This window comes from Pseudidiomarina sediminum DSM 21906, assembly GCF_000423165.1.
GTDB classification, from domain to species: Bacteria; Pseudomonadota; Gammaproteobacteria; order Enterobacterales; family Alteromonadaceae; genus Pseudidiomarina; species Pseudidiomarina sediminum.
The window spans coordinates 792,376-907,718 of record NZ_KE383983.1 but is presented as its reverse complement, the minus strand read 5'-3'; the positions used below and the strand labels follow the sequence as shown (position 1 = coordinate 907,718).

At 51.0% G+C, this 115,343-nt stretch carries 100 protein-coding genes and 6 tRNA genes (1 of these 106 running past the window's edge); 37 read left to right on the top strand and 69 right to left on the bottom strand.

Features of this window, described 5'->3' with window-relative positions; genetic code table 11:
* The 8 genes from carA to grpE form a co-directional block, all read right to left on the bottom strand.
* On the bottom strand, window positions 1-1,063 hold the 5' portion of the coding sequence (gene carA / locus G535_RS0109500) for a glutamine-hydrolyzing carbamoyl-phosphate synthase small subunit (RefSeq protein WP_084616837.1). Its footprint begins 128 nt before the window's first position; the window shows 1,063 of its 1,191 coding nt (coding positions 1-1,063); its start codon is at window positions 1,061-1,063; its stop codon lies off the left edge, out of view.
* Between the two features lie 166 nt (window positions 1,064-1,229).
* Window positions 1,230-2,027: a 4-hydroxy-tetrahydrodipicolinate reductase gene (dapB, locus tag G535_RS0109495; RefSeq protein WP_026861847.1), complete on the bottom strand. Its 798-nt coding sequence runs from the start codon at window positions 2,025-2,027 to the stop codon at window positions 1,230-1,232.
* Complete coding sequence (locus tag G535_RS0109490) at window positions 2,024-3,244, bottom strand: dicarboxylate/amino acid:cation symporter (protein WP_026861846.1); 1,221 nt, start codon at window positions 3,242-3,244, stop codon at window positions 2,024-2,026. The genes dapB and G535_RS0109490 overlap by 4 nt, the downstream gene beginning before the upstream one ends.
* Window positions 3,245-3,340: 96 nt before the next feature.
* Window positions 3,341-3,742, bottom strand: a complete 402-nt coding sequence (locus G535_RS0109485) for a GFA family protein (protein WP_034727989.1) — start codon at window positions 3,740-3,742, stop codon at window positions 3,341-3,343.
* Window positions 3,742-4,542 (bottom strand): M48 family metallopeptidase, encoded by an 801-nt coding sequence (locus tag G535_RS0109480; RefSeq protein WP_026861844.1) that lies wholly within the window; start codon window positions 4,540-4,542, stop codon window positions 3,742-3,744. The genes G535_RS0109485 and G535_RS0109480 overlap by 1 nt, the downstream gene beginning before the upstream one ends.
* Window positions 4,543-4,581: 39 nt before the next feature.
* Window positions 4,582-5,721, bottom strand: coding sequence for a molecular chaperone DnaJ (dnaJ, locus tag G535_RS0109475; protein ID WP_026861843.1), 1,140 nt, complete (start codon window positions 5,719-5,721; stop codon window positions 4,582-4,584).
* A 109-nt stretch (window positions 5,722-5,830) separates the two neighbouring features.
* Window positions 5,831-7,753: a molecular chaperone DnaK gene (gene dnaK / locus G535_RS0109470; RefSeq protein WP_026861842.1), complete on the bottom strand. Its 1,923-nt coding sequence runs from the start codon at window positions 7,751-7,753 to the stop codon at window positions 5,831-5,833.
* 87 nt (window positions 7,754-7,840) lie between these two features.
* On the bottom strand, window positions 7,841-8,458 hold the full coding sequence (gene grpE / locus G535_RS0109465; protein ID WP_026861841.1) for a nucleotide exchange factor GrpE: 618 nt from the start codon (window positions 8,456-8,458) through the stop codon (window positions 7,841-7,843).
* Window positions 8,459-8,560: 102 nt separating this feature from the next.
* Between grpE and nadK the strand changes: the two genes are divergently transcribed.
* The 5 genes from nadK to G535_RS13385 all read left to right on the top strand — a co-directional run bounded on the left by nadK (window position 8,561) and on the right by G535_RS13385 (window position 17,257).
* Window positions 8,561-9,451 (top strand): NAD(+) kinase, encoded by an 891-nt coding sequence (gene nadK / locus G535_RS0109460; RefSeq protein ID WP_026861840.1) that lies wholly within the window; start codon window positions 8,561-8,563, stop codon window positions 9,449-9,451.
* 97 nt (window positions 9,452-9,548) lie between these two features.
* Window positions 9,549-11,228 carry a DNA repair protein RecN gene (gene recN / locus G535_RS0109455; RefSeq protein ID WP_026861839.1) on the top strand — a complete coding sequence of 560 codons (1,680 nt, stop codon included), beginning with the start codon at window positions 9,549-9,551 and terminating at the stop codon, window positions 11,226-11,228.
* Between the two features lie 146 nt (window positions 11,229-11,374).
* Entirely contained in the window at window positions 11,375-11,722 is a 348-nt protein-coding gene (locus G535_RS0109450) for an outer membrane protein assembly factor BamE (RefSeq protein ID WP_026861838.1), read from the top strand.
* Window positions 11,723-11,774: 52 nt separating this feature from the next.
* Window positions 11,775-14,516 carry an insulinase family protein gene (locus G535_RS13390; RefSeq protein WP_051207120.1) on the top strand — a complete coding sequence of 914 codons (2,742 nt, stop codon included), beginning with the start codon at window positions 11,775-11,777 and terminating at the stop codon, window positions 14,514-14,516.
* Window positions 14,517-14,599: 83 nt separating this feature from the next.
* The gene (locus tag G535_RS13385) at window positions 14,600-17,257 is read left to right on the top strand and encodes an EAL domain-containing protein (protein ID WP_084616836.1); all 2,658 of its coding nucleotides are present in this window, start codon (window positions 14,600-14,602) and stop codon (window positions 17,255-17,257) included.
* Here G535_RS13385 and G535_RS0109435 read toward each other — a convergent pair.
* The 3 genes from G535_RS0109435 to fadI form a co-directional block, all read right to left on the bottom strand.
* Window positions 17,254-17,451, bottom strand: coding sequence for a hypothetical protein (locus tag G535_RS0109435; RefSeq protein ID WP_026861837.1), 198 nt, complete (start codon window positions 17,449-17,451; stop codon window positions 17,254-17,256). The two genes, G535_RS13385 and G535_RS0109435, sit on opposite strands and share 4 nt — an antisense overlap.
* 66 nt (window positions 17,452-17,517) lie before the next feature.
* Window positions 17,518-19,653, bottom strand: coding sequence for a fatty acid oxidation complex subunit alpha FadJ (fadJ, locus tag G535_RS0109430; RefSeq protein ID WP_026861836.1), 2,136 nt, complete (start codon window positions 19,651-19,653; stop codon window positions 17,518-17,520).
* The gene (fadI, locus tag G535_RS0109425) at window positions 19,650-20,963 is read right to left on the bottom strand and encodes an acetyl-CoA C-acyltransferase FadI (RefSeq protein ID WP_026861835.1); all 1,314 of its coding nucleotides are present in this window, start codon (window positions 20,961-20,963) and stop codon (window positions 19,650-19,652) included. The genes fadJ and fadI overlap by 4 nt, the downstream gene beginning before the upstream one ends.
* A gap of 158 nt (window positions 20,964-21,121) precedes the next feature.
* Between fadI and G535_RS0109420 the strand changes: the two genes are divergently transcribed.
* The 6 genes from G535_RS0109420 to G535_RS0109395 are packed head-to-tail and all read left to right on the top strand — an operon-like array spanning window position 21,122 to window position 28,138.
* Complete coding sequence (locus tag G535_RS0109420; protein ID WP_026861834.1) at window positions 21,122-22,078, top strand: AAA family ATPase; 957 nt, start codon at window positions 21,122-21,124, stop codon at window positions 22,076-22,078.
* A 1-nt stretch (window position 22,079) separates the two neighbouring features.
* Window positions 22,080-23,051 (top strand): DUF58 domain-containing protein, encoded by a 972-nt coding sequence (locus tag G535_RS0109415; RefSeq protein ID WP_026861833.1) that lies wholly within the window; start codon window positions 22,080-22,082, stop codon window positions 23,049-23,051.
* Complete coding sequence (locus G535_RS13915; protein ID WP_051207117.1) at window positions 23,051-23,539, top strand: DUF4381 domain-containing protein; 489 nt, start codon at window positions 23,051-23,053, stop codon at window positions 23,537-23,539. Before G535_RS0109415 ends, G535_RS13915 begins: the two co-directional genes overlap by 1 nt.
* Window positions 23,536-24,525, top strand: coding sequence for a vWA domain-containing protein (locus G535_RS0109405; protein WP_026861832.1), 990 nt, complete (start codon window positions 23,536-23,538; stop codon window positions 24,523-24,525). Before G535_RS13915 ends, G535_RS0109405 begins: the two co-directional genes overlap by 4 nt.
* Window positions 24,522-26,375: a VWA domain-containing protein gene (locus G535_RS0109400; RefSeq protein WP_051207116.1), complete on the top strand. Its 1,854-nt coding sequence runs from the start codon at window positions 24,522-24,524 to the stop codon at window positions 26,373-26,375. The genes G535_RS0109405 and G535_RS0109400 overlap by 4 nt, the downstream gene beginning before the upstream one ends.
* Complete coding sequence (locus tag G535_RS0109395) at window positions 26,369-28,138, top strand: BatD family protein (RefSeq protein WP_126775141.1); 1,770 nt, start codon at window positions 26,369-26,371, stop codon at window positions 28,136-28,138. Before G535_RS0109400 ends, G535_RS0109395 begins: the two co-directional genes overlap by 7 nt.
* A 49-nt stretch (window positions 28,139-28,187) precedes the next feature.
* On the opposite strand, the gene G535_RS0109390 is transcribed toward G535_RS0109395, so the two are convergent.
* From G535_RS0109390 to G535_RS0109340, 11 genes are all read right to left on the bottom strand, one after another.
* Entirely contained in the window at window positions 28,188-30,086 is a 1,899-nt protein-coding gene (locus tag G535_RS0109390) for a SurA N-terminal domain-containing protein (RefSeq protein WP_026861829.1), read from the bottom strand.
* A 109-nt stretch (window positions 30,087-30,195) separates the two neighbouring features.
* Window positions 30,196-30,272 (bottom strand) — tRNA-Asp (locus G535_RS0109385).
* A gap of 7 nt (window positions 30,273-30,279) precedes the next feature.
* Complete coding sequence (gene hupB, locus G535_RS0109380; RefSeq protein ID WP_026861828.1) at window positions 30,280-30,552, bottom strand: nucleoid-associated protein HU-beta; 273 nt, start codon at window positions 30,550-30,552, stop codon at window positions 30,280-30,282.
* A gap of 302 nt (window positions 30,553-30,854) precedes the next feature.
* Window positions 30,855-33,203: an endopeptidase La gene (gene lon, locus G535_RS0109375; RefSeq protein ID WP_026861827.1), complete on the bottom strand. Its 2,349-nt coding sequence runs from the start codon at window positions 33,201-33,203 to the stop codon at window positions 30,855-30,857.
* A 144-nt stretch (window positions 33,204-33,347) separates the two neighbouring features.
* On the bottom strand, window positions 33,348-34,619 hold the full coding sequence (gene clpX / locus G535_RS0109370) for an ATP-dependent protease ATP-binding subunit ClpX (protein ID WP_026861826.1): 1,272 nt from the start codon (window positions 34,617-34,619) through the stop codon (window positions 33,348-33,350).
* Window position 34,620: 1 nt separating this feature from the next.
* Window positions 34,621-35,238 carry an ATP-dependent Clp endopeptidase proteolytic subunit ClpP gene (gene clpP, locus G535_RS0109365; RefSeq protein WP_026861825.1) on the bottom strand — a complete coding sequence of 206 codons (618 nt, stop codon included), beginning with the start codon at window positions 35,236-35,238 and terminating at the stop codon, window positions 34,621-34,623.
* A gap of 105 nt (window positions 35,239-35,343) precedes the next feature.
* Entirely contained in the window at window positions 35,344-36,645 is a 1,302-nt protein-coding gene (tig, locus tag G535_RS0109360) for a trigger factor (RefSeq protein WP_026861824.1), read from the bottom strand.
* Window positions 36,646-36,864: 219 nt separating this feature from the next.
* Window positions 36,865-36,941, bottom strand: a tRNA-Pro gene (locus G535_RS0109355).
* Between the two features lie 33 nt (window positions 36,942-36,974).
* Window positions 36,975-37,050 (bottom strand) — tRNA-His (locus G535_RS0109350).
* Between the two features lie 32 nt (window positions 37,051-37,082).
* Window positions 37,083-37,159, bottom strand: a tRNA-Arg gene (locus tag G535_RS0109345).
* Between the two features lie 16 nt (window positions 37,160-37,175).
* Window positions 37,176-37,252, bottom strand: a tRNA-Pro gene (locus tag G535_RS0109340).
* 240 nt (window positions 37,253-37,492) lie between these two features.
* Between G535_RS0109340 and folD the strand changes: the two genes are divergently transcribed.
* Window positions 37,493-38,356 (top strand): bifunctional methylenetetrahydrofolate dehydrogenase/methenyltetrahydrofolate cyclohydrolase FolD, encoded by an 864-nt coding sequence (gene folD / locus G535_RS0109335; protein WP_026861823.1) that lies wholly within the window; start codon window positions 37,493-37,495, stop codon window positions 38,354-38,356.
* Here folD and G535_RS0109330 read toward each other — a convergent pair.
* From G535_RS0109330 to topA, 11 genes are all read right to left on the bottom strand, one after another.
* Window positions 38,353-39,018, bottom strand: coding sequence for a TadE/TadG family type IV pilus assembly protein (locus G535_RS0109330; protein ID WP_026861822.1), 666 nt, complete (start codon window positions 39,016-39,018; stop codon window positions 38,353-38,355). The two genes, folD and G535_RS0109330, sit on opposite strands and share 4 nt — an antisense overlap.
* The gene (locus G535_RS0109325) at window positions 39,015-39,740 is read right to left on the bottom strand and encodes a hypothetical protein (RefSeq protein ID WP_126775142.1); all 726 of its coding nucleotides are present in this window, start codon (window positions 39,738-39,740) and stop codon (window positions 39,015-39,017) included. Before G535_RS0109325 ends, G535_RS0109330 begins: the two co-directional genes overlap by 4 nt.
* 2 nt (window positions 39,741-39,742) lie before the next feature.
* Window positions 39,743-39,991, bottom strand: a complete 249-nt coding sequence (locus G535_RS0109320) for a hypothetical protein (RefSeq protein WP_026861820.1) — start codon at window positions 39,989-39,991, stop codon at window positions 39,743-39,745.
* 13 nt (window positions 39,992-40,004) lie between these two features.
* Window positions 40,005-40,445: a type II secretion system protein gene (locus G535_RS0109315; RefSeq protein ID WP_026861819.1), complete on the bottom strand. Its 441-nt coding sequence runs from the start codon at window positions 40,443-40,445 to the stop codon at window positions 40,005-40,007.
* A 31-nt stretch (window positions 40,446-40,476) separates the two neighbouring features.
* Window positions 40,477-41,499, bottom strand: a complete 1,023-nt coding sequence (locus G535_RS0109310; RefSeq protein ID WP_026861818.1) for a type II secretion system F family protein — start codon at window positions 41,497-41,499, stop codon at window positions 40,477-40,479.
* Window positions 41,490-42,893, bottom strand: a complete 1,404-nt coding sequence (locus G535_RS0109305; RefSeq protein ID WP_026861817.1) for a GspE/PulE family protein — start codon at window positions 42,891-42,893, stop codon at window positions 41,490-41,492. Before G535_RS0109305 ends, G535_RS0109310 begins: the two co-directional genes overlap by 10 nt.
* Before the next feature lies 1 nt (window position 42,894).
* Window positions 42,895-43,362: a hypothetical protein gene (locus G535_RS0109300; RefSeq protein ID WP_026861816.1), complete on the bottom strand. Its 468-nt coding sequence runs from the start codon at window positions 43,360-43,362 to the stop codon at window positions 42,895-42,897.
* Window positions 43,359-44,555: a hypothetical protein gene (locus G535_RS0109295; protein ID WP_026861815.1), complete on the bottom strand. Its 1,197-nt coding sequence runs from the start codon at window positions 44,553-44,555 to the stop codon at window positions 43,359-43,361. Before G535_RS0109295 ends, G535_RS0109300 begins: the two co-directional genes overlap by 4 nt.
* Complete coding sequence (locus tag G535_RS0109290) at window positions 44,552-46,063, bottom strand: hypothetical protein (RefSeq protein ID WP_026861814.1); 1,512 nt, start codon at window positions 46,061-46,063, stop codon at window positions 44,552-44,554. Before G535_RS0109290 ends, G535_RS0109295 begins: the two co-directional genes overlap by 4 nt.
* Complete coding sequence (locus tag G535_RS0109285; RefSeq protein ID WP_026861813.1) at window positions 46,060-46,467, bottom strand: hypothetical protein; 408 nt, start codon at window positions 46,465-46,467, stop codon at window positions 46,060-46,062. The genes G535_RS0109290 and G535_RS0109285 overlap by 4 nt, the downstream gene beginning before the upstream one ends.
* Window positions 46,468-46,576: 109 nt before the next feature.
* The gene (gene topA / locus G535_RS0109280) at window positions 46,577-49,210 is read right to left on the bottom strand and encodes a type I DNA topoisomerase (protein ID WP_026861812.1); all 2,634 of its coding nucleotides are present in this window, start codon (window positions 49,208-49,210) and stop codon (window positions 46,577-46,579) included.
* 225 nt (window positions 49,211-49,435) lie between these two features.
* Between topA and astB the strand changes: the two genes are divergently transcribed.
* Complete coding sequence (astB, locus tag G535_RS0109275; RefSeq protein ID WP_034727976.1) at window positions 49,436-50,791, top strand: N-succinylarginine dihydrolase; 1,356 nt, start codon at window positions 49,436-49,438, stop codon at window positions 50,789-50,791.
* 58 nt (window positions 50,792-50,849) lie between these two features.
* On the opposite strand, the gene purF is transcribed toward astB, so the two are convergent.
* The 10 genes from purF to fabB all read right to left on the bottom strand — a co-directional run bounded on the left by purF (window position 50,850) and on the right by fabB (window position 62,176).
* On the bottom strand, window positions 50,850-52,370 hold the full coding sequence (purF, locus tag G535_RS0109270; RefSeq protein ID WP_026861810.1) for an amidophosphoribosyltransferase: 1,521 nt from the start codon (window positions 52,368-52,370) through the stop codon (window positions 50,850-50,852).
* A 20-nt stretch (window positions 52,371-52,390) separates the two neighbouring features.
* Window positions 52,391-52,876, bottom strand: coding sequence for a CvpA family protein (locus G535_RS0109265; protein ID WP_026861809.1), 486 nt, complete (start codon window positions 52,874-52,876; stop codon window positions 52,391-52,393).
* Window positions 52,877-52,954: 78 nt separating this feature from the next.
* Window positions 52,955-53,530 carry an SPOR domain-containing protein gene (locus tag G535_RS0109260; RefSeq protein ID WP_026861808.1) on the bottom strand — a complete coding sequence of 192 codons (576 nt, stop codon included), beginning with the start codon at window positions 53,528-53,530 and terminating at the stop codon, window positions 52,955-52,957.
* A 2-nt stretch (window positions 53,531-53,532) separates the two neighbouring features.
* On the bottom strand, window positions 53,533-54,813 hold the full coding sequence (gene folC / locus G535_RS0109255) for a bifunctional tetrahydrofolate synthase/dihydrofolate synthase (RefSeq protein WP_026861807.1): 1,281 nt from the start codon (window positions 54,811-54,813) through the stop codon (window positions 53,533-53,535).
* 7 nt (window positions 54,814-54,820) lie between these two features.
* On the bottom strand, window positions 54,821-55,684 hold the full coding sequence (gene accD / locus G535_RS0109250; RefSeq protein ID WP_026861806.1) for an acetyl-CoA carboxylase, carboxyltransferase subunit beta: 864 nt from the start codon (window positions 55,682-55,684) through the stop codon (window positions 54,821-54,823).
* 99 nt (window positions 55,685-55,783) lie between these two features.
* On the bottom strand, window positions 55,784-56,584 hold the full coding sequence (truA, locus tag G535_RS0109245) for a tRNA pseudouridine(38-40) synthase TruA (protein WP_026861805.1): 801 nt from the start codon (window positions 56,582-56,584) through the stop codon (window positions 55,784-55,786).
* On the bottom strand, window positions 56,581-58,599 hold the full coding sequence (locus tag G535_RS0109240) for a FimV/HubP family polar landmark protein (protein WP_026861804.1): 2,019 nt from the start codon (window positions 58,597-58,599) through the stop codon (window positions 56,581-56,583). The genes truA and G535_RS0109240 overlap by 4 nt, the downstream gene beginning before the upstream one ends.
* Window positions 58,600-58,657: 58 nt before the next feature.
* Complete coding sequence (locus tag G535_RS0109235) at window positions 58,658-59,674, bottom strand: aspartate-semialdehyde dehydrogenase (protein ID WP_026861803.1); 1,017 nt, start codon at window positions 59,672-59,674, stop codon at window positions 58,658-58,660.
* Window positions 59,674-60,855 carry a 4-phosphoerythronate dehydrogenase gene (locus G535_RS13375; RefSeq protein ID WP_051207114.1) on the bottom strand — a complete coding sequence of 394 codons (1,182 nt, stop codon included), beginning with the start codon at window positions 60,853-60,855 and terminating at the stop codon, window positions 59,674-59,676. The genes G535_RS0109235 and G535_RS13375 overlap by 1 nt, the downstream gene beginning before the upstream one ends.
* Window positions 60,856-60,958: 103 nt before the next feature.
* The gene (gene fabB / locus G535_RS0109225) at window positions 60,959-62,176 is read right to left on the bottom strand and encodes a beta-ketoacyl-ACP synthase I (protein WP_026861802.1); all 1,218 of its coding nucleotides are present in this window, start codon (window positions 62,174-62,176) and stop codon (window positions 60,959-60,961) included.
* A 133-nt stretch (window positions 62,177-62,309) separates the two neighbouring features.
* Between fabB and mnmC the strand changes: the two genes are divergently transcribed.
* Window positions 62,310-64,148: a bifunctional tRNA (5-methylaminomethyl-2-thiouridine)(34)-methyltransferase MnmC2/FAD-dependent 5-carboxymethylaminomethyl-2-thiouridine(34) oxidoreductase MnmC1 gene (gene mnmC / locus G535_RS0109220; RefSeq protein WP_026861801.1), complete on the top strand. Its 1,839-nt coding sequence runs from the start codon at window positions 62,310-62,312 to the stop codon at window positions 64,146-64,148.
* 17 nt (window positions 64,149-64,165) lie between these two features.
* Here the strand turns inward: mnmC and G535_RS0109215 are convergent, their stop codons facing one another.
* Window positions 64,166-64,459 carry a YfcL family protein gene (locus tag G535_RS0109215; RefSeq protein ID WP_026861800.1) on the bottom strand — a complete coding sequence of 98 codons (294 nt, stop codon included), beginning with the start codon at window positions 64,457-64,459 and terminating at the stop codon, window positions 64,166-64,168.
* Between the two features lie 125 nt (window positions 64,460-64,584).
* Between G535_RS0109215 and fldB the strand changes: the two genes are divergently transcribed.
* Window positions 64,585-65,109 carry a flavodoxin FldB gene (gene fldB / locus G535_RS0109210; protein ID WP_026861799.1) on the top strand — a complete coding sequence of 175 codons (525 nt, stop codon included), beginning with the start codon at window positions 64,585-64,587 and terminating at the stop codon, window positions 65,107-65,109.
* Here fldB and G535_RS13370 read toward each other — a convergent pair.
* Entirely contained in the window at window positions 65,106-65,549 is a 444-nt protein-coding gene (locus tag G535_RS13370; protein ID WP_034727973.1) for an HIT family protein, read from the bottom strand. The genes fldB and G535_RS13370 overlap by 4 nt on opposite strands.
* 36 nt (window positions 65,550-65,585) lie before the next feature.
* Here G535_RS13370 and G535_RS0109200 point away from each other — a divergent pair, with 36 nt between their 5' ends.
* Window positions 65,586-67,934: a zinc-dependent metalloprotease gene (locus G535_RS0109200; protein ID WP_026861798.1), complete on the top strand. Its 2,349-nt coding sequence runs from the start codon at window positions 65,586-65,588 to the stop codon at window positions 67,932-67,934.
* 54 nt (window positions 67,935-67,988) lie between these two features.
* Here the strand turns inward: G535_RS0109200 and G535_RS0109195 are convergent, their stop codons facing one another.
* The gene (locus tag G535_RS0109195; protein WP_026861797.1) at window positions 67,989-69,629 is read right to left on the bottom strand and encodes a M28 family metallopeptidase; all 1,641 of its coding nucleotides are present in this window, start codon (window positions 69,627-69,629) and stop codon (window positions 67,989-67,991) included.
* A gap of 180 nt (window positions 69,630-69,809) precedes the next feature.
* On the opposite strand from G535_RS0109195, the gene G535_RS0109190 reads away from it, so the two are divergent.
* Entirely contained in the window at window positions 69,810-72,056 is a 2,247-nt protein-coding gene (locus tag G535_RS0109190; protein WP_026861796.1) for a S9 family peptidase, read from the top strand.
* A 41-nt stretch (window positions 72,057-72,097) separates the two neighbouring features.
* Entirely contained in the window at window positions 72,098-72,496 is a 399-nt protein-coding gene (locus tag G535_RS0109185) for an acyl-CoA thioesterase (RefSeq protein ID WP_026861795.1), read from the top strand.
* A gap of 30 nt (window positions 72,497-72,526) precedes the next feature.
* Here G535_RS0109185 and G535_RS0109180 read toward each other — a convergent pair whose 3' ends face one another.
* Window positions 72,527-74,056, bottom strand: coding sequence for a M17 family metallopeptidase (locus tag G535_RS0109180; RefSeq protein ID WP_026861794.1), 1,530 nt, complete (start codon window positions 74,054-74,056; stop codon window positions 72,527-72,529).
* Window positions 74,057-74,084: 28 nt separating this feature from the next.
* Window positions 74,085-75,464 carry a cysteine--tRNA ligase gene (gene cysS / locus G535_RS0109175; protein WP_026861793.1) on the bottom strand — a complete coding sequence of 460 codons (1,380 nt, stop codon included), beginning with the start codon at window positions 75,462-75,464 and terminating at the stop codon, window positions 74,085-74,087.
* Window positions 75,465-75,600: 136 nt separating this feature from the next.
* Between cysS and G535_RS0109170 the strand changes: the two genes are divergently transcribed.
* Together G535_RS0109170 and lpxH are read left to right on the top strand one after the other, a co-directional pair.
* Window positions 75,601-76,101 carry a peptidylprolyl isomerase gene (locus tag G535_RS0109170; protein WP_026861792.1) on the top strand — a complete coding sequence of 167 codons (501 nt, stop codon included), beginning with the start codon at window positions 75,601-75,603 and terminating at the stop codon, window positions 76,099-76,101.
* Window positions 76,102-76,115: 14 nt separating this feature from the next.
* Window positions 76,116-76,871, top strand: coding sequence for a UDP-2,3-diacylglucosamine diphosphatase (lpxH, locus tag G535_RS0109165; protein ID WP_026861791.1), 756 nt, complete (start codon window positions 76,116-76,118; stop codon window positions 76,869-76,871).
* On the opposite strand, the gene miaE is transcribed toward lpxH, so the two are convergent.
* Window positions 76,828-77,604 carry a tRNA isopentenyl-2-thiomethyl-A-37 hydroxylase MiaE gene (gene miaE / locus G535_RS0109160; RefSeq protein ID WP_420834821.1) on the bottom strand — a complete coding sequence of 259 codons (777 nt, stop codon included), beginning with the start codon at window positions 77,602-77,604 and terminating at the stop codon, window positions 76,828-76,830. The two genes, lpxH and miaE, sit on opposite strands and share 44 nt — an antisense overlap.
* Before the next feature lie 208 nt (window positions 77,605-77,812).
* Here miaE and G535_RS0109155 point away from each other — a divergent pair, with 208 nt between their 5' ends.
* The gene (locus G535_RS0109155; protein WP_026861789.1) at window positions 77,813-78,409 is read left to right on the top strand and encodes a Yip1 family protein; all 597 of its coding nucleotides are present in this window, start codon (window positions 77,813-77,815) and stop codon (window positions 78,407-78,409) included.
* A 196-nt stretch (window positions 78,410-78,605) separates the two neighbouring features.
* Window positions 78,606-79,898: a dicarboxylate/amino acid:cation symporter gene (locus G535_RS0109150; protein WP_026861788.1), complete on the top strand. Its 1,293-nt coding sequence runs from the start codon at window positions 78,606-78,608 to the stop codon at window positions 79,896-79,898.
* A 16-nt stretch (window positions 79,899-79,914) separates the two neighbouring features.
* Here the strand turns inward: G535_RS0109150 and G535_RS13365 are convergent, their stop codons facing one another.
* From G535_RS13365 to G535_RS0109130, 4 genes are all read right to left on the bottom strand, one after another.
* Complete coding sequence (locus G535_RS13365) at window positions 79,915-80,619, bottom strand: hypothetical protein (protein ID WP_051207111.1); 705 nt, start codon at window positions 80,617-80,619, stop codon at window positions 79,915-79,917.
* Window positions 80,620-80,631: 12 nt separating this feature from the next.
* Window positions 80,632-81,207 carry a DNA endonuclease SmrA gene (gene smrA, locus G535_RS0109140; protein ID WP_026861787.1) on the bottom strand — a complete coding sequence of 192 codons (576 nt, stop codon included), beginning with the start codon at window positions 81,205-81,207 and terminating at the stop codon, window positions 80,632-80,634.
* A gap of 12 nt (window positions 81,208-81,219) precedes the next feature.
* Entirely contained in the window at window positions 81,220-82,221 is a 1,002-nt protein-coding gene (gene sohB / locus G535_RS0109135) for a protease SohB (RefSeq protein ID WP_026861786.1), read from the bottom strand.
* Between the two features lie 81 nt (window positions 82,222-82,302).
* Entirely contained in the window at window positions 82,303-84,693 is a 2,391-nt protein-coding gene (locus G535_RS0109130; protein WP_026861785.1) for a VolA/Pla-1 family phospholipase, read from the bottom strand.
* 247 nt (window positions 84,694-84,940) lie between these two features.
* On the opposite strand from G535_RS0109130, the gene G535_RS0109125 reads away from it, so the two are divergent.
* Window positions 84,941-85,678: a YciK family oxidoreductase gene (locus G535_RS0109125; RefSeq protein ID WP_026861784.1), complete on the top strand. Its 738-nt coding sequence runs from the start codon at window positions 84,941-84,943 to the stop codon at window positions 85,676-85,678.
* Window positions 85,679-85,744: 66 nt separating this feature from the next.
* Here the strand turns inward: G535_RS0109125 and G535_RS0109120 are convergent, their stop codons facing one another.
* On the bottom strand, window positions 85,745-86,179 hold the full coding sequence (locus tag G535_RS0109120) for a MarR family winged helix-turn-helix transcriptional regulator (protein WP_026861783.1): 435 nt from the start codon (window positions 86,177-86,179) through the stop codon (window positions 85,745-85,747).
* 165 nt (window positions 86,180-86,344) lie between these two features.
* Here G535_RS0109120 and G535_RS0109115 point away from each other — a divergent pair, with 165 nt between their 5' ends.
* From G535_RS0109115 to G535_RS13355, 4 genes are all read left to right on the top strand, one after another.
* Window positions 86,345-87,370: an NADP-dependent oxidoreductase gene (locus G535_RS0109115; protein ID WP_051207109.1), complete on the top strand. Its 1,026-nt coding sequence runs from the start codon at window positions 86,345-86,347 to the stop codon at window positions 87,368-87,370.
* A gap of 181 nt (window positions 87,371-87,551) precedes the next feature.
* The gene (locus tag G535_RS0109110; protein ID WP_026861781.1) at window positions 87,552-87,839 is read left to right on the top strand and encodes a metal-sensitive transcriptional regulator; all 288 of its coding nucleotides are present in this window, start codon (window positions 87,552-87,554) and stop codon (window positions 87,837-87,839) included.
* A gap of 11 nt (window positions 87,840-87,850) precedes the next feature.
* Window positions 87,851-90,082, top strand: coding sequence for a heavy metal translocating P-type ATPase (locus G535_RS13360; RefSeq protein ID WP_034727967.1), 2,232 nt, complete (start codon window positions 87,851-87,853; stop codon window positions 90,080-90,082).
* Window positions 90,083-90,147: 65 nt separating this feature from the next.
* Entirely contained in the window at window positions 90,148-91,137 is a 990-nt protein-coding gene (locus tag G535_RS13355; protein ID WP_051207107.1) for a WD40/YVTN/BNR-like repeat-containing protein, read from the top strand.
* An 8-nt stretch (window positions 91,138-91,145) separates the two neighbouring features.
* Here G535_RS13355 and G535_RS0109095 read toward each other — a convergent pair whose 3' ends face one another.
* The 13 genes from G535_RS0109095 to G535_RS0109035 form a co-directional block, all read right to left on the bottom strand.
* Window positions 91,146-93,248 (bottom strand): aminotransferase class V-fold PLP-dependent enzyme, encoded by a 2,103-nt coding sequence (locus G535_RS0109095; protein ID WP_034727964.1) that lies wholly within the window; start codon window positions 93,246-93,248, stop codon window positions 91,146-91,148.
* A 9-nt stretch (window positions 93,249-93,257) separates the two neighbouring features.
* Complete coding sequence (gene nqrM, locus G535_RS0109090; RefSeq protein ID WP_026861779.1) at window positions 93,258-93,470, bottom strand: (Na+)-NQR maturation NqrM; 213 nt, start codon at window positions 93,468-93,470, stop codon at window positions 93,258-93,260.
* Between the two features lie 14 nt (window positions 93,471-93,484).
* Window positions 93,485-94,498 carry an FAD:protein FMN transferase gene (locus tag G535_RS0109085; RefSeq protein WP_241970443.1) on the bottom strand — a complete coding sequence of 338 codons (1,014 nt, stop codon included), beginning with the start codon at window positions 94,496-94,498 and terminating at the stop codon, window positions 93,485-93,487.
* Between the two features lie 7 nt (window positions 94,499-94,505).
* The gene (gene nqrF, locus G535_RS0109080) at window positions 94,506-95,747 is read right to left on the bottom strand and encodes an NADH:ubiquinone reductase (Na(+)-transporting) subunit F (RefSeq protein WP_026861777.1); all 1,242 of its coding nucleotides are present in this window, start codon (window positions 95,745-95,747) and stop codon (window positions 94,506-94,508) included.
* A 46-nt stretch (window positions 95,748-95,793) separates the two neighbouring features.
* A complete protein-coding gene (nqrE, locus tag G535_RS0109075; protein ID WP_026861776.1) occupies window positions 95,794-96,402 on the bottom strand; it encodes an NADH:ubiquinone reductase (Na(+)-transporting) subunit E in 609 nt (202 codons plus the stop codon).
* A 10-nt stretch (window positions 96,403-96,412) separates the two neighbouring features.
* Window positions 96,413-97,048 (bottom strand): NADH:ubiquinone reductase (Na(+)-transporting) subunit D, encoded by a 636-nt coding sequence (locus tag G535_RS0109070; RefSeq protein ID WP_026861775.1) that lies wholly within the window; start codon window positions 97,046-97,048, stop codon window positions 96,413-96,415.
* Window positions 97,041-97,826, bottom strand: coding sequence for a Na(+)-translocating NADH-quinone reductase subunit C (locus tag G535_RS0109065; protein WP_026861774.1), 786 nt, complete (start codon window positions 97,824-97,826; stop codon window positions 97,041-97,043). Before G535_RS0109065 ends, G535_RS0109070 begins: the two co-directional genes overlap by 8 nt.
* A complete protein-coding gene (locus G535_RS0109060; RefSeq protein WP_026861773.1) occupies window positions 97,819-99,015 on the bottom strand; it encodes an NADH:ubiquinone reductase (Na(+)-transporting) subunit B in 1,197 nt (398 codons plus the stop codon). The genes G535_RS0109065 and G535_RS0109060 overlap by 8 nt, the downstream gene beginning before the upstream one ends.
* 2 nt (window positions 99,016-99,017) lie before the next feature.
* A complete protein-coding gene (locus G535_RS0109055) occupies window positions 99,018-100,358 on the bottom strand; it encodes a Na(+)-translocating NADH-quinone reductase subunit A (protein WP_026861772.1) in 1,341 nt (446 codons plus the stop codon).
* 242 nt (window positions 100,359-100,600) lie between these two features.
* Window positions 100,601-101,782, bottom strand: coding sequence for an enoyl-ACP reductase FabV (gene fabV, locus G535_RS0109050; protein WP_026861771.1), 1,182 nt, complete (start codon window positions 101,780-101,782; stop codon window positions 100,601-100,603).
* A 68-nt stretch (window positions 101,783-101,850) separates the two neighbouring features.
* Window positions 101,851-102,174 carry a BolA family protein gene (locus G535_RS0109045; protein ID WP_026861770.1) on the bottom strand — a complete coding sequence of 108 codons (324 nt, stop codon included), beginning with the start codon at window positions 102,172-102,174 and terminating at the stop codon, window positions 101,851-101,853.
* Between the two features lie 10 nt (window positions 102,175-102,184).
* Entirely contained in the window at window positions 102,185-102,658 is a 474-nt protein-coding gene (locus G535_RS0109040; RefSeq protein WP_026861769.1) for a hypothetical protein, read from the bottom strand.
* The gene (locus tag G535_RS0109035; RefSeq protein ID WP_026861768.1) at window positions 102,658-104,493 is read right to left on the bottom strand and encodes a cation:proton antiporter; all 1,836 of its coding nucleotides are present in this window, start codon (window positions 104,491-104,493) and stop codon (window positions 102,658-102,660) included. Before G535_RS0109035 ends, G535_RS0109040 begins: the two co-directional genes overlap by 1 nt.
* A gap of 182 nt (window positions 104,494-104,675) precedes the next feature.
* Here G535_RS0109035 and G535_RS0109030 point away from each other — a divergent pair, with 182 nt between their 5' ends.
* From G535_RS0109030 to G535_RS13345, 3 genes are all read left to right on the top strand, one after another.
* A complete protein-coding gene (locus tag G535_RS0109030) occupies window positions 104,676-105,704 on the top strand; it encodes a Fe(3+) ABC transporter substrate-binding protein (protein ID WP_241970444.1) in 1,029 nt (342 codons plus the stop codon).
* Window positions 105,705-105,766: 62 nt separating this feature from the next.
* Window positions 105,767-107,371, top strand: a complete 1,605-nt coding sequence (locus G535_RS13350; RefSeq protein ID WP_084616879.1) for an ABC transporter permease — start codon at window positions 105,767-105,769, stop codon at window positions 107,369-107,371.
* On the top strand, window positions 107,358-108,467 hold the full coding sequence (locus G535_RS13345) for an ABC transporter ATP-binding protein (protein ID WP_198678977.1): 1,110 nt from the start codon (window positions 107,358-107,360) through the stop codon (window positions 108,465-108,467). The genes G535_RS13350 and G535_RS13345 overlap by 14 nt, the downstream gene beginning before the upstream one ends.
* Here the strand turns inward: G535_RS13345 and G535_RS0109015 are convergent.
* On the bottom strand, window positions 108,444-109,403 hold the full coding sequence (locus G535_RS0109015; protein WP_026861766.1) for a CorA family divalent cation transporter: 960 nt from the start codon (window positions 109,401-109,403) through the stop codon (window positions 108,444-108,446). The genes G535_RS13345 and G535_RS0109015 overlap by 24 nt on opposite strands.
* A 90-nt stretch (window positions 109,404-109,493) precedes the next feature.
* Between G535_RS0109015 and G535_RS0109010 the strand changes: the two genes are divergently transcribed.
* The 6 genes from G535_RS0109010 to G535_RS13340 all read left to right on the top strand — a co-directional run bounded on the left by G535_RS0109010 (window position 109,494) and on the right by G535_RS13340 (window position 113,163).
* Entirely contained in the window at window positions 109,494-110,459 is a 966-nt protein-coding gene (locus tag G535_RS0109010) for a calcium/sodium antiporter (RefSeq protein WP_026861765.1), read from the top strand.
* Entirely contained in the window at window positions 110,460-110,900 is a 441-nt protein-coding gene (locus tag G535_RS0109005; RefSeq protein WP_026861764.1) for a DUF3429 domain-containing protein, read from the top strand. It abuts the gene before it with no gap.
* Window positions 110,901-110,968: 68 nt separating this feature from the next.
* A complete protein-coding gene (locus tag G535_RS0109000; protein ID WP_026861763.1) occupies window positions 110,969-111,193 on the top strand; it encodes a bacterioferritin-associated ferredoxin in 225 nt (74 codons plus the stop codon).
* A 37-nt stretch (window positions 111,194-111,230) separates the two neighbouring features.
* Window positions 111,231-111,707 carry a bacterioferritin gene (bfr, locus tag G535_RS0108995; RefSeq protein WP_026861762.1) on the top strand — a complete coding sequence of 159 codons (477 nt, stop codon included), beginning with the start codon at window positions 111,231-111,233 and terminating at the stop codon, window positions 111,705-111,707.
* Window positions 111,708-111,709: 2 nt separating this feature from the next.
* Window positions 111,710-112,180, top strand: a complete 471-nt coding sequence (gene bfr, locus G535_RS0108990) for a bacterioferritin (RefSeq protein WP_026861761.1) — start codon at window positions 111,710-111,712, stop codon at window positions 112,178-112,180.
* Window positions 112,177-113,163, top strand: coding sequence for a mechanosensitive ion channel family protein (locus G535_RS13340; protein WP_084616833.1), 987 nt, complete (start codon window positions 112,177-112,179; stop codon window positions 113,161-113,163). Before bfr (G535_RS0108990) ends, G535_RS13340 begins: the two co-directional genes overlap by 4 nt.
* Here G535_RS13340 and G535_RS0108980 read toward each other — a convergent pair.
* On the bottom strand, window positions 113,160-115,037 hold the full coding sequence (locus G535_RS0108980) for an acetate--CoA ligase (RefSeq protein ID WP_026861760.1): 1,878 nt from the start codon (window positions 115,035-115,037) through the stop codon (window positions 113,160-113,162). The genes G535_RS13340 and G535_RS0108980 overlap by 4 nt on opposite strands.
* 145 nt (window positions 115,038-115,182) lie before the next feature.
* Here G535_RS0108980 and G535_RS0108975 point away from each other — a divergent pair.
* Window positions 115,183-115,273 (top strand) — tRNA-Ser (locus G535_RS0108975).
* Window positions 115,274-115,343: the final 70 nt, after the last annotated feature.

Here is a 115,343-nt window from a genome sequence, read left to right as displayed (position 1 = left end):
AGGTGCCATCGAACAATGACTTATGCGTCACTTTAAGGTTTTCCGGAAGGTTTTCCTCAATCACAGCGAAGCCATGGTTCTGGCTGGTGATCATCACGCGACCTGTCGCCAAATCTTGTACCGGATGGTTGGCACCGTGGTGACCAAACTTCATTTTGCCGGTTTTCGCACCACTGGCCAGCGCCAGTAACTGGTGGCCAAGGCAAATGCCGAAAATAGGAACCTGAGCGTCAATCAATTCGCGAATCGCGGTAATGGCGTAATCACAAGGTTCAGGGTCGCCTGGGCCGTTCGATAAGAACACCCCATCAGGATTCAGCGCCAGTACCTCTTGCGCGGAGGTTTGCGCAGGCACTAGTGTCACTTTACAACCACGGTCAGCCAACATCCGTAAGATGTTACGTTTACAGCCGTAGTCATACGCCACGACATGGAACTTCTCGTCTTGTAGCTCGCCAAAGCCTTGGCCTAGCTGCCAGCTGGTGGCGGTCCACTGTTGTGGCGTGCGAATGGTTACTTCTTTGGCAAGGTCCATGCCTTGCAAGCCAGGAAAGCCTTGAGCCAACTCTAGCGCTTTCTCAACGTCCAACTCGCCATCAACGTTGCCCGCCATGATACAACCGTTTTGAGCGCCTTTCTCACGCAGTAAACGGGTCAGCTTACGGGTGTCGATATCAGCAATACCGACCACGTTGCGTTGACGTAAGTAGTCACCTAACGACTGTTGCTGACGGAAGTTACTCGCTTTCAACGACATATCACGAATGACCAAACCTTTCGCCCAAACGCGGTTCGATTCTTCGTCTTCGTGGGTTGTGCCGTAATTACCAATGTGGGGATAAGTGAGAGTAACAATTTGTTCAGCATAGGAGGGATCGGTGAGAATTTCTTGGTAGCCAGTCATTGCGGTATTAAAAACAACTTCGCCGACTGCGGTACCTCCGGCACCAATGGCTGTGCCGTGAAAAACAGTTCCATCCGCAAGTACCAAAATAGCCTTACTTGCCGAATGGTTCGCTAGAATACTCAAGGTTAACCTCCATACATAAAAAAACGGGTCCATCAAATAGTTGACTCCCCGTTGATTACCTTGCACCAGCGTTTGGCTTACTTCTTTTTCTACTCAAACAAAGCAGGATAGTAAGCCGCAAAAAGTGCGCGTTTTCAGCTTACCAACTTTGCGTTGGCAAATTGGTCGTATTTTAATGAAATATGACACTCGCGTCTAGTTAAATTTCATCGCTTAGCTTGTGAAAAAGCTTCGATAATTCCAGCACGTCACGCATTTGATAGCGCCCTGCGGGTTGCTTCGCTAGCCAACGTGCAGCGCGAATGGCACCGCGCGCAAAAATCGCGCGGTCGGTCACCCGATGCGCTAATTCCACCCGCTCTCCAGCTTGCGCCAACATGACATTGTGCTCCCCTACCACGTCAGCAGCACGCATCACGGCATAGCCAATACTACCGGGTTGGCGTAAACCATCACCACGCACGACAGCATCTGTTTCTTGGAGTTGATAGCCCCGTCCCTGCGCAGCGGCTTCTGCAAGCAGACGGGCAGTACCTGAGGGGCCATCACGCTTGGCACTGTGATGGATGTCTAAAATTTCGATGTCAGCGTCAGCCATGACACCACTCGCTAGTTGTACCAACTGTTGGAGTAAGCACACGCCAATACTGGTATTCGCCGCATGCAACACGGGTACCTGTTGTGCTGTGGTCTGTAATAACTGCTCCTGCGCTGCAGAAAGTCCGGTGGTACAAACAACAATCGGACGCTGGATGCGCTTCGCCACCGCTAAATTGGTCATCAAGGCTTCGGGTAAGCTAAAGTCAATCAACACATCAACGCACTCAGAGGTAACCTCTGCGACGGTGCTGTAGAGTAAACCGGCTTGGGCGGGTTGACCAAGCACTGAGCTTTGCGCGCTGACAAGTGCGGCCGCACAGGTCTCACCTTGCGCCGAAAGTTCTGCAATAACAGCTTGTCCCATGCGCCCACTAGCGCCAATAACACCTATTTTCATGCGGATTCTTGTACCTCTTGTAGGGATTCGGGCTGCCGCCCTAAAACGGCCGCAACGGCCATATCTCCGGTAACATTGGTTGCCGTGCGCGCCATATCGATAATGCGATCGATTGCCGCAATAAAGGCAATGCCTTCGAGCGGTAAGCCTACCACATTTAACGTCACTGTCAGCATCACCATTGCAGTTCCAGGCACGCCAGCGGTACCCACCGAGGCGAGCGTCGCCGTCGCAATAATCAAGAGGTAATCAAACGTCTCGAGTGGAATGCCATAAAGCTGCGCAATAAAGATGGCAGCAATCGCCGGATAAATGCCACCACAGCCGTCCATATTGATGGTCGCCCCTAGCGGCAGCACAAAACTCGCGTACGGCTTACTCACACCAAGACGTTCAGTCACCGCTTGATGCGCGGCAGGAATCGTGCCAAAGCTACTACAGGTGGTAAAAGCAACCAGCTGTGCCGGGAACACGGCTTTGAAAAACTGCCACGGGGATAACCCTGCAAAACGCACTAAGGTGCCGTAGACGAAAACGATGTGGATTAAACAAGCTAAATAGATGGCACCGATAAAGGCTGCCAGCGGCGTTAACGTTGCCAGACCATAGTGCCCCACGACCCATGCCATTAAGCCCAACACCCCAAGAGGGGTCAGTTCGAGCACCATTTTCGTGATTCTAAACATCACTTGGGCGCCAGCTTTGATCACCTCGCCCAGCGGCGCTGCAGCAGCACCCACTTGACGAATGGCAACGCCCACAATTGCGGCGAAAACGACAATTTGGAGAATATTTCCAGAACTAAACGCAGCGAACGGATTGCTGGGAATAAAGTTCAGTAGCACTTCGGTCGCACTCGGTACCTGCTTCGGTTGGTAATCGCTTACCGCTGTCAACTGTTGCTCAGGCGACACCGACAATAACTGGCCAACCAACAAGCCGATAATACTGGCAATGACCGCTGTGGTAAGAAATAGCCCTATGGTTTTTAGACCAAGTTTGCCAAGGTTCGCATCATTACCCAGCTGCAAAATAGCATTGATGATGGCGCAAAAAATGAGTGGCACGACCAACATTTTCAGAAACAGAATAAATGCGTCACCCAGCGGCTTCAGCGCCACCGCGATCTCAGGTACCAGCCAGCCAAGCAGAACACCTAGCACAAATGCGCCCAGCACTCGCTGCCAAAACGGGATTGCAAACCAACGCGCGATCATAAAAGCCTCTTTGCCAAACAAAAACCAGCATTGTAGCTACGTATGTTGGCGCGACTTAGTTCGTTTGGTTATGGCTAAGAACAGAAATGAATGAGCTTACGACTCAGGTAAGCCTGCAAAACAAGGGAGTTGTTCGAGTTGTTGGTCCCAGTTCGCGCGACTGGCAACAAACAGGTGTGCGTTAGGCTTGAGTGGCGCAGGCGTATCTAAGGCACCCGCAGGCACGACCAGTAGTTGACCCTCCATCTGAACACTGGGGAGCGCAGCGCCACAACAGCTGCAAAAACCTTTCACGTGGCGACTGTCGGGCACCTGATAGGTACGCACCTGTTCTTCACCGCGCAGCCAGGTTAGCGTGGCACTGGTTGAAAATAAATTGGCCGCATGTGCACTCCCCGTATCTTTTTGACAATACTGGCAGTGACACAAAAAGAAATGCTCAAAATCGCCTTCCACCTGAAAGGCGACCTTGCCACATTGACAAGAGCCTTTGTGCATTAGCTTGGCTTCCGACAACTCGCTTTACGCGACTGTTGATACACTGGCATTTGCGCACCGCTCAACTGGGTCAGCTTGTCGATCCGTGTTTGTGGCGATGGGTGCGTCGACAAAAATTCGGGCGGCGTAGCACCGCCCTGCTTCGCCATATTGCGCCAAAGATTGGCAGCTTCACGTGGATCATACCCCGCCGCAGCCATATAACGCAGGCCAAGCTCATCAGACTCACTTTCGTGCACACGGGAGTATGGGAGGATATAGCCAAGTTGTAAGCCTACCCCGAGCAATCCCATGACCAACGCAGCTTGCTGGTTATCAAGCTTTTCGCCCACCAATACGCCACCAAGTTGCATGCCGACACCGGCAGCAAACTGATTCGACATACGCTCGTTACTGTGTTGCGCAATCACATGGCCAATTTCATGGCCAATCACTGCAGCCAGTTGTGCAGGCGTTTCCGCAACATCAATCAGGCCGGTGTACACACCAATTTTGCCACCTGGCAGCGCAAAGGCGTTGACCATTTCACTATCAAATACCGTAACTTCCCACTGTTGCTGTGACCAAGGGGCCGGCAGTACTGCAATCAAGTCATCGGTAATGCATTGCACATAACGGTTCAACGCTGGGTCTTGCGATACTTTTTCTTCCTGCTTAATTGAAGCGTAACTCTGCGCACCGAGTTGGGCAATTTCATCACTACTAAAAAGTTGCAGCTGTGAACGTCCCGTCGGCGATTGTGTGCAAGCGATCAGTCCAGCAGTGGCTGCTGCGATTAAACCCAACTTTAATGTGCGCATTTTGTATCTCCGTATTTCGCAACGTGGCTGTGGTTTCGCTTAGCCACGCAAATCGTCAAAGAAGCGCTTCACGCCGTCAAAAAAACCACGTTCTTTTGGACGGTAGCGCGCGGCTTCTTCGCCAGACCCCATCGATTCATCCAATTGACGGAGCAATTCACGTTGTTCTTCAGACAAGTTGACTGGCGTTTCAATCACTACTTTACAAATTAAATCGCCAACAGCCCCTGAACGTACCGACTTCACGCCTTTACCACGCATGCGGAACAGCTTGCCTGTCTGCGTTTCAGCAGGAATTTTCAACTTCACTTTACCATCCAGTGTCGGTACTTGGATTTCGCCACCAAGTGCTGCATGGGTAAAGCTTAAAGGTACTTCACAGTACAAATTATTGCCATCGCGTTTGAAAATTGCATGCTCGCGCACGTGTACCTGCACATACAAGTCACCTGCCGGCGCACCCATTTCGCCCGCTTCACCTTCGCCATTTAAGCGAATCCGGTCGCCGGTATCAACCCCAGCTGGAATCTTTACCGACAAGGTCTTGGTTCGCTCGACACGACCCTCGCCATGACAAGTGCGACATGGGTCTTTGATCACCTTGCCGCGACCACGACAGTGCGGGCAAGGTTGTTGCACAGCGAAAAAGCCCTGACGCATTTGGATGTGACCTGAACCATGACAATGGCCACAGGTTTCCGCGCTACTTCCGGCACGTGCACCGCTACCATCACAGTCTTCACATTCAGACAGTTTCGGGATTTTCAATTCCACTTCTTTACCGCGAACGGCTTCTTCAAGTGACAGTTCTAAGTTATAGCGTAAGTCTGCGCCACGAGCGGCTTGCGCACGTCCACGACGGCCACCGCCACCAAAAATATCACCGAACACATCACCAAAGATATCAGCAAAATCTGCACCACCTGCGCCGCCGCCAAAGCCACCTTGGCCTTGTTCGAAAGCAGCATGACCGTATTGATCATAGGCAGCACGTTTCTGCGGATCGTTCAGCACTTCATACGCAGCTTTGACTTCCTTGAATTTCATTTCAAGGTCTTTGTCACCCTTAGTACGGTCAGGGTGATACTTCATCGCCATGCGTTTGTAGGCTTTTTTGATGTCGCGTTCGCTGGCATCTCTGCTTACGCCCAGCACTTCATATAAATCTGGTTTCGCCATAATGTTGCGTCTTCCAATTTCCTAGCTTGCTACGCCCTGATACGAACACACGGAGGCCACCTGCTGGCAACCCCCGTGCGTTGAGTTCAAGACACCCGGTGGGCGTGTATTACTTTTTCTCGTCGTCTTTGACTTCTTCAAATTCAGCGTCAACAACGTCGTCGTCTTGTTTGCTTTGCTGCTGTGCACCTGCATCAGCACCACCAGCCGCTTGGCCTTGTTGCTGCGCCGCTTCCATCAGCTTGGCAGAAGCTTCAATCAACGCCTGTTGCTTCGCTTCAATTTGCTCTTTGTCATTGCTCTTCACAGCAGTTTCCAACTCGCCGATAGCTGCTTCGATTTTCTCTTTCTCAGCGCTATCAAGATTGTCACCTACTTCTTCGAGCTGCTTGCGCGTTGCGTGAACGAGGCTGTCTGCTTGGTTACGCACTTGCACCATTTCTTCGAATTTACGGTCTTCCTCAGCGTTCGCTTCGGCATCACGTACCATTTTTTCGACTTCTTCGTCACTTAGACCTGAAGACGCTTTAATGGTGATCTTCTGCTCTTTGCCAGTGTCTTTGTCTTTCGCTGACACGTGCAAGATACCGTCGGCGTCCAAATCAAAGGTTACTTCGATTTGTGGCACGCCACGTGCTGCTGGGCGAATACCTTCAAGGTTAAACTGACCCAATGATTTGTTATCGGCAGCGCGCTTACGCTCACCTTGAATCACGTGGACAGTAACCGCTGACTGGTTGTCATCCGCAGTTGAGAAGGTTTGCGATTGCTTGGTCGGAATCGTCGTGTTCTTCTCAATCAACTTGGTCATCACGCCACCCATGGTTTCGATACCAAGTGACAATGGGGTTACGTCAAGCAACAAGACGTCTTTCACGTCACCTTGCAACACACCCGCTTGTACCGCAGCACCGGTGGCAACAGCTTCATCAGGGTTCACGTCACGACGTGGTTCCTTACCGAAGAAGTCAGTCACTGCTTGCTGTACTTTCGGCATCCGCGTTTGACCACCGACCAAAATAATGTCGTTGATATCGCTTACCGACAAACCAGCGTCCGCAAGAGCTTGTTTCACTGGCTCAAGTGATTTTGTAATCATGTCTTCAACCAACGACTCGAGCTTCGCACGGGTAACCTTAATGGCCAAGTGCTTAGGACCCGTGTTATCCGCAGTAATGTACGGCAAGTTCACTTCGGTCTGTTGCGCTGATGACAACTCAATTTTCGCTTTCTCAGCAGCTTCTTTTAGACGCTGCATCGCCAACGGATCTTTGCGCAAATCAATGCCTTGGTCTTTCTGGAACTGCTCTACCAAGTAGTTGATCAAACGGTTATCAAAGTCCTCACCACCTAAGTGGGTGTCACCGTTGGTCGCCAATACTTCAAAGGTATGCTCGCCTTCAACTTCATCGATTTCGATGATTGAGATATCGAAAGTACCACCACCTAAGTCATAGACAGCGATGGTGTTGTCGCCTTTTTTCTTGTCCATGCCGTAGGCCAACGCTGCCGCAGTCGGCTCGTTGATAATACGTTTTACTTCCAAACCTGCGATACGGCCAGCATCTTTGGTTGCCTGACGCTGTGCATCGTTAAAGTATGCAGGAACAGTGATAACCGCTTCGGTGACTTTCTCACCAAGGAAGTCTTCTGCTGTTTTCTTCATCTTTTTCAAGATTTCTGCAGAAATTTGTGGTGGCGCTTTTTTGTCGTCGCCAATTTGTACCCAAGCGTCACCATTGTCAGCTTCAACGATGCTGTAAGGCATGATGCCGATATCACGCTGCACTTCTTCGTCTTTAAAGCGACGACCGATCAAGCGCTTGATTGCAAACAATGTTTTGTTCGGGTTGGTCACCGCCTGACGCTTCGCCGGCTGACCGACAAGGATTTCACCATCGTCAGTAAAAGCAACGACAGATGCTGTTGTGCGCTCACCTTCCGCGTTCTCGATAACGCGTGCTTTATCACCATCAAGTACCGCAACACATGAGTTTGTAGTACCTAAGTCAATACCAATAATTTTGCCCATAATTTATCTCCAACTTCAGGAAAAACTTACCTTAACTCTCATATGGGGGCTGCACCTGCATTTTCAATACCCCCACAGTTTGTAATCTTAATTTTTTACGACCATCACCATCGCTGGACGTAACAAGCGGCCGCTCAAGGTGTACCCTTTTTGCATAACCGCTAAAATGGTGTTGTTCTCTTTCCCTTCAACTGCCTGCATTGACATCGCTTGATGCAGATCTGGGTTGAACACTTCACCTTCTTCACCCACAGCTTCGACGCCAAACTTATTCAGCGTGCTTAATAAGCTCTTGTGTGTGAGTTCAATACCTTCTAAGAAATTACTGTTGATTTGCTCGGCTTCAGCGGCAACTGCGAGCGCGCGCTCAAGGTTATCCACGGTGGTAAGCAGCTCATTGGCAAACTTCTCTAACGCGAACTTGTGCGCTTTCTCGATATCTTGTGCCGAACGGCGACGCACGTTTTCCATCTCAGCAACGGCGCGAACAGCACGGTCTTTCGCCTCTTCAGCGCTTTGCTCAGACTGACTTAACGCTAATTCCAAAGCAGCGATACGGTCAGTCAGCTCATCCGCTGACGTTGCTTCCGCCGCCACTTCTTCAACCACCTCTTCAACCACTTCTTCTTGCTGCTGGCTCTGCTCTGGCGCTTCCGCCGCGGCCTCAGTGTGCTGATTTTCCTTTGCAGAATCGTGTTTGGTCATGTTTCGTTACTCTTTCAATGTGATATAACTAAGCTTGTGCTCTTTTATGGGGGCGCCTTTTATTGATTCAAGGCACGGTTACGAAAAATTGGGGAAACTTTCATGTCACAATCACCAGAGTTAGCTTTTTCACGCGTTGCCCTGCTTGGAAAGGTCAATCATGAGGCCACGCGCGCAACCTTGATGACGTTGGAAGAAGAGCTGCTCGCACTGGGTGTCGACGTGATTATTGAAGCCCGTACCGCGGAACAGCTCGAAGGAACGCAAAGCCCGTGCTTTGGCCTAGAAGAGCTCGGAGAGCATGCTGACCTTGCGGTGGTGGTCGGTGGTGATGGCAACATGCTCGGGGCGGCGCGTATCTTGTGCGAAAGCGATATTGCCGTGATTGGTGTGAATCGCGGTAATCTTGGCTTTTTAACCGACCTTGACCCTGATCAGGTGATGGATCAGTTGCGTCCAGTTCTTGCGGGCGAATACCTCTCAGAATACCGCTTTCTTTTACAAGCCGAGGTGATTCGCAACGGTGAACGTCGTGATGTCGGACGCGCCATCAATGAAGTGGTGTTGCACTCCGACAAAGTTGCTCACATGATTGAGTTTGAGGTTTACGTTGATGATCACTTCGTTTACAGCCAACGTTCCGACGGTCTGATTGTCGCCACGCCAACCGGCTCGACCGCCTATTCCTTATCCGGCGGCGGCCCTATCTTGACCCCAAACATCGCCGCGCTAACCTTAGTGCCGATGTTCCCCCACACCCTTAGTAGTCGCCCAATCGTGGTTGACGCGAACTGCACCTTGCACCTACGCCCGTCTCCCGACAACGGCCCGCTCGCGCTAAGCTGTGATGGACATATGCGCATGGAAGTCCTGCCTGAAGACCAGGTGATCATCCACAAATACGCCCAACAACTGCATCTCATTCACCCCAAAGATCATAGTTACTTCAAAGTGTTACGTAATAAATTGGGCTGGGGTAGCCGACTCTTCTAACGCATCGCTTGCATTACTGTATAAATACTGTATAACTACTGTATGTAATCACAGTGTTTCGTGTATTTGTGTCTCAGTTATTGCAAAAGGGGCGTCTATGTTAGTCCATTTACAAGTTCGCAATTTGGCCGTAGTCCGTCATCTCGCGGTAGATTTTCAAACCGGGATGACCACTATTACAGGTGAAACGGGTGCAGGAAAATCCATCGCGTTAGATGCTTTAGGACTTTGCTTAGGCAACCGAGCAGACAGTGACCTGATTCGCCCGGACACTGACAAAGCCGAAGTTATTGCGAGCTTTCAGCTCCGTAAAGATGGTCCTGCACAACACTGGTTAAGCACGCAAGAGCTCCTTGACGAAGAGGAGCCTGAGCACTGTGTGTTGCGTCGCTTGATCACCCGCGAGGGACGCTCGAAAGGCTGGATTAACGGCTACCCTGTGAACTTAACTCAGTTAAAACAACTGGCGCCGTTGTTGGTCAATATTCATGGCCAGCACGAGCACCAATTACTCACCAAGCCAGACCATCAGCTCGCTTTACTTGATGCCTACGCACGTCACGCCGATAGCGTCGCAGCGGTCAGTGCAGCCTATCAACAATGGTATCAACTTAAGAAGCAACAAAAACAAGCGTTACAGCAACAAGATGAACAACGTGCACGAGCTCAACTATTGCGTTATCAAGTAGAAGAGCTCGATCAGTTTGCTTTACAAGAAGACGAATTCGATGAACTCGAGGCACAACACAAACGCTTGAGTAACAGCTCGGCCTTACAAGAAGACAGTCAATTTGCGCTGAACGCACTGTATGAAGGCGAGCACAACAACGCCTACAGTCTTATTCAAACCGCACTGCAACGCTTGGAGCAGCAAGTCAGCATTGATACGCAGTTGGAACCCGCGGTGAAACTGCTCAAAGAAGCCAGCGTCCAAGTTGAAGAAACCGCGCGTGAGCTTCGCCATTACAGCGACGGTATCGAGCTTGATGACGAAGCCTTAGCTTTTGCTGAACAGCGGATGACACAAGCGCTGCAGCTGGCGAAGAAGCACCATATCGACGCACGGGCCCTACCTGAGTTGCATCAACGCCTGCGCACTGAGCTGACCGAACTTGAGGCAGCAGCCGAAGCGCTCGCCCATTCCGATGCAGCCGTGCAAGAGGCAGCCAACCATTATCGTAAGGTGGCGGCGAAGCTCTCCAAGCAACGCAGCCGTGCGGCAGAAGAACTCAGCGCGCGCATTTCCACTTCAATGCAGTCGTTGAATATGCCCCACGGACGTTTTGTGATTCGCGTGGAGCATCAAACGCAAGCACCAGCAACTCGCTTAGGTACTGACGATGTTAGCTTTCAAGTGACAACCAACCCAGGCCAGCCATTGCAACCTCTCGCACGGGTTGCCTCCGGTGGTGAGTTGTCGCGTATTAGTTTAGCGATTCAAGTGATCACTGCGGCACAAATGACCACGCCAACCTTAATGTTCGATGAAGTCGATGTCGGGGTCAGCGGCAGTACCGCAGCAACCGTAGGTAAACTATTACGTCAACTCGGTCAGCAGAACCAAGTCATTTGTGTCACCCACTTACCCCAAGTTGCAGCGATGGCGCACCAACAGCTGCGCGTAGAGAAACAAGTGACCGATAACGCGACAGAAACATCGATGGTGCCACTTGCTCACGATGATCGTGTCATAGAGCTTGCGCGTTTGCTTGGTGCAGAGACCATAACAGCCACAGCAAAAGCAAATGCTGAGGAGTTGTTAGCAAGCGCAAGCTGACACAAATCGGTGCGGTTGCGGGAACAAATACAGGTGAATTGGGTCAATGTTAGCTCTAAGGCTAGTCATTCCGTATTGCATTGTTTATTATCGGAGCTAGTAAGCATGACTCATAAACATCACAGACAATAAGTAAAGCGAATTCTATGAAACATATTTTGCTCGCAGGCCTCGTATTAGGTCTAAGTGGCTGCTCCGTGCTCGAAGGACTAGTCCACCGTATTGATGTACCGCAAGGTAATTATCTTGAACAACGTGATGTTGACCGACTCCGCGTTGGTATGACCAAGGAACAAGTTAACTTTGTCCTCGGCGCACCTGTTGCTGACAACGCTTTTGCTGATGATACTTGGTATTATGTTTTCAATATGGACGCAGGTGACGGTAAAGATTATCGTCGTGCGATTACCCTAACCTTTGTTGATGATCGCCTTGCCACCTACGAAGGTGATTTTGATCGTCCAAAAGAGTTTGATACACCGCTGGAACAGTAATTCGGCGGTTGCCAGCGCACTTCCACCACCATAACCACCCACTGGGGAGTGTATGGAGCCAAGCAACAGCCTGAATCATTTTACGGATATTATCCAAAGTCCAACCGACCATCGCAGCTATGCGATGGTGACGTTGGCGAATGGCCTACGCTGTACGCTTGTCCACGACCCCAAGGCGGAGCTATGTACTGCAGCCTTAGCTGTTGCAGCTGGCCACTTTCAAGACCCAATCGATACCCAAGGGTTAGCGCACTTTCTTGAGCACATGCTGTTTTTAGGCACCGAGAAGTATCCCAGTGCGACCGACTATCAAAACTTTATTCATCAACACGGCGGCCATCATAACGCTTGGACCGGAACTGAGTTCAGTAATTATTACTTTAGTTGTGAACACAGTGCATTTGATGAAGCCTTAGATCGCTTCGCCCGTTTTTTTTATCAGCCGACCTTCAACGCCAATTGGTTGGCCAAAGAAGTCCACTCCATTGAGTCCGAGTTTCAGTTAAAGCGTAAAGACGAGCTCCGACGTTTATATCAAGTGCATAAAGCCACCGCGAACCCCGCACATCCGTTTGCAAAGTTTTCGGTCGGTAATCTTTCGACCTTAACGCAAGATGGTTCTACCCATGGTCTTGCGAAGCACATGCGTACCTTCTTCGACACTTGGTACCGCGCGAACCGGATGACCCTTGTGCTTGCCGGCTCGGCATCCTTGGAAACCTTGCACAGCTACGCTGAACAACATTTTACCGCGATTGCAGGCGGTGGCCCGGTAGTGCAGGCGGAAACGCAACCGCTCTATTTGCCCGAGCAGCTCGGTATTCAGTTAAATGTGCAACCGCTCAAGGACGCACGACGGCTCATCCTAGCCTTTGCACTACCTGGTATTGATCACGATTATCCCTATAAAACCACCAGCTTCATCGCGCATGTCTTAGGCTACGAAGGGCCTGGCAGCTTGTTTGCTGAGTTACATCGACGTAACCTGATCAATAGCCTTTCAGCCGGTGGTGGCATCAGCGGTAGTAATTTCAAAGACTTCAATTTGAACATGCAGCTGACCGATGAGGGTTTACAGGATACAGATACCGTTATTGAGCACGTCTTTGCCGCGATTCGACAGGTACAGCAGCAAGGTCTTGAAGATTGGCGTTATCAAGAGCGTCAAGTCGCGATCGCCAATGCTTTTCGCTTTCAAGAGCCGGCTCGCACGGCTGATCTAGCGCCGCAACTTGCAATTAATATGCACCACTATCAACCGCGTGATCTGATCTTTGGCGATTACCGCATGGAGCGCTTAAATACCGACAAAGCGCACGAGTTACTCAACTTGATGACCCCAGAACGGGTGCGGGTGACGCATATCCATCGGCAGGTTGCGGTGAATGACTACGAGCCTATCTATGGCACCAATTATCGCGTGACCGCGCTTTCAGACGCGCAGCAACAACGCTGGCAAACACCAGCTGCAGGGAATATGCGCTTACCTAAGGCCAATCCCTACTTACAACCCTTGCAAGCCCCCTTACCGCTCTTGGCAACGGCTAGCGCCATTCCTGAGTATCATCACGTTAGCCAAGGTTGTCGGTTATGGTTGTTACAAGACCCGGATTTTCGTGCGCCTAAAGCCCATATCTACTGCCAGTTCACCCTACCGCAAGCAACCGCCTCAGCACGCCACTATGCTTGCGCACGCTTGTGGTGTGAGTTGATGATTGATCGACTCAACGAAGCGTTATATGACGCGGAAATGGCGGGCTTACACTTTAATGTCTACCCGCAGCACTATGGCATCACCTTGCACCTTAGTGGCTATTCGAATGGGATTGCCGCGTTGGCCTGTGAGATTTTACAGCATTTCTTAGTGACCGAGTTTCGCCAGGAACGTTGGCACGATTTACATCAAAAGCTGCAATCCAACTGGCAGTCGGCGCTGGCGAACAAACCGCTGAATTTATTGTTCGCGCGTTTAAATGTGCTGTTACAACCGCACATGTACGCGCTTAGTGATCTTGCTGCAGCGGTCGCTGAGGTAACGCCGGAATCTTTCGCAGACTGGCAAAACGATCTCTTCCAGCAAGCTGAAGTAAAACTCTTTGCCCATGGCGATTTGACTTGGCAGCGGGTCTCGCCACTACTGCAGCAACTGACCTCAAATTTCCCATTAATGGCAAACTTGCAAGCGGGCGTTCCCCCTACACGAGATTTCGCCGAGCTTAAACGCAGCGGTCGACTGCTCGAGCGAGGGCATATCGAAACCCGCCATCATGACCACGCGGCACTGCTTGTCCTCCAAGGCGCGAGCTGTGACGTCATGGAACAAACCGTGTTGTTGCTATTGAATCAGTTTATTCAACCCCACCTGTTTAGCCAGCTACGCACCCATGAACAGCTTGGTTATCTCGTTGGCAGCACTTATATGCCGATTGAGCAACGCCCTCATGTGCTACTTTACGTACAATCCAACCAATATGATGCGCAGCACCTAAGCGCGCGTATTGACGTGTTTATGCAAGGCTTTACGGAGCAGTTGTTAGTGCTTGCAGACGAGGAACTTGAAGCCATTCAACGCGCGCTCATTCGTCAGTTGCGTGAGCCTGATACGAACCTACGTTTACGCAGCCAGCGCTTGTGGAGTGCGATTTCACAAGAGCAGGTTGTCTTTGATCGCTTAGAGCAAATGGCACAACTCCTTGAAAGTCATACAACTTCCTTCTTTGCAGAGAAAATGCTGACAAAATTGTCCGATCAAAGCCGTCAAGGCTTTATTACCGCAAAGCCCAAAGAGCTTTGACAGAACAGCAATTATTGGGTACTTTGCAAGTAAAATATAAGTAAGTGTTGTGGGGCTTCACAACCTTCGCCATGGGAAGCTAAGTGCGCAATACATCATTCTTTAAACAGCGGTCGTTGGCATTACGCCAACTCAATGCTGCACTTCAGTGCGCGGCGCAGTTGTTTTGCTTCTCCATTATTTCATTTGGACTTATTGCTTCAGTCTCGGTTCAGGCGCAAACGTCACGCGCGACACAAGACTGGCAGGTCGAACTTATTACGTTGCGCGTTGCCAACGAAGCCGTAGCGCCAAGCACCCTTGATGAGCGCAACCTGACCCAGCTCTACAACGCTTCGAATCTGTATATTCCACGCTTAGATCGCCCGCTTAGCATCGAATTTGGTGCACCCTATACAGCGCAAAACCTGCAGTACCGATACCAACTCGAAGGCTTCGATAGCGATTGGATCTACACCGATAGTCACTATCGCCGTGCGACCTACACCAATCTTAATTTTGGCCTCTACCGGTTTAGTGTCGAAGCCTCACCTAACGGTACTTACTGGTTTGGTACCCGCAGTATTGACATTGAAGTTGCCGCGCCCTTTTGGCTTTCGCCGTGGGCCTTTGCCTTTTATATTGCCGCACTTGCAGGCCTTTTGTTTGCCATCGGCGCCATCATTAGTGCGCGTCGCCAAGCCATCCACCAATTGCGAGATAGCGAAGAACGTCTCAAGTTAAGTCTTTGGGGCAGCGGCGATCAATTATGGGACTGGCATATCAACAATGATCAGCTGCATCGCCACAATACTTGGCGCCAGCTCAAAGCCTTTCCAGAAGATGGGATTCGCTGTGGCGAGCAAACCCAAAAGTCAAATATCCATCCTGATGACGTGTTAAAAGTTCAACGCGCGCTGCGGAACTATCTCGATGGCCATACCGATCACTACGAGCAAACTTACCGCGTCGCTTCCGATAAAGGTTGGTTGTGGGTATTAGACCGCGGTAAGGTGGTTGCCTATGACGAACAACAACGCCCGAAACGCATGACCGGTACGTTAAAAGACATTACGCCACTGGTTACCGCCGAAGAGCGCCTGAAAATGCTCGCAGCATCCATTACCAATATTTCAGATGGTGTTTGCATCTATGATGACCAATTCAAGGTCATCGAAACCAACCAATCCTTTAGCCGTATTACCGGTTACCGTCGTGAGGATATGTTGGGACGTACACTGCAATTTACCATGTACAATCCCGACTACTTGGAGCAGATCAAGCAAATCGTCCAGCAACACGGAACCTGGCACGGCGAAATCGAGGATATCCGAAAAGATGGAACCGTGTATCAAATCGAACTCACGGTCGATGCCATTCACAACGATAATAAAGTGATTTCCCACTATGTGGTCACCTTTTCAGATATCACTGAACGTAAGAATGCCGAGCGTGAGCTACGTCGTCTGTCAAACACCGATACCTTGACCGGCTTGCCGAACCGTTCCTATTTTCAAGTCAGTCACTCGAACTTGGTACGTAAACGGATCAAGCATGCACTGCTGTTATTTGATCTCGATGACTTCAAGAAAATTAACGATTCACTTGGCCATGAAGTCGGTGATCACCTGTTAATGCATGTCGCCGAGCGCGTGGCTGAAGTGGGACGTCCACAAGACACGTTTTACCGCCTCGGTGGCGATGAATTTGTGCTGATGTTGGAAGATACCGCTGATGTGCATGTCATTACTGAGGCCGGCAAGCAAATCTTAGAATGTCTTGAACAACCCTTTCATATCAGTAACCACGACATCGTGGTGAACTGTTCGATTGGTATTGTGGTGTATCCGAATGATGGGCAATCTTCCCAAGAGCTGCTGCAGAACGCAGATACTGCAATGTATCACGTCAAAAACCGTGGCGGCTGTGCTTATCAGTTCTTCAATGAATCAATGAACATCAATGCAGTCCGTCGTCTGCAAGTCGAGAATCAGCTTCGCCAAGCATTACGCAACGACTTTTTACAGGTTCACTATCAACCCAAAGTTTCCTTACGAACCCACAAATTTGTTGGCTTAGAGGCTCTGGTACGGCTTGAAATCCCTAATGTCGGCGTGATCAGCCCTGCAGAGTTTATTCCGCTAGCAGAGGAAACAGGCCTCATTATCGAAGTCGGTGAACGGGTGCTGCGTCAAACCTGTCGTGACATGCGGGAATGGGTCGAGGCCGGTGCGGTACAAGGACGCGTCGCGGTGAATTTATCCGCCAAACAGTTCACCCAACCCGACCTGATTGAGCGTATCATGACGATTTTGAGCGAAGAAAAGCTCCATCCGCAGTACCTGGAATTGGAGATTACTGAAGGCGTGGTGATGGACGATCCAGAACGTGCCATTGAGATCATGACCGAACTCAACAACCTTGGTATTCACCTCGCCCTCGATGACTTTGGCACCGGCTACTCGTCGCTTGCTTACCTCAAGCGCTTCCCCATTCAAACGTTGAAAATCGATAAAGCCTTTATTGATGATATCAATGGTGCTGAGCGCGATCGCAATATGGTCGCTTCGATTGTCGCGATGGCCCATAACTTAGGTCTTGATGTGGTCGCCGAAGGTGTCGTGGATGCAGAGCAAGTTGCCACACTCAGCAACTTGCGTTGTGAATTTGCGCAAGGTTATTTATTTGCAGAGCCGTTACGCCGTGAGGAATTTTTGCAGCATATCAGTACTACCTTGGCGAGCTTAAAACCGTCGACTTAACGAGGTTGCCAATAGACGTTATCGCGCCCCATAGCACGCATCAGTAGCAAGCGCTTTCGTGAAATAAACAACGGCACGACCAATGGGCCCAGACATAAACCAGCGACACCCCAACGCTTCGCGCCCATAGCGTTTTTTAAGGCTTGCACGTACAACAACAGCGCGGACAACACACAACACAGCGCAATGAACATTCTGACCTCCTGACAACATACGGTGACCATTTTACCTGATTGGTCACCGTTTATCCAAAAGCGATGTTAGTTGTCAGTATAAAAGCGTTGTCCGGATTCTGCCATTTCCACCAGCAATGGTGCTGGCGTGAAGCGTTCACCGAACTGCGCCGCATAGGCTCGCAGTTGACCTACAACTTCGGCACACCCTAATTGATCCATATAACGGAAAGGTCCGCCGAGGAACGGTGGGAAACCAATTCCAAAGATCGCACCGATATCACCATCGCGAGGGCTACGAATAATGCCTTCAGCCAAGCAGTACGCTGCCTCGTTAAGCATCAAAAACACCGTACGACGGGCGATTTCCTGTCGATCCATACGCGCTTCTGGGGTCACACCCAATAAGGTGTAAACGCTGCTATCGACCAATTTCCCAGCCTTTTTACCTTGATAGCTGTAAAAGCCTTTCTTGTTTTTCTTGCCTTTGCGCTCATCGTCGAGCAACTTACCGAAGGCTTCTGGTGCAGTAAAACGTTCACCCAACTCAGCCGCCAGAATCGGAGCAACTTTGGCTGCGACATCGATGCCAACTTCGTCCATAAGCTTCATCGGTCCCACCGGGAAACCGAATTGCACTAGCGCTTTATCCACCACCTCAATTGGCTCTCCAGCAAGCACTAAGCGCGCTGCTTCATTCATGTACGGAGCTAAGATACGGTTTACGTAAAAACCGGCACCATCTTTCACGACAATCGGCGTTTTTCCTTGTTTCTTAGCTAGCGCAACCGTTGTAGCGATGGTTTCTGCTGAGGTCTTTTCATGGGTAATGATCTCTGCCAATGGCATTTTATCGACCGGTGAAAAGTAATGTAGACCAATCACTTGTTCTGGGCGTGCCGCCTTGGCCGCAATCTGAGTGATGGGTAGGCTCGAAGTATTGGTTGCAAAAATCGCATGCTCAGGGGCTACGGCTTCAATGTCAGCCACCATCTTCTGCTTCAACTCAAGATCTTCAAAAACCGCTTCAATCACCACATCGACTTGGTCAAATCCTGAGTAGTCGAGCGTGCCACTTAGCTGCAACATGGTCTTTTCGAGCTCAGCGCGACGCATCTGTTTGCGTTTAACCTTTTTGTTCAGTAGGTCGTAGCTGTACTTCAGCGCGTGCACGATACCAGGTTCAGCAATGTCCTTGATGCGCGCCGGCACACCAGCTTTATCTGCGGTAACATAGGCAATACCGCCGCCCATCAAACCGCCACCAAGCACACCAACGCGATTCACAGCACGTGGTTTCACATCCCCCGCACCGGTTTCTTTCTTCATCGCAGTGGTGGCAAAGAAAATGCCGCGTAATTGCTTCGACTCCGGTGACATCGCCAGCGCACCAAATTGCCGTGCTTCGTAGTCTAGTCCCGCCGCGAAACCGTTATCAGCACCATGCGCAATGGTATCAATGATTTTGTCGAGTGCTGGATAGTTGCCTTTCGCTTTGGCCTGCGCTTGTTCCCGTGCTTTTTTGAAAATCAAACCCCGCCCGGCACTGGTGCCTTCCAACGCTTTATTCACCAGACTGTGCTGTACTTTACGTACCTTGGCCTGACCACTTTGCACTTGCTTTACGGCGGCTTCGAGTAAAATACTCGCTGGCACCACTTCATCCACAATACCTAATTTTTTCGCTTGCTTCGGACGCAATTGCTTGCCGGTCAAAATCAATGGCAACGCCTTTTGAATACCAATCAAGCGCGGTAAGCGTTGCGTACCACCGGAACCTGGCAATAAGCCCAACTGTACTTCAGGAAGACCGATAAGGGTTCGGCTGCTATCGGTACAAACGCGATAATGACACGCCAGCGCGAGTTCAAGGCCACCTCCTAAACAAGCCCCGTCGATGGCAGCCACGACCGGCACCTGCAATTGTTCTATCCGATCAAACATGGCTTGGCCTTGACGTGCCAAGCTCTCAGCATCAGCCGCATTGGTGCATTCAGCAATCATCGAAATATCAGCGCCAGCGACAAACGAGCCAGGCTTATCACTGATCAAAACAACCCCAACCAAATCATTGATTTGTTCTAGTTCGATCAGCACAGCGTCAACTTCCGCAGCAAAGCTAGCTTTAAGGGTGTTCATTGACTCGCCAGGCACATCGATATGAATGATCGCAATGCCATCTTCGCGGCGTTCTAAGGTAAATGCGCGTTGTGTATCACTCATGCGTTACTCTCCAAAATCATTGCTGCACCTAAACCACCTGCGGCACAAGCGGTGGTCAATGCAGTCCCACCACCACGACGTTTCAACTCGCGCAGGGTTTGTGTGATCATACGCGCGCCAGTTGCGGCAAACGGATGCCCATAGGCAATCGAGCCACCGAGTACATTAAATTTATCCATATCAATTTCACCAATGGCTTGGCTGCGGCCGAGCTTTTCTTCAGCAAACTTCTTGCTGGCGAACATTTTCACGTTTGCCAACGTTTGCGCCGCGAACGCTTCATGCATATCAATCAGGTCAAGATCAGCAAGCGTCATTCCGGCGCGATCAAGAGCCAACGGCGTCGCAAACGACGGTCCCATCAACATGTCCTGTTCAACGCCAATGGCACTAAAAGCATAACTTTTGATATAACCCAGCACATCATACCCCAGCGCTTTAGCTTTGCTTTCTGTCATCAGTAGCACGGCTGCCGCACCATCAGTTAGCGGGGTACTATTGGCCGCCGTCACTGAGCCATGTTTGCGATCAAACACCGGCTTCAACTTGGCATAGCCCGCCAAATCACTGTTACTACGAATGGTATTGTCGCGCCGTAAAAAGTCTTGGTACGGTTCAGCAATTGCGGTCATCACCTCATCATCTAACACGCCTTGCTCCCATGCTTGATGCGCGAGCGTGTGTGAACGATGCGCTAACGCATCTTGATCAGCCCGCGCAATGCCATGGCTCTTAGCCATTTGCTCAGCGGTATCGCCCATGCTCAACCCAGTGCTGTATTCAGCAATCGCAGGTGGAACCGGCATTAAGTCTTTAAAACGAAGACGCTTGAGAATGTTCAAACGCTGACCCAAGCTGCGCGCCTTATTTAGGTCAACCAAGGTATGTGCCAATTTGCGCGACACGCCAATCGGTAGCACTGATGATGAATCCGCACCACCGGCAATCCCGACGGAAATGTTGCCCGCAAGCATCGACTCGAGCACGTTCACGGTCGACTGAAAGCTGGTCGCACAGGCGCGTGAAACGCTGTAAGCGTCAGTGCTTACCGGAAGGCTAGTGCCTAACACAATCTCACGGGCGATATTGGGCGCTGATGGCATCTGCACCACTTGTCCGAACACCAATTGCTCAACTTCATCACCGCGTAAGCCGTAGCGGTTGAGCATTTCTTGCACAACCATTTTGCCAAGATCGAGCGCTGGCACACCATGATAGTAGCTTGCCTGCTTGGCAAACGGGGTTCGCAAACCTGCGACAACAGCGATGCGATCGCCCTGTGCGGTTGTTAGTTGCTGACGTGACGTCATGTTGAACTACCTCTGTTCTGTAAAAGTGTTCGGATTCTGATCTGGTCAGACCTCATACATTATTACAAATTCTAACGGGTTCATCCCGAGAATTAAACTGTTGTTTTCGGTAAAGTAGACACTAGAGTATAAACATAGATTCCATCATAGAGGTTAATATGGCAGCAGAACAATTTCAGCGACTAAGAAATTACTTAGATAGTCAGGTCCTCGGCCAACCGGAGTTCACCGAAGGTCTGCTTATCGCTGTCCTTGCTGATGGTCACTTGCTCGTTGAAGGCCCACCGGGGCTGGCAAAAACACGTGCGGTGAATGCCCTTGCCAAAGGCATTGAAGGTGACTTTCATCGGGTGCAATTCACGCCTGACTTACTGCCTGCCGATTTAACAGGAACCGATATTTACCGTCCTGAGACGGCGGAATTTGTGTTTCAAAAAGGTCCTTTGTTTCACAACGTGATTTTGGCCGATGAAATTAACCGCGCACCAGCAAAGGTACAATCGGCTTTGTTAGAAGCGATGGCCGAGCGCCAGATCACCGTAGGCCAAACCACCTACCCGCTGCCACATCTCTTTATGGTGTTAGCAACCCAAAACCCGCTTGAGCAAGAAGGGACTTACCCGCTGCCAGAAGCGCAGCTGGACCGTTTTCTCATGCAACTGAACTTGGACTATCCGGCGGCAGAAACTGAGTTAGATATTTTACGTTTAACCCGTGGTGAGGAACTTGAAGGTGACGTTGCCTTACCGGAAACCTTGACCCAACAAGACATTTTTGCGGCGCGTCGTGAAGTGCTCGAAATTTTCATGGAAGAAGCCGTTGAGAACTACCTAGTACAATTGGTTATCGCTACCCGTCAGCCGCAACATTACAATGACGACCTCGCGCGTTGGCTAAGTTATGGCGCTAGCCCACGGGCCACCATCGCCCTAGATCGCTGTGCCCGCGCGAAGGCTTGGCTTGATGGACGGGATTATGTCACGCCAGATGATATCCAAGCGGTCTACCCACACGTGATGCGTCACCGCATTATTTTAAGTTATCAGGCAGAGGCTGATGGCATCACTGCTGACCAAGCCTTACAGGCCATTCTACAAGCTGTAGCGACACCTTAACGTGAGCCTTGCATCGACCACCACAGCAACGGATTGGCTAGCACTCTGGCAAAGTGACGGCGTGCACGTCGGCACTGCTGAGCTGATGTACTACCGCAGTAAAGTAGCCGCGTTTGCCCAGCACCGACGCTTGCACCCACCGCAGGCACAAAGTGGCGCCATCCTCAGTAAAACCCGTGGCCGCGGTATGGAGTTTGACGAGGTACGCCACTATCAGGCTGGCGACGATGTGCGCGCCATCGACTGGCGCGTTACCGCGCGAACTGGCAGCCCGCATACGAAATTATTTCGCGAAGAACGCGAGCGCCCCATCTTGTTTGTCGTCGACTTATCGCCGACCACACATGTGGGTAGCCAGCTGCTACTGAAAAGTGTCCAGCTCTGCCACATCACCGCCGCCCTCGCCTGGCAAGCGACGCAACGCGGTGATCGGGTCGGTGCGATCATCGGTTACAATGCGCGCCATATCGAAGTTCGCCCACAAGCACGACAACACGGTGTATTACGTATTTTGCACCAATTGGTCGAGCTGCAAAACGAGAGCCTACAGCAGTGGCAGAGCCACGCAGTACTGCAAACCGATACCTTGAACGAACTTCTACGCCGCGCGCAACAAGTCGCAAAACCGGGCACCATTGTGCACGTCTTGAGTGATTGGCAACATACCAACGCCGATACCTTTAACACCATACAGGCCTTGCAACGGCATTGCTCAATGCAAGCGATCCAATGCAGTGACCCGTTAGAGCACAAGATCCCTGACTGTTTACGCGCTGAAAATATCGCCATGACGGACCATCAACAGAGCTGCTATTTCGCTGCCGGCGATACCGCGCAACGCCAACGCTATGCCCAACTAGCCCAGCAACAACAGCAGCAGCTGCAGCGCCAACTTAAGCAACTAAACCTTAGGTTGCGCCACTTTAGTGCCGCCATCGCGCTCGAAGAACAATGGCCGGAGGTGATGCGCTAATGACCACCCCAAGCTTAAACGATCTAAATGATATTGTTGCTGCCCCAGCGGCATCATGGTGGCCACTCGCGCCAGGCTGGTACGTGCTTGCGCTGGTGAGTATTGCGCTGATCACCCTGATTGCTATTGCCGTACGGCGCTATACGCGACGCCGTCGCGCACGCCGGGCAGCCATCAACGCCCTGCATGGTGCAATGACGCTCAGTGACATCAATTTGCTACTCAAGCGTGCCTGCTACGCTTACTATCCAGAGCCCATTGTGGCACACCTCAGTGGCAAAGCCTGGCATGACTTTTTGCTTGCCCAATTAAGCGCCAATGCTGGCGATGACTATGCACCGCTGCTGACAGAGGTGGCGCGCTGCAACTTCGCGCCACGCCCTGCACCGAGCGAACTAACGGCAGATTATCTGGCCTTTGCACGCTATTGGCTACGCCACGCTTTACCTCCAAAGCACGATGCCGCGGTCGTTGGAGGTGAACAATGATTTCTTTTGCTTGGCCTTGGTTAGGGCTCATCTGGCTCCTCGGGCCACTCGTGTGGTGGGTACGACCAGCACAGCAACGGCATTACTCCATGCTGAAACTGCCCGTGCTCGCCGAAGCACAACAAGCCCAACTGCACCACACAGGTTCTGCTTGGCGCACTTGGCTCGCACTACTGGCATGGACGCTATTGGTGGTCGGCCTGGCCCGCCCACAATGGCTCGGTGAAGCTGTGCAAATTCGCAGTGAAGCACGTGAAATGGTGCTCGCGGTCGATTTATCCGGCAGTATGGAAATTGCCGACATGCAACTGAATGGTAAAGAAGTCAATCGCTTAACCATGGTCAAGCATGTGGTCAGCGATTTTATCGCTCGCCGTCAAGGCGATAAGCTTGGCCTTATTTTGTTTGCCGATACGGCCTACGTGCAAACGCCCATTACTTACGATCTGAATAGCGTCGCCACCATGCTTGAGGAAGCCGAGCTACGCCTTATCGGCGAGCGCACGGCAATTGGCGACGCCGTCGGCTTGGCGGTAAAGCGCTTTCGTGACAACGATGACGTCCAGCGTATTCTGATTCTGCTCACCGATGGCCAAAACACCGCAGGCTCCATCTCACCGAGTAAAGCCCAGCAATTGGCCGCGGCCTATGGTGTTAAAGTCTATTCCATTGGTGTTGGTGCCGAAGAAGTCGTGGTTGATAGTTTCTTTGGCAAGCGCACCGTGAACCCAAGTCGTGACCTAGATGAAGCGATGCTCCGCGGTCTTGCTGAAGCAACCGGTGGCGAATATTTCCGCGCGCGAAGCACCGAAGAATTAGAGGCCATCTACAGCAAACTAGATGCCTATGAACCTGTGGCAGGTGACGAACAATTACGCCGCCCGCAAACCGAGTTATTTTACTGGCCGGTCAGCGTTGCCTTTGTGGTTCTCAGTGGCTTGTTTGTCGGCCCCTTGCTCCGACAGTTAGGGAGGCAGCCAGCATGACCTTTGAGGCGATGCTTGTCGCATTTCATTTTTTACGGCCCTGGTGGCTGCTCGGCTTGATCGTGCCAGTTGTGCTACTCCTTCTGTTGTGGCGCAGCAAGCGACGTCGGACCGGTTGGCAGCAAGTGGTGGCGCCACACTTGGCTGACCTTATGCTCGCGCAACAACGTCAGGGCCACCGCAACGGCGTTTTCTGGCTGGCACCGCTAGTGCTGAGTCTGTTAGTGCTTGCACTCGCCGGACCTGCATGGGAGAAAAAGCCGCAACCTGTCTATCAACTGCAAGCAGGACAGGTCGTTGTTCTTGATATGTCACGCTCCATGTTAGCGACTGATTTAGCCCCGAACCGCCTCACACAAATGCGTTATAAAGCCATGGAGCTTACAGATACGCGACTTGATGGTGAAACCGGCTTAATTGCATACGCAGGTGACGCTTTTGTCATTAGCCCACTCACCGCAGATGCGAGTAACCTTGGCAACTTAATTCGCGCCCTGCACCCTGATCTGATGCCCAGCCAAGGCAGTTATCCGCTAGCCGCACTGGAGCTTGCTGATCAATTGCTGCGCGAGGCAGGTTATGTGCAAGGCGATATTTACTGGTTTACTGACGGCATTGATAGTAGCGATCAGCGTGACCTCACCAACTTTGTCCGCAACCACCCTCACCGTCTTGCCGTAATGGCCGTAGGCACTGAAGACGGCGCTCCCATTCAGCTGGCCAACGGCAAGTTGATGCGCGAACGTAACGGTGACGTGGTGATCCCCAAAGTACAGCTAGCACGGCTGGAAACGCTGGCGAATCTGTCCAACGGCCGCTTTACCCAATTGCGTCGAGATCAAAGCGATCTCGAGACGCTGAGTAGTATGCCGCCATTAAGTCGCGACAGCAGCGATAGCAATAGCCAGCAACAAGGCGATGCTTGGTTTGATATGGGACCTTGGCTGCTGGCCTTCGCCGTTCTCTTATTACTGCCATTTATGCGTCGAGGCGCACTCCAAGGTGTCTTGCTCGTCTGCCTCTCCGGCAGTTTGTTAGGGCACAGTCCCAGTGCGCTCGCACAAACGACAGATACCGCCACAGATGAGGGGCTTGCCTGGCATCAGCAGCTTTGGCAAACCCCTTATCAGCAAGCTGACCAAGCTCTGCAACAACAGCGCTACGACCGCGCAGCAGAAATTGCCGAAGACGCCTGGCAACGTGGTACCGCCAACTACAAGCGCGGAAATTACGAACAGGCACTCATGGATTTTTCTCAACTCGATAGTGCCGAAGGCTATTACAATCAGGGCAATAGCTTGATGAACCTGAATCGCTTTGATGAAGCTGCAAACGTTTATGCAGAGGCGCTCAAACGCAACCCAGAGCTGACCCAAGCAAAGAACAACCTCGACATTGCCGAGGCATTGGCGGAACAACAACGCCAACAGCAACAACAAAATCAGCAGCAAGGCGAAAGCGCCGGTGACGGCCAAGGGCAAGACGATCAGCAACCATCATCAAGCGGGCAATCAGGTTCTAGCGATAACAGTAGCTCGAACGCGCCTGGCGACGCCGAACCAGAACAGCAACCGCCGGAAAGCAACAACGAAGGCCAGCGCAAGCCAGAGCAGCAGCGCGATGCTGAATCGCAGCAGGCAAAAGACGGTGACGCCGAAGGTGACGAGCAGGCGCAGCAACAACTTGGGGCGAATGGCGACCCCATCAGCGACGAGCAACGTCAGCAAATGGAGCAATGGCTGAACCGTATCGATGATAACCCAGCTCCATTGCTCGAAGCCAAAATGCGACAAGAAGCCCGCCGACGCGCCCATGAGCGGCCGCCGCAAGGAGTAACCAAACAGTGGTAACCACAATGATCCGTACCTTTTTTATCGTCGTCTTTACGGTCATTTTGACCTGTAGTCCGAGTGCCTCCGCGCAAGCCACAGCTTCTGAAGTGATCATTAGCGTGGATAAAAACCCGGTCGGAGCAGGCGACACCTTTGTCTTTACGCTTACCGTCGATACCTTTATTGACGATGCGTTATGGCAACCTGCCGAAGTACTGGAAAGCATGGAAGTGATGGGCACCTCGAGCAGTACCTCAACCCAAATCATCAATGGTGAAACCACGCGTCAGCAAACCTTTCGCAGTATTATTAAAGCTCCGAATCAGCTAGGCAGTTATACCCTAGGCCCAGTCACCTTAGCTGGCGTGACCAGCAATAGCATTAGCTTGTCAGTATTGGCTGCCGATGACCCAGAGCTGCAAGAGAAACGTCAGGCCTTTATGCGCGTCGAACTCGGTCGCGAAGAAGTGTACGTGCAAGAGCAGGTAGATGTGACAGCAAAACTGTACCTGGCGGCTAACCTCCATAGTGGCAATATCATTCCCCCGCAGTTAGACGATGCGGATATTCGTCAAATCGGTTCGGACCAAGACACGACAGAAGTTATCGATGGACGCCTCTTTCAGGTCTTCACGCGCCGCTTCGTGGTGATCCCGCAGCGCTCAGGTGAACAAGTGATCCGCGGTCCGATGTTCCAAGGGCAAATCAATGTCGACAGTCAACGCACCATGTTCCCGACCTTTTCGGCAACCAAGTCGATCACCACAGCCGCCACTGACATCACCTTGAACGTGCTCCCCACCCCCAGCGATTGGCCGGCCACACAAACCTGGCTGCCAGCCGAATTAGTGAGTCTTGCCGTAAGTGTTGGCAATGAGGCCAGCACGCAAGATAGCAATGCGCAATTACAAATAACCCAAGGTGAACCAATCACCTTTACCTATCGCCTCACTGCGGTAGGTCCAAATGCCGATCAGTTACCACGGCTCGATGCCTTGGTAAAAGATTTGGCCATCGCTAACGCGAGTGTCTATCCAGAAACACCTGAGTCGGCCATGACGCAACGCAATGGCAGCTTAGTCTCACAGCAAACGTTACGCGTTGCGGTGATCCCCCATCAGGCAGGTAGCCTTGACATCCCTGCCCTGACGGTACCTTGGTTTAATACCATTTTGCGCCAGACCGCCACCGCTACCGCACCAGCACAACAGTTGAGTGTCGCGCCGGGCACTGGCACGCCAAGCACACCGGCACCGGCTGCCACACAAACAGAGCCTACCGCCGCGGATACGGATACCTCGAGCGAATCCCCAACCGCCACAACAGGGCGCACTACGACCATTTATTGGCAAGTCGCGACCGCGGTGCTAGTGGTACTTTGGCTCGCCACCCTGGCGTGGTTATTCGGCCGAAGCAAACAACAACGTGCGCAACACGCCCAAGCCGCAGCAGAGCCACCGCGTTTTAATTTGAATCAGCTCAAACAGGCCTGTCTCGCAAACGATGCCAAAGCCACTGAGCTCGCCTTGAAGCAATGGATGCGCGACGGCTTACAACTCCCTTCACAACAGTTTCAGCAACTCGCTGCGCACTTTAACCATGCCCCGCTCCGTGGCCAACTGGAGCACTTGCAGCGCTGCCGTTACGCTGCGGTAAATGAACAAGGCTGGCATGAAGGAAAAGCCCTTTGGCGAGCCATTCAAGCCGCCTTACAGGCAAAGCGTCAACACCAGGCCAAAGGGGATGATGCGAGCCTCCCGAAGCTCTACCCACAGGCATAAAAAAAGGGCTGGTCAAACCAGCCCTTTTTCTTTTCATCCGTCAGCAGAATTAATTGTCTTCGGTTTCTGTCTGACTTGAACTAAGCAAAATCTCAACGTCAGCATCCGCACGCAACGCTTGAATAATGGCACGATAGGTTTCGTCCATCACGTTGTTCTGCAATTGGTCTTTCAATTGCGCCGCTTGTGCTGCGCTGACTTCACCTGCTTGCATGCTACGCAATGCCACCACGGCAATATTACCATTGGCAAGGCTTACCGTATCAACAGCGACGCTGTCCGCAGCAGGTACGCTCATCGCGAACAACAGTTGCGTGACACCACGTGGATGGTCAACGGTTTGACGTGCGACATTCTCAAGCGCAGTAAAGGCACTTGCGTCTGCTTCACCGGCTTCAAGCTGGCGCGCTAAGGCATCCGCCGCTTCCTGAGCAAGCTGTTGTGCTTGTTCACGACGTACGTTTTCCACCACTTGATCACGCACTTCATCTAACGACTGGGTCGTTTCTTCTTTATAATCAAGCACACGCACGACCACTGAAGTGGTGTCGCTAACTTCAATGATCTCGCTGTTCAGCTGCTCTTCAATCAACACATCTGAAAATAACTCAGCAAGTGCTGCTGGGCTATTTAATGGCGCAGGTGCATTGTTACGGCTGAAGAAGTCAGTTTCTTTGGCTGTTAAGCCTAACTCTTCTTGAATCGGCTCAAAGGTATCTGGAATTTCAAACGCGAGTTCAGAAACTTGCTGCTGTAATTCATAATAGCTTTGCTTCACACGCTGTTCTTGCAGGTTCGCAACGATTTCACTGCGTACCTCTGCAAGCGGTGTTACCGAGCCTTCTTTGACGTCGGTCAAGGTGATGATGTGATAACCAAAACTACTTTCCACCACCTCAGAAATATCACCAACGTTCTCGAGCGCAAATGCAGCCGCTTCGAAGTCTTCATCCATGGTGCCTTTCTGGATAAAGTCGAGATCACCACCCGCTTCACCTGAGAACACGTCATCAGAATGCTCTTTGGCTAACGCTGCAAACTCCGCGCCATTTTGTAGTTCAGTCAATAAAGCTTCGGCTTCAGCTTTCGCTGCCGCTTCATCGTCACCAGCTTCGATGAGGATATGTGAAAAGCGATACTGCGGTTCTGTACCGTAACGGTTCTTGTTGCCTTCGTAGTACGCCGTAACTTCTTCATCAGAAATCTCGACGTTTTCAGCTAATTCACCCGCATCAATCGTCACATAAGCAACCTTGACTTGCTCAGGTACAGCAAACAGTTGACGGTTCGCTTCGTACCACAGTTGCACATCTTCATCGGCAACCTCAACTTGCTCAAGGTAATCCGCTAGTGCGACTTCGGCATACTCCCCACTACGCGTTTGGCCAATCAGTTGTTGCGTTGCATCAACTTCACTCGGTAATACGAATTCGCTGGCAATGACGCCCTGCACGAATTGCTGTGTGACAAGATCACCACGAAGTGCCTGAGCAAAGCTTTCAGGGGTATAGCCTGCGCTACGCAATGAGGTCAGGTAAAGATCGTTATCGAACTGCCCCGCAACTTTAAAGCTCGCCATGTCGGCAATCGCCGCTTTCACTTGTGCCGATGAGACGCGTAAACCACTCTCACTAGCAGCTTGCTCAAGGAGTTTCTGGTTAACTAAATCATTGACGACCTGCGAACGGATGCGTTGCGTAAAACGTGGGTCACGCGCAAGCTGGTCATAAAAATCACCCAACTGCTGTTTCTGGCGCGCGCGTTCACTCTCAACAGCACGATCAAACTCGGCTTGTGTAATGTCTTCACCATTTACTTTTGCCACAGCAGGCTCAGGTTGATTGGCAATATAACCACCGATACCAGCTAACGCGAAAGTAAGTGCAATCAAGACAAGGAAGATTTTCACCCACAAACTTTGCGAGCCTTCCCGAATCTTATCCAACATAATGTTTCTAACCTCAAAAAGTGTTCTGTTTTTCCCGCGCGCTATTTTATCTCATTACGCGAAAAAAAAATAACCCGAAGACAAGCTTCGGGTTACTTTCTCTATTCGCTGGCGGAGCGGACGGGACTCGAACCCGCGACCCCCGGCGTGACAGGCCGGTATTCTAACCAGCTGAACTACCGCTCCGCAGTGATTAGTTTACTGAGTCTTTCAACGCTTTACCTGCTTTGAAAGAAGGTACTTTTGCCGCAGCGATTTGAATCGTTTGGCCAGTTTGTGGGTTACGGCCAGTGCGAGCTGAACGCTCACGCACTGCAAAAGTACCGAAACCTACTAATTGTACTGAATCACCCTTTTTCAAAGCATCGCTTACTGCTTCAATGAAAGAGTCCAGAGCGCGACCTGCAGCAGCTTTAGAAATTTCTGCTCCCTCTGCAATTTTGTCAACTAACTGAGACTTGTTCACAGTATCATCCCCTTAGATTGTTATTATCAGATATTGCATGGTTCCATTGGCTTTCAAATGGGCCAGCACGGTTATAACAAGCTTGAACTATCGATTCAAGCGATTCCAACAGGTCTCCGACAACTTTTACGTATCCCTGTCTTCTCAAGTGCCTTGTCAGAGCTAGGTTTTGGTTGTCCCTGACCACTCACTTTTCCCTAGGCTACCACAAGATTTTCGATTGAGAACCCTTTTTCACAAATTTTTTAACGAAAGAATGCGGCCTACAGCGATGTTACTGGCCTGTAGGCCGCATTTTACCGTTATGAATCTGCAGATTTCACGCTTGGTTGACGCTCCAATGCGACCGCCAACACCTCATCAATCCACTGCACCGGTTGAATGGTTAAGTCACCTTTGACATTGTCACTGATTTCCTGCAGGTCACGTTCGTTGTCCTTCGGAATCAGTACATGCTTAATGCCACCACGGTGTGCCGCCAACAGCTTCTCTTTGAGCCCGCCAATGGCCAGCACTTCACCACGTAAGGTAATCTCACCAGTCATCGCCACATCGGCGCGGACAGGAATCGAAGTGAGCGATGACACCAAGGCGGTAACCATCGCGATACCCGCACTTGGTCCGTCTTTTGGCGTTGCCCCCTCTGGCACGTGTACGTGAATATCGCGTTTCTCATGGAAATCATCTGGGATTCCAAGTTTATCTGCGCGACTACGCACCACGGTAAGAGCGGTCTGAATCGATTCTTGCATCACATCACCCAGTGAACCGGTCGAGGTGATTTTGCCTTTACCTGCCACGTTTGTTGCTTCAATCGTCAACAAATCGCCACCGACTTCGGTCCAGGCCAAACCGGTCACTTGACCGACTTGATTACTTTCTTCCGCTTTACCGTAATCAAAGCGCTGCACGCCTAAATAGTCTTTCAGGTTGTCGCCATTAATCTCGACCTTCTTCAAGCGCTTATCGAGTACGATTTTCTTCACAGCTTTCCGGCACAAGCGTGAAATTTCACGCTCGAGATTCCGCACCCCAGCTTCACGCGTGTAATAACGAATAATGCCAAGAATCGCATCATCTTTGATCAACAGCTCTTTGTCTTTCAAACCATTGCGATCCAATTGCTTCGGTAGCAAGTGACGCTTGGCGATATTAAGCTTCTCATCTTCGGTGTAGCCCGACAAACGAATCACTTCCATACGGTCCAACAATGGGCCTGGAATATTCATACTGTTCGAGGTCGCGACAAACATCACATCAGACAAATCGTAGTCCACTTCAAGATAGTGGTCGTTAAAATTAACGTTTTGCTCAGGATCTAACACTTCCAGTAACGCTGATGCTGGATCGCCTCGCATGTCCGACGCCATCTTGTCAATTTCATCTAACAAAAACAGCGGGTTACGCACACCGACCTTGGCCATTTTCTGGATCAACTTGCCCGGCATCGAGCCGATGTAGGTACGACGGTGACCGCGGATCTCAGCTTCATCGCGAACGCCGCCTAAAGCCATCCGAATGTACTTACGACCGGTTGCCTTCGCAATGGATTGCCCCAACGAGGTTTTACCTACCCCAGGAGGTCCTACAAGGCACAAAATCGCGCCGCGCACTTTACTGGTACGCTGCTGTACCGCTAGGTATTCCAAAATACGTTCTTTGACTTTCTCTAAGCCATAATGGTCGGCATCAAGAATTTTCTCTGCATTGGCGAGATCTTTTTTGATCCGTGAACGCTTTTTCCACGGTACTGAGACCATCCAATCGATATAGCCACGCACTACGGTTGCTTCCGCAGACATTGGCGACATCATTTTTAATTTTTGTAATTCAGCGCGCGTTTTCTGCTCCGCCTCTTCAGGCATTTTGGCATCTTGAATCTTCTTCTCTAGCGCCTCAAACTCGTCTGGGCCGTCTTCCATTTCGCCAAGCTCTTTCTGAATCGCTTTCATCTGCTCATTCAGATAGTACTCACGCTGGCTCTTTTCCATCTGCTTTTTGACCCGCGTGCGAATGCGTTTCTCCACCTGCAACAGGTCAATTTCGCCTTCCATGAGCGCCATCAGGTACTCAAGACGTTCGCGCACATCAGTGACTTCAAGCACTTTCTGCTTGTCATCTAGCTTTAACGGCATATGTGCCGCCATGGTATCGGCTAAACGATCCGCTTCCTCAATGCCTGATAATGAAGTGAGTACTTCTGGTGGGATCTTTTTATTCAGCTTCACATAGCCTTCAAACTGATTCACCGCCGAACGGATCATCACTTCTTCTTCTTTGTCGGCCATCGCTTCCGATTCAAGGTAATGCACCTTGGCTCGAAAAAAGTCTTCGTTCGCTTCAAACACATCAATGGCCGCACGCTGACTCCCTTCTACCAGCACTTTGACAGTGCCGTCAGGTAGTTTTAACAACTGAAGAATATTGGCGACCGTACCAATGGTATGAATATCTTTCTCTTCAGGCTCGTCAATGCTCGCGTCTTTTTGGGCAGACAAGAAAATCTGCTTATCATTTGCCATCGCAGCTTCTAAGCAACGGATTGATTTCTCGCGGCCGACAAAAAGCGGAATGACCATGTGCGGGTACACCACTACGTCACGTAGCGGTAAAACTGGAATACTAAGGTGTTCAACCCGTGTTTCGCTCATATTTGTCTCCAAGTTCGATGACACTAACTGAATTCAATTCATCTTAACCATTAATATGAGGTCGTACAGAGAAAGTTCAATGTTTTGCACAAAAAAAGGGCCTTATCGGCCCTTTTTGCACAAATATCGCACTAAACGATAGGTTTATTCACCTGAAACTTGCTTTTCCTGGTCCTGATAAATCAAAATCGGATCGGAGTCACCGGTCACCACCGACTCATCAATGACCACCTTAGTTACGTTGTCCATAGACGGTAAGTCATACATGGTATCCAACAACACCGCCTCAACAATCGAACGTAAGCCACGCGCACCCGTTTTCCGTTGCATCGCCTTACGCGCAATCGCACGCAGAGCATCTTCACGGAATTCAAGTTCGACACCTTCCATGTCGAATAAGGCCGCATACTGCTTGGTTAAAGCGTTTTTCGGCTCTTGCAAAATTTGCACTAAAGCGTCTTCGTCAAGCTCTTGCAAGGTTGCATGCACCGGCAAACGACCAATAAATTCAGGGATCAAGCCATACTTGACTAAGTCTTCCGGCTCTACTTGTTGAATAATATTTGCCATTGCTTCAGCGGCTTTGTCTTTGACCGTAGCGCCGAAACCAATGCCTGCGCCAACGCTAACACGTTGCTCGATGACCTTATCAAGACCTGCAAAGGCGCCACCACAGATAAACAAGATCTTAGAGGTATCGACCTGCAAGAATTCCTGTTGTGGATGCTTTCGTCCGCCTTGTGGCGGCACTGACGCAACGGTACCTTCGATAAGCTTCAGTAACGCCTGCTGCACCCCTTCACCTGACACGTCACGCGTGATCGATGGGTTGTCTGACTTACGTGAAATCTTATCGATTTCATCGACATAAATAATGCCGCGTTGTGCTTTCTCAACGTCGTAATCACATTTTTGCAGGAGCTTCTGAATAATGTTTTCAACGTCTTCACCCACGTAACCAGCTTCGGTCAACGTGGTTGCATCAGCCATGGTGAACGGCACATCCAAGAAACGCGCTAACGTTTCCGCCAAATAGGTTTTACCTGAGCCGGTTGGACCGATCAGCAAGATGTTACTCTTGCCCAGTTCAACGCCATCATCACCCTTGCCAGAGTTCTGCAAACGCTTGTAGTGGTTATACACTGCCACCGCCAGCACGCGCTTGGCAAACTCTTGGCCAATCACGTAGGCATCTAAGTGCGCACGGATCTCGTGCGGTGTTGGCAGCTTATCTGAGCCTTCACTCGGCGCGATATTCTTGATCTCTTCCGCCAAGATATCGTTGCAAAGGTCGACACATTCATCACAAATAAATACTGAAGGCCCAGCAATCAGCTTACGGACCTCGTGCTGACTTTTCCCACAAAAGGTACAGAACAACGGCTGTTCGCCATCACCTTGGGTTTTATCAGTCATGCTAATCTCCAGTGCGTTGCTTAAATACGTGGTCTACAACACCATAGTCCACCGCTTCTTCGGCCGACATAAAATAGTCACGATCCGTATCTTTAGCAACTTGCTCATAGTCGCGACCGGTGTTTTCGGCCAACATACGGTTGAGACGCTCTTTAATATCCAAAATTTGCCGCGCATGGATCTCAAAGTCAGAGGCCTGACCTTGGAAACCGCCCAGCGGTTGATGAATCATCACCCGTGAATTTGGTAAGCAATAACGCTTCCCTTGCGCACCACCGGCGAGTAAGAAAGCGCCCATACTGGCCGCTTGGCCCATACAAACGGTACTGACATCTGGCTTAATAAAACGCATGGTATCGTAAATTGCCATACCAGCAGTTACCGCTCCACCAGGTGAGTTAATGTAAAGAAAGATGTCTTTTTCAGGATTTTCTGACTCTAAAAACAGCATTTGCGCGACAATCAAATTCGCCATGTGGTCTTCAACTTGACCACAGCAAAAAATCACGCGCTCTTTCAGCAAACGAGAATAAATATCGTACGACCGTTCACCTTTAGCGGTTTGCTCCACCACCATAGGCACCAACTGCGCGATCGGGTTATGCGCGAGTTCCGACATAGAAACGACTCCTGCAAATAAAAATGGCTCGTATAGGACTATACGAGCCATTAAACCAAGTTGCGATACATTCCGTCAACGCTTGGGCGCGCGGAATACGCTAACTTACTTCTGTTTCGGGTTCATCAGCTCGTCAAAGCTGGTTTTCTTCGCCGAAACTTTTGCTTTACCAAGAACGAACTCAACAGCTTGCTCTTCAAGTGCAACGTTACGCACTTGCTGCATCAACTCTTGGTTGCCTTTGTAGTAAGCAACAACTTCTTCTGGGTCTTCATAAGCAGAAGCGTTGTTGGCAATGATTTCGTCAACTTTTGCATCGTCAACTTTCATTTCGTTGCCGCGAATCACTTCGCCAAGCAACAAGCCAATCTTAACGCGTTCTTTCGCTTGCTCTTCGAACAAGTTCGCTGGTAATTCAGGCATTTGCGCTTGGTTACCACCGAAACGCTGCATCGCTTGACGACGCAACACGTCGATTTCCTGCTTCACCATAGCCTTTGGCACTTCAACATCGTTGTTGGCCACAAGACCTTTAAGGATCTGTTCTTTTACTTTACTTTGAACGGTGTTTTTCAACTCACGTTCCATGTTCTTACGCACTTCAGCTTTCAATGCGTCAACGCCACCTTCATTCACACCGAACAAGGCAACGAATTCATCGTCTACTTCAGGAAGAACTTGTTCTTCAACTTTCTTCGCAACGATATCGAATTCTGCGTCTTTACCTTTCAGGTTTTCAGCGTGGTAGTCTTCCGGGAACGTCACCTTAATGGTTTTCTCTTCACCTTTTTTCATACCAATGATTTCGTCTTCAAAACCAGGGATCATACGACCTTGGCCTAACTCAAGTGCGAAATCTTGCGCTTTTCCGCCTTCAAATTCTTCGCCGTCAACACGACCAGTGAAGTCGATGGTGATACGCTCGCCTTTTTTCGACTTACGCTTCACTTCTTTCCACGATGCGTGTTGCTTACGCAATGTATCTAACATTGCATCAACGTCTTTATCAGTGACTTCAACTTCAGGCTGTTCAACTTCGATTGCGTCTAAGCCTTTCACTTCAACGTCAGGATAAACTTCGAATGTCGCTACGAACTCTAAATCTTTACCAGCTTCGTTGGTTTTTGGTTCGATCGACGGAGGACCCGCAGGGTTTACTTTCTCCTGCATGATCGCTTCAAAATACTGGCTCTGCATCAATTCTTGTGCAGCGCGTGCACGAGCTTCTTTGCCGAACAGCTTTTGCAATACATTCGGTGGCACCTTTCCTTTACGGAAACCGTTAATACGGCGATTACGGTACTCAGTCTTCAACAGCTCTTTGACTTTAGCGTCGACGGTTGCCGCTGGCACAGTAATGGTGGCGCGGCGTTCTAATCCTTGGGTAGTCTCTAAAGAAACCTGCATTGCTTTCTTACCTCGGCTTCACTATTGGCCTTGAGCCCATCTTCAGCGGGGCCCTTGAAAAATGACGACGCATTATAGCTAAGCGATGGCCGTGAGTCGAGTAGTCAAGGTTATCTTTTTGTCAAACATTTCGAAAGAAATTGCAGAACAACGCGGAAAAGCTTAGCAAATAAGCTGAACGATAAGTTATTTTTAGAATTTTTTAGGGAGATAAAAAGATGGTCGGCGAGACTGGATTCGAACCAGCGACCCCTTGGACCCAAACCAAGTGCGCTACCAAGCTGCGCTACTCGCCGTTTGCCGGTAAAACTTAGGGAATTGCAGAGAAATGGGGTGGCTGATGGGACTTGAACCCACGACAACCGGAATCACAATCCGGGGCTCTACCAACTGAGCTACAGCCACCACTACTCTTTTTGTGTCATGCCAGGGCTAAATGGCGCACCCGGCAGGATTCGAACCTGCGACCGACGGCTTAGAAGGCCGTTGCTCTATCCAACTGAGCTACGGGCGCATGGTACTTCTTAAAATGGTCGGCGAGACTGGATTCGAACCAGCGACCCCTTGGACCCAAACCAAGTGCGCTACCAAGCTGCGCTACTCGCCGACATTTTGTAAACCCGTGCAGGACGCGGCCTGACAACGGGGGCGAATGATACCCACAACCCTAGGCAGCGTCAAACATTTTTTTGAGCAAATGAACTGACTGCTGCTTTTTGCGACAATTCGATGTTTAATTGCACTTTGCCGCCCTTATTTTACGCAATTCTTATCTACACTCAAGCTTTGAAACATGCGAAAATAACCCTACATAAGCCTCATCTTCGTCAGCTTTTAAGGATTCCTCATGACTGCGCAACTTATTGACGGTAAAAAAGTCGCCCAACAAGTACGTGAAAACGTAAAACAACGCGTTGCTGAACGCGTCAAACAAGGACTACGTGCGCCAGGGTTAGCTGTAATCTTAGTCGGTAGCGATCCTGCTTCTGAAGTTTATGTTGGCAGTAAACGTCGTGCCTGTGAAGAAGTTGGCTTCACATCACGTTCGTATGACTTACCAGCAGACACCAGCCAAGCCACACTAGAAGCGCTTATTGATGAGCTTAATTCCGACCCTAGCGTCGATGGTATCTTAGTACAGTTGCCTTTGCCGGCAGGATTAGATGCCCAAGCTTTACTTGAACGCATTAACCCTTTTAAAGACGTCGACGGTTTCCACCCCTTTAACATGGGGCGTTTAGCCCAACGTAACCCTGCCCTGCGTCCGTGTACCCCTCGCGGCATCATGACCTTGTTTGAGTCCATCCAACTTGACCTGCACGGTTTAAACGCGGTCGTGGTTGGCGCCTCAAATATTGTCGGCCGTCCAATGGGGTTAGAACTTTTACTCGGCGGCGCGACCACCACCGTGTGTCATCGTTTTACCAAAGACTTGCAAGCGCATGTTGAGCGTGCCGACGTTGTGGTTGTTGCAGTAGGTAAACCTAACTTTGTTCCTGGCGAGTGGATCAAGCCTGGTGCAGTGGTCATCGATGTTGGTATTAACCGCGGCGCTGACGGCAAACTCGTGGGTGATGTCGCCTTTGACGCTGCGGTCGAACGTGCCAGCTATATAACCCCAGTACCCGGCGGTGTGGGACCAATGACCGTCGCTACGCTGATGCAAAACACTTTGCAGGCCTGTGATACTTGGCACGCACCGGCAAACTAATTCAGGCCATGCCGATAACCACTGAGCAGCGGTCCTTCTAACCGCTGCTCTAATGCCCACAACGGACGCCCCACGACTTCTTCCCGTAACTTACAAAAGCGCTGCGCAGGTGACTGCAACCAACTCCGTAACGCCACCAGTACTTGTGCCGCCAATGGCACCTCCAAGGGCAAGCACCACCAGACCTCGATAGCTAGTTGCGGACGTTGTTGCTGCGTCGTTGCATTGAATCGCAAGGCCGGATGGTCCACTGCGAGCTCGTGCACCCACTGTGCCAGTTCAAGGTCGTAGCGCGTTTCAGCCTGCGCAGCAAGCACTTGTTCAGTGGGTGCCAAGGTAGTTAATTTGCCTGCCCATTGAAAATGTAACCATTGCTGCAACGAGCTCTGCAGTTGCGCTTGCCATAACTCCTCGCGTTCCGGCGTGAGGCTGGCCAAGGTCACCGGTTGTAGGCTTGCCATGCCGACGACGAGGGTTCTCGCCATAATGCGTTCATCGCCGTGGTGTAAGGCGCCAGCGCGGAGCGCATAACTGACCGCACCGCGAAACGTCGACTGCGCAAAGACCAGCCAAATGAGCTGCACGGCCAACAACACCATGAGGATCAGCACTGGCATCACCACAGCAGACTCAACTAAGGCTTGACCGCGTTGCCACTTCATTGGCACCCACCTTGCGCTTGAAACTGTTGCCATTGTTGCTGGAGTTGCGCTAATCGTTGCGCCATTTCCGCCACCGAGTACCCATCAACCTGAGCATGTTCAGCAATCAACTGCGTCACCATCAGCTGGTTCGCATTTAGCGACTGAAACGTTCCTTGTTGAATTATCGCGACCGGTGCCGATACCTGCTCAGCATCAATAGTACCAACATTACGAATCGCATTGCCGTCCATCAGCAGATCGCTTTGCATGGTGTTGACCTCGGGTGCTTGCGGGTCGGTAAAACGTTGCAGATAGCGATGCTGTAGCACCAGCGCAATGGGCTTCCACACATGAAGTTGCAAAAAGCCATCTTCATTCACCATCGCTCCCGCGATACGACCTGTCAGCCATTGTGCAACCTCAACCTCCTCTGCGGGCAAGCTTAAACGTAAGAGCTGGTCATGTTCGCTCAGTTGCCACTGTGCGCCTTGCCATGGGTACCAAAGCTCCTCAAGGTAGCCCTTGCTGATTAGCTCACTTACCACTGCCGGTGGACGTTGTTCCTGTAGCCAAAAGCGTTCCACCGCCGTCAAAAACACCTTTGCTTGCGTCACATCTAGCTGACGCTGCTGTTGCGTGCGTTGATACAAAAACCATTGTTGGGTGCTGAGCAGAATTAAACTTAATAAACTCAAGCCAAGCACCAGTTCAAATAGGATATAACCTTTGGGTTGTCGCATGATTAGCTGCCCCATTGCAACGCGAATAGCCAGCTCTGTTCGCCACCTTGCAAGGCAAAGCGATGCGCGCTCAGTTGCTGCTGAGTGTGTTCGAGCTGACGATTCATCTGCGCTTGCCAGGTGGTTTGATGGTGCCACCCCAACAGAGCAAGCAAAGCAAAAGCTGCCAAGCAACTCACTGCAATCATCCACTCGAGGAGTAGATAGCCCGCCAATGCGTGCAACACAGTCCTTTGACTTTGCCGCTCCATGGTTGTCTCCTGCTTAACCTTGAAAGCGTAGAGTGACGGTACCGCTGCTATACGAGCTATCGATGGTATAGTCGATAAAATCTCGAGCAAGACGCGCACCCTCTCCGTCTTGGGCAATCCCCGATAAAGTGACGACATAACGACTGCTATCACTTAAATCGGCTTCAATCGCGATGGCGCCGCCCCAAGGGTTAATGCCCGAACCATCGCCCCAAATTTCAGGCACCGCCGCAATGGACGACATGGAGCTCATACTGATCCCAGTAAAACTGCCGTTGCGCGGTCGCCACAATTGCGCCCCGGCTTGAATGGTAACAATCTGATTCTTGGCTTCGCTCACACGAGAATTGCCCACTGCCCAATCACGCACCGCTAGGGTACCTATGGTTGCTAAAGCAATAATCGCCAACACCGTCAACACTTCGATAAAGGTAAAACCATTTTGATTTTTCATAAGTTACTCTCCTTGTAACAGGCTTTTTTTACTAACGAACATGCTGTTGTGTCACCGCCATCAGCATGGCTCCCATGCCACCGACAGATACCAACAACAAGATTAAAATCAATCCATAACAGCCAACTTGCACCCCTACTTTTAATCGCCGCAACGCTTGTACCGCATCATTTGCTGCGTACCCAGCAACCCGCTGTAAGGTGCCGTGTTCCGTCGCATTTCGGCTGCCATTACTAAGTCGAAACAACATCCGCGGCGACAACAATCCACAATCCAAGATCACTGCTAATTGTCGCTGACCTTGCGCTAACTTTGTACGTAGCTGCGGCACTACGGCTTTAAGCGCGCCGGCCGCGAAGCGCTCCATCAACTGCAAGGCTTTATCCATCGATACCCCCGCAGCAAGCAATACAGTCAAGGTTTGCAACAGCAACACCCCATCAAAATAACGGCGCACCACAAAGGCACCATGGTGCGCGCACCAGCGCCATGGCTGCCAATGTAATTGAATCAACGGGTAAGGCCCCCAAACCCAAATAAGTCCGAGCCCCGCCAATACACTCAACGACAGTAACCAAAGCGGTTGGGAAAGAAACATCAACCATTGGCTTAACAACGGCCAATGTAAGGGTTCAAGACTGCCAGCCAACTTTGGCATCACCCGTTGACCAATGGCGAAACAGGCCAGCACACACAACATGAGCATCAACAGTGGGTAAATCAGCGGTCGCCAAAATTCTCTTAAGGCCTGCTGCCGCTGCTGCTCAAAGCGTTGCTGTGCAGCCAGCAATTGAGCCAAGACACCACTGCGCTCACCAACACTTACTAACATACAAAGATCGTCGGCAAACCACGCTTGCATCGCGATAGCGATAGGTTGCCCTTGGAAAACTGCCTGTTGCAACGCGCGAATCGCATCTTGTTCCGATACCAACCCTTGCGCTTGTGCATGTTGTTGCAGTTCCTCACAGGCTTGCGCAATGCTTAAGCCATCCGCTAACGCCAGCGCTATGTCTTCTAAAATGGCCAGTTGCTGTGCTCGGTTTAATCGCATGACGCCACCTCTTTTGTCCCCTGCAGTTGCTGCATTAGTGGCAACCAGCCATTGGCGATGCGTTGCTGCCAATACTCTGGCAGCTGTTCATGCCGCAAGGCGGTTTGAAACTCGGCATCGACAGCTAAAAATTCAGCGACAAACTTACGCCGCCCAACCCCAGTTCCATGGCACACAGGGCACACAGGGGTTCGCTGCTCGCCTAAGCATGTCGTACAAGCTTGCTTGAGCAATCGCTGCGCCAAAATGCCCCGAAGCACACCTGGCTGTGCCAACATGCGATCACTGAGGCCTAAATCGTTCAGGCGTTGAATTACCCCAAAACAGTCATGCGCATGTAAGGTCGCGGTCACAAAGTGTCCGGTTAGTGCCGCGGTATACGCGGCATGGGCCGTTTCCGCATCACGAATCTCACTGATCGAGATGACATCAGGATCTTCACGTAAGGCGACTTTCACCATGTTGGCAAAATTCAGCTCAGGATGGCCGGCAAGAACAGGCTTTTGCTCAATGTGTGGCTGAATAATTTCGATCGGATCTTCCAAAGAGATCACTTTAAAGTCTGGTGGGATCATCAGGTTCAGTGCAGCCAAACTCGTTGTTTTGCCTTGCCCGGTGGGCCCCGCGACAATAAACAAACCGCTTGGTTGTTCCAGCAACAGACGCAATTGTGCAATGAGGGCGGGAGCAAAACCTAGCTCGTCAAAACGTAAAATAGCTTGCTGTTCATGCTGAATACGCATGGTGACCGCAAAACCATTACGGATCGGCGACTTCTGTACCCGCAAACGAATGCGCTGTCCCTGGCCTTGATGTTTCACCACGACATTTATACTGGCGCTGGACAGCCGTTGTTCGTCAAATAACTGATGAAAGTCATCGGAGCGCGTGTTCAGCGCCGCGGCGATAGCCGCAACCAAGGTTTCTCGAGGGCGTTCAGCGTAACTTACCATGCGACCATGCACGCGAAATGACAGAGCGGCATGCTGACTGTTAAAGCTCAAGTGAATATCTGAGGCACCTAGCGTCAGCGCTTGGCTAACGAGGTCTTCCAACGATTGCTGAGCGCGCGTGCGATCGAACACGGCGTTTTGCTGAGCCTGTTGCCGTTGTTGCCGCGCGGCTTCCGCGTCATGCAAAGCGCTGCGTATCTCGCGTGCCGAGGCAACGGCAAAATGGCGAAACTGTTGCTTCGCGCGTAACTCTTCCCGAAAATTAGAGAGCTCTAGCGCATAGCGTTGCCACGCCATCTCACTGGCAATAATAAACCCGTCATCACTGATCACCAACGCGACATCTTCTTCTTGTGCGCGTTCGGTAAAACTTAAACATGCCGCCAGATAGCTTTCTGCAGGCACCACGCTTTGCCAATCCGTCAATCGTATGCACTCCATCTCACCACTCCTTTGGCAACATAAAGTCACGCGAATACCGACCGTGTTGGAGCCGCAGGCGATTCCCGATATGTTCGACTTTAAGTCCTAACCAATGCGCCTCTCCTACTTTTAAGCTGACCAATTGCTCAGCCACCGCAAACCACACATGGCGCTGCTGTTGAATCTGAGCCACACCAACTAAGCGGGCAGACTGTAAGGGGTCGTCCCCCTCTTCTTTTGCGCTCGTCTGACGGACCGGGGCAGCGAGGTCCCGAATTTGCTGCTGTAACTGCGCCACCTGCAATTCGTGCTGCAATTTACGCACCTGCGCCGCGGCCGCCAGCTCAGCGAGCTCAATTTGACGCAAAGCGCTCACACGTTGCAGTTGCTCTTGTAATTGCGGCGACAGCGGAGCTGTGCTTTCAGCAACGATCTCGACCGATACCAGCAGAGTGGCCCAAACTGTTGGAGTTAAAAATAAGATCATCGCGACGCTCCTTGTAACGATGGTGGTAAGTGACGGTATACGCGCACCACAAGCTCAGCGGCTAAGGAACGCTGTGCGGGTTTCAATTTCAGCGTCAGCAAACGCAGATGGGGGGCATCTAACGTCGCCGCCAAGCGTTGTAACTCAGGCAAAGACGTCGACGGCAGCTGCAATTGGTAGTCTTGCCACTGGAAATGAGTATCCTGTTGCCCAACAACACTGCGTAGAACGAGTTGAGGAAACAACGCCTGATACCGCTCTGACCAATTAAAAACCTCCTGCTCTGGCGCAGCTTGAAAAGCTTGCGAAACCTCATCGCGATACAGCAGTTGGACAGTTTTTCCCTGCCCTTGCACCTGCCAGTACGACGGCACTTGTGCGATTAACTCCTCCAGCCGCCCATAGGATGCCGTGAATACCACCACCAGTTGTTGGCCTCGAAGTTCCGCAGATTGCCAACGCCAGCCCGCTAAGTGCTCAAAACCTCGCAGCAATGTGGGGAGCTCTGTCAAAAGCCCGGTGCGACTGCCAGCGGGGGTATAACTGGCACGCTGCTGCCCACCAACGGGTTCGGACACCACTGGGGCAGGCCAAAACCACCAGGTGACCAAGCTTGCACTACTCAAGATAAGTAATAGCGCCAGCATTAAGCGCTGCCGTTGCTGCCATCCTGGGCGCTGGCTGAGTGCTTGCAAATAGGCCTTTTTCGGTGTTGGCAATTCAGCCAAACCGGGTTGCTCGACGCGCACTTGCCAGCGAGGGTGTTGCTGTTGGCAGTACTCCTGCCATGCTTTCGCCATATCTCTGGCAAGGAGCACGACACAGCCTTGTGATAGTACGGCTTCCAACTGCGCGAACAATGACGCGCGCTGGCAAGCCTGAGGTGACGTTATCGGCCATAATCCACAATGCACAAGATGCTCACCACGCCAAGCCACGCACAAGGTTTGCTCGTGCCATTCAGCGAAGTACACACCGCAAGCGACCTTGGCATAAAACTGCCGTACCACGTTGGCAACGTCTCGCGCACCGCGATGGTTCGCTTGTGCACTGCAGGCCAACCAGTACATTTTGCCGTGGCGCATCACTGCATAGTTTTTCATTCCCAAAGTACGCGCTTGCCGTAGCGCCGCATCGACCTCAGCAACACGCGCACAATGCTGACGCCATGCACCTATAACGAGGCCGTTCATCCTTGTTCTCCAGTGCGCTGAATAATCGTTGGCGTTAATAACACTAGCGTCTCGCTACGATGTTGGCGGCGCTGTTGTTGACCGCCAAGTAGCAAACTCAGCCAACTGGTTTGCTCGGTAAGTTGTTCACGCTCATTGCGTAGACCTGAGAGCAACAATGTTTGCCCATCGCCCACGACCGCTTGCATAAAAAATTGCTTACGATTGGTATGCGGCGTTTGTATCAGCTGTGTTCCCGAACGCACTTCATCAATCCGCAACAAGTCGGACAGTTCTGTGGAAAGCTGTAAGATGACCTCGCCATCGCGAATACTAGGCAAAACATAGAGTTCGAAACCGGTGGTGATCACGCCAGGTTGAAGTTGTGAAGTAGTGCCAACATTTGCCGTCACAGTGCTGCCTGAGGCTGCCAGATAGGTTGCGTTATCTTGCAAAGCAACTTTCGCCACTTGATTGTTTAAGCTCATAACGCGCGGCTGGTTATTGATGCGGACCAAGCCTTGTTGCTGCAATGCTTCAATAAATAACTCGGAGCCGCTCCATCGCCCCTGCTGGCGTTGCCACAGCAGTTGCCCTGCCCATTGCTCGGCCAAGCGCCCGACGCCGCCTGAGCCCAAACCTAAAATGGCATTACCGCCAGCCGACTGGGCGAGGGCTTGCCAATCAATACCAAGCTGCTCATCATCAGCGAAACTGACCTCTAATATCTGTACGTCAATTGCGACCTGCCGCGTGAGTCGTTCATTTTGCTGCTGTAGGTAAGCATCAACTTGCCGTACATGATAAGGCGTGTCTTTCACGATCACTGAGGTCGAACTTTGATTCAAACTCAAGGCGCCAGCATCAGAGAGGAGTAGTTTTAGCGAACGCTCTAAATCGTGCCAAACGCTAAGCTGGTCGTGGCGAAAATTACTAAACTGGTCACTTTCGCCAAGGGTTGGCGATAGACCGTCACCGCTCTGCCCAGTCTCACGCATGGAGGGTGTTGTGGTCGCGCGATTACCCATAAAGTATTCACTAGAACCAGCAATAAAAGCGACATCAAACTCTTTCGTTTGCCACTGACTAAAGCTGACCCATTGCGGTGTAATCTGCAGGTACCAGCCGAATTGACTACTGAGCCGCTCGAGTAATACGCCCAGTTGCCCCTCAAAGTCGATGCTAATCAGCTGCTCAGCCAACGCTGGTTGCGCAAACTGCACATGCACCGCGGTCTCGCCAAACAGCTCGTCGAGCACATGCTGCACCGGAAGCTGTGTCGCTTGTACGTGAACATCATGACTATACCAGTCCGGCTGCGCCGCCAAACGTGGGTCAAGCGGCGCCACATATAATGCCTCGGAATGTTTAACGACGGTCCGTGAACTGTGTCCGTACTGCTCTTGCAAGTTGGTGAGTTCGGTTAACACACGCTGTTGCTGCGTCGCTACATCAGGCCCCTGCAGCTGCGCACAACTGCTTAGCAAGACACAAGCGCAAGCCACTAGGGGCACTTCCAAACACCTCATAGTACAGCCTCCTGCTCAGGCACAATTACCGCAGAGTGGTTGGCGTACAAAACGGCCTTGAGGCCATAAGGTTGCAACAGGTGTGTCAGTGCTTGCGTCCAACTCTCTGCACTGAGCAGGTAATCACTCGACCAACGAAAGTGCGGCGAAGCGCGCCACTCAATAGTGGTTACCGCAAAGCGTTCACGCAGAAGTCGCTCAACTTGCGGCTGTAAGCGGCCTTCATGCAACGCAAACACCACCGGCGTAGGCGCTTGTGCAAGGCTATGTAACGGGGGTGTTGAGGTAGCTTGGAACTGAAAATCAAAGGGCTGGCATAGCTGCCGTGTTGCCGCACTGGTATTGCCGCACACCACACTTAGAAGCAGCGCAACGACGCGCGAAGCATAGCTGATAGGATACATGTTGAGACCTCCTTGTCTGCGATCCAGTGGCATTCCTTGCAACTGGAATACTCACTTTAGACCGCGACTGGAGGCTCAACAAGAGCGGAGATTCGGATTGTTCTCCGCGTTATTTCTTACGTTTTTTGGTTTCCTTTACTTCCCAAGCACCATCACGATAATAGGCCTGCCACCCCGTTGGCTTACCTTCCGACTCGGTAATGACATATTGCTCTTTCTGCTTACGGCTATAGCGCACAATGGCCTGATTGCCATCATCATCCGTCGCTGGAGCTTCCGCAAGATAATGGAATTTACTTGGGATACGATCTTTAAAGCGCTTTAATTCAGCAACTTTCACCGCACGGGTCTCGCGCGATTTCGGGAACGTATTGGCCGATAAAAACACGCCTGAGGCGCCATCACGCAAGACAAAATGCGCATCGGAGTTCTCACAAGGCAGTTCCGGAAACGGCACAGGATCTTCTTTCGGTGGTGCAGGCTGACCATTTTTCAAAAGTTTGCGGGTGTTTTTACACTCACTGTTGGTACAACCAAAGTACTTACCAAAACGGCCAGTCTTCAACTGCATGTCGCTGCCACAACGATCACACTCCAGCACTGGGCCATCATAACCTTTAATGCGGAATTCGCCGTACTCGACCAATTGCCCTGGGCACGCTGGATTGTTACCGCAGACATGCAATTTGCGTTCTTTGTCAATCAGGTAGCTATCCATCGCCGTCCCACATTCCGGACAACGTTTTTTCGCCCGCAACGCTTCGGTTTCAGCTTCTTCGTCATCGCTCACTTTGACGGCTTCTTCGCCCGGCAACAAGTTAATGGTTTGGGTACAGCGTTCTTTGGGCGGTAAGTTGTAACCTGAACAGCCGAGGAACACGCCCGTAGAGGCGGTACGAATCCCCATTTTGCGGCCACAGCTTGGGCAATCAATGTCGGTTAACACCATCTCATTGTTGCGCATGCCGCCTTCTTCTGGTGGCAATTCTGCTTGTTCGATTTTCTTCGAGAATTCCTCGTAGAAGGCATCAAGCGTTTCTTTCCAATTCAGCTTACCTTCGGCAATATCATCCAGCGCCTGCTCCATCTCAGCGGTGAAGTTGTAGTTCAACAAGCGCGAGAAGTTCTCCACCAAACGATCATTGACAATTTCACCCATTTTCTCGGCGTAGAAACGACGGTTTTCAACCCGCACATAACCACGATCTTGAATGGTCGAAATAATCGCCGCATAGGTAGACGGTCGGCCGATACCACGCTTTTCCAACTCTTTCACCAGCGATGCTTCGCTGAACCGCGCTGGCGGCTTGGTGAAATGCTGTTGTGGATCGAGTTGTTGCAACGACAGTTGCTCGCCTTTTTTCACATCAGGCAAGGTCGCATCATCGTTGTTTTTCGAGCTTGCTGGTGGTTGCACTTTGGTCCAACCGGCGAAGCGCATCACCCGCCCTCGCGCTTTCAACTCATAGTCTCCAGCACCAACGGTCAGGGTGGTTGAATCATAGCGCGCTGGCGTCATTTGACAGGCCACAAACTGTCGCCAAATTAATTCATATAAGCGCTGCGCGTCACGCTCCATGTCGCGCAACTGTTCTGATTTCACCGTCACGCTCGAAGGACGGATCGCTTCGTGCGCTTCTTGGGCATTTTGCTTAGCACCATACACATTCGGCTTTTCAGGCAAATACTCTTTGCCATATTGCTTGGTGATGTAATCACGGCAATTGGCCACGGCTTCTTTACTTAAGTTGGTCGAGTCGGTACGCATGTAGGTGATATGACCGGCTTCGTAAAGTCGCTGCGCGAGCATCATGGTCTTCTTCACGCCGAAGCCAAGACGCGTACTGGCTGCTTGCTGCAAGGTTGAGGTAATAAAAGGTGCTGACGGACGACTGCTGGTTGGCTTATCTTCGCGCTCAAGCACTTGATACTGAGCCGACTGCAAGTAACTCACCGCTGCATCTGCAGCAGCTTTATCACCCGCCTTAAAGGTTTTGCCACGGTATTTTGCTAATTGCATACGCAATTGAATGCGCTCTGCCGTGGAAAGGTCTGCGTAAATATCCCAATACTCTTCTGGCACAAAGGCTTTAATTTCACGTTCGCGTTCGACTACCAAACGTACCGCGACCGATTGCACACGACCAGCAGAAAGGCCGCGGGCAATTTTTTTCCACAGCACTGGCGACACCATAAAGCCCACCACCCGATCCAAGAAACGGCGGGTTTGCTGTGCGTTCACGCGGTGTAGATTCAAGTCCGCAGGATGGGAAAACGCATCTTGAATGGCATTTTCGGTGATTTCGTTAAATACCACGCGGCGAAAACGTGCGTCGTCCCCCCCGATAAGCTCGCGTAAGTGCCACGCAATGGCTTCCCCTTCGCGGTCCAAATCCGTCGCGAGATAGACAGCATCGGCTTTACTCGCCAGCTTCTTCAGCTCATTGACCACTTTTTCTTTACCGGGCAACACTTCATAGTGCGCTTCCCAGTTGTGCTCAGGATCAACCCCCATGCGCGCCACAAGTTTCTTAAACTCGCGAGAGCGACGATACGCTTCTTTTTGTTCTGGGGTCATCTTGCGCACTTCCGCAGGCGACTTCTTCGCAACTTCTGCGGTGGCTCGTGTCGGTAAGTCACGCACGTGTCCGACACTCGATTTCACAACAAAATCGTTGCCTAAATATTTATTTATGGTCTTAGCCTTGGCTGGCGACTCGACAATTACTAGCGATTTAGCCATGCGTCCTTTGTATCCTAGTATGATGGGATCTTTTTTTAGATATATCGCTTCTGCTCACAGTAAACAACCGTGCAAAGCAAAATTCATAAAAATTCGTGTATTACTTATAGCTATGCAAACGCAACTCGGATCACCTTATTCGACGCGGCGTTGCGGCGGTTCAGGGCTTACACTAAGCAATATGTTGTGGGTATAATAGCCACTTATCACTTGCTTGCAACTGCAATGGAGGATTTCGTGAGCACTCAGCACTTTGAAGTGAATTTTGATGGCCTCGTCGGCCCAACCCACAACTACGCCGGGTTATCCTTTGGTAACGTAGCGTCGCTTTCAAATGCTAAAGCGGTTTCCAGTCCTCGTTCTGCTGCCAAGCAAGGTCTTGCCAAAATGAAGGCACTGCATGATCTTGGCATGGTGCAAGGTGTTCTTGCGCCACAAGAGCGACCTGACATTGCAACGCTGCGCCGCCTTGGTTTCTCTGGCAGCGATGGCGATGTACTTTACAAAGCGGCCACCGAAGCGCCGCAAATTTATCAGGCTGTGTGTTCTGCTTCAAGTATGTGGACGGCGAACGCCGCAACAGTATCGCCAGGCGCCGACACTGCCAATGGTAAAGTGCATTTCACGCCGGCCAATTTAACCAACAAATTCCATCGTTCGCTGGAACCTTTAACCAGCGGCCGTATTTTACAGGCGATGTTTGCCAACCCACGCTATTTTGAGCATCACCTGCACTTGCCAGACAACGAACACTTCGGTGACGAGGGTGCGGCAAATCACACGCGTCTATGTAGCAACTATGGCCATGCTGGCGTAGAAGTGTTCACCTTCGGCCGCTACGCTTTCGACGCAAGCAAACCCGCGCCTCGCAAATTTCCGGCGCGACAGACCTTCGAAGCCTCACAAGCCATCGCTCGCTTGCATGGCTTAAGTGAGGAAAATACCGTCTTCATCCAGCAAAATCCTGATGTCATCGATCAAGGCGTATTTCACAATGACGTAATTGCTGTGGGCAACCAAAATGTGTTGTTCTATCACGAGCAAGCTTTCTTAGATACTGAAGCGAAACTCGCCGAAATGCAGCGCAAATTCGGCGAACAACCGCTCCACTTCATTTGTGTAAAAACCTCTGAAGTCAGTATTGAGGACGCAGTTCAGACCTATTTGTTTAACACGCAACTGCTGACCTTACCAAACGGTGAAATGACCATTATTGCGCCGACCGAGTGCCAAGAAAATGCCAGTGTTGCCGCCTATTTAGATGACCTAGTGCAACGTGACACGCCGATCAAGCAAGTGCGTTTCTTCGACGTCAAACAAAGTATGCGTAATGGCGGTGGTCCTGCATGCTTACGTTTACGCGTGGCATTGAACGACAGCGAGTTGGCAGCAGTGAACCCTGCGGTATTGATGAATGATAGCCTGTATCAACGACTGAATGACTGGGTCGATAAACACTACCGCGACGAACTCACAGTGGAAGATTTACGTGACCCACAGTTACTCAACGAGTCCCGCACTGCCCTTGATGCGTTAACTCAAATCCTTAAACTTGGCTCGGTTTATCCGTTCCAACGCTAATAAAAAAAGGCCCGCAACGTCATTCCGCTGCGGGCCTTTTTCATGCTGTTATGACGCCTTAGTCGTCGTCATTCTCGTTATGTAATTCTAAGTTGGCGTCTTCTGATGACGTATCACCGTGTCGAGCCACATCATTACGCGCAGCATCTAAACGATCCAAATAACCTTGGTTAATGTCACCCGTGATGTATTCACCATTAAAGACCGAGGTTTCAAACTGCGTGATTGAAGGGTTCTCTTCTTGCACCGCCGCAATCAAGTCATCCAGCTCTTGGTAAATCAAACCATCGGCTTTAATCAATGCATTGATTTCTTCGGCTTCACGACCATGACCAATCAACTCGTTGGCGCTCGGCATGTCAATGCCGTAGACGTTCGGGAAACGCACTTCTGGCGCTGCCGAGGCAAAGTAAACTTTCTTCGCACCGGCTTCGCGAGCCATCTCAATGATCTGTTCTGAGGTAGTACCGCGGACGATAGAGTCATCCACCAACAAAACATTCTTCCCCTTAAACTCCGCGCCAATAGCGTTGAGTTTGCGACGCACCGATTTACGTCGTTGCGTTTGTCCTGGCATGATAAAGGTACGACCGATATAGCGGTTTTTCACAAAGCCTTGGCGGTACGGCAAATCCAAGACATTGGCCATCTCTAACGCGATGTCACAGCTGGTTTCAGGAATTGGAATGACCACATCAATATCAAGATGGGCGTAATCGCGTTTGATTTTTTCACCCAGCTTACGGCCCATGTTGACGCGTGACGCATAAACAGAGATGCGGTCGATGTAAGAGTCCGGACGAGCAAAGTAAACATATTCAAAGATACACGGGCAATGCTGCGGGTTATCCGCACATTGACGCGAAAACAATTGACCGTCTTCGGTAATATAGACTGCTTCACCTGGCTCGATATCGCGCTCATAGGTAAAGCCTGTGCCGTCAATTGCAACACTCTCTGAAGCAACGATGTATTCGTTGCCCGAAGCTGTCTCACGCTTCCCTAACACCAATGGACGAATGCCCCAAGGGTCGCGGAACGCAACGATACCATGGCCGATAACCATAGCTACCACCGCATAAGCACCGCGAATTTGACGGTGAACACGACTCACCGCTGCAAACACATCATCGGCACCAAGTTCGAGACTTTGTTGCTGATAAAGTTCGTGAGCGAAGATATTTAAAAGGATTTCAGAATCAGAGGTGGTATTGATATGGCGACGGGCTTTGGCAAACAATTGTTCCTGGAGCTCATGCGCGTTGGTCAGGTTGCCATTGTGTGCCATCGCAATACCAAACGGCGAGTTCACATAAAAAGGTTGTGCTTCCGCCGAACTGGAACTTCCCGCGGTCGGATAACGCACATGACCAATGCCCATTTGTCCACCTAAACGGTGCATATGGCGCGTATGGAAAACGTCGCGCACCAGACCATTGGCCTTACGTAAACGCAGTGTTTGGTGCTCTACGGTCATAATACCCGCGGCGTCTTGGCCTCGATGCTGCAGCATCGTCAAACTATCATACAACGCTTGATTGACCGGCTCTTTACCCACAATACCCACAATGCCACACATGCTAAGACAACCTCATTTGCTTAGTTGGGGAGAAAACTTGACGTTTGCTCGAAGTACTCAAAAAACCATTGAATGAACACACCAAAGTGCGGGATCAGCATCGACTGCTGCCACCACTCAGTGCTTGCCAATCCGGTAAAGCTATCTAAGAAAAATAATAGAGCGCTGACGATCAACACGCCACGCAAGGCGCCAAAGACGCCACCCAGCACACGGTCGGTGCCGGTCAGCCCGGTCTTATCTACCAATTGCCCCAACACATAATTCACGACTGCACCAACGATTAAAGTGGCGACAAAAAGTGCTAATGCGGCAACGGCATTGCGGACCATTTGGTCTTCGAAACCGGTAAAAAAGCTAGCGAGGTCGGCGTAGTACCAACTCGCGACAAAAAACGCAGCAACCCAAACCGCTAGTGACATGGCTTCTTGCACAAAACCGCGCACCAGACTCACAAGGGTCGATAATGAAATGACGATTAAAATGGCATAATCAATCCAGACCATAAGGAGATTCCTAAGGCTGTTTAAGACGCGCGAAGTTTAACAGAATTTTGCAGCAAAAACGTCACTTTTTATTGTGCTTTACGGTTCAAAGCGAACCACCCGGCCTTCGAGCCCCGTCAACTTCTTCAGTTCAGGAAGTTGCTGCTCAAGTTCAGCTTCAGTCAGCGCGGGGCCAACCAGTAAACGAATCAAGGTCTTACCGTTGACTTGTACTTTTTCGCTATAGGCTGCGAAGTTTTTGGCTTTAAGCTCACGAATTAGCGCATTCACCGACTCAGCATTACTAAACGCGCCGAGCTGTACCACATACCCAGGTTGGCTTAGATCACTGGTCACCGGTTCAGCAGGTTTATTGGCCGGCGTCTCGCTCGAAGTTTCCGCGGCTTGCGAGACTTGTGGCGCGTCGTCACTGGTCAACTCAACCGTGTCAGGTAACGGCTTCGGTGGCGCAAGGTCAATGGGGGTGCCGCCTAAGTCTTCCGTTGGCAGCACCACGGTTTTTTCAACAACATCAGCATCAGGTTGAATCGGCATCGCGGCAAACTGCTCTTGCTCGCGTACTTGTTGGCCATCAAACAACTCCGGCAAAATAATAACGGCCAAAGCGATAAGGATAATACTGCCAACGATTCGATTCTGTAATTGCGATGCCATGCTTACTCCGACTGAGGTAGTTTGCCAACAGTGTAAAACGAGCCGCAGACCAATACCAGTGGTTGTTGCGAATCATCTGTCGCTTGCGCTTTGGCCGCCACAAAAGCATCGGCCACCGAAGCGAAGCACTGCGGCGTCACATCCTCAGCACTTGCGAGCGCTTCCGCTAACTCCGCTGCAGACGCCGCACGATGCCCCTGAAGATCAGCTAAGAACCACTGACTGACCACAGGTGCCAACGCCTGTAAGGTGCCGGCGATGTCTTTATCTTTGAGCATGCCCACCACCGCATATACCGGTCGGCCAGCAAAGCGGTGTTGAATATGCCCTGCAACAAAGGTCGCGGCTTGCGGATTATGTGCAACGTCAATCAACACCTCTGGCGGCCCGGCATGGTATTGCAAACGGCCCGGCTCACGCGCGGTGACTAAACCTTCACGAATCGCCTGCACCGGCACGGGAAGATCCAACAATTCCAGCGCCATCAGTGCTGTTGCCGCATTAGGCAGTGGTAACTGTGGCAATGGTAACTGATGCAATTCACTGCGTGGGCTAAAGAAATGCCAACCCTGTTGGTCATCACTCAAGCGATAGCTAAAATCGACACCAACGCGTTGAGGGAAGATATCTTGTTGCTGGAGCTCAGCAAGGACCAGTGCTGGGAAGTTAGGTTCACCAATCACGGCGGCGCGTTGCGACCGAAACACACCAGCTTTTTCACGCGCAATACCGCTTCTATCGGCACCTAAAAAGCCAATATGATCGATACCAACTGAGGTGATCATGGCGACATCTGCGGCAATACAGTTCACGGCATCGAGGCGTCCACCTAAGCCAATCTCTAACACCCAGACATCGACATCACTTTGCTGTAGCAGCCAAAACGCCGCCAGCGTACCGAACTCAAAGTAGGTTAGCGAGGTTTCTCCACGTGCCGCTTCAACGGCTTGGAAGGCTGCGACGTGCTGTGATGCGTCAAGCTGCTTGGCGTTAATCCGCACGCGCTCTTCATAGTGCTGCAAGTGCGGTGAAATGTAGACGCCAGTGGTATAGCCTGAAGCACGCAGAATCGTTTCGAGGTAACGTACGGTCGAACCTTTACCATTGGTCCCTGCCACGGTCATCACTTTGGCCCGGCCAGGTTCAATCCCAAGACGTTCAGCAACGGCCTGCACACGCACTAACCCCATATCGATTTCCGTCGGATGCAGAGCCTCTAAATACGACAGCCAGGCATCGAGCCCGGCTGTTGAAGATGGTTTAGCGATCACTTGCTTGCTCATTGCAACATCAATACTCGTCAACCAGCGGGCTATGGTGCTGGAATTTCGCCAACAAGGCAGCAATGCGATTTCGCATTTGGCGACGATCAACGATCATGTCGATGGCGCCATGTTCAAGCAAGAACTCGGCTCGCTGGAAGCCTTCAGGTAAGGTTTCGCGGACCGTTTGCTCGATGACCCGAGGCCCCGCAAAACCAATCAATGCCTTAGGCTCAGCGATATTTACATCACCGAGCATGGCCAGACTGGCGGAGACACCACCCATCGTCGGGTCGGTCAGTACTGAAATAAACGGCAAGCCTTCTTCGCTCATACGCGCTAACGCCGCAGAGGTTTTCGCCATTTGCATCAAAGACATCAAGGCTTCTTGCATACGTGCGCCACCTGAGGCTGAAAAACATACCAAAGGTAGTTTCTCACGTAGACAAATCTCTGCTGCTTTGACAAAGCGCGCACCAACAACCGAGGCCATTGAGCCACCCATAAAATTAAATTCAAACGCAACAGCAACCACAGGCATGCCCTTGAGCTTGCCTTGTTGGGCGACCAGCGCATCTTTTTCGCCCGTCGCTTTTTGTGCAGCCGCAATACGATCTTTGTATTTTTTCGAATCACGGAACTTCAAAATATCTTTCGGCTCAAGCTCAGCACCGATCTCGCGACCCGTACCGCTATCTAAAAAGCCATCCAAACGCTCACGTGCTGACATACGCATGTGATGATCACACTTAGGACACACATGCAGGTTGCGCTCTAGGTCTGCGTTATAAATGATTGCATCACAACCGCTGCATTTCGCCCATACCCCTTCAGGAATATTGCGGCGTTTGTTGCTTTTCGGTTTTGCAAGAATTCGCTCAATCCAGCTCATATCGTTGTCATCATCTCAATGTGTTTACTTCGGCAGATTGCCGTTATTCCCCGTATTAAAGCATAATCTGGGGCTAGCTTGCAGTAAAAAGTGGTCTAATTAGTGGTTCTCAGGAAGCCATAAGGGGCCTGGATTTAACTTAGGTAGGCCAAAGCTTTGCGGATAATCCACCTGAACCAAATACAGCCCCTCAGCTTTCGCGGTTGCTGCGGCTTTCGTACGATCACGCAGCGCCAACAACTGCGCAGGCCAATCCACCGGCTGCTCCTTGCGCCCTACCGTTAGCAAGGTACCAACAATGTTACGCACCATATGGTGCAAAAAAGCATTGGCGGCAATATCAATCACCACAAACTCACCATGGCGACGAACGTCGATATGCGTCACACAGCGATTCGGTGAATGCGACTGGCACTGCGCAGCACGAAAGGAACTAAAGTCGTGTTCACCCAACAACCCTTGCGCAGCTTCATGCATGGCAGCCACATCAAGGGTTTGGTGGTAGTGACTTACCCCGCGCCCAAGAATCGCAGGCCGCAAGCGGTTGTTACAAATGATATAACGGTAACGCCGCCCTGTCGCACTAAAACGCGCACTGAAATCAGCGGGCACCTGCTGTACCCAACGCACCGCTACAGTGTCGGGAAGGTTACTATTGACGCCCATGGTCCAAGCGGCGGCACTACGCGGGTCCTGACTGTCAAAGTGCACCACCTGTCCGGTGGCATGCACGCCAGCATCGGTACGCCCAGCACATACCACTTCTACCGGGTGATTCGCGACTTTACTGAGCGCCCGTTCAAGCACCTCCTGTACGCCAGTAACTTCACGTTGGCGCTGCCAACCGTAATAACCACTACCGTCGTACTCAATACCAAGCGCAAAGCGCGTACTACTCATCGACCGCCCTGTTCATCTAATTGCTGTAATAATCGATTCGCTTCACGTTCCGCTTCGTCATCGCCACATTGTGCAATGGCGTCCAGTAACGTGCGCGCCTCTTCGGTTTCGCCCATATCTAGGTAGACTTGTGCGAGATCAAGCTGATTTGCCAACGACGCGTCATTGTCTTCGATCGCATCGCCGTCTAAATCGAAATCACCTGTGAGCTTCTCGTCACCGCCTAAGGCTTCACTAATCTTACCTTTATTGTAAAGGTCATCATGCTCTTTGCTGGCTTCTTCGTCCGCCTCTTCCATCAAACTTTCGATGGAGAGATAACCGTCTTCATCAGCGTCGGTCGCCGCTGCAGTCGCGGGCTCACCTTCAGGCACATTGGCCGTTTCGCTGTCATCGGCCGGATCATCTAGACGCAAGCCACCAAAGGAGTCCATGGCTTCAGGCTCAAGCAAATAACCATCGTCTTGCGCACTTTCAGCGTCAGGCGCATCAGCCGCTGTCTCTGTCTCAGACTCAGATTCAGACTCTGATTCTGGTTCTGCCGCAGTTTCAGCCATGCCGTCTGCGCTGAGATCCGTTTCTACCTCGGTCTCATCAGTCTGCGTTTCATCCGTCAGCTCTATCGCCAGCAAGGCATCAACCTCACGCGATAGGTCATCGTAGTGATGCTGTTCATCTGCCTCTGTGGTCGCAACAGCAGCTTCACTCGCCGCTTGCTCCGCTACGTCATCGTCCGCAGCTTCGTCATGCTGTTCGCGCGCTTGCTGCTCACGCAAGTAGGCATCGAGGTCAACATCTGAAACTTCGGCATAAGGTTCGCCATCATCTTCCTGTGCATGCCACTCCGACTGTGTCGCAGCAATACTTGCTTGCGCTGCCGCATCAGCAACGTCATCATCAACCTGCATCGTTTCTGATGCTGCTTCCTCTACCTGCGACGTAGGCTCAGAAGAAGCTTCGCTGGCAGCCTCGGTGAGTTCTCGCTCATCGACTTCGACCGCTTCATTGTCCCATTCACGATTCACGCGACGTACGTATAACGCGTAAGCAAGCATCAGCAAAAGTAACACTGCCACGCCTGCAGCAATGGCTAAATGTAAGGGTTTCATTAACCAAGCTAACCAAGGGTTGCGCTTAGGCGTTTGGCTGTTCGCAGTGCTCGTTTTGGCTTGCTGTACCGCTTGCGCGTCAGTTGCGGCTTCGCTTGTGCTTGCGGCAGGCTCAGCAGAAGTTGCATCTGTCGTCGCTGTGCTTGCAGCGGCAGCCGCATCCGTTACGGTCGGTGCGTTCGTCGCGCTATTGTTGTCAGTCGCCCCCTCAGGCTGGGTCTGCTCTTGCGCAGGTAGCTCTGTCGCGGCAGTCTGGCTCAGCTGTGTCAACGACGCTTCTTCCGTCTGCTCTCCTTGCTCTAAGGACTCAGCCAACGAGGCCATTTCCGACGACGCTCGCATCTCTTCATCAGCTCGCGCCTTCAGCGCATCCAATTCTTGTGTTACTGCTTCAAGACGCGCTTGCAAGGTACCATTTTCACCCTGCAAGTTCTCAATCAAGTCTATCGATTCAGAGAGCTGCGTTCGTAACGCCTGCAGTTCTGATACCGAAATCGCGATTTCGTTTTCCACCACAACGCTTTGGACTGCTTCGTCGTTCGCCGCCACGGTTGGCGATGTTTCGGCAACACTCGGCGCCGGCTCTATGGCTGCCTCGGTTTGCGCTGTTGCAGCAACAGCTTCGCCACCTGGAATCGATAAATAAAAGCCTGTCAGCATAAAGTCAGGACGATTATCGCGAAAGGCCCGCGGGTTATTCGCAACGATTTGATCCATCATTTCGTTCACACTGATGCCACGCTGACGCCCGTAGTACGAAGCGATACTCCACATAGTATCGGTCGGAACAATAGGACCAAACTGGTCGGCTTGCCAACGCGACGCGCGTGCACCTTGTTGCGCTCCAACCGTACTCGTGGAGGCAATTAACAGTGTCAGTGCTGCTGCCCAAATAACCCGTGCCATCACTTTTCTATCCTTATTTTTATCGATGCATTGGAAATAAGTGAAATCAACGATTTAGTTAAAGGTAGTCGTTGATCAGATGTTCAGCAATTTGAATGCTGTTGGTCGCGGCGCCTTTGCGGACGTTGTCCGCTACCACCCATAGATTCAAGCCTTGTGGGTGAGAAATATCATTACGAACGCGACCAACAAATACCTCATCGTGTCCCGTCGCATGACTCACTTGCGTTGGGAAGTCCTCGTTGTGCTCAAGTAAGACAACCCCTGGTGCTTGGCGCAACAGTTCTTTCGCCTGCTCTGCCGCCAGCGGTTGGAGTGTTTCAATATGAATCGCTTCGGCATGACCATAAAAGACCGGTACGCGCACCGCAGTTGCGTTCACGCGAATGCTCGCGTCGCCAAAAATCTTTTGCGTTTCCCACACCATTTTCATCTCTTCTTTGGTGTAGTCGTTGTCCATAAACACATCAATTTGTGGAATACAGTTAAACGCGATTTGCCGCGCAAAGAACTCGTCTTCAAGCGGACGACCATTCATCAGCTTGGCGGTTTGCTGGGCCAACGCGTCCATCGCTTCTTTGCCCGCGCCCGACACTGACTGATAGGTTGCCACGTTAATACGATCAATGCCTACGGCGTCATGAATCGGTTTTAACGCCACCAACATTTGGATGGTCGAGCAGTTCGGGTTGGCAATGATGTTGCGGTTACGAAAATCAGCGAGTGCGTGGGCATTCACTTCAGGAACCACTAAAGGAATGTCTTCTTCATAACGAAACTCTGAGGTGTTATCGATCACCACACAGCCAGCTTCAGCGGCACGCGGTGCAAACATGCGTGAAATGCTGCCACCTGCTGAAAAGAAGCCAAGCTCTACTTGCGTCCAATCGAACGTGTCCGCGTCAAGCACTTCAATCTCTTCGCCTTTAAACTGAATGGTCGTTCCTGCCGAACGGCTACTTGCTAACGGAAACAACTGCGCAACTGGAAAGTCACGCTCAGCAAGCAACTCGATCATATGCTGGCCAACTAAACCAGTGGCTCCCAATACTGCAACATTAAAGGCTCGAGACATCATTCCCCTCGCGTATCAAATTGAAATGTAAGTGCTGCCATGCGCTGCTGCCAGACTTGGTCGTATTGCCAAGCGCCAGCATCAATGCATAGCTGTCGTAATTCAGGTCGCACGGCATACTCCCGGCGTAACTGATCAAATGCCGCGGCTGTGCAAGGTGCGGTGCGCAGTAGCGCATCGTCACGGCGAATATCATACATCGCTAAAACCCACTGCGCTAACTGTTGCCAGCTCGGCGCTTGCGCCGCACTCAGCTGTTGCGATTGGCCTTGTGGAAAGCCTTGTAAAAGGGCATCGAATGCTGGCAATTGTAGAGCTAAGCCCTGATCCGTCAACCACTTTTTCAGCAGTTGCCAACCGCCCCCTAGCTTACCAGCAAAACTATGCCCAGCAATATGTGGCGTCGCAAACTTTACCTTCGCTAGCAGCTTCTCATCGAGCCTCGGCTCGTGCTCCCAAACATCAAGAACCACCGGCCAATGCGGCGTTTGCTTGAGCTTATCATGTAATGCCTGCTCTGCCACCACAGCGCCTCGACTGGCGTTGATAAACAGTGTGCTACTCGGCAACTGAGCAAGGGCAGCGGCATCGAACAAATGATGGGTCGCATCAGGGCCACTGTGGGTCAGCGGCACATGACAACTGATCACTGCGGAAGCCAGCACCCGTTGCCAATCATCATGCACGGCAACGTCACTGGTACCAGCGCGTAACAACGGCGGGTCATAATAGTGGACGTTTAAACCCAGTCCGGTAAGACGCTGCCCGGCGGCACGGCCCGTATTACCAGCGCCAACAATAGCCACCTCACCTGGCGGTAAATAACCTTGCTCGAGGCTCACTGCGGCAACCGCACTAGCGACATAATCACCCACGGCATTAGCGTTGACGCCTGGCGTACTATGAAACTGAATTCCTGCTGCAGCGAGTGCCTGTTGATCAACATGGTCGGTGCCTATGGTCGCCGTCCCGACCCAACGCAACTGCGGTGCTTGTTGCAGCAAAGCGCTATCGATAGGTGTCACAGAGCGAATAAAAAGTGCATCGGCACGTGCCAGTAGAGCAGGATCGGGCTGACGCGTGGCAAAACGCGCCAACTCAAGTGGACGATCCAGTTGTGCAGAAAGGGACGCCACCAGGGAAGAAAAGGCCGGCAAATTTGCATCGGCGAGTAATAACATGCGTGTCACTCAACGTTCAGAAGCAACCAAGGCTTCCTAGCATACAACAAAAAGGTGCGCCGTAGCGCACCTTTGCAAAAGCATTTTGTTGCGATAACGCGATTTAAGCGTCTTGATACTTACGTAACACCAAGGTTGCGTTGGTACCACCGAAACCAAAGCTGTTCGACATTACTGTGGTCAATTCAGCAGGGGTCGCTTCACGCACAATGTTCATACCTTCTGCGCGCTCATCAAGATTTTCAACGTTAATCGACGGTGCAACAAAGCTGTTTTGCATCATCAACAACGAATAAATCGCTTCGTGGACACCAGCTGCACCTAGGGCATGTCCAGTCATCGCTTTAGTAGCGCTGATCATTGGCGTTTGCTCTGGGAATACCGCACGAATGGCTTCGAGTTCTTGGGTATCACCCACCGGTGTACTGGTACCGTGGGTATTCAAGTAATCGATTGGCGTATCCACTGTTTCCATCGCCATCTGCATACAACGTACCGCGCCTTCACCTGAAGGAGCAACCATGTCGTAACCGTCAGAGGTCGCACCGTAGCCGACGATTTCAGCGTAAATGGTCGCGCCACGTGCGAGCGCAGTTTCAAGCTCTTCAATCACTAAGATACCGCCACCACCAGCAGGCACGAATCCATCACGATCTTGATCGTACGTCCGCGACGCCTTGGTTGGGGTCTCATTGTATTTGGTACTCAATGCACCCATGGCGTCAAATTCCATACCTAGGGTCCAATGCAACTCTTCACCACCGCCTGCAAACACACGGTCTTGCTTACCGAATTGGATCAGCTCTAACGCATGACCAATACAGTGCGCTGAGGTTGCACAAGCTGAACTAATCGAGTAGTTCACGCCTTTAATTTTAAATGGCGTCGCCAAACACGCTGAGGTCGTTGAAGCCATGCAACGCGGTACCATGTAAGGCCCAACACGTTTAACACCCTTCTCACGTAAAATATCAGCGGCTGCAACTTGATGTTCACCTGAAGCACCACCTGAACCTACAACCAAGCCGGTGCGAGGGTTAGAAACTTCTTCTTCGCTCAAGCCGGCATCTGCAACAGCTTGTGCCATCGCCATGTAAGCGTATGCAGCAGAATTCCCCATAAAGCGTAGTGCTTTACGGTCGATATGATCCGCAGGGTTCGCACGAACCGGCCCCCAGACTTGGCAACGCAAGCCCATGTCGGCAAATTCTTGAGAAAATTCAATACCTGAACGACCTTGTTTTAGTGATTCAAGTACTTCTTCTTTGTTAACGCCGATACTCGACACGATGCCGATACCGGTTATCACTGCTCTTCTCATTCTAGTTTCCTGTCTTGCTGAGCGCTGCTGTATGGTAGCTTACCTAAATAAAAAAGTGGTCTGCTTTCCGTAATCTTACCCATTTATTGTTACACTAGTATGCATTTTCAAGGCTTAGAATAACAGGTGTTGTGTGACCGACTCTTTGCACGCTCAAATTCAATTTAATGAATTCGGGTTGCCCGTGGCGACCGCATTCGATGACATTTATTTTACCAACGAAAACGGTCTCGCTGAAAGCCAATACGTCTTTCTTCAGCATAATGATCTTCCTGAGCGCTGGCAAACCCATCCCCAATCCACCTTTGTGATTGCTGAGAGCGGCTTCGGTACCGGTCTTAACTTGCTGGCCACCTGGCAGCTGTTCCTTGAGCACGCTCCCGAGCACCTAAGCTTACATTTCATTTCGTTCGAAAAATTCCCGCTGCAGCACGATGACCTACGTCGCGCTTTAGCTGCTTTTCCACAGTTAAAGACACTTGCCGATGAGCTCATTGCGGCCTATCCGAGCGCGGAACCGGGTTGTCATCGGCGGGTTTTGGCGCAGGGCCGCATTACCCTCGACATTTGGGTAGGCGATATTCTTACGCAACTGCCTTTGTGGCTGCCCCATGCCCAAGAGCGCGTAAACGCTTGGTATCTCGACGGCTTTGCGCCAGATAAAAATCCAGAGATGTGGCAACAGCCTTTGTATGACGCGATGGCCAGCAGCGCGGCCGCAGGTTGTACTTTTGCCACTTTTACGGCTGCGGGTGCGGTCCGAAGAGGCCTCCAGCAAGCGGGCTTTGCCGTGACAAAAGCCAAAGGGTTTGGCCGCAAACGCGAAATGCTACGCGGCACCTTACCCAGCAATACCCCACCCGAAGGTCCCGACCACACCACGCCTATCACTGTGGTTGGAGGGGGGATCGCTGCCGCCTGTACCGCGGTTGAACTTCAGCGCGCGGGCTATCAGGTCGAGGTGCTCACGCCGGGCATTGCCGATGCGGCCTCAGGCAATCCACAAGGCGCGGTTTACCCATTGCTGCATGCACAACGTAGCCCGCTGGCGGAGTTTTTCAGCGTCGCTTTTGGCTACGCCACACACTTTTATCAACAACACACACCTGCGCACTGGTTTCCCAGTGGGGTGGTGCAATTGGCCTACAATGAAGCACGCCAGCAGCGCTATCAAAAAGTTAGCGCTGCCGTCGTCGACGGAGGCCCTGGCTACGATGCGACAACGGTGCAAGCACTCGATGCAGCAGCAACCCAGCAACTTTGGCCCGCACTGCCACCTTACCCGAGTTTGTACTATCCACAAGGTGGCTGGCTGCGGCCGGGCGCCGTGGTTCAGCAACTGTTGCACGGGGTAGCGCACCACAGCTGCGCACCGCTCGAAGCGATCGAAGCCTGTCCCGAAGGGTGGATACTACGCACTGAAGATGGCCAAGCGATTCGCCGCGAACGCGTTGTTTTGGCATGTGGAGCTGGACTCAAGCAATTATTGCAGCCGTTTTCGCTCGCACTGCAAAATGTCCGAGGTCAAGTTACGCAAGTCAGCGCCTCCAAGACCTCCGCAACCTGTCCTTTGGTGGTTTGTTACAAAGGCTATTTCACCCCTGTTGACCAAGGCCAACATTGTGTCGGAGCGACCTATGCGCGGGATGACGAAGACTTACAAGCACGCGCTACGGACACCGCAGAAAACCTCGCAAATTTAATCGACAATCTCGCTCCGGCAACCTGGCCGACAGACTTAACGGCTTGTGCTGATCGGGTGGCATTGCGCAACACCACGCGCGATCACTTGCCCATGGTTGGCGCGCTGGCGAACAACCTGTGGGTGATTGGTGGCCTAGGCTCACGTGGGTTTACCGCGGCACCGTTAGCAGCGAGTGCGCTGGTGGCAACCCTTGCCCAGACGCCGCTGCCACTCTCAGCAAACCTGTGGCAACGCTTGCAGCCGCAACGGCTGCAAGCAGACGACTAACGACGTTTCGTCAGCCGTTATGCGTCAGCAACAAAGGTGCTCGCGCGCGCTTCTAAGCGCGCGACCATCGCCGCAATGTGCTGTTGATCAGCCGGAGTTAACTCTTGCTTCGTTTGCTCAACCGCCGCTTTCAAGGCAGGCAACACTAACGTCGCATCTTGACGCTGTTGCAATTCCAGCTGCGCCACCACCAAATCAAAATGACCGCGCAGATAGCCGCTGGCGAACAGTTCATCATCACTACCTTCGACCACAGCGTGATCAAAGACCTGCTCTAAATGCGTTACGAATTGCTCAAATTGTTCAGCCACAGCGACCTTCCCTCTTGCTTGGTATCAGAATGAAAACGGCGCAGAGAATATCACACCCGAAGCTATTTCTGATACACTAATGCGGTATTTGCTAGCCCCCAACAAATGAGGTAAAGGTCGGCGCTATGACGAAGAAAATCGGTTTGTTTTACGGTTCAACCACCTGTTTTACTGAAATTGCCGCAGAAAAAATCCAAGCCCAATTCCCGGCCGGACAGGTTGAGCTTTTCAATATTAAAGATGAACCTTTGGCGCAGGCCGAGCACTACGACATTCTTATCTTTGGCCTTTCCACCTGGGACTTCGGTGAGATCCAAGAAGATTGGGAAAGCCACTGGGACGAAATCAGTGAACTCAATTTAGCAGGGAAAATCGTTGCGTTGTTTGGCATGGGTGATCAAGTCGGCTATACCGACTGGTTCCAAGATGCCCTAGGCATGTTACATGACGAGCTGGCGGCCAGCGGCACGACGCGCATTGGTTTTTGGCCGAATCAAGGCTACGACTTTGCCGCCTCAAAAGCACTGACGCCAGACGGTGAATTTTTTGTCGGCTTAGCGCTCGATGAAGACAGCCAATACCAGTTCAGCGAAGCGCGCATTCAACAATGGGTCGAGCAGCTACAACAAGAGCTGCAAGAGCTCAGTTAAAAGATAAAGCCTAACCGCTGCTGCCACTCACGCTTTTGTTGCACTGCTGCTTCAGCACTGTAGCGTTGCGCCGGTGAATGACCCCAAACAGGCCCAGGCCAAGCGGGGTCATCTGGCGTTCGTAACACCAAATGAACATGCAACTGAGCCACCACGTTGCCAAGCGCGCCAACATTTAACTTGGCGTCGGGATACTCGGCTTTCATCAGTTGGCTCACCTGCTGCAGATCGCGCGCCAGCATCTGTTGCTGAGGCTCACTTAAATCTAAAAATTCAACGCAGTTGGCGACCCGTGGTACCAGTACTAACCACGGATACCGACAATCATCAAACAACAACACTTCACATAACGACAATGCACCTAGTCGCAAAGTATCGTTTGCTAACCGCTGATCAAGGCTGAACAGGTTACTTTCGTCTGTAGGTTTGCTATAACGCATGCATCACTCGTTTTGTTGCTGTTCAAGGATACCGTCATGAAAAAAATCATGCTGGCGCTGGTTGGCTGGCTTTTACTTACAAGCAGTGTTTGGGCCATGCCAACGGTTGCTGATTATACCGCGACCATGGAAGCTCACAACGGCTTCTTTAACTTCTACCATGATCGCCAACAAGGTAAAGTGTTTTTACAAGTACCGCGTCAAAGTGATGCGTTTATTTTTCAAACCAGTTTACCTTGGGGTCTTGGCTCCAACGATATAGGTCTCGATCGAGGTCAACTCGGCGCTACCCGCCTGGCGCACTTTTATCTTGAAGGCGATAAAGCGCTGTTAGTACATGAAAATAGCTACTATCGCGCCAATTCCGATAATGCTGCAGAGCGAGCCAGCATCAACGAAGCTTTCGCTGACTCAGTGATCGCTGGCTTTACTATTGTTGCCGCTGATGCCAACCATGTCTTGCTCGATTACACGCCATTCTTGTTAAGTGATACCCATGGCGTCGTGCAACGTCTTCAGCAAACCAAACAAGGCCGCTACCAACTGGCAGCGGACCGCAGTGTCATTTATCCAGCACGCAGCAAAGCCTTCCCAGATAATACCGAGCTTGAAGCCAAAATCACGTTTACCGGACAAGCCGAAGGTAACTACGTGCGCCAAGTGGCGCCTGATGCCGACCATCTTACCTTGCATCTGCATCATTCCTTTATCCGCTTACCGGATGACAACTACACCCCTCGCGCGTTTCACCCGCAGAGCGGCTATTGGGCTGAGGAACACCTTGATTATGCTGCACCTTTAGGTGCGCCAATGCAGGTGCGCTACATTCCGCGCCACCGCCTCAAGCAAGGCGAAACCATTACCTATTACCTTGATCCTGGCGTACCAGAACCGGTGCGAAGCGCCTTGTTAGATGGTGCCCGTTGGTGGCAAGAGGCTTTTGCCGCAGCTGGCCACCCAAATGGCTTTGAGGTGCGTGAACTCCCCGCTGACGCTGATCCGATGGACATTCGCTACAATGTCATTCAATGGGTGCATCGTGCTACGCGCGGTTGGTCTTATGGCGCATCAGTCATTGATCCACGCAGCGGTGAAATTCTAAAAGGTCATGTCACCTTAGGCTCATTACGGGTACGCCAAGATATGCTGATTGCGCAAAGCTTACTCGCGCCATACGCTAGCACTGACAAAGCTACCCAGCAGCAACTCCTCGACGCTATCGAAGCCATGGCACTGGCGCGGATTCGCCAGCTGTCCGCCCATGAAATCGGTCACACCCTAGGCATTGCGCATAACTTCGCCGCGAGCAGCCATGACCGCGCCTCAGTCATGGACTACCCACACCCACTGATTAGTTTAGCCACCGACAGCGACGGCTTGTCGTTAGCTGGTGCCTACACTGAAGGCGTTGGTTTATGGGACAAACAAGTCGTGCGTTACGGTTACGGTGAGGAACCACTGGCGCAAATTCTTCGCGAAAATCGCGAGCTAGGCCTGCAATTCATTTCTGACGCCGACGCCCGCCCTGCAGGTGGCGCCCATCCAGATGCACACTTGTGGGACAATGGCAGTGACCCCGTTACTGAACTTGAGCGCATCCTCGCCGTCCGCCAAGGCGCCTTGCAAAACTTTGGACTGGCCAACCTTGCACCAGGACATGCCGTCAGTGAACTGCGGGCATTACTCGTACCAGTGTACCTATTGCACCGCTATCAGGTTGAAGCAGCCGTAAAAATGTTAGCAGGAGTTCACTATCAGTACGCGGTCAACGGGGACAGCAAACCACAACAACGGGTGGTCAACGCCAGTCAACAACGCCGTGCGCTAAAGCTTTTGAGCCAAACCCTCACCGCAGCGCAATTAACCCTGCCGCGTTCGGTCGAAGCTTTGTTACTGCCGCACGCCTATGGGCATCGCGCCAGCCGCGAAAACTTCCAAGGTTTTACCAGTTTGACGGCAGATCCCGACACCATGGCGGCGAGTGCCGCGCGCTTTACCCTTGATTTGTTACTTCAACCCCAACGACTCGAGCGCCTCGCGCAGCAACAGCGTCAAGAAAACGCAGTACCGACACTGGCTGAAGTGTTCCAAAGTGTTACCACCCACGCGATTCAACCAGCATACGCAGCGGAAGCTTCATCGCTCCAGCAACGCTTGGCCTTTGAGGCCTTAACAGCAGTGGTCAAGCTGTACCAGTCGGCACAAAGTGGTGTCGTGAAAGCTGCCGCCTACGCATCTTTACAGGAACAACAGCAGACCTGGCAGCAGCAAGCCAAGAGTGCCCATCAGCAATTTATTGTCGCCGCCTTAAAGAACGTCTTAGAACAACAAGGTGAATGGCCATTGCAGCCTGCTCCGGCTTTACCTCCGGGCTCACCGATTTAACACGTCCAAAAAAAAACAGCGCCTTGGCGCTGTTTTTTTATACTTGCATAACGCTTAATCGAGGTTGGCAAAGAACGAGTCTGGTAACCAACGTGGCCGCTCGGCGTCATTGGCAATGGCTTGACCAATCTCAAAGTTGATGTTGGTAAATACAACACCCGCCTCATAGTTAATGGGCAAGGTTGGCGCATCACTTGGACGGTGATAATGCTCGGCGAAAAACTCCCCCCAAATTTTACCACCATCCTCATCTTCATTCTTGGCGGTGAAACCCGTCATCAAGAACACCGCTGGCACACCTTTTTTCACAAACGGATAGTGATCCGAACGGGTAAAAATTGCTTGTTCAGGCATAGGATCATCGCTTAGCGCAATATCAAATTTACCCGCAGCTGCGGCAACAGTTTCACCCAAGGTTGAATGCGTTGAACCAAAGGCAATAACGTCAGCAAAGTCATAGAGCAACACCGGCATATCTAGGTTCACGTTAGCGACAATGCTCTGTAAGGGGACGGTCGGATAATGTGCAAAGTAATCTGCACCCAACAGGCCACGCTCTTCTGCAGTAATCGACAAAAACAAAATCGAACGCTTCGGACGCTCTGCCGCTTCAGTAAACATCCTCGCGGTTTCAAGCATAACACTAACGCCACTGGCGTTGTCCATCGCACCGTTGTTGATGTGATCGTCTTGGCTTAAATCTTGCGTCATACCAATGTGATCTGAGTGGGCGGTATACAACACATATTCATTTTTCAATTCAGGATCTGAACCCGGTAAAATTGCCGCGACATTCGGGCTAGAAATCTCTTCGTGCTCAGAAGCGCGCTTTAAGGTGACCGAAACGTTCAATTCAAATGGCTTAGGCTGATCACCTTTTTCAAGCTGTGCAAACACATCGTCCATGCGAATCGCGGCGTTGCTGAATAGCGGCTCAGCCGCGCGATAATCAAGGTAGGCAGCACCTTGAATGTTTTTATAGGCGACGTTAGGTTCGCCCTCGGGGTTTAACCAGGTCACACTTGGTGCCCGTTGATACATCGCACTCACTTTAAACGGGCGAACTTCTTCACGTGCAGGGGTGTGCAAGGTGATAATGCCGACCGCGCCGCGTTCTGCTGCAAAACGTGTTTTGCTGCTATTTAAATGCGCGCCCTCTTCACTTGGCAAGGATTCAGGACGGCCACTCACCATAACCACAATTTTACCGTCCACATCCACATTAGCGTAATCGTTGAGCCCAAACTCATCCGACACCAAACCGTAGCCCACGAAGACCACCGGAGCGGTCACTTCGTTGGTTGCAGCATAAGCGCTTGGCCCAGTTAAAAAGGCGTCACCGTAAGCGAGCTCAACGGTGGACTCGCCAGTGTGAATAGCGAAGGCCGCACTGCCTTCTTTTAAGGTGCTACGACGAAAGCCAACCCGCTGATAGTAAGTACCGTCGTCGCCAGCGGGCTCTAAGCCCAGCGCTTTGAACTTAGCGGCAATATACTGTGCCGCAATTTCATGACCGCGGCTGCCAGTATCACGCCCTTCGAGAGCATCGCTCGCCAAAAATTCAAGATGTGATTGCAAGGTATTGGCATCTGCCGTGAGCGCCGGTTGTGCAGCTTGCGCTGGAGCTGTTTGCTCACCGCAAGCGACCATAAGGGTGGACAGTGCTAACGCACCAACGAGTGTTTGAATCCGCATTCTGCTTCCTATTTGTTTTGTAATGCAAAGGAAGCAGTTTACCCAAGCTCAGGCCAAAGCAGAAGTAGTTCAGCGAATTCTAGCGCAATCCGCACGCGACTTATCGTAACCTCTTAGAGCCTGCCGGTGGCTTTGGTACACTAGGACTAAATTCAGTGCTTTGATTTCAAGGAAGCAACTATGCGAGCGTTTCTCGTACTATTAATGATAGGCGCATGCTTAACAGCAACGGCCAACGCCCAAGCGACCCAGCAGGCAGAAGACTTTGCCGCGTCGCCATTGACCATTGAACGTATCTTTTCTGCGCCTGACTTAACCACATCGGCGCCACGTCAGCCACGCTTCTCGCCGGATGGTCACTTACTGACCTACCTTAAAGGCAGCACCGCGCATCCGAACATTTATGATTTATGGGTCTACGACGTTCGTCAACAAGAGCATCGCCTGTGGCTTGCAGCTAGTGACTTAGTCGCTGACCCTAGCGAGATGTCCGCTGCAGAGCGCGCCCGCCGTGAGCGTTTGCGTATCCGTGCCGCGGGCATTGTTGACTACCAATGGTCGAATGATGGTCAACAATTGCTGATTCCGTTGGCAGGAGAGCTTTTTTTAGTTAACGTCGCTGACCAACAGACGCGCAAGTTAAACCTAAATGCCACGAGCGTGACCGATGCGCGTTTTTCACCGCAAGGAAACTTCGTCAGCTATATTCACCAAAACACTCTGTTCGTTTTCAACCTTAGCGACAACAGCATTACCCAAGTCAGCGCCGAAGCGTCGGCAACGGAACACTTTGGGGTCGCAGAGTTCGTGGCCCAAGAGGAAATGAAGCGGATGACGGGCTATTGGTGGAGCCCTGATGAGGCGACCATCGCCTATACTCGGGTGGATACCTCCCCGGTCGCGATTCAAACGCGTACCGACGTCTATGCCGATCGCACTGAGGTGGTTTCACAACGCTACCCATACACAGGTACCGCCAATGCGCTCGTCGATTTAGGGTTATGGCAACGCAGTAGTGGCACGACCACTTGGCTTAATTTGCCCAAACGTCATGCTGAAGGCTATCTCGCGCGGGTCAAATGGCTTCCTGACAGCTCTCGCGTCAGTTATCAATGGCAGCCGCGTGATCAGCGCAGCCTTACGCTTTACTTGCAATCACGCGAAGGTGACGAGGTTACAGAAGTGGTCCAAGAAACCAGTAGCACTTGGGTGAACTTGCACGATGATCTTGTCTTTCTTGAAGATGCTCGCCATTTTATTTGGGCCTCAGAACGCAGCGGCTACAAGCATTTGTACCTGTATCGCACCGACGGTAGTTTGATTCGCCAACTGACCAGCGGTGACTGGATGGTCGACCGTATTGCCGCGGTCGATGACACCACGGGGTTTGTTTATTTCACTGCCCGTAAAGCATCGCCACTTGAGCGCCACCTGTACCGTTTGAGTATGACCACCACCACCCCAAGTCAACCCACGCAAGTGAGCCAACGCGAAGGCATGCATAGCATTCAGTTCGCCCCCAACTATCGCAGTTATATTGATGACTTTTCTAGCAGCACGCAGCCGCCGCAAGTAAGCCTGCATGGCCCGACCGGCGAGCGGATTGCTTGGTTACACGAAAACAGCATCAACGCCAGCCATCCGTTAGCGCCTTATCTTGCGAATTGGTCGTACCCAACCTTTGGCACCTTAACCGCGGCGGATGATCAAACCCTGTACTACAAACTGACCACGCCACCTTTGATGGCAGATAACCAACAGTACCCAGTCATCGTTATGGTCTATGGCGGCCCTCGGGCACAGCGCGTCACCAACAGCTGGGGAGATTACTTCTCGCAATATTTAGCCCAACAAGGCTATGTCGTGTTTCAGCTCGATAACCGTGGCAGCGGCAATCGCGGCAAGCAATTCGAACAGGCCATTCATCGGAACTTGGCCCAGGCTGAAGTTGCCGACCAAGTGGCTGGCGTCAACTTCTTGCGCACCCAGCCTTTTGTTGACGATGCGCGCATTGGGGTATTTGGTCACAGCTATGGAGGCTACATGGCGTTACACTTAGTGATGCGTCATCCTGAGCACTTTCATGCCGCAGTCGCAGGTGCGCCAGTCACCGATTGGCGGCTCTATGACACCCATTACACAGAACGCTATATGGGCACGCCACAAGAGAATCCGTTGGGCTATCAAGCGGCCGATGTACTTACCTATGCTGAGCAACTGCAGCAGCCTCTGTTGATTTATCATGGCATGGCTGATGACAACGTCCTCTACACCCATACGGCGAAACTAAGTTATGCCCTGCAACAAGCGATGATCCCGTTCGAGCTGATGGCTTACCCTGGCAAACAACATGCTTTGCGTGGACGTGAAACCTCGATTCATCGCTATAACCTTATCGCAGACTTTTTTGCCCGCCACTTACAATAAGATATACTAAGCGCATCAACACAACGCGAGGAGTAACGCTGATGCGCTTTTTATCACGCCGTTTGGTCATGCCCAACGATCTTAACTTTGCCGGTTCACTTTTTGGTGGACGTATTCTCGAATGGATCGATGAAGAGGCTTATATCTACGCGGCTTGCCAGTTAGATGCAAAAAGCTTGGTCACCAAACACATTGGCGCTATCAGCTTTGAAACCTCAGCGTATCAAGGCGATGTGGTTGAATTTGGTCTGGGCGTTAAGAAAGTCGGCCGTACTTCATTGACGGTCACCTGTGTGGTACGCAACAAGCAAACCAAGCAAAATATCTGTGTCGCCGATGATATTGTCTTTGTTCACATTGACCCAGCCACACGCACACCAGAGCCACACGGCAAAACCCAAGCTGAACTCGAAGATTTGAAATTAGAAACGCCGGAATAATCCGGCGTTTTTTTAACTTTCGTGTACGCTTTACTTATGCAAGTATGCACCGGCGAAGCTTGTTACCGGTGCAGCACTTGGTTTACCGTGCTGCCAGTCACCGCCTTCAACGCCGCTACCAGCGATATCAACGTGCACATACGGCAACGGATGATCACTGTCATTACCGTAATTATCGAGTCCCGCAGCAATAGTTAAGAACGCCATTGGGAACTGATGGCCACGCGCAGTGCTCACCGAAGGACCATTGTTGCTCGACAGCACGTCATCGGCTTTCGTGCGTGGTGCCACGAAACGAAAATCTTCACGGCGTGACCAACTGACTTCACTCGGATCTCCGTACACTTCACCCGCTTCCCACAACAGATCATGAATCCCTTGCGCTCGCGCCGGTCCATTTGGCACCAAAGCGGTATAAGGACCTTTGGCAATTGCAGCATGTCCAGTGAGGGTCGCGACACTGTACAACTGTGGACGCGGGTAATTACCCGCCTGCACACGCAAATGCGACAATAAGTCAGCTAACACCAAGCGTCCTTCAGCATCGGTATTGCCGATACGCACCCGCACACCACTGTGCGCTTGAATAATTTCGTCAGAAACAAAAGCTTCAGCACCAATACTGTTACGCACGACACCTAATTCAGCAACGACACTCACTGTTTCTGGACGCATTTCAGCCACAGTTTTCATAAAGCCAGCAACGCCAGCCGCACCACCTTTGTCACGGCTCATACCGGCCATGTGACCGCCAGTTTTGAGATCCGCACCACCGGTATCAAACACAATGCCTTTACCGGCAAACATTAAGGTTTGCTCTGCTGCTGGTGCTTGATACTCAAGACGCACCACACACGGCCAATGACGTTCTACACTCAGCGAAGCGCGCCCTACCGCCATCAGCAACGGATATTCGTGCTGCAATTGTTGAATATCATCAATCACCGTTACTTTAACAGCGGTATGCGCAAAGGCCTGCTGACAATATTCCGCAAAGCGTGGTGGCGCCATCCGCTCAGGTTCGGTACCACAGAGGTCACGGGCAACGCGTTTACCCGCTTCCACGGCCATTAACCATTGCGCATCTAAGGTGCCCACCACACCGACTTGAGTGATGGTTTCCACCGTCTCTTCGCCGAGTGCTTCACGTGCTTCTAGCGGCTGATACAAGGCCTGACAAAGCCCCCAATACGCAACGGCTTCGGCTTGCCCATAACGCGCATCGTCAGGCACGCCAAACACCACCAATAGCGGTTGCTTCACGCCCGCTTCGGCTGCAATACGTGCGCCAGCGCCAGCAGCGTCAGCAAAGGCTCGCACGTCATCATAGTCACGGCTCAATGGACCTGTCGGTGCAGTGATCAGACGACCGCCCAAAACATCGGCGGCAAGCAACAACGGTTGTTGTCCGACGCGCTGATCATAGCTCTGTGCGCTGGCCACATAATCGGCGAATTCTTCCGGTAGGGACTGCGCAAAATCGCCGACCAAAATCACTGCATCATAGTCACCCTGTGCAGCATTGTAATGCTCTACTACTTCAACTGTTGGAAAGGCCATAGCCATCATACTCCTCGTTGTCGTTTGCTTAGATGCGGCGCCAGCGTGTTCCTTGGGCGCCATCTTCTAACTCAATACCCATTGCCGTGAGCTCATCACGGGCGGCGTCTGCGCTCGCCCAATCTTTATTGGCACGGGCTGTATTACGTTTCTCGATCAAGGCCTCAATGACCGCCACATCATCACCTGCTGCAACACCGCCTTGTAAAAAGGCCTGCGGGTCTTGTTGCAGCAAGCCTAACACATCGCCTAGATGGCGCAAGGTAGCGCCATGCAGCGCAGCGCTCTCGGGACTTTCCGCCCGATGAATATCACGCACTAAGTCGAACAATACAGGCAAGGCTTCAGGCACGTTAAAGTCATCGTCCATAGCAGCTTCAAAGCGCTTCACATAAGGTGCTGCTACTTCCGCATCAAACGCTGCCACAGGCACATCGCGCAGGGCCGTATAGAGACGTTCAAGACCGGCACGCGCTTGATCAAGATTGTCTTTTGAATAGTTTAGCTGTGAACGGTAATGGCTCGAGACCAAGAAATAACGCACGCTTTCAGCGTCATACTCGGCGAGGACATCACGAATGGTGAAGAAATTACCAAGTGACTTCGACATCTTCACCGCATCGACTTGCACCATCCCGCTATGCATCCAGTAATTGACATACTGATGGTCGTTCGCACAGCAGCTTTGTGCCACTTCATTTTCATGGTGTGGGAAAATCAAATCTGAGCCACCACCGTGAATGTCGAAGTGCTCACCTAAGTGACGCTTGTTCATTGCCGAGCACTCAATATGCCAACCCGGACGTCCCTCGCCCCAAGGCGATGGCCAGCTTGGTTCACCGGCTTTGGCACGTTTCCACAACACAAAATCGAGCGGGTCTGCTTTATTTTGTGCCACATCAACACGGGCTCCAGCTTGCAGTTGCTCAAGGTTTTGGCGACTCAATTGACCATAATCTTTAAAGGTGCTGACATCAAAAAGCACATCACCGTCACCAGCAACGTAGGCGTGGCCTCGTGCAACAAGGGTTTCAATCATGGTAATAATGTCACCCATATGGCCGGTCACGGTCGGTTCAACGTCAGGCCGCAGCAGGTTCAACGCATCAAAATCATCGTGCATGGCTTGCGTGAAACGCGCGGTCACTGCATCAATAGCTTCGTTATTCTCGTTAGCGCGACGGATAATCTTGTCATCCACGTCGGTAATGTTACGTACGTAGGTCACCTTATAACCTTTTGCGCGCAGATAGCGCACCACCACATCAAAGGCAACATAGGTACGGGCATGGCCGATATGACAGTAGTCGTAAATCGTCACGCCACAAACATACAGTTTCACCTCACCTGGGGTGATCGGTTTAAATTCATCCTTGCGGCGGCGCAAAGTATCAAAAATGCTTAACATGCGATTTACGACTCCAAACTCTAGTTTCATGAGCCGAATATGATACCGCATGCTGTAGCCTTCTCACAAACAGTGCTAAACTGTCGCAACATTTTAATGAATCACTTTTTGTTTAATCATCAATGGAGTTCGTCCCATGCAGGTAACGTTGCATACCAATCACGGCGCAATCAAACTTGAGCTATTCGCAGAAGAAGCACCAAAAACTGTTGAAAACTTTGTCCGCTACGTGCGCGAAGGTTTCTACGAGAACACCTTGTTCCACCGTGTGATTAAAGGTTTCATGATCCAAGGTGGTGGTTTTAACCTTGAAATGGTGCAAAAAACCCCACATGCAGCGATTGAAAACGAAGCCAACAATGGTCTGAAAAATGACAAAGGCACGATCGCCATGGCGCGTACGCAAGACCCGCATTCTGCAACCAGCCAGTTCTTTATTAACGTGGCCGACAACGACTTCTTGAACTTCAAAAACGAAAGCATGGGCGGCTGGGGCTACTGTGTCTTCGGTAAAGTGATCGAAGGCATCGAAATTGTTGATGAAATCGCACAGGTGTACACCACGCACGCAGGTTTCCACCAAGACGTACCAAAAGATGACGTGATCATCGAAAAAGCAACGGTTGACGGCGAATAAGCGCTCCCCAACCTATGGCAACTTGGTTTATCTCTGATCTTCATCTCAGTCCAGCGCGGCCTGACATAGCGCACTTGTTTTTTGACTTTTTGCGCGAGCAGGCCCGCAACGCTGATGCGTTGTATATTCTCGGTGACTTGTTTGATGCCTGGATTGGTGATGACGATACCAGTGCCTTTGCGGCGCAAGTTCAAGCCGAACTGCGCCGCTACACCGATAGCGGTGTGCCCACCTATTTTGTCGCTGGTAATCGTGACTTTCTCATTGGCAAAACCTTTGCCGAGCGCACCGGAATGACCTTGCTGGATGATCCGACGGTGATCAATCTCTACGGTAGTGAGACGCTTATTTTACACGGTGACTTACTCTGTACTGATGACCATAGTTACCAAAAATTTCGCCGCCGTATTCGCAAACCTTGGGTCATGAAACTGCTCCTGAGCCTACCGCTACGCACCCGCATGCGGATCGCAAACAAACTGCGCCAGACCAGTAAAACACAACAACCATTGAGCGAAGCAGAGTTAGCGATCATGGACGCCAACGACCACACGGTGGTCAATTACTTCGAGCAGTATCAAGTACGCCAGATGATCCACGGCCATACCCACCGCCCTGCTGAGCATCAGCATTATTTAAGTGATGGCAGTCAAGCGACGCGCATTGTTCTGGGCGATTGGTACACGCAAGGCAGTATGTTAAAAGTGACGGCCGCCGGCGTTGATCTTATGCAGCAGCCGTTGCCGTCGGCACCCCACTGTGAAACTTAAAGTCATCGTCAGCCGTTGCGATAAGTTCTGCTTCACGCGCCCCAAAAAATGCAATGCGTTCCGCGATAGACGCACCGGCAATGGCTTCCGCCAAGGTTAAATAATCTTGATAATGACGCGCTTCTGAGCGCAGCAACGAAATATAAAACTCACCGATATCGGCAGGTAAGTGCGGCGCCAGCTTAGCGAAACGTTCACACGAGCGCGCTTCAATATAAGCACCACAAATTAATTTATCGATTAAGGTCGCAGGCTCATGGGTACGAACATGACGAAACAACTCTTTCGCGTAGCGGCTTGAGGTGACTTTATCGTAGGCAATGCCATGAGCATCGGCCACTTCCAACACCTGATAAAAATGATGCAGCTCTTCTTTGATCAGCAATACCATTTTATCGATCAGCTCTTGGCTGTAAGGTTTCCCCGAACGCGGCACCATGGCTTTACGCAAACCGTTGCAGTTAGCTAACTCGCGCCAATCACCTTGCAGCCGATAGGTGTAATCTTCATAGGGGGCAAGCCACTTTAATAGAGCTTCACCACTGGCATCATCCACCGCATAACGGCGAATTAACAGCATCGCACTTTGAGCAGCTTTTAACTCGCAGACCATATGATCACGCAATAAGGTTGGGAGGTGTTGCGGCTGCTTGGCTACCGCAATCCAAGCATCTGGCGTTTCGCAATGGAGGAAGCCACGAATGGGCATGAGGAGTTTATTGATTGCTTGCATGTTCATGAGAAAACCGAACCGTTCAAGGACCTTAACCGAAGTGATGAAACGAACGGCTATTGTACGCGCAAATTCCTGCCATTGTTACCGAAAAAGCCTTGACACTGATGAAAATCCGACCAATATTGAAGGTGCGTCGATTAAAAAATCAGCGTTAGTTAACAACAATAATAATATTCTATAAAACAACGAGAAGTAGAGGTTCACCATGATTTTGAATCATATTTGGGGACTGTACGCACACCCTCGGGAAGAATGGAAAACCATTGACCAACGTCATGAGAGTATGACTTTTGCAATCAGTCATATCCTTATCGTCGCTTTGCTCCCCTGTGCGGCGGCCTACTACGCATCGACACAATTAGGTTGGAGTATTGGTACGCGCGAAGCGACCTACTTGACCCAACCTAGCGCAGTATTGTTCGCAGTAACGATGTATGCGGGAATTTTGGCAGCTACATTTGCCTTGGCTTATCTGATTCACTGGATGGCTAAAACCTTCGGCGCCTCACCCACCTTCACCCAATCGATGGAACTTGCAGCCTACACTGCAACACCTGTCATTATGTCGGGTGTATCGGCGCTCTACCCAGAACTGTGGTTTGTCACACTGGCGTTTATTGCAGGAATTGCTTACTCCGTGTACCTATTGTACTCGGGCGTTCCTATCCTGATGCATATTCCAGAAGAGCGCGGCTTTATTTACGCCAGCTCGGTGGTCACCGCGGGACTTATTTTATTAGTGATCCTCATGGTGGCGTCGGCCATCGTCTGGACAAATGGCTTCGGCCCGCAATACTCGTAAACAACGTCGGGAACAAAAAACGCTGGCAAATGCCAGCGTTTTTTTATTTATTCGCGCTACTTTCGTCGCGCTCCGTCTTTACAGTTAGTCACCGCAAGTTTATAGGGTTTTACAGCAGCTTCTGCGTACAATACTAAAATCATCGAATGTTTTCTGGTAGTCTTTGCCAGTTTTATTTTCAACAACAGGAATCAGTATGCGTGATAATAAGAAAAAGCTGAGCTTAACAGCGCGTATCGTTATAGGTATGTTTGCAGGGATATTGGTTGGCTTTCTACTTAAATTACTATTTCCGGAGAGTGTTTTAGTCGAAGGCTACTTAACCAAAGGGTTATTCCACGTCATCGGCCAAATCTTTATCAGTTCTCTCCAAATGCTGGTAGTGCCGTTAGTTTTTGTATCTTTGGTCGTCGGTACCTGCTCGCTTAGTGACCCAAGTAAGCTCGGTCGTCTTGGCGGCAAATCGGTACTGCTCTATATGATCACCACGGCTATCGCCATCAGTTTCGCGATCATGGCAGGTGTACTGATTCAACCAGGCGCTGGTGTCGCAATGCCGACCGATGCAACCTTTGAGCCATCGCAGGCACCATCATTAGCACAAGTTATCATCGACCTCTTCCCGAAAAACCCATTCTCAGCAATGGCGAACGGCAACATGCTGCAAATCATCATTTTTGCCTTGTTGTTTGGTATTGCTATGGCCTTGGTGGGTAAGCCTGGCGATCGTTTGAAAGGCTTCTTTGACGACTTCAACGAAGTGATTATGAAGCTGGTCATCATCTTGATGAACCTTGCACCTTATGGTGTCTTCGCTCTCATGGCCAAGCTCTTTAGCGAAACTGAGTTTGACACCATCTTCAGTCTTGGTAAGTACTTCTTGCTCGTTTTCGTGGTGCTCATTTTGCACGGCGTGGTCACCTACTCGTTGATCTTAAAAGGCCTCACTGGACTAAGCCCCAAAGTGTTCCTCAAGAAAATGCGCGAAGTGCAAATCTTTGGTTTCACCACATCCAGCAGTAATGCCACCATTCCGATCACGCTTGAGACAGTAACCAAGCGTCTGGGTGTGAGCAACAAAATTGGCTCGTTCACCGTACCTTTAGGTGCCACCATCAATATGGATGGTACTGCGATCATGCAAGGTGTCGCGACAGTATTTATTGCTCAGGTGTTTGTGATTGATCTCACCCTTGCTGATTACGCAATGGTCGTACTTACCGCAACCTTAGCCAGTATTGGTACCGCAGGTGTACCGGGCGTTGGCTTAATCATGTTAGCCATGGTGCTCGGTCAAGTCGGGTTACCGGTAGAAGGTATTGGCTTGATTATCGGTGTCGACCGTTTGTTAGATATGACGCGTACTTCGGTCAACGTGACTGGGGACGCGATGGTGAGCCTGATTGTTGCTAAATCTGAAGGCGAACTGGACGAAGAAATCTTCAACGATGAAAACGCAGATCTAAAAGAGCGTGACGTCCACCTCTAAAACGACTGGGGGCGTTTTAAAACGCCCCCATTTCCCGCCAAATAAAGCCCATTAAAGCCTGACTATCCACGGTCATTGTTTTACTCTCGCCGCGCACGGCCTGTGCCAACAATTGCTCCAACAACGGACCTAACAAGCTATTCACCCATTCTTGCGCATCGTGGTTGCTATGGAGCTTGGGCAGCTCAAGCTGCTCGAGACGCACACTCAGCAACGGCTGGCCTTGGTCGAAGAGATTAACGACCACATTCTCCATAACTACCGAATTTACCTGCCAATTCACTTTTTGACTGGCCTGTTGTACGGGTAATTGCTGCTGCATTTGTTCAACCACAGCATGTAAATTTGAACGCCCTTTGCCGTAGTAGGCGATGGTCAACTGAGCGTTACGTACAGTCGCTCGATCGACCGTCAGTTGCTCTTTGCGCTGACTTAACCAGTCACCTTCCAGTTGTACCTGCTCGGCCCACAACAGCTGATTCATACCGGCATCTAACGCATCGATGCGTGTTTTAACACCAACACTTGTCGCCAACAACTCCGCGGTCAGGGTGTTTAACTCAAAACTATCGTAGGTAAAGTCGGTGTTGTAGCGTTTATCCATACGCTCAGTCAATTGCTGACCGAGTCGCTCGGAAAGTGTTTGCTCAGGAACTGCCTCAGCGCAGGCGGAAAGTGTGAGTGCTCCCACAAGAGTAACGGCTAACAGGCTTGCTTTCATGATGACCTCTCTTCACCAACGTTTTTGATGACGTTCGCGATTTTCAAGTTTTTGCTCGGCATTTTTACGCAGCATGACGTACACAGAACCCGCTCCACCATGTTGGCGCTGAGCACTGTTAAAGGCCATCACTGGCTCTAATTGCTTTAACCACTTCACCACATAGCTTTTCAATAACGCCGGGTGAGGTTTGGAATGACGCCCCATGCCGTGCACTACAATAGCGGTGCGTACACCGCGACGATGACACAGTTGCACAAAGTCGAACAACGCTTGCCGTGCTTGGCGGAGACTGTGATGGTGTAAATCTAGACTCGCCTCGATGGTGTAGTGCCCTTGTTTCAAGCGTTTAAATACCCCGTGCTGAACCCCATCGCGGCGGTATTCAACCAGCGCTTCGGGTTCCACTAGGTCGACGAACTCCATCGACAAATAGTTGATATCGTCTTCTAACTGTTGCTCTGCCGCTTTGCGGCGTTCTGCCTGTGCGGCAGTTGGCTTTGCCTTTCTCGGCGTCACCACCTCATCACTGCGCAAAGGTTTCACATCCGCCATTTGCTGGCGGAAAGCTTCAAAATCGTCACTCATAACTTCTCCAGTTTACGACTTTGTCAAAAACTCCCGAATGCTGGTAAGTACTGCTGTGACATTTTTACCGATCCGTTCACCTAAAGGGCGTTTTTGCTGATAACTGACATGCAAAATGGTGTGACCTGACGCGCGCTTGAGCAACCAGCTATCGCTCGTCATGAGCTCATCGACGAGGGCAAAACCATGGGCTTGCTGTGCCGTCCAATACTCCCCCGTCGCGACTTGCTCAAGGTTTACCTGCGGTCGATAGTGGCTAATGTGCTGTTTAAATTGCTGATGGATTTGCTCCAAGTCTTCTTTAAACTTGGTCCGATCAGCATCGGTATTCTCACCAAACATGGTTAAGGTGCGCTTGTACTCGCCCGCAGTCACTTGCTCAAAATCAACATCGTGCTTTTTCAACCAACGGTGGAAGTTCGGTAGCTGCGCGATTACGCCAATAGAACCTATGATGGCGTATGGTGCCGCAACAATATGCTCTGCTACAGCGGCCATCATATAACCACCACTGGCTGCCACTTTATCAACGCTCACCACTAAGTTAAGTTGGGCTTCACGCAATCGTTGTAACTGTGCCGCACCTAGTCCATAACCATGCACAACACCACCTGGACTCTCTAACCGCACGAACACGGTATCGCCAGCTTTTGCGGCGCTCACAATGGCGGTAACCTCCGTTGCCAAAGCGTCCACTTCTTTGGCATCCATACTGCCTTTAAAATCGAGCACAAAAATACGTGGTTGCGCTTCAGCGACTGCTTTTGCCGTTTGCTTCTCAGCTTTCTTCTCGTCCTTCTGCGCTTGTTTACGCTGTTTCTTGCTCAACAGTTCATGTTCGATACTTTTTCCGATCGCCCGTAACTGTTTCGATAGGTTCGTAATTTGCAACTCACCTTGCTGCTTGCGTTGCCGCGCCGCAGCCGTTGTTACGATGCCAACCACCAGCGCAACGGCAAGTACAATCACCGCCGCTTTCAGGGCAAAGTCAGCAATACTGAGCAAAAAGTCCATGTTCACCTCAATTGGTTACCAGCAATAAAAAAGGGCCGACGAGCGGCCCTTTCAAAACTCATCTGTGTTCTAGTATACAGATTATTGCTTGATCACTGCAGTGTTCGTCACAGGAATCGCAGTCGCGTTGGTGCTAAACCAGCCCGCTGCCTGCATTTGCATTTCCATCGTTGCCGCAGCAGAGGCGCTAGGGTCAACAATAGAGCTGTGCGAACCTTCGGTGAAGCGAACCGCACCTGATACTTTTGAACCATCTACACTTGCTGTGGTTTGCGTGATTGATTCAAGCTGCAAGGCACTGATCAATGCTTCCGTACCAGCCAAAGGCTTACCTGCAACCGTGTTCGGAATCACTTGGTCAGCAAGGAAGTCAGCACCATTCCCCACAACTTCAATCAAGTGAATTGGGCTTTCGGTCGCCGTCACTTGCGCTGCGTAGTTAATTGGGTCAGCAGAGTCAATCACCGACTGAGCGGCAAAGGCAAACTGCTCAAACACACCATTGATACTAGCTTGCTCGGCAGCACTTAAACCGGCCCAGAACTGCTGATACACCTGCACCAACAAACCTTGGAAGGCTGGTGAGGTTGGCGAGACGCCAGCTTGTTGCGCAGCATTGTTCACCGCTTGCGCGAAATCAGCATTCGCCGCATACAATAATTGGCCTTTGATCACAGGACCAAACGATGGTGACGCTAACAAGAAGTTCGCGACACTTGCGCCTGGCGCCATTAGCGATGAGGCATTGACCTTAAACAAGGCTGATGCAGGAGCCAATTGGCCGCTAAGTGGAGCATTGGTCATTGCAGTAAAGCCAGTTCCCGCAATCGCACCTAACGAGTGACCGAGGAAATAAACGTTCTGACCGTTTAATGGCGCACCCATCGCAGCATTCAAGCTAACCCGTAGGCCTAACAAATCAGCAATCGACTGACGCAAGTTATCACGTGCGGTCAGTAAGCTTGCCAAGTTCATATAAGCCGTGGCACTGCCGGTGGTTGCGTTAATCGGACCAAAGCCACGATCACCATGTAACGGATGGTCAATCGCCACAGTCGCGAAGCCCATGGCCGCTAACGTACCTGCGATACCAAAGACGTTGGTTTTCTCACCGGTGATACCATGTTGGAAAATCACCACTGGCCAACCGTTCGCTGGTTCAACAAGAGGATCAAGCCCTTGTGCGGCACGTAACATGTTCGCTTTCGCGACGTCAGGTACCGTCACAACCGCTGGGATATCCATTTGCGTGGTTGCCGCAGGAATTGGGTTGTACTTGGTGATATGACGCTCTTCATCAACGCCAGGGAAGTCATAACAATTGTACGGCGGCAACAAGCGTGTTGGATCTTGTAAGCCTGCAGGGTCAACTGCAGCAGCCGGCAAAGCGCCAGCACCGATCGCACCAAGAATTGATGCTGGGCTGTCACACATTGCTTGCCAACGACCATTCAATGGTGCTTGTGGATCTTCTGCTGTCGGCACTGGTGAGTAGTACGGCAAAGTCACTTGCGCTTGATACACACTGGCTGAAATTGCTGCTAAATACGCAGGATCTTGCGGGTTAGCATCTAAGCGACCTGAAGCCACCAAAATATCCCCCACAGACATGCCCGTCGGTTGCGCCATAAGTGCAGGACCTGCACCTTGCGAGAACTGTTGGGCATACAAAGCTTTAATCGCGCCGAACGCATCATTTACCGACTGCGTGGTAAAGCTAGAAACATAAATAATTTCTTCTTTATCAACACCAAAAGCTGCAAGCGCATTTTCGTGACTGTTGATAAGACGCTGTAAACCAACCGCTGACGCATCAGCTGACACAGGATCGGTATCGGCATTGCGTTGCATCAAACCATAGGTTTGCGATGGCCAAACTGAACGCCCTAACTCGTCAGTAATGTTCGAGGTCAATACCGCCGCGTAACCTGTTTTGGCTTTCAAAGGCTTCAACGGAATAACGGCCACACCGGCTGGGCCGGTCGCCTTAACGATGAAGTCCACCCCATAGGTCAACTCAGCGACCACGGCACAAGTTGCCGCAGGGCTTGCTGCTGCACAGGCTTCATTCACAGCTGTGCCACCCATGATGGTTTCAAAAATACGAATACTACCTGGTGCTTCAAGCGAGTTCGCATCAACAGCAACAGGATTACCGTTGGCATCGTCAGGTAGCGAGAAGTCAAAGGTTAAGGTTGAGTGTGTTCCCCAGCCGTCCAAACCATTCAACGCAACCTGTGGGTTGGCATTGTCTGATGGATCAGCCACTGGAATATTCAAGGTACCATCAACACTACCGCTTAATAAGATATTTGAAGGGACAGATATGGCACCATTTGAAGGGTCAAAAACAACGCGTGTGGCGTTCACCTGATAATCGACGGTTTCAGATGTTGGTGCTTCATCACCACTACCACAACCGGCTAGCGTAAGGGCGCTTGAAATCGCCGTTACAAGTAAGAGTTTTTTCATGAGGCTTCCCCAATCCTTGTTCGTATTGTTATATCTTGAGCACCTGCAGATGCTTTTCTTTATCTTGCCTATCATCGCCTTTTCTAACTGGTAGGACAAGAGATCAACTTAACAAATTTTTATACACTGCTAACGCTTAAGTTAAAAGTATTTTCCCAGAATTTATCCGCAACAGCTGAGATACCAACGAAAAAACAGTACACTTAAGCCACATCCATTCACCTAGTGTAAGCCGAAAATGACCGAGATGCATAACAACAACGTTGAAAAGTATGATTTACAAGAGAAAGTGATTCTTGTGACGGGTGCCGGTGACGGTATCGGTAAAGAAGCCGCGTTAACTTTCGCCAAAGCAGGCGCTACTGTTATCTTGCTAGGACGCACGGTGAGCAAGTTAGAAAGCGTTTACGACGCCATTGTTGCGGCAGGTGGTGCTGAGCCGGCGATTGTACCGCTGGATATGAAAGGTGCGACCTATAGCCATTACGAAGGTATGTGCGCAACCATTATTGAACAGTTTGGTCGCCTCGATGGCTTACTGCATAACGCCAGCTTGTTGGGCGTTTTGTCACCTTTCGAACATATCGACCATGGTAACTGGCACGACCTAATGCAAGTGAATGTCACAGCGCAGTTTTTGATGACCCAAGCTTTGATGCCCGCTTTAAAGAAAGCCAAGCATGCCAGTATCGTCTTCACTTCTTCTGGTGTTGGCCGCAAAGGGCGCGCCTTTTGGGGGCCTTACGCAGTATCAAAATTCGCTACCGAAGGGTTGGTCCAAGTGATGGCTGACGAATACGAAGGTAGCTCTATTCGCATCAATGCCATCAACCCTGGGGCGACACGCACCGCGATGCGCGCGCGGGCTTATCCAGCGGAAGATCGGAATAAATTAAAAACACCAGAGGATTTAATGCCGACCTATTTGTATTTAATGAGTGACGCAAGTCTCGATGTCAATGGACAGTCGCTCAACGCACAATAACATCACCCGCAGCTTCCTTCCACAAAAAAGGCAGCATCTGCTGCCTTTTTTTATTGACGCATACGCTTAAGACGCCTCTGCTTTAGCCAGTTCGGTGCGCAACTCCAAACTCAACAGGCGTAATTGCTCAAGACGCTCTAAAGACATACTTGAACGCGCCATAAGTGTCGCGGTCAGCTCCGCAGCGTCCTGCTGCAACCTAACGCCCTTCTCGGTTAAGCTAATGATTTTTTTACGTTCGTCCTCAGGGGAGATCTTCCGCGTCAATAATCCTTTCGCTTCCAATCGTTTCACAATTGGCGTCAAGGTGCTCGAATCAAGATAGGTGTCTTGCGCGAGTGCTTTCAAGCTCACTTGATTTTTGTACCACAATGAATGCATCACTATGTATTGCGGATAAGTAAGGTCGTACGCGTCAAGCAGCGGTCGAAACGCGCGTACCAACGCATTGGTTGCACTGTATAAAGTGAAACAAACATTATCAGATAGATTTTGCGCCATATCAGAGGGTACTCGCTTGCTGGGGAGGCCATTACAACAATAATTTAGTGCTTACGCAACACACTTCATCGTTGCATTCTAACCTAACTTCAGATAAATTCACACGCAAATAGTTTGCGCACAACTTATTTGCACGCATATGTAATCAACAGCGATGTTCATAGCATGAGCATTCCAATTGAAGAGGTATTTATGTTTACCAGCCGCCAAATTCATCTTGCATCTCGACCTACGGGATTACCGACTCACGACAACTTCAAAACAGTTGAACAGGAACTACCTGAGCTGCAACACGGTCAAGTCCTCGTAAAAAACGCTTGGTTATCCGTAGACCCGTACATGCGTCCGCGTATGATTGACCGAAAGTCTTACATTGCCCCGCTACAACTCAATGAAGTCATTGAAGGAGGCGCTATTGGCGAGGTCATCGCATCAAACAACACCCAATTCCCAGTAGGAACACAGGTCAGTAATCTTGCCGGATGGTGCACGACCTTCATCAGCGACGGTACAGATCTCACTCCGCTGCCAGCGAGTGACCTACCCGCCCACCTATTTCTCGGCATGCTTGGCATGACCGGGTTAACTGCGTGGGCTGGGTTGAATAAAGTCATTCAATTAAACGCGGATGACACGGTGTTTGTTTCCGCTGCTTCTGGCGCTGTCGGCAGTATTGCCTGTCAAATTGCCAAGTTGAAGGGTTGTAAAGTCGTCGCCTCTGTCGGTTCCGATGAAAAGGCACAATGGGTTAAGTCGCTAGGAGTTGATGCTGTCATTAACTACAAAACCGTGGATAACCTTACAGAGGCGTTAAAGCAGGCCGCTCCCGAGGGCATTGATGTCTATTTCGAGAACGTGGGTGGTGAGCACTTAGAAGCTGCCTTGAATGTTATGAATGACTACGGTCGCATTTCTGTCTGTGGCATGATCGCCAACTATAACGCTGAAACGCCACAGCCTGGGCCAAGCAATCTCTTCTTTATTAACTCGAAGAAACTTACTGTTCAAGGTTTTATCGTTATCGATTACTTTGAGCATTACCCTGAGTTTTTGGCGCAAATGACCGAGTGGATGCAAGCTGGTAAAATCACTTCTGAAGTCACGATCTATGAAGGCTTAGATCAAACCGTCGATGCTTTCCTTGGTCTTTTCTCCGGCAAAAACAAAGGCAAGATGCTGGTGAAACTGTAATCCTGCATTGCTGCATTTGTGGTTGGCGACGGCCACAAATGCACAGCTTCCTCATTCTCTCTTCTGCTTGAGCTCGCATAGCGCCAATGATTTATCATCTCTCTTGTCAAAAATCTCCTACATTGACTAATAGGGTACGGGGGTATACTATAAAACCACATTAACCAATGGAACTGCGCTCATGCAACAGACAGTGACACCACACCCTGACACCTTAAAAACCAAATTAAACGCACGTTTAAAGCGGATTGAAGGACAAGTTCGCGGGTTACAGAAAATGATCGATAACGACACCTATTGCGACGATGTTTTAACCCAGCTTGCATCCGTTCAAGCGGCGCTGAACGGTGTCGCCAAACAGTTACTCAGTCAACACATGCACACGTGCGTCAAAACACGCCTCGAAAAGGGTGACGACACTGTCCTAGACGAACTAGATGTCACTATCGCACGCCTATTGAAACGCTAAGGAGACCCAGCATGACGACCGAGACATTACAACTGCAACTCTCTGGAATGAGCTGCGCAGGTTGCGCGCGCAGTATCGAAAAAGCGTTAGGCGGTATCGACGGGGTTGCTGCAGTGCAAGTCAACTTTGCAACTGAGGTGGCCGCCGTGAATGGGCAACACCTCAATCCTGAGGCACTCATTGCTGCGGTACGCGAAGCCGGTTATCAAGCGAGCCTTATTGATCACAGTAAGCCCGAAAACGATCCGCGCGAGGCCGAACAACGCCGCCAAGGGATAAAATTTGGCATCGCTGCGGTGCTGTCACTGCCCTTGCTTTATACCATGTTTGGCCACTTCAGCTGGACCCAAGGAATTCCCGTTCCTGACGTACTCATGGCACCTTGGTTACAACTCCTGCTCGCCACACCGGTACAGTTTATTATTGGCTGGCAATTCTATCGAGGCAGTTATCATGCACTAAAAGCAGGTGCTGCCAATATGGATGTCTTGGTCGCGCTGGGAACTTCAGCGGCCTACTTTTACAGCATTTATCTGGCGTGGTTTACGCCGAACTTTGATCCCCATCAAGGGCTCTATTTTGAAACCAGCGCCGTACTCATCACCTTGATCATTCTTGGCAAGTGGTTTGAGGCGCGCGCCAAGGGGCGTTCATCGAGCGCCTTGAAGCAACTACTTGAATTGCAGCCACAACAAGCCTTACGCGAAGTCGCTGAACAGCAAACAGAGTCGGTTGCGGTACGCGATCTAAACCACGGTGATATCGTTCATGTCCGCCCCGGTCAAAGTGTTCCCGTCGACGGCGAGGTGCTCGAGGGTGACAGTGCTATCGACGAATCGATGCTCACCGGCGAAAGCATGCCGGTAAGTAAAACGGTTGGCGATCAAGTGATCGGTGGCACCCTTAACACCACCGGTTTCTTGCGGGTTCAAGTACAACAAATCGGCGCTGAGACGGCGCTTGCGAAAATCGTCGCTGTAGTTGAGCAAGCACAGAACTCAAAGGCGCCGATTCAGCGATTGGCTGATAAAGTCGCCAGTATCTTTGTACCTGTGGTACTGGTGATTGCCGTGCTTACCCTCATTGTCTGGTTGAGCTTAGTGGCGCCGGGCGATTGGCGGGCGGCCTTTGAAGCCACTGTCGCAGTGCTCGTTATTGCCTGCCCCTGCGCATTAGGTCTGGCGACGCCAACCTCAATCATGGCGGGTTCAGGACGTGCGGCTCAGCAAGGTGTGCTATTTAAGCAAAGTGAGGTGCTTGAACGCACACAAGCCATCGATACTATTGTCTTCGATAAAACTGGCACCCTTACTGAAGGCAAGCCTAAGCTTACCGATCTGATATGGTTCGTAGACGCAGAACACGCGCATATTGCAGCGGGTGTTATAGCACTTGAGCAACAATCCGAGCACCCGTTGGCCCAAGCTGTAGTCGCCGGCCTACAACAAGATTATCCAGAGCTGGCCAAAGTTCGTGTGAGCCAATTCGCCGCGCATCAGGGCAAAGGTGTCAGTGGCACTATTGCCGACGCGCAAGGTGAGCACACGCTTTGGATTGGCAATCTCCGCTTGCTCGAAGAACAAGGCATCAGCTGTACCGCAGAACAGATCCAACAACGCGAACAGCTGCAACGCCAAGGCAAAACCGTCATGGCAGTGGCCGCCCGTGACCAATTGGTCGCTTTCATCGCGGTCGCTGATACGCTGCGCGACAGCAGTATCAGCGCCCTACAGCTCCTGCGCGAGCGGGGCCTGAATTTAGTCATGCTCACCGGCGATAACCGACAAACCGCCGAAGCCATCGCCAGCCAACTCGGACTCGATCAGGTCATTGCCGAAGTTCTCCCCGAGGATAAAGCCGCGCACATCGAACGTTTACAGCAACAAGGCAAACGTGTTGCTATGGTCGGTGACGGTGTCAATGACGCCCCTGCCCTCGCAGTAGCTGACGTTGGCATAGCCATGGGAACGGGTACCGATGTTGCCATCGAGACCGCCGACATCGCACTGATGCGCGCTGACTTACATGGTCTGGTGCAAGCCCTTGAGGTAAGTCAGGCCACGGTCCGCAATATTCGCCAAAACCTATTTTGGGCCTTTGCGTACAACACCGTTGGCATTCCAATTGCCGCGTCCGGGCTGCTGGCACCTTGGCTCGCCGGCGGAGCTATGGCACTAAGCTCGGTTTCCGTCGTACTCAACGCACTGCGTTTACAACGGCTGAAGTTCGACAAACTTAGCTAGAAGATTGTGGTCAGTCACAGCATGGTTTATCGTAAGGATAACGTTAATACCCTATTGAGAGTGTTATGCCTGTACTGACCACTATTGTTGCACTCGCGATTGATGTGCATGTTTTGTCTTCACGCCCTGATGTCAATTGGATTGGCATCAGCAGTCCTAGTCCCAAGGTCATTTGGCTGAGCGGTAGTAAGGCCACCATTGCGCGTAGTATCGATGGTGGCCAGTCCTGGGACTATAGCCAACCGACCAGCAGTGAATTGCAGTTTCGTGATATCGAAGCGCTTGATGATCAGCACGCCTACGCCCTTAGCATTGGTACGAACGGTGACTCACGCATTTATTACAGCAATAACGGCGGGAAAAACTGGCAACTGCGCTATCGCGCCAGCGGCAACCAATTCCTCAATTGTCTCGCGGTCGTGCCACGGACCAACGAAGCTTGGGTCTATGGCGATAGTATCGATGGCCAGTGGGACCTCGTGCGCGCTCCAGATGGACGCAATTGGTTGCCTTCACGCAATGCTATCGACAGCCCTCCGCTCGACGCCGAAGGTGGTTTAGCTGCGAGCGGTGGTTGTGTTCGCTTCAATAACGATGTCTGGGCAATGGGCACGGCCAATGCCAGTACCGCGCGCTTGCTGGTAAAACGCGCTTCGGGCATTCGTTTCAAAGCGATCGATACCCCGATTGCCGCCGGCCCAGCCGCCGGTATTGCAAGTGTTTGGCCACTTAACGAACGTCACGTGTTAATGGTTGGCGGTGATCTCAACCAGCCCGAACGCCGTCCGCGTATTGCCGAGTACCACCGAGGCACCTTCACCGAGCTCAGTGAACCGCCCCTTGCAGGTGCGCTTTACAGCTTAACCCTAACCAATGACCAAGGCTTGCTGGTCACCAATCCTGCAGGTGCTGCATACTTACCGAATAAAGACAGTGAGGACTGGCAACTGTTAAGCGAAGAGAATATTTGGAATACAGCCTGTAATAGCGTGAACTGCTATTTGATTGGTAAGGACGGGTATGTTGCGCGGTTTGCCGTGCCGCGCAACGATTAATTACCGCTTTACAAGTTAAGTAACGCCATGCCACCAGCAAGGTGGCTGACGTTACAAAAACCAAAGCGGGTTAGCACTTGTGCCGCCACACCACTACGGTTTCCTGAACGACAGAGACAGACGACCGGGCGATCAGCAAAGGTCTCGCGATAGTCATAAATAAACTGCACCAAACGCGTCAATGGCACATTCATCACTTGCGCTGGAAGTTCGAGCGGCGTCACTTGGTGTTCTTGCTGCTCACGCACATCAAGCACTAAGGTTTCCGGACGACGTAGCCACTCCAGTTGCTGCTCTGGGCCGATATTGACCAGCTCACAACCACAAGGCGTGTCGTTCAACTCATCCAAGAGCTGCGCAATCGCAAAGGTTTCGTCGGTCTTGGCACAGAGCAAGGTATGCTTGCCCACAGCTTGATTCAACAATTGTGGCGACGCTTGTTCACCAATAAAGGCAAAATCAACTTTGGCTTCAGCATTCGCAGCAATAGGTGAGCTCAACAAATAAATAGGCTGACGCGTACCGACACGATACAAACGACGATTGCCAACCAGTAAACAGCCATCGGTTGGCACGTCACAATCACGCGGCACACTACAATCGGCCGCCGCCGAAAGTGGCCAACCGACGTTATCACGTGCCGCATCACAACCACTGGCGCATAACAACTGTGCCAACATTGCCGCAGGACTATCTGCGCCTTGTTGCTCGGTCGTCACCACCGCTTTCACACGATAATGCTGACAGGCCACTAACTTTTCGATCCGTTCAGCCAGTTGCGGGACCGGATCAATCACCGCCATCTCGCGGGCACTACGGTCAATGACTAAGTAGCAGCAGTGTGCGTCAAAGCGCAACTGCACCACGCCGTCAAGCTCGCTATCGAAATCTTCATTGGTGTCGCTAAGCAGTAGGCATGATTGTCGTAACGCATGCGCGGCCTCTTTGATGCGCTGACACGCAGCATCAATCGTTGCCTGTTCAGTGGCCGGCCCGAACGATAAACGAATCGCCGACTGTGAGCGCCAGTCATCTAGCCCCATGGCATCAAGCACGAAACTACGGGTCACTTTTGAACTACAGGCCGAACCTGAGCTAACCCGAATATTGGCGGCATCGAAGACATCCATGATGTCACGTGACGGCACACCACGTACCGAAAAGTTCAAGGTGGTCGGAACCGAATATTCCAACGCATGATTCAGCTCAAGCGATGGAAAGGCCATGCGAAGCGCCTCCAGCAATTGCTCGCGGTACTGGTTTAACACGGTCACCGGCTTAAACACTTGCTGTTGTTTATCCAACAACAACTCAAATAAAGTATGCAGCGCTGCAATACCCGGTAAGTTTTCAGTGCCTGAGCGCAACCCTTGCTCTTGGCCACCACCAATAATTAATGGCGTGAAAGGTCGTTGCTCACGTACATACAAAAAGCCGATGCCTTTCGGCCCATAGAGTTTGTGGCCACTAAAAGGCGCGTAATCAATGGTGGTTTCCGACAGCGCGAAGTCAGCTTTGCCAAGCATCTGTACGCAATCTACCATCCAGGGTACTTCAGGTGCGACCTGACGAATGACTCTTTCTAAGGTCGCTAAATCTTGTCGCACGCCAGTTTCGTTATTCACCGCCATGGTACAAATCATCAGCGCCTGTGGAAGGTGTGCGCTGATGAAATCAAAATCAAGTAAGCCATTTTGATCCACCGGAATCGCTTTCAACTCAGCACCAATGCCAAGCAACTCATTCCAATGTGCTAAAGCTTGCGGCACAGCTTTATGTTCCGTCGCCCCATACAACAGATACTTTCCCTGAGTGGGCTGTTGCGCATGGGTCAGCGCCGACAACACTGCCGTTTGAATACCTTCTGTCGCGCCACTGGTAAAGACCAAATGGCCACGCGGCGCGCCGATAACTTCGCGGCCCAGCCGGCGCGTGTTATCGAGGATATAACGTGCCTGTAATCCAGTAATATGGCTACTACTTGGATTCCCAAACACCTGCTCCATGGTATGCGAAACTGCCGCAGCGATTTGCGGCAGTACCGGAGTTGTTGCATTGCAGTCGAGATAGATTTCGTCTTCTTTTGGACGAATATGTATAGGTGTGACCATGTTTACCACTTAATGAATTTGGTTTTTCTTCCACTCTTCTTCTTTTGCCATGCGCGCCTTTTTATCGTCGCAAGGCTCATCGCAATCACAGGCTTTGTCCATGCCCAGCGAGGCAATCCCGCCACAACTTCCTGAAATCGATTTTTGTTGCACAATGAACCCTACCGACATGGCGAGCACCACTAACAAAAAGATGCCAAAAACAATTAAAAACAACCCCATGCGGACCTCCAGAGTTACTGCAAATAAGGTAGAAAAGCAGTACTAGTGTACTCTTTAAACGTATCGTTTTCACGCGTGATCAGCAACACCGCCAACTGCTTTTCTTCAGCAAAGGCAAGCGCACGCTCCGGCCCCATGACCGTTAATGCAGTTGCATAAGCATCAGCATCCATACTGGTCGAAGTGACCACGGTCACAGACACTAAGTTGTGCTGGATCGGATAGCCCGTATTCGGATCGATAATATGTGAATAACGCACGCCGTCTTGTTCAAAATAGTTACGATAGTCACCCGAAGTTGCTACAGCGTTATTGCCCGGTTCGATAATCCGTTGCGCGGCACGCTGGGTATTATCAGGACGCTCGATCGCAATACGCCACGGCTGATTACCAGGCTTTGCACCTTTCATCCGCATTTCGCCGCCAATTTCGACCAAATAATTTTGGATCTCCATGCCCTCAAGTAGACGAGCAACGCGATCCACGCCATAGCCCTTAGCGATCGTCGATAAGTCAACATAGAGCTCTGGAATGCGTTTTTGCAACTGATGGTTCTCTACCACCAAGTGGTGGTAACCCGTTTGCGCTTGAGCAGCCTTAAGTTCAGTAACAGTAGGCACACGTTCAGGACGTTGTTGCGGGCCAAAACTCCATAGATTCACCAAAGGTCCGACGGTTACATCGAGTACACCATTGGTTTCTTCGGCAATTTCCAACGCCCGACGCACGACTTCCTCGAGCGCACGCGACACCACCAAAGGCTCGGTCGATTGTCGCTGGTTGAAACGCGAGAGCTCCGATTCCGGGTCGTAGGTCGACATCTGGCCGTTGATCTGTGCCAACAAAGTGTCAACGCGCGACTTTACCTCTTCGGTGTCATGCCGCGGGTTCGCCGAGACATAACGAATATGATACGTCGTTCCCATGGTCTCACCAGAGACAGCAAGCTGCTGCGGTGCATGGGAGCAAGAAACAAAAAAGGCTAGCCCTACCAGGGCTAGCCAGATATAACGTAATGATGACATCATCACTTAATTACCCACCAAAGTCATCCAACATGATGTTTTCATCTTCTACGCCCAAGTCTTTGAGCATATTGATGACCGCGGCATTCATCACCGGCGGTCCACACATGTAGAATTCACAATCTTCTGGTGCTTCGTGGTCTTTCAAGTAACGTTCGAAAAGAACATTATGGATGAAGCCAGTATCACCTTCCCAATTGTCTTCTGGTTGTGGATCAGAAAGCGCCACGTGCCATTCAAAGTTTTCATTCTCGCGCTGCAACATATCGAAGTCTTCAACGTAGAACATTTCTTTCTTCGAACGCGCACCGTACCAGAATGAAATCTTACGGTTGGTGTTCAAACGACGTAATTGATCGAAAATGTGTGAACGCATTGGCGCCATACCAGCACCACCGCCGATAAAGACCATTTCCGCGTCAGTATCTTTGGCGAAGAACTCACCAAATGGACCAGAAATCGTGACTTTATCACCCGCTTTCAAACTAAAGATGTACGATGACATCTTACCTGCTGGCAGGCTTAAGTTGTTTGGTGGTGGCGTTGCACAACGCACGTTCAACATGATGATGCCTTTCTCGTCTGGATAGTTCGCCATCGAGTAAGCACGGATCGTTTCGTCATCAACTTTGGACTCAATGTCAAAGAAGCCAAAACGTTCCCAATCACCACGGAATTTCTCTTCAATGTCGAAGTCTTTGTATTTCACATGATGCGGTGGAGCTTCAATCTGAATGTAACCACCGGCACGGAAAGGAACTTCTTCACCTTCTGGCAACTGTACAACAAACTCTTTAATGAAGGTCGCAACGTTGTCGTTCGACTTCACGGTACAGTCCCACTTACGAATACCGAAGACTTCCTCAGGAAGTTCGATCTTCATATTTTGTTTGACGTTTACCTGACATGAAAGACGTACACCTTCACGGGCTTCTTTCTTGTTGATGTGGTCACGTTCGGTTGGCAGGATATCACCGCCCCCCTCAAGTACTTTAACGGTACACTGGCCACATGAGCCACCACCACCACATGCCGACGACACGAAGATACCTGAATTGGCCAACGCACCTAGTAACTTCGCACCAGGTTGCGTGGTAATTTTCTTATCTTCGTCGTCGTTAATCAAAATCTCGACGTCACCCTGAGGTACCAACTTTGATTTAGCGAACATAATCACCGCTACCAAAATTAATACGATCACGGTAAACATGCCTACGCCGAGCGCTATAAGTGTTAAATCTTGCCCTTGCATCGACTCTTACCTCTTTTATTATCCGTTGCTTTCGTTACTGGTGCTATTACAGGGATACGCCAGAGAATGACATAAAGCCCAAACCAATGAGACCGACAGTGATGAAGGTAATACCAAGGCCACGAAGACCATCTGGTACGTCTGCATACTTCAGTTTCTCGCGTACAGCTGCCAGTGCAACGATTGCAAGTGCCCAGCCAACACCACCACCAATACCGTAAACGATACTTTCGCTAAAGGTATAATCACGCTCAACCATGAACGAAACGCCACCGAAAATCGCACAGTTTACTGTGATCAATGGTAAGAAGATGCCTAGAGCGTTGTAGAGCGCAGGAACGTATTTGTCCAACGCCATCTCAAGGATCTGAACCAAAGCAGCGATAACGCCGATAAAGGTCAAGAAACGCAAGAAGCTAAGGTCTGCGTCTGGAAAACCAGCCCAATCCAACGCGCCGGGAGCCAAAATGTTGTGGTACACAAGGTTGTTCACTGGTACCGAAATACCAAGAACAACGATAACAGCAACACCTAGACCAAAGGCTGTTTTAACTTTTTTCGATACCGCCAAGAAGGTACACATGCCCAAGAAGAATGACAGGGCAAGGTTTTCTACGAATACCGATTTAACAAATAAACTAATATAAGCTTCCATGATCGGCTCCTTACTCCTTCGGCTCTACTTGCTCAGGACGGAAGGTACGCAGTACCCAGATAAATCCGCCGATGATGAAGAATGCGCTCGGTGGCAAAATCAATAGACCGATCGGCTGGTACCAACCACCCTCAGAAGCGAGTGATAAGATTTGATAACCGAACAAGCTACCTGAACCAAAGAGTTCACGTATAAAGCCAACACTCAGAAGTACGACAGAGTAACCCAAACCGTTACCGATACCGTCAAGGAACGATAAACCTGGTGAACTCTTCATCGCGAAGGCTTCAGCACGACCCATTACGATACAGTTGGTAATGATCAAGCCAACGAAAACCGAAAGCTCTTTTGCGATGCTGTAAGCGTAGGCACGGAGTACCTGGTCAACAACAATTACCAAACTGGCAATAATGGTCATTTGCACAATGATTCGAACACTTGATGGAATGTGATTACGAATCAAAGAGATAAATAAATTCGAAAAGGCGGTAACCAAGGTAAGTGCAATACACATTACCACGGTGTTTTCCATTTTCGAGGTTACAGCCAATGCAGAACAGACACCTAGGATCTGTAAGGCAATAGGGTTGTTGGCAAAGATCGGTCCAAAGAGGACTTCTTTCATTTCTTTTGCGCTACTAGCCATTGCTCAGCTCCCCCTTGCGAATTTTTTCAAATAGTGGACCGTAAGCTTTATCGCTGAACCAGTATGCAACCAGGTTATCCACACCATTACTGGTAAGGGTTGCACCTGAAAGAGCATCAATGTCATGGTTCGGCTGCGTTGGGTTCTTCATTACGTCAAGCTCAACCTGTTGGTCAGCGCCGTAGATTTCTTTACCTTCCCACTGTGCAACCCACTTAGGGTTCTGGATTTCACCACCCAGGCCCGGAGTTTCAGAGTGTTGGTAGAAGTTGATACCTTTCACAGTATTCAAATCTGGGGCCAACGCCATCAAACCGTACATGGTTCCCCACAAGCCGTAGCCGCGAACGTACACCACGAGGGTTTCAAGGTTACCTTGCTCGTCATTAATGAAGTAAAGCTTGGCCACGTCTTCGCGGCTACCAATTCCAGCGATATCGTCGCTTTTATCAAGCTTCGTACTTGCTTCAGGTTTCTTCGCTGCAGCGATAGGGTCATAGTTCACCGCATCTTCGCCGTTTGCTTCAGTGACCACTTGCAAGCTATCAAGGTTGACTAACTTGGTTTCAACGCGCTCGTTAAATACCGCGATGACGTCAGTGCCCGGCTCTAATAAGCCAGCAGCATCAAGAACGTTACGCTGCATGTCTAACGCGGCGTTTTTCTCTTGGATTGGCTTCAAACCAACCGCTGAACCTGCTACCACGATCGCACACACTAAACAGAGGGCGATCACGACAAATAACGTTTTGCCTAACGATTCGTTCTTCTTAGCCACGTGCTAGTCTCCGTTTAATGTTCGCCTGTACAACAAAGTGGTCAAACAATGGCGCAAAGACGTTCGCGAATAGGATTGCCAACATAATGCCTTCTGGGTACGCCGGGTTGACCACACGAATCAACACAGTCATCGCACCAATCAAGAAGCCGTACGCAAATTTCGCTTTGTTGGTAAATGATGCTGACACCGGATCCGTTGCCATGAACATCATACCGAAGGCGAAACCACCGACGACTAAGTGCCAGTACCAAGGCATCTGGAACATCATGTTCGTATCACTACCAATCGCGTTGAATAACGCAGACAGTGCCACCATACCGAGGAACACACCGGTCACAATGCGCCATGAAGCGATGCGGAAATAAATCAGGGCGAAACCACCGATCAGGATCATCAAGGTAGAAACTTCACCCATTGAACCTTGGATGTTGCCGTAGAACGCGTCCCACCACATGTCCATGTTATCGAAGTAGTTGCTGCCGGTCGCTGCTTGACCCAATAAGGTTGCACCAGAGAAGCCATCGACGGCAGTCCATACTTTGTCACCTGAGATTGACGCAGGGAAAGCAAAGTACAAGAACGCACGACCGGTCAAGGCAGGGTTCAAGAAGTTACGGCCAGTACCGCCGAAGATCTCTTTACCGAACACCACACCGAAGGTGATACCTAAAGCGACTTGCCACAATGGAATGGTCGCTGGCAGGGTTAAGGCAAACAACACAGAAGTTACGAAGAAACCTTCGTTGATTTCGTGCTTACGTACGGTCGCGAAAAGAATTTCCCAGAACGCACCAACCGCGAAGGTGGTTAGGTACACCGGCAAAAAGAAACAGGCACCGTACCACATTTTAGTACCCCAGCTCGCGCCAGCGAAATCACCACCTAAAGCTTGGAATAACCCCACTTGCCAAACATCAGCAAGCTCATAGCCGTTCGCAAGCGCCAATGACGCTTGGTTACCCACGTTGTACATACCCCAGAACATTGCTGGGAAGGTCATCAACCAAACGAAAATCATGATCCGTTTCAAGTCGACGTGGTCTTTCACGTGGGTGGTTGTTTTGGTTACTTTGCCCGGCGTGTAAAGAATGGTCGCAACAGCTTCGTAAAGCGCGTACCACTTCTCGTATTTACCGCCTTTCTCAAAGTCCGGCTCAATCCGCTCAATAAAGTTTTTCAAGCCCATGATTAGCCCTCTTTCTCGATAGTCGTTAACACGTTACGTAAGACTGGGCCGTACTCGTATTTACCTGGGCAAACATAAGTACAAAGGGCTAAGTCTTCTTCGTCTAACTCTAAGCAGCCCACTTGTTGAGCTTCATCAGTATCGCCAGACAATAAGTCGCGTAACAAAATAGTTGGCAAGATATCCAACGGCATCACACGCTCGTAGTTACCGATTGGTACCATGGCACGTTCAGAGCCATTGGTCGACGTATTCATCGCGAATAATTTCTTCGGCGACAAATGACCGGCAAATGCACGAGTGATGGAATGCTGGTTCACACCTGCGGCAGCCCAGCCAAGGAATTCTTTCTGATCACCTTCAGGCAAAACACTTACTTGCAGATGGAAACGACCTAACCATTGATGCGCATCATCAACTTTATGGCCATTTAAAACAGAGCCAGAAACAATACGTTGGTTCCCTTCAGCTAATTCGCCTTGGGTCAACTCACGCAAGTTGGCGCCTTGTTGAGTACGTAGCAAACGCGGTTGTTTCACACCTGGACCACCTAGCGCGATAACGCGATCGGTATGAACTTGACCGGTAGTGAACAACTTACCGTAGGCAATCACGTCTTGATAGTTGATGTGCCATACGTGCTTGGTCATGCTCACAGGCTCAAGGAAGTGAATGTGCGTACCTACGAGGCCCGCAGGGTGAACCCCTTTGAAGCTTTCGAGTTGCACTTTCGCATCGCCGGTTTCGACCTTCGCATCGGCAGCTTTGGTGACGTAAACCTTGCCTTTCGTAAGGGTGGTCAAAACATTCAGACCATCTACGAATGCTTGCTGCTGTTCAGCAATGATAACTGCTGGGTCTGCGGCAAGAGGGTTGGTGTCCATACAGTTGACAAAAATCGCTGCAGGCTCTGCATCAAGCTTCGGGCTACGGCTAAATGGACGCGTGCGTAACGCTACCCATTGACCAGCGTTATTCAGTTGCTCAACAACTTTGTCACGCTCAAGACCCGCCAGAGCTTTGCTTTCGTAGGTAGCGAAAGTTTCTTGCTCATCGCCGTCAATTTCGATGACGACTGCTTGCAAAACACGTTTCGCGCCACGTAGCACGTCTTTAACGACGCCAGCAGCTGGTGCAGTGAATTTTACCCCTGGATTTTTCTTGTCTTCGAAAAGTACTTGGCCTTTTTTAACGCGGTCTTCAACCTTGACATGCATGGTTGGACGCATTCCAATGTACTCTTCACCCAGGACGGCAACGGTGGTGATGGATTGACCATCTTCAATAGTTTGCTGGGGAGCTCCCTTAATTGGGATATCCAGCCCTTTCTTGATCGTAATCATACGCGTTTGCACTACTCGTTAGGGAAGATGAATCTTTCTTCAGAAGTGCTGTAAACAGCCCCTGAAACCTGATAAATCATGAGGTTAGCGCAGTATTAGCTGCATAAGCGAGCCGACACCACACTGACCATTTTTTGTACATAGTCACCTAGGGCGGGCATTTTAGCACTTTTGTGCCCTGAGTTACCACCTTACAGGGCACAAATTTTGTTTTATTCCGGCGCTTTGAGGTTTTGTCTAAATTACGACCAAAGGACCACTGGATCGACGTCCGCATCGTAGTCGACACCCGCCATTCCAAAACCAAACAGTTTCAAGAAATCAGCATGATAGCCTTCATAATCAGCAAGCTCATGGAAGTTCTCTTGGGTCACCTGATCCCATAGTGCTTTAATCTTCGCTTGGGTCTCAGGGTTGGTTTCTTTACCGTCCATCCGGAAACGTCCAGCTTCATCCAACACAGCGTTATCGGCGTAGAGGCCTTCAGTGAACAAACGGTAGATTTGCTCAATACAGCCTTCATGGGTGCCCTCTTCTTTCATCACGCCATAAATCAACGAGATGTAGAGTGGCATGACTGGAATCGCCGAGCTAGCTTGCGTCACCAAGGCTTTCAATGATGATACGTAAGCCTCGACATTAAGATCGCTATGGTCACCCCGAATTGCCGCTGCAGCACGGTCCAGATCTTCCTTCGCTTTACCGATAGTGGCATGGCCGTAGATTGGCCACGTCAGCTCTTTACCGATATAGGTGTAAGCAGTAGTTTTCGCATTTTCTGCAAGCACGCCCGCATCAGCCAAGGCTTTCAACCAACGCTCCCAGTCTTCACCACCCATGACTTTGACGGTGTTCGCAATTTCGTCGTCGTTGGCGGGTTCAAGGGTGATCTCTTTCACCAAGTCTTTGTCAGTGTCATAGGTTTTGGTGGTGTAAGCCTTACCCACTGGTTTCAGGGTTGAGCTGTAAACTTCACCGGACTCTGGGTCTTTACGCTTTGGCGACGCAAGGCTGTAAATCACCAAATCCACTTGTCCCATTTCCGCTTTAATGCGTGCAATCGTTTCTGCTTTGAGTTCATCAGAGAAGGCGTCACCGTTTAAGGTTTCCGCATACAAACCTTCAGCGTGTGCTGCTTCATGGAAGGCCGCGGTGTTATACCAACCAGCGGTCGCGGTTTTCTTTTCCGTTGGTTCTTTTTCAAAACACACGCCAAGGGTTTTCGCCCCAGCGCCGAACGCCGAAGTGATTCGCGACGCAAGGCCATAGCCTGTTGAACAACCAATGACCAAGACGCGCTGCGGCGCACCGGCCACTTTCGGCTGTTGCTTGATGTAATCAATTTGCTCGCGCACGTGCGCAGCACAACCTACTGGATGTGCGTTCGTACAAATAAAACCACGAATTTTAGGCTGAATAACCATTATTTTATCCTGTTTCTTACATAACTTGCGCAGCAGTGTAACTGACCGCACAGGGAAAACACATCTGATTAGTTGTGACCGTCAAGCTTACTGCCGCCGAGACATTCCGGCGAATCAGGCGCCTGTGACTGCTGTTGCCACTCATCAGGTGTATAGGTATGGATGGCTAAGGCGTGGATGGGGCCGGCCAACAAAGTTGCCGCAGCAGCGTTAACTTGACGATGCCGAGCCAATAAACGTTGTCCAGCAAAAGCCTCACTCACCACGACCACCTTAAAGTGCGAGTCATCCGTGGGCGTACCATGCAAATGACTTTCATTGATCACCTCAAGGTGGGTGACCGTAAGTGCCTCACAAATACGTTGTTGCAGAAGCTCTGCGGTGGCATGCATACTTTTCTCCTTAGCGCTGGGCGGAACTGTCAAGCGAGCTGTAACAGACGGATGGGTCGCGCCCTAACGCTGCAAGCGCATGGTGGATGGACGGTGCATCTGCATCCGCCGGAGCCGCCACGCGGTACAATTGCGAGCTAAAGGTTCCCCACACCTGCCACAGCATCACATCATGCTCGAGGTATAAATAAGCCAAGTGCTGCACCCCTTCTTGCCGTTGCTTCGGCAGCGAGGACTCGTCTTGAGCGTAGCGCCAGCGGCGCAGCTCTGCTTCGGTCGCCATCAAGGCCTCATTGACACGGTTACGACAAAAACTCAATTGAATCACGCCGTCACTCAGTTGCCACTGTTGGTTCGGCAAGGATTCCATGTTCACCGCATGCACGACATCGTAGGCTGAGCTGGGAACTTCCGGCCCTTGCGGCACACAGGCGCTAAGCACTAGAGTCGCGCTTAGCACAAGCCATTGGGTTGCCTTCACCATTAGCTATCCTCTTTATCGCGGTTTTGTTTCACCGCTTGCTGTTCCGAGATCTCCTCGGCCGTAATTAAAGCAACAATCTGCCAACCCGGTTTAGGTTCAAAGGTGTGATCCGAGGTGAACACATGGCAATGTTTGCGCTCATCTACGGCAAACATCGGAATGGCACGGTTGCCGTAACGCTCTTGATAATCTTGAAAACTAAAACTCTCGGTGATCGCCGTAGTTTTCATTTGCGCGCCTTGGAAGGTCAAACTAGCTAACTTCGAAAAGGTCACACCTTTACCAAACAGCTTCAAGCGCTCACGATAACTTTCCGAAAGCTGGTTGCGCGCCGGCGCATCGTGTTCGTTGTTGGGTAAACCGTAAATACGCTCACTATCGAACCAATCCATAAAGTGCAACGCCACCACCGGGTTCAATTGCTTGTAAGGTGACAAAATTAGCACCCGACCGATCCCGGTCAAATCCATATTGTTTTCAGCATGCTCCGAGGTCGGGTTACCAAAATACACCGGCAAATTTTCCATCCGAGCTTGCTTGATGTTTTCCCAGTTGGTGTCGGCAAGCAGCACCGGTAAGTCATGCTCTTTTAACGACTTGGCGATTTGACGGGCGGTGGCATTGGCACCAAACACCAAAAAGCCTTGTGCTGGCGGCTCACGGAGTTTCAGCGCGTGCGCCAAAGGTTTCGCAGTGAGGCTTTGTAACACCACGGTACTTAGAATGACCAAAAATACCAGTGGCACCAAGAGCTCAGCTTCACTCCATCCCGCTTGTTGCAGCTTTAAGGCAAATAACGCCGACACGGCGGCGGCAACAATCCCGCGCGGAGCAATCCACGACAACAACACCTTTTCTTTGACGTCGAGGCGGGTACCAATGGCCGAGATCCAGACACTCAGTGGGCGTACCACGAAGATAATAATTGCCAGCAAAATCACAGCCGGTAAACCAAGCTGACTGAAAGCATCGACGTCTAAACGCGCAGCCAAAATGATAAACAAGCCAGAAATCAACAACACACTTAGGGTTTCTTTGAATTCAAGAATATCTTCTAAGTGCAAGTTGCGGGTATTGGCCATCACCATGCCCATCACGGTAACCGTCAACAAGCCTGATTCGTGTTGCAGCGCATTCGATAAGGCGAATACTCCCAGCACCGCAGCGAGGGTTGCGACATTTTTCAGATAGTGCGGCAACCAGCCTTTGTTCAGCGCCATACCCAACACTTTTCCGGCGGCATAACCGAGCGCAAACCCCACACCAATGGTAATGGCGAACGCCTGCATGGCATGCAAAAAGCCAGCTCCTTGGCTCGCCACGATAAATTCATAAACCAAAACCGCCAGCAAGGCGCCAATAGGGTCAATGATAATCCCTTCCCAGCGCAGAATATTGGCAATATTCGACTTCGGTCGCACTGAACGCAACATCGGCATAATCACCGTAGGTCCTGTGACCACCACTAAGGCACCGAAGAGTGCGGCCATTTCCCAACCAAAGTCCATTAATAGAAATGCCGCCAGCGCAATGGCAAGCCAGGTCACTAACATACCGATACTGACCAAATGGGTGACCATACGGCCATGGCCACGAATCTCTTCCATTTTTAAGGTCAAACTGCCTTCAAACAGAATGATCGCCACCGACAACGACACCAACGGGAACAGCACGTCACCAAAGACCGCGTCAGGTTGTAGCCAGCCGAATCCTGGCCCAACCGCCATACCGACCAGCAATAAGGGTAAAATAGCAGGAATTTTCAAGCGCCACGCAGACCACTGACACAAGATAGAGAGAACGCCAATAAGTGCTAGCGCGGACATATTTGACATAACAGGTACTGCTCCTTGTAAATCCTTGTTTACTGCATGCGACGGTTTTACATCACTTTACGCGACTTTCTAGTTGATAATCATTCGCATTTGCGTAAAATGTTCTCAAATTGCTTCGCGAGGATCACATTTTCATGTGATTTCCGATAAAATAGTTGCACTTCCTACGAGGTTATCAAGTTATGAGATTACCGAAAATGCAAAAACTGTTTTCTATCGCCACCGTCACGTTAGCGCTTTCAGCTTCATTAGCGAACGCTGCAACCATTAACGTCTATTCTGCGCGAAAAGAAGCGCTGATCAAACCGGTATTGGAACAGTTTAGCGAAAAAACAGGTATTGACGTACGTCTCTTAACCGGAAATGGCGATGCGTTGTTAGCGCGTTTACAGCATGAAGGCGAGAACAGTCCTGCAGATTTGTTCTTAACTGTTGATGCGGGCAACTTACATCGTGCCGCAGAAGCCGGCATCTTCCAGCCGATCACTAGCACTGATGTGTTAAACAAAGTGCCCGCACATCTGCACGGGGTAGACAACCTTTGGGTTGGCTTAAGCTTACGTGCGCGTCCTATTTTTTACGCGAAAGGCAAAGTAGACCCAAGTGAACTAAACGGCTATGAAGATTTAGCCAGTGAAAAATGGGCGAACAATGTGTGTATCCGCTCGTCAGACAACATTTATAACCAGTCCCTCACCGCAGCATTGATTTCGCACTGGGGTGAAGAGAAAACTGAACAATGGGCCAAAGGTTTAGTCGGCAACCTGGCTAAACCTCCGGTCGGCGGTGACCGCGACCAAATTAAAGCTGTTGCTGCTGGCGTTTGTGACATTGCCGTCGCGAACACCTATTACCTTGGTTTGATGGAAGCATCAGATGACGCCGCGGAGCGCGAGGCTGCCAGCAAAGTTAGCATTTTTTGGCCCAATCAAGACAGTTTCGGCACCCATGTAAATGTGTCTGGCATTGGCTTAACGCAACACGCTAAGCATAAGGATGCAGCGCAACAATTGATTGCTTATTTGCTTTCTGAAGAAGCTCAACTTTGGTACGCAGCAACCAATAATGAATACCCGGCCGTTACGGATGTCGAGTGGAGTGAACGCTTGCAAAACTGGGGTGAATTCCAAATGGACGATATTGATATGCGCGTACTTGGTGAAAATAACGCAGCTGCGGTTAAATTAATGAACCGTGCAGGTTGGCGTTAAGCGTGCAACGCTGGCGTCAAGCGTCCTTAATCGCCTCAGCATTAGTGCTGGGGCTACCGTTAATGGTGATCGTCTGGAGCTTGCTCGAACTCTTGTTCGGCGGCGACTTCAGCACCCTTTCTCACCTTTGGCAAACGGTCATTCCTGAATATGTGCGTCATTCTCTATTGTTGATGGCGGGTGTTACTGTAGGTGTTATCGTTTTAGGCGTCTCAACGGCATGGCTGACCACCAGTTGCCGCTTCCCCGGTCAGCGTTTTCTCAGTTGGGCGCTCTTACTACCTTTAGCAATGCCAGCCTACATCACTGCCTATACCTACACCGGTATGCTCGACTACGGCGGTCCGGTTCAACAATCCTTACGTGAATGGTTTGGATGGAGCTACGGCGATTACTGGTTCCCGCAAATTCGTAGCCTCGGAGGCGCTATTGCAGTACTGAGTTTAGTGCTCTTCCCTTATGTGTATTTGATCACGCGAGCCACCTTCATCCAACAGTCGGCGACGACGCTGGAAGCTGGTCGTAGCCTTGGTTTGACGCCATGGCAATGCTTTTTGCGTATCGCGCTGCCGCTTGCGCGCCCCGCCATAGTAACAGGTACAACCTTAGCGCTGATGGAAACCCTCGCCGATTACGGTACGGTCCAATACTTTGGCGTCACCACCTTCACCACAGGTATTTTCCGAACCTGGTATGGGTTGGGTGATTTATATGGTGCCCTACAACTTGCCGGACTATTGTTGCTTGCCGTGATCACCTTGATTTTGATTGAACGTTGGTCACGTCGACAAGCCCGCTACGATCAACGCAACCCGCGCCCGGCAACACCATTTGAATTACGCGGTGGTAAAGCTTGGCTCGCCAGCGTGGTCTGTTGGTTGCCGCTGATTTTCGGTTTTATCTTGCCGGCCATGCAGTTGGCAAGCTGGTCAATAGAACGCTGGCAGGTATGGACCGACCCAACGTTTTGGAACCTCACTTGGAATAGTTTTAGCTTGGCTATGGTTGCCGCGCTACTTGTGGTACTAGTTGCCTTGTGGCTGGCCTACGGTCGTCGGCAATTGCCGAATCGCTGGATACGCACTAGCGTCGCCTTCGCTGGCCTTGGTTACGCGATTCCCGGCCTGGTCATAGCTGTTGGCCTGTTAGTCTTATTAACAGCTGCTGACCATGTCATTATTGACATCAGTAAAGCTTGGTTTGACTGGAATCCAGGCTTGTTGCTCTCTGGGACCTTGTTTGCCCTACTGTTTGCCTATGCGGTACGCTTTTTAAGTGTTGCATTGCAAACCTTGCAAGCCGGTCTTGCCGAAATTCGACCGAGCATGGACGAAGCCGCGCGCATTCACGGCTACAAACCCTTGCAAGTATTACGTATGATTCACTTACCGTTGTTGCGGCCAAGCGTATTAACAGCCCTCATTTTGGTCGGCGTCGATGTCTTAAAAGAATTGCCAGCAACCTTAGTGTTGCGTCCATTCGATTTTAATACCCTCGCCGTACGTGCCTATGAAATGGCCGGTGACGAACGCCTTGCCGATGCTGGACCGCCAGCGTTGATGATGGTGATGGTCGGACTCATTCCGGTGATTTTATTGTCACGTGCCATGTTAAAATCTCAGCAAAATGCACTCAAGGAGCAAGACTTTGTCCCTGTTACAGCTTGATCATCTGCACATTCAACTCGGCAAACAAGCCATTGTGCGCGGCGTTTCAATGCAATTGAACGCAGGAGATATTGGCTGCCTACTGGGACCCAGTGGCTGTGGCAAAACCACGCTCCTGCGGGCGATTGCAGGTTTTCAAAGTGTTACGGCAGGTGCTATCGCTCTTGCCGGACAACAGGTCTCAAGCCCAACCGCAACACAAGCCCCAGAACAACGTGGCATTGGCATGGTGTTCCAAGATTTTGCATTATTTCCGCATCTTACCGTCGCGGAAAACATTAGTTTTGGCATGCGTCACGCAAGCCATCAAGAAAAACAACTACGCGTAGATGAGTTACTTAACCGTATTGGCCTTCCGGGGTATCAGAAGCGTTACCCACATGAGCTTTCTGGCGGTCAACAGCAACGTGTCGCTCTTGCTCGCGCATTAGCCCCGCGTCCACGTTTGTTATTACTGGATGAACCTTTCTCAAGCCTCGATGCTGAATTACGGGAACGTCTGGCCATTGAGGTGCGTGAACTACTGAAGAAAGAACAAATCACCGCTTTGTTGGTCACCCATGATCAACAAGAAGCCTTTGCCATGGCCGACCAAGCTGGCGTCATGTACCAAGGTGAATTGTTGCAATGGGATACACCTTACCAGCTCTACCACCAACCACGACATCAAATGGTCGCGGACTTTATTGGCCATGGGGTATTACTACAGGGGACAGTCAATGCCAGCGGTCGTATGGCGTCGCCGCTCGGTATGTTGGAGCACCCAAGTTTAAGCGCGGTTGCCGATGGCACACCGGTGAACTTTTTGGTGCGTCCTGATGACCTAGTGCCCGACCCGCAATCGCGATTACGTGGCACCATTAAGGCGCGAGGCTTTCGTGGTGCCCACAATCTCTATACCGTCGAACTCACCAGTGGGGTTGAAGTCCTCACCTTAAGCCCGTCCCATGAACAATTACGAGTGGGTGATGAGCTGGGCCTGCGACCTGACTTCGACCACTTAGTGGTGTTTGCCGCAGACCATTGCGAGCTGCCTGGCTTTTCTAACCAAGCGCCCGCATTCCCTGACGGTTTACCAGAAGCGCAGTCGGCGTAACAGCAGAAACTCGACCACGGCAATGGCGCCTAGGGCAATACAAAAGGTCCAAAAGGCGCCCTCACTTTCTACTCCAGGCATCCCGCCAATGTTGATCCCAAACACCCCAGTCAAAAAACTAATGGGGAGAAAAACGCCTGCAATCACCGATAACCAGTAGGTATTGCGGTTCATTTTCTCGGCGACTTCTTGCTGCAAATGCTCACGCAACATCCAAACCTGCTCGAGCAACATTTCAAGCGACTCAAGCTCACGCTGTACGGCGTCACGTTCATTCACCAACCATTGCACATTTTCTTGCTCAAGCCACTTGGCACCATCTGTAGCAAGACGCTCAATGGCGGTCAACTGTGGCCGCACAAAGCGCACCAGTCGTAACATTCGACGGTGCAATAGCGTGAGCTTACGCTGACGTTCAGCTGTCGTCCCTGCGGTTTCGTCGTCTTCAAGCTGCTCCATTTCGACTTCAATCACATCCAGCAATTCTTCCAAACGATTGTTCATCTCCTCAATCAAGGTGATCAACAGATCGTGCAAAGACTCTGGCCCTTGTTGCTGTTGCAAACGCTCACGAATAACCCCAACGGACTTCACCGGGCGCTTGCGGAAGCTATAAATGGCACCTTTGTAATACAAAATACGCAGGCTTAACATGTCTTCTGGGCGCTCACCTTCCGTTAGGTTCACGCCACGTAGGATCAACAAAAAACCATCGTTATTGCGTTCAAAACGTGGTCGCGTGTCTTCCTCGAGCACAGCATCAATTAAAGGTGCAGGAATACCATTGCTGGCTAACCAACGTTCAATTCCCGGCAAGTCTCGTTGAATGTGAAACCAACGATGCTCAGCGTGCTGGAGATCATCGCTCAGGGGCTGTGCTGGGTGAGCTGAAAAGTCCCAGCTATCGATTAAAAACTCAGGGCGAGGCTGCGTCATATATTCTCCTTAATGATGCAGTTTCATTGTTTTTGGCTTTGACGTTACAATAGCAGGCAATTTGAGTTTCCACACGATTAAGGATGGTTCATGTTACTCGCTGTTGTCGCGGTTGTTCTTGGTTTAGTACTACTCGTTTGGAGCGCCGATAAATTTGTTGATGGCGCGGCTGCAACGGCAAATCATTTTGGCATGCCGCCACTGTTAATCGGTATGCTGGTGATTGGTTTTGGTACGTCTGCACCTGAAATGGTTGTTTCCGCGCTCGCCTCTAGCCAAGGTAATCCGGGCTTAGCTCTAGGTAATGCCTTTGGTTCCAACATCACTAATATCGCGCTAGTACTTGGTATCACCGCTGTTTTAGCGCCAATTGCCGTGAGCAGTCAAGTACTTAAACGCGAAATGCCCATTTTGATCGCAATCACGCTACTCATGGCATGGCCGCTTTACGATTTGACCATTACCAGTATTGAGGCGTGGATGCTGCTCGCTATCTTCGCTGGTTACATGGGCTGGAGTGTTTATCAGGGCTCACGCGGCAGCAATGACCAACTCGCCACTGACTTCGATAAAGAAATCAAAGAGCATCAGATGCCTATTGGCAAAGCAACCTTTTGGCTTATTGTCGGCTTGATTTTGCTGGTGGTGAGTTCACGCCTGCTGGTGTGGGGGGCTGTCGATATTGCCATGGCCCTAGGAGTGAGTGACCTAGTGATTGGCTTAACCGTGGTAGCCATTGGCACGTCACTACCAGAGCTTGCCTCCGCTATTGTTGCTGTACGCAAAAATGAACATGACCTCGCATTTGGGAACGTTATTGGCTCAAACATGTTTAATACCTTGGCCGTGGTGGGGATTGCCGGCGCGATTCATCCGATTTCGCTAGAGCCATTGGTGCTGCATCGTGACTGGTTAGCGATGACCCTACTTACGTTTTTGCTGGTCATTTTCAGCTTCCGTGTTCATCGTCCGACGCGTTTGAACCGTATTCACGGTGGTATTCTGCTAGGTTGTTATGTTGCCTATACACTCTACTTACTGAAAACAGGATTCTAAATGCTACACAATGACGCCATTCATACTGCGCAACGCCTTGGGTTTCTTGGGCTGGTACCATTCTTGGCCTTCACCCTAGGTGGTTTGCTTGATCTTGAAGCTGCAGCGAGCATTCGTCTGTTTGTCATTTATAGTGCCATTATCTTAAGCTTCTTAGGTGGTGTGCATTGGGGACTCGCCATGCTTCGCGATGACGCGCCAACCCGTGAACTGCATTGGAGCATGCTGCCTAGCATTGTCGGGATTGCGGTGTTCGTGGCGGCGCACTGGCTGTCGTCATTGGTATTGCTTTGCATTTTGGCGGTGGCGCATTTGTTCTGGTTAAAGTTTGAAAAGCGCCACCTGCAAAGCCCTGATCACGCATGGTACATCGAACTACGTGGTCGTTTGACCTTTACCGTAGTGGCCCTGCACATCATCTTGGTGATTATCTCAATCTAAACACTAATACATTTGCGAATCGTTCGCATTTGTATTAGTATAAGAGCCACGTGTTTGACGAGGTTCTTATGTACGTTTGTCTTTGTAAAGGTGTTACCGATAAAACCATCCGCAAAGCGGTGCACGAAGATGGCATCTCTAGCCTTCGTGAGTTGCGCCAAAGCTATGGCGTGGCCTCACAATGTGGCTGCTGCAAGAGTTGCGCCAAAGAAGTGCTAACCGATGCGGTAAACGAGCGCAATGCCCGTTTACTTAAAGATACCCTCTTGCCAACCACGGTGTGCTACGCTTAAGCTAGAGTCTAATCTGTATCTAGCTTAGGAGTGTGCCATGCAAGGCGAACCACAGGTTCTACAAGAGCTGAACCGCATTCTCACCCGCAAGTTAACCGCCATCAACCAGTATTTCTTACATGCGCGCATGTACAAGAACTGGGGCTTTGATGAGCTTAACCATATCATTTATAAAGCCTCAATCGCCGAAATGAAGCACGCTGATGACATCATTGAGCGTTTGCTGTTTTTAGGTGGGCTGCCAAACCTACAAGATTTAGGCAAGCTCTACATTGGCGAAGATCCTGATGAAATGTTGGCGCTCGATAAAAAGGTTCAAGCGGCCGATGTTGAAGCCCTACGCGCAGCTATCGCGCTCTGTGAACAACACCAAGACTATGTCACCCGTGATGAACTCGAAGAAATTCTCGAACAACAAGAAGAGCACCTCGACTGGCTCGAAACCCAGCTAGACTTGATCGCTCAGTTAGGTAGCGCAACGTACTTACAAACGAAATTACATAAGGAATCGTAACCATGGCGCTTGATGCTGCAGCTGTCGTCAACCAGCTTAATCGTTTGTTGGCCTTTGAATTGACCTCTATCGATCAATACACCGCGCACTCGCGTCGCTACGAAGATATGGGCTTAAACAAGCTTTACGAGCGCATTAACCATGAAGTGGACGATGAGCAAGCTCATGCTGACTTATTGATCCGTCGCATACTGTTTCTCGGTGGTCGGCCGAACATGAACCAGCGCGAAGCTCACACCATCGCCGATGACGTGCCAACCATGTTGGCCAACGACTTGGCGTTGGAGCATAACAACGCGAAAACCCTACGGGAAGTTATCGCCTTTTGTGAACAATCAGGAGACTTTGTCACCCGCGATATGCTCGTCGGTATTCTTAAAGACACCGAAGAAGACCACGCGTACTGGTTGCGCCAACAATTAGCATTGATTGACCGCTTAGGTCTGCCACTCTACCTGCAGGCGCAAATGTGACGACCTCGCTAGATAGCGTTATCGAGACCATCAAACAGGGCTTTGATTGGCTCGAGCATGACTTATTCTCCGTAGGTGAAACTGTGATCACCTACGGCGCTGTCTTCCGCTTTCTAGCGATTCTTATCGCCGCCTACATTATTTCGCGAATCGTCCAAAATGCCCTACAACGCTATGGCAATTACCACAATAGCCTCGCGCCATCGTCGGTTTATGCCCTCAAACGACTCACGCACTATGTGATTTTATTAGTCGGTTTCTTAATCGCGATTGCTTCGATGGGTATTGATCTTACCAAGTTTGCGATTTTTGCCAGTGCCGTCGGTATTGGTGTTGGTTTCGGCTTACAAAACCTTATCAGCAACTTCACTGCTGGAATCATGCTGTTGTTTGAGAAAACCCTGAAAGTGGGCGACTTTGTTGAGCTCGAATCAGGGGTCACCGGTGAAGTAAAAGAAATCAATATTCGCAGTACCATCATCACCACCAATGACAATATCGATATCATAGTGCCGAACTCAGAGTTCGTGAGTGGTCGGGTCACCAACTGGACCATGCGCGATACTTACCGTCGCATTAAAGTGCCGTTTGGCGTGGCCTACGGTACCGACAAAGAGCTGGTGAAACGTGCTGTGCTGGAAGCCGCTGAACGCGTACCACATACGCTGACGGATAGCTCGCACCGCCCGCCACAAGTCTGGTTAGTCGAATTTGGTGAGAGTGCGCTCAATTTTGAGTTGGTGGTTTGGCTTAAACCCGAAGCGGTCAATCGTCCCGGTGCCGTGCAAGCGGCTTTTATGTGGGAGATTCATACGGCATTGACGGAAAACGGTATCGAAATTCCGTTCCCGCAACGCGACTTGCACATCAAAAGTTGGCAGGCAGATGGGCGCATCCGCACCGTCAAAGGCCATACGGAAACACCGCCGCCTGAGCCAGTGCATGAACGCCCTTCAAAGAATGACGCCGCAGAGGACCTCTAACGCGTCAATTGTGTGCGTAGCTCATCAACACAGTTCGGGTCATCAATGGTGGAGGGAATGCTAACGTTCGCCTCGCCATCCGCTAATTGTCGCAGTAAGCGACGGAGAATTTTTCCTGAGCGTGTTTTCGGTAAGCGTGGCACCACATGGATTTGCTTCAAACAGGCCACCGCGCCAATTTCGTTGCGCACCAACTGAACCAAGCGCGCACTTAGTTCAGCATGGTCAATAGCGATACCATCTTTAATGATCACCAAACCCAGTGGCACTTGGCCTTTGAGTTCATCCGCAATGCCGATTACCGCACATTCCGCAACCGCAGGGTCCATCGCCAGTACTTCTTCCATTTCCCCTGTCGACAAGCGGTGCCCCGCCACGTTAATAACGTCATCCGTACGCCCCATAATATAGACGTAGCCATCATCATCCTTGTAGCCGCCATCACCACTACTGTAGTAGCCCGGTAGGTCGGATAAATAACTGCTAGCAAAGCGTTGGTCATCCCCCCAAATAGTGGTGAGACACCCTGGTGGTAACGGTAATTTGATCGCCACCGCCCCTTGTTGATTGGCCTCCAGCTCCTCCCCATTCGGAGCTAAGATGCGAATATCAAAACCCGGAACCGGTAAGGTCGACGAGCCCGGCTTGATCGGATACTCGGTTAGACCGACAGGGTTCGCGCAAATCGGCCAGCCAGATTCCGTTTGCCACCAGTGGTCATAAACAGGTTTACCGGTGACCTCCTGCGTCCATGCCAGAGTTGGCGGATCAAGCCGCTCACCAGCCATATAAATGCGTTGCAGCGCAGATAAATCATAGTGCTGCAAGGCATGCGCTGCTGGATCTTCTTTTTTGATGGCTCGAAATGCCGTCGGCGCCGAAAACAGTACCTGCACGCCGTATTCCTCACAAATGCGCCAAAACGCCCCAGCATCAGGCGTGCGCACAGGTTTACCTTCATACAGAATGGTGGTCGCACCGGTGAGCAGCGGTCCGTACACAATGTACGAGTGGCCGACGACCCACCCCACATCTGAGGCACTGAACATCACTTCGCCAGGCTGTAAACCATAGACAATATCCATTGAGTAACGCAGCGCCACCGCATAGCCGCCGGTATCACGCACCACGCCTTTCGGCTTGCCGGTGGTGCCAGAGGTGTAAAGGATATACAGCGGGTCCGTCGCCTGCATCACCGCACACTCCGCAGGGGTAGCTTGTGTTAACGCCTGTTGCCAATCGACATCACGCGGTGCCATTAGCTCCGCCTGACATTGTTCGCGCTGCCAAACAAAAACCTGGGCCGGCTTCTCAGTCGCCAGCTCGATGGCTTTATCCACTAAAGGTTTATAGGCAATAACACGATTCACTTCGACCCCACACGAGGCCGTGATCACCGCTTTAGGCTTTGCATCATCAATACGAACGGCCAGTTCATGAGGTGCAAATCCGCCAAACACCACCGAATGCACCGCACCTAATCGCGCACACGCCAGCATGGCAATGGCCGCCTGCGGAATCATCGGCATGTAAATTACCACGCGGTCGCCTTTCTTCACATGATGTTGTTTTAATACACCGGCAAAGTGCGCCACCTGGTCTCGTAGCTCTCGGTAGCTAAAGCGTTGCTTGGTTGCCGTCACTGGCGAGTCGTAAATGAGCGCCGTTTGCTCACCACGGCCGTTATCGACATGGTAATCAAGCGCGCAAAACGCCATATTCAGCTGCCCATCGGCAAACCAATCCGCAGTACCTTCCGGTTTTAACGTTGCCGCCGTTTGCGGGTCTCGAAACCAATGCAAACGCTGCGCTTGCTTCAACCAAAAGCGTTCCGGCTGCTGTAACGAATACTCATAATCGTGGGGATAGCTCATTGCGACATCCTCTGTATAAAACATGACTTCCCTCACTTTAGCGCGATAGCGCCCAATTCCTATTCGACTTGAGTCGTAGGCGTCGATAACCTGCCGTGAAGTCGTTGACTCACGCGGGCCATTCCCTTAGTATACGCAGCCTCTAGGAGAGGTGTCCGAGTGGCTGAAGGAGCACGCCTGGAAAGTGTGTATACGGTAACCCCGTATCGAGGGTTCGAATCCCTCTCTCTCCGCCAGATACAAAAAAACCGCCCTTGTGGCGGTTTTTTTGTATCTGGTGCAGTGAGCGGATTTGATGAGAACCCT

What these genes read in the sequence shown, in the direction of transcription:
- dapB (WP_026861847.1), bottom strand. Translation starts at nt 2,027, where the DNA reads ATGAAAATAGGTGTTATTGGCGCTAGTGGGCGCATGGGACAAGCTGTT.
- G535_RS0109490 (WP_026861846.1), bottom strand. Translation starts at nt 3,244, where the DNA reads ATGATCGCGCGTTGGTTTGCAATCCCGTTTTGGCAGCGAGTGCTGGGC.
- G535_RS0109485 (WP_034727989.1), bottom strand. Translation starts at nt 3,742, where the DNA reads ATGCACAAAGGCTCTTGTCAATGTGGCAAGGTCGCCTTTCAGGTGGAA.
- G535_RS0109480 (WP_026861844.1), bottom strand. Translation starts at nt 4,542, where the DNA reads ATGCGCACATTAAAGTTGGGTTTAATCGCAGCAGCCACTGCTGGACTG.
- dnaJ (WP_026861843.1), bottom strand. Translation starts at nt 5,721, where the DNA reads ATGGCGAAACCAGATTTATATGAAGTGCTGGGCGTAAGCAGAGATGCC.
- dnaK (WP_026861842.1), bottom strand. Translation starts at nt 7,753, where the DNA reads ATGGGCAAAATTATTGGTATTGACTTAGGTACTACAAACTCATGTGTT.
- grpE (WP_026861841.1), bottom strand. Translation starts at nt 8,458, where the DNA reads ATGACCAAACACGATTCTGCAAAGGAAAATCAGCACACTGAGGCCGCG.
- nadK (WP_026861840.1), top strand. Translation starts at nt 8,561, where the DNA reads ATGTCACAATCACCAGAGTTAGCTTTTTCACGCGTTGCCCTGCTTGGA.
- recN (WP_026861839.1), top strand. Translation starts at nt 9,549, where the DNA reads ATGTTAGTCCATTTACAAGTTCGCAATTTGGCCGTAGTCCGTCATCTC.
- G535_RS0109450 (WP_026861838.1), top strand. Translation starts at nt 11,375, where the DNA reads ATGAAACATATTTTGCTCGCAGGCCTCGTATTAGGTCTAAGTGGCTGC.
- G535_RS13390 (WP_051207120.1), top strand. Translation starts at nt 11,775, where the DNA reads ATGGAGCCAAGCAACAGCCTGAATCATTTTACGGATATTATCCAAAGT.
- G535_RS0109435 (WP_026861837.1), bottom strand. Translation starts at nt 17,451, where the DNA reads ATGTTCATTGCGCTGTGTTGTGTGTTGTCCGCGCTGTTGTTGTACGTG.
- fadJ (WP_026861836.1), bottom strand. Translation starts at nt 19,653, where the DNA reads ATGAGTGATACACAACGCGCATTTACCTTAGAACGCCGCGAAGATGGC.
- fadI (WP_026861835.1), bottom strand. Translation starts at nt 20,963, where the DNA reads ATGACGTCACGTCAGCAACTAACAACCGCACAGGGCGATCGCATCGCT.
- G535_RS0109420 (WP_026861834.1), top strand. Translation starts at nt 21,122, where the DNA reads ATGGCAGCAGAACAATTTCAGCGACTAAGAAATTACTTAGATAGTCAG.
- G535_RS13915 (WP_051207117.1), top strand. Translation starts at nt 23,051, where the DNA reads ATGACCACCCCAAGCTTAAACGATCTAAATGATATTGTTGCTGCCCCA.
- G535_RS0109405 (WP_026861832.1), top strand. Translation starts at nt 23,536, where the DNA reads ATGATTTCTTTTGCTTGGCCTTGGTTAGGGCTCATCTGGCTCCTCGGG.
- G535_RS0109400 (WP_051207116.1), top strand. Translation starts at nt 24,522, where the DNA reads ATGACCTTTGAGGCGATGCTTGTCGCATTTCATTTTTTACGGCCCTGG.
- G535_RS0109390 (WP_026861829.1), bottom strand. Translation starts at nt 30,086, where the DNA reads ATGTTGGATAAGATTCGGGAAGGCTCGCAAAGTTTGTGGGTGAAAATC.
- lon (WP_026861827.1), bottom strand. Translation starts at nt 33,203, where the DNA reads ATGAGCGAAACACGGGTTGAACACCTTAGTATTCCAGTTTTACCGCTA.
- clpX (WP_026861826.1), bottom strand. Translation starts at nt 34,619, where the DNA reads ATGACTGATAAAACCCAAGGTGATGGCGAACAGCCGTTGTTCTGTACC.
- clpP (WP_026861825.1), bottom strand. Translation starts at nt 35,238, where the DNA reads ATGTCGGAACTCGCGCATAACCCGATCGCGCAGTTGGTGCCTATGGTG.
- tig (WP_026861824.1), bottom strand. Translation starts at nt 36,645, where the DNA reads ATGCAGGTTTCTTTAGAGACTACCCAAGGATTAGAACGCCGCGCCACC.
- folD (WP_026861823.1), top strand. Translation starts at nt 37,493, where the DNA reads ATGACTGCGCAACTTATTGACGGTAAAAAAGTCGCCCAACAAGTACGT.
- G535_RS0109330 (WP_026861822.1), bottom strand. Translation starts at nt 39,018, where the DNA reads ATGAAGTGGCAACGCGGTCAAGCCTTAGTTGAGTCTGCTGTGGTGATG.
- G535_RS0109325 (WP_126775142.1), bottom strand. Translation starts at nt 39,740, where the DNA reads ATGCGACAACCCAAAGGTTATATCCTATTTGAACTGGTGCTTGGCTTG.
- G535_RS0109320 (WP_026861820.1), bottom strand. Translation starts at nt 39,991, where the DNA reads ATGGAGCGGCAAAGTCAAAGGACTGTGTTGCACGCATTGGCGGGCTAT.
- G535_RS0109315 (WP_026861819.1), bottom strand. Translation starts at nt 40,445, where the DNA reads ATGAAAAATCAAAATGGTTTTACCTTTATCGAAGTGTTGACGGTGTTG.
- G535_RS0109310 (WP_026861818.1), bottom strand. Translation starts at nt 41,499, where the DNA reads ATGCGATTAAACCGAGCACAGCAACTGGCCATTTTAGAAGACATAGCG.
- G535_RS0109305 (WP_026861817.1), bottom strand. Translation starts at nt 42,893, where the DNA reads ATGGAGTGCATACGATTGACGGATTGGCAAAGCGTGGTGCCTGCAGAA.
- G535_RS0109300 (WP_026861816.1), bottom strand. Translation starts at nt 43,362, where the DNA reads ATGATCTTATTTTTAACTCCAACAGTTTGGGCCACTCTGCTGGTATCG.
- G535_RS0109295 (WP_026861815.1), bottom strand. Translation starts at nt 44,555, where the DNA reads ATGAACGGCCTCGTTATAGGTGCATGGCGTCAGCATTGTGCGCGTGTT.
- G535_RS0109290 (WP_026861814.1), bottom strand. Translation starts at nt 46,063, where the DNA reads ATGAGGTGTTTGGAAGTGCCCCTAGTGGCTTGCGCTTGTGTCTTGCTA.
- G535_RS0109285 (WP_026861813.1), bottom strand. Translation starts at nt 46,467, where the DNA reads ATGTATCCTATCAGCTATGCTTCGCGCGTCGTTGCGCTGCTTCTAAGT.
- topA (WP_026861812.1), bottom strand. Translation starts at nt 49,210, where the DNA reads ATGGCTAAATCGCTAGTAATTGTCGAGTCGCCAGCCAAGGCTAAGACC.
- astB (WP_034727976.1), top strand. Translation starts at nt 49,436, where the DNA reads ATGGAGGATTTCGTGAGCACTCAGCACTTTGAAGTGAATTTTGATGGC.
- purF (WP_026861810.1), bottom strand. Translation starts at nt 52,370, where the DNA reads ATGTGTGGCATTGTGGGTATTGTGGGTAAAGAGCCGGTCAATCAAGCG.
- G535_RS0109265 (WP_026861809.1), bottom strand. Translation starts at nt 52,876, where the DNA reads ATGGTCTGGATTGATTATGCCATTTTAATCGTCATTTCATTATCGACC.
- G535_RS0109260 (WP_026861808.1), bottom strand. Translation starts at nt 53,530, where the DNA reads ATGGCATCGCAATTACAGAATCGAATCGTTGGCAGTATTATCCTTATC.
- folC (WP_026861807.1), bottom strand. Translation starts at nt 54,813, where the DNA reads ATGAGCAAGCAAGTGATCGCTAAACCATCTTCAACAGCCGGGCTCGAT.
- accD (WP_026861806.1), bottom strand. Translation starts at nt 55,684, where the DNA reads ATGAGCTGGATTGAGCGAATTCTTGCAAAACCGAAAAGCAACAAACGC.
- truA (WP_026861805.1), bottom strand. Translation starts at nt 56,584, where the DNA reads ATGAGTAGTACGCGCTTTGCGCTTGGTATTGAGTACGACGGTAGTGGT.
- G535_RS0109240 (WP_026861804.1), bottom strand. Translation starts at nt 58,599, where the DNA reads ATGGCACGGGTTATTTGGGCAGCAGCACTGACACTGTTAATTGCCTCC.
- G535_RS0109235 (WP_026861803.1), bottom strand. Translation starts at nt 59,674, where the DNA reads ATGTCTCGAGCCTTTAATGTTGCAGTATTGGGAGCCACTGGTTTAGTT.
- G535_RS13375 (WP_051207114.1), bottom strand. Translation starts at nt 60,855, where the DNA reads ATGTTATTACTCGCCGATGCAAATTTGCCGGCCTTTTCTTCCCTGGTG.
- fabB (WP_026861802.1), bottom strand. Translation starts at nt 62,176, where the DNA reads ATGAGAAGAGCAGTGATAACCGGTATCGGCATCGTGTCGAGTATCGGC.
- fldB (WP_026861799.1), top strand. Translation starts at nt 64,585, where the DNA reads ATGACGAAGAAAATCGGTTTGTTTTACGGTTCAACCACCTGTTTTACT.
- G535_RS13370 (WP_034727973.1), bottom strand. Translation starts at nt 65,549, where the DNA reads ATGCGTTATAGCAAACCTACAGACGAAAGTAACCTGTTCAGCCTTGAT.
- G535_RS0109200 (WP_026861798.1), top strand. Translation starts at nt 65,586, where the DNA reads ATGAAAAAAATCATGCTGGCGCTGGTTGGCTGGCTTTTACTTACAAGC.
- G535_RS0109195 (WP_026861797.1), bottom strand. Translation starts at nt 69,629, where the DNA reads ATGCGGATTCAAACACTCGTTGGTGCGTTAGCACTGTCCACCCTTATG.
- G535_RS0109190 (WP_026861796.1), top strand. Translation starts at nt 69,810, where the DNA reads ATGCGAGCGTTTCTCGTACTATTAATGATAGGCGCATGCTTAACAGCA.
- G535_RS0109185 (WP_026861795.1), top strand. Translation starts at nt 72,098, where the DNA reads ATGCGCTTTTTATCACGCCGTTTGGTCATGCCCAACGATCTTAACTTT.
- G535_RS0109180 (WP_026861794.1), bottom strand. Translation starts at nt 74,056, where the DNA reads ATGGCCTTTCCAACAGTTGAAGTAGTAGAGCATTACAATGCTGCACAG.
- cysS (WP_026861793.1), bottom strand. Translation starts at nt 75,464, where the DNA reads ATGTTAAGCATTTTTGATACTTTGCGCCGCCGCAAGGATGAATTTAAA.
- G535_RS0109170 (WP_026861792.1), top strand. Translation starts at nt 75,601, where the DNA reads ATGCAGGTAACGTTGCATACCAATCACGGCGCAATCAAACTTGAGCTA.
- lpxH (WP_026861791.1), top strand. Translation starts at nt 76,116, where the DNA reads ATGGCAACTTGGTTTATCTCTGATCTTCATCTCAGTCCAGCGCGGCCT.
- miaE (WP_420834821.1), bottom strand. Translation starts at nt 77,604, where the DNA reads ATGCAAGCAATCAATAAACTCCTCATGCCCATTCGTGGCTTCCTCCAT.
- G535_RS0109155 (WP_026861789.1), top strand. Translation starts at nt 77,813, where the DNA reads ATGATTTTGAATCATATTTGGGGACTGTACGCACACCCTCGGGAAGAA.
- G535_RS0109150 (WP_026861788.1), top strand. Translation starts at nt 78,606, where the DNA reads ATGCGTGATAATAAGAAAAAGCTGAGCTTAACAGCGCGTATCGTTATA.
- G535_RS13365 (WP_051207111.1), bottom strand. Translation starts at nt 80,619, where the DNA reads ATGAAAGCAAGCCTGTTAGCCGTTACTCTTGTGGGAGCACTCACACTT.
- smrA (WP_026861787.1), bottom strand. Translation starts at nt 81,207, where the DNA reads ATGAGTGACGATTTTGAAGCTTTCCGCCAGCAAATGGCGGATGTGAAA.
- sohB (WP_026861786.1), bottom strand. Translation starts at nt 82,221, where the DNA reads ATGGACTTTTTGCTCAGTATTGCTGACTTTGCCCTGAAAGCGGCGGTG.
- G535_RS0109130 (WP_026861785.1), bottom strand. Translation starts at nt 84,693, where the DNA reads ATGAAAAAACTCTTACTTGTAACGGCGATTTCAAGCGCCCTTACGCTA.
- G535_RS0109125 (WP_026861784.1), top strand. Translation starts at nt 84,941, where the DNA reads ATGCATAACAACAACGTTGAAAAGTATGATTTACAAGAGAAAGTGATT.
- G535_RS0109120 (WP_026861783.1), bottom strand. Translation starts at nt 86,179, where the DNA reads ATGGCGCAAAATCTATCTGATAATGTTTGTTTCACTTTATACAGTGCA.
- G535_RS0109115 (WP_051207109.1), top strand. Translation starts at nt 86,345, where the DNA reads ATGAGCATTCCAATTGAAGAGGTATTTATGTTTACCAGCCGCCAAATT.
- G535_RS0109110 (WP_026861781.1), top strand. Translation starts at nt 87,552, where the DNA reads ATGCAACAGACAGTGACACCACACCCTGACACCTTAAAAACCAAATTA.
- G535_RS13360 (WP_034727967.1), top strand. Translation starts at nt 87,851, where the DNA reads ATGACGACCGAGACATTACAACTGCAACTCTCTGGAATGAGCTGCGCA.
- G535_RS13355 (WP_051207107.1), top strand. Translation starts at nt 90,148, where the DNA reads ATGCCTGTACTGACCACTATTGTTGCACTCGCGATTGATGTGCATGTT.
- G535_RS0109095 (WP_034727964.1), bottom strand. Translation starts at nt 93,248, where the DNA reads ATGGTCACACCTATACATATTCGTCCAAAAGAAGACGAAATCTATCTC.
- nqrM (WP_026861779.1), bottom strand. Translation starts at nt 93,470, where the DNA reads ATGGGGTTGTTTTTAATTGTTTTTGGCATCTTTTTGTTAGTGGTGCTC.
- G535_RS0109085 (WP_241970443.1), bottom strand. Translation starts at nt 94,498, where the DNA reads ATGATGTCATCATTACGTTATATCTGGCTAGCCCTGGTAGGGCTAGCC.
- nqrF (WP_026861777.1), bottom strand. Translation starts at nt 95,747, where the DNA reads ATGCAAGGGCAAGATTTAACACTTATAGCGCTCGGCGTAGGCATGTTT.
- nqrE (WP_026861776.1), bottom strand. Translation starts at nt 96,402, where the DNA reads ATGGAAGCTTATATTAGTTTATTTGTTAAATCGGTATTCGTAGAAAAC.
- G535_RS0109070 (WP_026861775.1), bottom strand. Translation starts at nt 97,048, where the DNA reads ATGGCTAGTAGCGCAAAAGAAATGAAAGAAGTCCTCTTTGGACCGATC.
- G535_RS0109060 (WP_026861773.1), bottom strand. Translation starts at nt 99,015, where the DNA reads ATGGGCTTGAAAAACTTTATTGAGCGGATTGAGCCGGACTTTGAGAAA.
- G535_RS0109055 (WP_026861772.1), bottom strand. Translation starts at nt 100,358, where the DNA reads ATGATTACGATCAAGAAAGGGCTGGATATCCCAATTAAGGGAGCTCCC.
- fabV (WP_026861771.1), bottom strand. Translation starts at nt 101,782, where the DNA reads ATGGTTATTCAGCCTAAAATTCGTGGTTTTATTTGTACGAACGCACAT.
- G535_RS0109045 (WP_026861770.1), bottom strand. Translation starts at nt 102,174, where the DNA reads ATGCATGCCACCGCAGAGCTTCTGCAACAACGTATTTGTGAGGCACTT.
- G535_RS0109040 (WP_026861769.1), bottom strand. Translation starts at nt 102,658, where the DNA reads ATGGTGAAGGCAACCCAATGGCTTGTGCTAAGCGCGACTCTAGTGCTT.
- G535_RS0109035 (WP_026861768.1), bottom strand. Translation starts at nt 104,493, where the DNA reads ATGTCAAATATGTCCGCGCTAGCACTTATTGGCGTTCTCTCTATCTTG.
- G535_RS0109030 (WP_241970444.1), top strand. Translation starts at nt 104,676, where the DNA reads ATGAGATTACCGAAAATGCAAAAACTGTTTTCTATCGCCACCGTCACG.
- G535_RS13350 (WP_084616879.1), top strand. Translation starts at nt 105,767, where the DNA reads ATGGTGATCGTCTGGAGCTTGCTCGAACTCTTGTTCGGCGGCGACTTC.
- G535_RS0109015 (WP_026861766.1), bottom strand. Translation starts at nt 109,403, where the DNA reads ATGACGCAGCCTCGCCCTGAGTTTTTAATCGATAGCTGGGACTTTTCA.
- G535_RS0109010 (WP_026861765.1), top strand. Translation starts at nt 109,494, where the DNA reads ATGTTACTCGCTGTTGTCGCGGTTGTTCTTGGTTTAGTACTACTCGTT.
- G535_RS0109005 (WP_026861764.1), top strand. Translation starts at nt 110,460, where the DNA reads ATGCTACACAATGACGCCATTCATACTGCGCAACGCCTTGGGTTTCTT.
- G535_RS0109000 (WP_026861763.1), top strand. Translation starts at nt 110,969, where the DNA reads ATGTACGTTTGTCTTTGTAAAGGTGTTACCGATAAAACCATCCGCAAA.
- bfr (WP_026861762.1), top strand. Translation starts at nt 111,231, where the DNA reads ATGCAAGGCGAACCACAGGTTCTACAAGAGCTGAACCGCATTCTCACC.
- bfr (WP_026861761.1), top strand. Translation starts at nt 111,710, where the DNA reads ATGGCGCTTGATGCTGCAGCTGTCGTCAACCAGCTTAATCGTTTGTTG.
- G535_RS0108980 (WP_026861760.1), bottom strand. Translation starts at nt 115,037, where the DNA reads ATGAGCTATCCCCACGATTATGAGTATTCGTTACAGCAGCCGGAACGC.